This is a genomic window from Streptomyces sp. NPDC026394 (genome assembly GCF_055567735.1).
Genome location: NZ_JBVHPX010000008.1, coordinates 1 through 115,343, shown reverse-complemented (window position 1 = coordinate 115,343; position 115,343 = coordinate 1). Strand labels below are relative to the sequence as shown.

97 protein-coding genes and 1 pseudogene (1 of these 98 running past the window's edge) are annotated in these 115,343 nt (G+C 72.9%); 47 read left to right on the top strand and 51 right to left on the bottom strand.

Annotated elements, in window-relative coordinates; genetic code table 11:
• From ACZ4QV_RS20495 to ACZ4QV_RS20470, 6 genes are all read left to right on the top strand, one after another.
• Positions 1–269 carry the 3' portion of a M48 family metallopeptidase gene (locus tag ACZ4QV_RS20495; protein WP_361619639.1) on the top strand. The gene continues 1,384 nt to the left of window position 1, outside the view, so the window shows 269 of its 1,653 coding nt (coding positions 1,385–1,653); its start codon lies off the left edge, out of view; the stop codon is at positions 267–269.
• A gap of 143 nt (positions 270–412) precedes the next feature.
• Positions 413–1,456: a hypothetical protein gene (locus ACZ4QV_RS20490; RefSeq protein ID WP_361150701.1), complete on the top strand. Its 1,044-nt coding sequence runs from the start codon at positions 413–415 to the stop codon at positions 1,454–1,456.
• A 136-nt stretch (positions 1,457–1,592) separates the two neighbouring features.
• Complete coding sequence (locus tag ACZ4QV_RS20485; protein ID WP_361589030.1) at positions 1,593–2,480, top strand: DUF4190 domain-containing protein; 888 nt, start codon at positions 1,593–1,595, stop codon at positions 2,478–2,480.
• Between the two features lie 161 nt (positions 2,481–2,641).
• The gene (locus ACZ4QV_RS20480) at positions 2,642–2,971 is read left to right on the top strand and encodes a hypothetical protein (protein ID WP_361150707.1); all 330 of its coding nucleotides are present in this window, start codon (positions 2,642–2,644) and stop codon (positions 2,969–2,971) included.
• Between the two features lie 308 nt (positions 2,972–3,279).
• Positions 3,280–3,522: a hypothetical protein gene (locus ACZ4QV_RS20475; RefSeq protein WP_361150709.1), complete on the top strand. Its 243-nt coding sequence runs from the start codon at positions 3,280–3,282 to the stop codon at positions 3,520–3,522.
• Positions 3,519–3,806: a hypothetical protein gene (locus tag ACZ4QV_RS20470; RefSeq protein ID WP_361589034.1), complete on the top strand. Its 288-nt coding sequence runs from the start codon at positions 3,519–3,521 to the stop codon at positions 3,804–3,806. Before ACZ4QV_RS20475 ends, ACZ4QV_RS20470 begins: the two co-directional genes overlap by 4 nt.
• 66 nt (positions 3,807–3,872) lie before the next feature.
• Here the strand turns inward: ACZ4QV_RS20470 and ACZ4QV_RS20465 are convergent, their stop codons facing one another.
• Positions 3,873–4,496, bottom strand: a complete 624-nt coding sequence (locus tag ACZ4QV_RS20465) for a GOLPH3/VPS74 family protein (RefSeq protein ID WP_361150715.1) — start codon at positions 4,494–4,496, stop codon at positions 3,873–3,875.
• Between the two features lie 407 nt (positions 4,497–4,903).
• On the opposite strand from ACZ4QV_RS20465, the gene ACZ4QV_RS20460 reads away from it, so the two are divergent.
• Positions 4,904–6,268 carry an MBL fold metallo-hydrolase gene (locus ACZ4QV_RS20460; protein WP_361589037.1) on the top strand — a complete coding sequence of 455 codons (1,365 nt, stop codon included), beginning with the start codon at positions 4,904–4,906 and terminating at the stop codon, positions 6,266–6,268.
• 70 nt (positions 6,269–6,338) lie between these two features.
• Positions 6,339–7,085, top strand: coding sequence for a sulfite exporter TauE/SafE family protein (locus ACZ4QV_RS20455; RefSeq protein WP_361150720.1), 747 nt, complete (start codon positions 6,339–6,341; stop codon positions 7,083–7,085).
• Positions 7,086–7,163: 78 nt separating this feature from the next.
• Here ACZ4QV_RS20455 and ACZ4QV_RS20450 read toward each other — a convergent pair whose 3' ends face one another.
• Positions 7,164–7,442 carry a metal-sensitive transcriptional regulator gene (locus tag ACZ4QV_RS20450; RefSeq protein ID WP_361150723.1) on the bottom strand — a complete coding sequence of 93 codons (279 nt, stop codon included), beginning with the start codon at positions 7,440–7,442 and terminating at the stop codon, positions 7,164–7,166.
• A gap of 153 nt (positions 7,443–7,595) precedes the next feature.
• On the opposite strand from ACZ4QV_RS20450, the gene ACZ4QV_RS20445 reads away from it, so the two are divergent.
• From ACZ4QV_RS20445 to ACZ4QV_RS20425, 5 genes are all read left to right on the top strand, one after another.
• The gene (locus tag ACZ4QV_RS20445; protein WP_361589041.1) at positions 7,596–8,168 is read left to right on the top strand and encodes a rhodanese-like domain-containing protein; all 573 of its coding nucleotides are present in this window, start codon (positions 7,596–7,598) and stop codon (positions 8,166–8,168) included.
• Positions 8,169–8,733: 565 nt separating this feature from the next.
• Positions 8,734–16,728 (top strand): amino acid adenylation domain-containing protein, encoded by a 7,995-nt coding sequence (locus ACZ4QV_RS20440; protein ID WP_361589044.1) that lies wholly within the window; start codon positions 8,734–8,736, stop codon positions 16,726–16,728.
• Between the two features lie 155 nt (positions 16,729–16,883).
• The gene (locus tag ACZ4QV_RS20435; RefSeq protein ID WP_361616326.1) at positions 16,884–17,693 is read left to right on the top strand and encodes an SAM-dependent methyltransferase; all 810 of its coding nucleotides are present in this window, start codon (positions 16,884–16,886) and stop codon (positions 17,691–17,693) included.
• A 342-nt stretch (positions 17,694–18,035) separates the two neighbouring features.
• On the top strand, positions 18,036–18,470 hold the full coding sequence (locus ACZ4QV_RS20430) for a hypothetical protein (RefSeq protein ID WP_361638809.1): 435 nt from the start codon (positions 18,036–18,038) through the stop codon (positions 18,468–18,470).
• Between the two features lie 9 nt (positions 18,471–18,479).
• On the top strand, positions 18,480–19,151 hold the full coding sequence (locus tag ACZ4QV_RS20425; RefSeq protein WP_361638807.1) for a hypothetical protein: 672 nt from the start codon (positions 18,480–18,482) through the stop codon (positions 19,149–19,151).
• Between the two features lie 80 nt (positions 19,152–19,231).
• Here ACZ4QV_RS20425 and ACZ4QV_RS20420 read toward each other — a convergent pair whose 3' ends face one another.
• Positions 19,232–19,780, bottom strand: coding sequence for a CchlQ (locus ACZ4QV_RS20420; protein ID WP_361150736.1), 549 nt, complete (start codon positions 19,778–19,780; stop codon positions 19,232–19,234).
• A gap of 236 nt (positions 19,781–20,016) precedes the next feature.
• On the opposite strand from ACZ4QV_RS20420, the gene ACZ4QV_RS20415 reads away from it, so the two are divergent.
• Positions 20,017–20,784 carry a hypothetical protein gene (locus ACZ4QV_RS20415; RefSeq protein ID WP_361616301.1) on the top strand — a complete coding sequence of 256 codons (768 nt, stop codon included), beginning with the start codon at positions 20,017–20,019 and terminating at the stop codon, positions 20,782–20,784.
• An 86-nt stretch (positions 20,785–20,870) separates the two neighbouring features.
• Positions 20,871–21,668, top strand: coding sequence for an inositol monophosphatase family protein (locus tag ACZ4QV_RS20410; RefSeq protein ID WP_361638805.1), 798 nt, complete (start codon positions 20,871–20,873; stop codon positions 21,666–21,668).
• 147 nt (positions 21,669–21,815) lie between these two features.
• Here ACZ4QV_RS20410 and ACZ4QV_RS20405 read toward each other — a convergent pair whose 3' ends face one another.
• Complete coding sequence (locus ACZ4QV_RS20405) at positions 21,816–23,435, bottom strand: fibronectin type III domain-containing protein (protein WP_361638803.1); 1,620 nt, start codon at positions 23,433–23,435, stop codon at positions 21,816–21,818.
• An 86-nt stretch (positions 23,436–23,521) separates the two neighbouring features.
• A complete protein-coding gene (locus tag ACZ4QV_RS20400) occupies positions 23,522–23,695 on the bottom strand; it encodes a hypothetical protein (RefSeq protein ID WP_361638801.1) in 174 nt (57 codons plus the stop codon).
• A 174-nt stretch (positions 23,696–23,869) separates the two neighbouring features.
• Between ACZ4QV_RS20400 and ACZ4QV_RS20395 the strand changes: the two genes are divergently transcribed.
• The 4 genes from ACZ4QV_RS20395 (at position 23,870) to menC (ending at position 28,066) form a co-directional block, all read left to right on the top strand.
• Entirely contained in the window at positions 23,870–24,892 is a 1,023-nt protein-coding gene (locus ACZ4QV_RS20395; RefSeq protein ID WP_361589063.1) for a dipeptidase, read from the top strand.
• Between the two features lie 177 nt (positions 24,893–25,069).
• On the top strand, positions 25,070–26,152 hold the full coding sequence (locus ACZ4QV_RS20390; protein WP_467763263.1) for a M20 family metallopeptidase: 1,083 nt from the start codon (positions 25,070–25,072) through the stop codon (positions 26,150–26,152).
• Positions 26,149–26,919, top strand: coding sequence for a GNAT family N-acetyltransferase (locus tag ACZ4QV_RS20385; protein ID WP_467763204.1), 771 nt, complete (start codon positions 26,149–26,151; stop codon positions 26,917–26,919). Before ACZ4QV_RS20390 ends, ACZ4QV_RS20385 begins: the two co-directional genes overlap by 4 nt.
• Before the next feature lie 37 nt (positions 26,920–26,956).
• Positions 26,957–28,066 (top strand): o-succinylbenzoate synthase, encoded by a 1,110-nt coding sequence (gene menC / locus ACZ4QV_RS20380; RefSeq protein ID WP_467763203.1) that lies wholly within the window; start codon positions 26,957–26,959, stop codon positions 28,064–28,066.
• Here the strand turns inward: menC and ACZ4QV_RS20375 are convergent.
• Positions 28,044–29,573 carry an amidase gene (locus ACZ4QV_RS20375; protein ID WP_361638797.1) on the bottom strand — a complete coding sequence of 510 codons (1,530 nt, stop codon included), beginning with the start codon at positions 29,571–29,573 and terminating at the stop codon, positions 28,044–28,046. The two genes, menC and ACZ4QV_RS20375, sit on opposite strands and share 23 nt — an antisense overlap.
• A gap of 172 nt (positions 29,574–29,745) precedes the next feature.
• On the opposite strand from ACZ4QV_RS20375, the gene ACZ4QV_RS20370 reads away from it, so the two are divergent.
• Positions 29,746–30,372, top strand: coding sequence for a TetR/AcrR family transcriptional regulator (locus ACZ4QV_RS20370; RefSeq protein WP_361589070.1), 627 nt, complete (start codon positions 29,746–29,748; stop codon positions 30,370–30,372).
• Between the two features lie 3 nt (positions 30,373–30,375).
• On the opposite strand, the gene ACZ4QV_RS20365 is transcribed toward ACZ4QV_RS20370, so the two are convergent.
• Entirely contained in the window at positions 30,376–31,251 is an 876-nt protein-coding gene (locus ACZ4QV_RS20365; protein WP_361150760.1) for a helix-turn-helix domain-containing protein, read from the bottom strand.
• Positions 31,252–31,392: 141 nt separating this feature from the next.
• Here ACZ4QV_RS20365 and ACZ4QV_RS20360 point away from each other — a divergent pair, with 141 nt between their 5' ends.
• A complete protein-coding gene (locus ACZ4QV_RS20360) occupies positions 31,393–32,307 on the top strand; it encodes an NmrA family NAD(P)-binding protein (protein WP_361638821.1) in 915 nt (304 codons plus the stop codon).
• Positions 32,308–32,464: 157 nt separating this feature from the next.
• On the top strand, positions 32,465–34,063 hold the full coding sequence (locus ACZ4QV_RS20355) for a PucR family transcriptional regulator (protein ID WP_361589073.1): 1,599 nt from the start codon (positions 32,465–32,467) through the stop codon (positions 34,061–34,063).
• Between the two features lie 61 nt (positions 34,064–34,124).
• Here ACZ4QV_RS20355 and ACZ4QV_RS20350 read toward each other — a convergent pair whose 3' ends face one another.
• Positions 34,125–35,078, bottom strand: a complete 954-nt coding sequence (locus ACZ4QV_RS20350; protein WP_361638795.1) for a serine hydrolase domain-containing protein — start codon at positions 35,076–35,078, stop codon at positions 34,125–34,127.
• Between the two features lie 10 nt (positions 35,079–35,088).
• Here ACZ4QV_RS20350 and ACZ4QV_RS20345 point away from each other — a divergent pair, with 10 nt between their 5' ends.
• Positions 35,089–35,370, top strand: a complete 282-nt coding sequence (locus ACZ4QV_RS20345) for a hypothetical protein (RefSeq protein WP_361638793.1) — start codon at positions 35,089–35,091, stop codon at positions 35,368–35,370.
• Between the two features lie 124 nt (positions 35,371–35,494).
• On the opposite strand, the gene ACZ4QV_RS20340 is transcribed toward ACZ4QV_RS20345, so the two are convergent.
• The gene (locus tag ACZ4QV_RS20340) at positions 35,495–36,751 is read right to left on the bottom strand and encodes an alpha/beta hydrolase (protein WP_361638791.1); all 1,257 of its coding nucleotides are present in this window, start codon (positions 36,749–36,751) and stop codon (positions 35,495–35,497) included.
• Positions 36,752–36,872: 121 nt separating this feature from the next.
• Between ACZ4QV_RS20340 and ACZ4QV_RS20335 the strand changes: the two genes are divergently transcribed.
• The gene (locus tag ACZ4QV_RS20335) at positions 36,873–37,334 is read left to right on the top strand and encodes a MarR family winged helix-turn-helix transcriptional regulator (RefSeq protein ID WP_361150771.1); all 462 of its coding nucleotides are present in this window, start codon (positions 36,873–36,875) and stop codon (positions 37,332–37,334) included.
• Here ACZ4QV_RS20335 and ACZ4QV_RS20330 read toward each other — a convergent pair.
• The gene (locus tag ACZ4QV_RS20330) at positions 37,319–38,560 is read right to left on the bottom strand and encodes a TIGR04053 family radical SAM/SPASM domain-containing protein (RefSeq protein ID WP_361638789.1); all 1,242 of its coding nucleotides are present in this window, start codon (positions 38,558–38,560) and stop codon (positions 37,319–37,321) included. The two genes, ACZ4QV_RS20335 and ACZ4QV_RS20330, sit on opposite strands and share 16 nt — an antisense overlap.
• Positions 38,561–38,787: 227 nt before the next feature.
• On the opposite strand from ACZ4QV_RS20330, the gene ACZ4QV_RS20325 reads away from it, so the two are divergent.
• The 10 genes and pseudogenes from ACZ4QV_RS20325 to ACZ4QV_RS20280 all read left to right on the top strand — a co-directional run bounded on the left by ACZ4QV_RS20325 (position 38,788) and on the right by ACZ4QV_RS20280 (position 50,944).
• A complete protein-coding gene (locus ACZ4QV_RS20325; RefSeq protein WP_361638787.1) occupies positions 38,788–42,483 on the top strand; it encodes a nitrate reductase subunit alpha in 3,696 nt (1,231 codons plus the stop codon).
• A gap of 1 nt (position 42,484) precedes the next feature.
• Entirely contained in the window at positions 42,485–44,032 is a 1,548-nt protein-coding gene (gene narH, locus ACZ4QV_RS20320; protein WP_361150778.1) for a nitrate reductase subunit beta, read from the top strand.
• Entirely contained in the window at positions 44,029–44,778 is a 750-nt protein-coding gene (gene narJ / locus ACZ4QV_RS20315; RefSeq protein ID WP_361150781.1) for a nitrate reductase molybdenum cofactor assembly chaperone, read from the top strand. Before narH ends, narJ begins: the two co-directional genes overlap by 4 nt.
• The gene (gene narI, locus ACZ4QV_RS20310) at positions 44,775–45,563 is read left to right on the top strand and encodes a respiratory nitrate reductase subunit gamma (protein WP_361638785.1); all 789 of its coding nucleotides are present in this window, start codon (positions 44,775–44,777) and stop codon (positions 45,561–45,563) included. The genes narJ and narI overlap by 4 nt, the downstream gene beginning before the upstream one ends.
• 220 nt (positions 45,564–45,783) lie before the next feature.
• Complete coding sequence (locus ACZ4QV_RS20305) at positions 45,784–46,959, top strand: MFS transporter (protein WP_467763262.1); 1,176 nt, start codon at positions 45,784–45,786, stop codon at positions 46,957–46,959.
• A gap of 103 nt (positions 46,960–47,062) precedes the next feature.
• Positions 47,063–48,559, top strand: coding sequence for a protoporphyrinogen oxidase (hemG, locus tag ACZ4QV_RS20300; RefSeq protein ID WP_361880634.1), 1,497 nt, complete (start codon positions 47,063–47,065; stop codon positions 48,557–48,559).
• 109 nt (positions 48,560–48,668) lie between these two features.
• The gene (locus ACZ4QV_RS20295; RefSeq protein ID WP_467763202.1) at positions 48,669–49,535 is read left to right on the top strand and encodes an alpha/beta fold hydrolase; all 867 of its coding nucleotides are present in this window, start codon (positions 48,669–48,671) and stop codon (positions 49,533–49,535) included.
• Positions 49,469–49,684 (top strand): annotated as a pseudogene (locus tag ACZ4QV_RS20290) (respiratory nitrate reductase subunit gamma); the annotation flags it as partial. The gene ACZ4QV_RS20295 and the pseudogene ACZ4QV_RS20290, both read left to right, overlap by 67 nt.
• A gap of 175 nt (positions 49,685–49,859) precedes the next feature.
• Positions 49,860–50,048 (top strand): respiratory nitrate reductase subunit gamma, encoded by a 189-nt coding sequence (locus ACZ4QV_RS20285; protein ID WP_361150792.1) that lies wholly within the window; start codon positions 49,860–49,862, stop codon positions 50,046–50,048.
• A gap of 158 nt (positions 50,049–50,206) precedes the next feature.
• A complete protein-coding gene (locus tag ACZ4QV_RS20280) occupies positions 50,207–50,944 on the top strand; it encodes a response regulator transcription factor (protein WP_361589098.1) in 738 nt (245 codons plus the stop codon).
• 172 nt (positions 50,945–51,116) lie between these two features.
• Here ACZ4QV_RS20280 and ACZ4QV_RS20275 read toward each other — a convergent pair whose 3' ends face one another.
• On the bottom strand, positions 51,117–51,815 hold the full coding sequence (locus ACZ4QV_RS20275; protein ID WP_467763201.1) for a CBS domain-containing protein: 699 nt from the start codon (positions 51,813–51,815) through the stop codon (positions 51,117–51,119).
• A 270-nt stretch (positions 51,816–52,085) separates the two neighbouring features.
• Here ACZ4QV_RS20275 and ACZ4QV_RS20270 point away from each other — a divergent pair, with 270 nt between their 5' ends.
• Positions 52,086–53,804 carry a sensor histidine kinase gene (locus tag ACZ4QV_RS20270; protein ID WP_467763200.1) on the top strand — a complete coding sequence of 573 codons (1,719 nt, stop codon included), beginning with the start codon at positions 52,086–52,088 and terminating at the stop codon, positions 53,802–53,804.
• A 19-nt stretch (positions 53,805–53,823) separates the two neighbouring features.
• Here the strand turns inward: ACZ4QV_RS20270 and ACZ4QV_RS20265 are convergent, their stop codons facing one another.
• Positions 53,824–54,360, bottom strand: coding sequence for an EF-hand domain-containing protein (locus ACZ4QV_RS20265; protein WP_361150800.1), 537 nt, complete (start codon positions 54,358–54,360; stop codon positions 53,824–53,826).
• 1,029 nt (positions 54,361–55,389) lie between these two features.
• Between ACZ4QV_RS20265 and ACZ4QV_RS20260 the strand changes: the two genes are divergently transcribed.
• Positions 55,390–55,773: a hypothetical protein gene (locus tag ACZ4QV_RS20260; RefSeq protein ID WP_361150803.1), complete on the top strand. Its 384-nt coding sequence runs from the start codon at positions 55,390–55,392 to the stop codon at positions 55,771–55,773.
• Positions 55,774–55,924: 151 nt separating this feature from the next.
• Here ACZ4QV_RS20260 and ACZ4QV_RS20255 read toward each other — a convergent pair whose 3' ends face one another.
• Both ACZ4QV_RS20255 and ACZ4QV_RS20250 read right to left on the bottom strand, forming a co-directional pair.
• Complete coding sequence (locus tag ACZ4QV_RS20255; RefSeq protein ID WP_467763199.1) at positions 55,925–56,371, bottom strand: hypothetical protein; 447 nt, start codon at positions 56,369–56,371, stop codon at positions 55,925–55,927.
• A 587-nt stretch (positions 56,372–56,958) separates the two neighbouring features.
• A complete protein-coding gene (locus ACZ4QV_RS20250) occupies positions 56,959–58,197 on the bottom strand; it encodes an MFS transporter (protein ID WP_361638142.1) in 1,239 nt (412 codons plus the stop codon).
• 154 nt (positions 58,198–58,351) lie between these two features.
• Here ACZ4QV_RS20250 and ACZ4QV_RS20245 point away from each other — a divergent pair, with 154 nt between their 5' ends.
• Positions 58,352–59,359: an ArsR/SmtB family transcription factor gene (locus tag ACZ4QV_RS20245; RefSeq protein ID WP_361150811.1), complete on the top strand. Its 1,008-nt coding sequence runs from the start codon at positions 58,352–58,354 to the stop codon at positions 59,357–59,359.
• 63 nt (positions 59,360–59,422) lie between these two features.
• On the opposite strand, the gene ACZ4QV_RS20240 is transcribed toward ACZ4QV_RS20245, so the two are convergent.
• Positions 59,423–59,920 (bottom strand): pyridoxamine 5'-phosphate oxidase family protein, encoded by a 498-nt coding sequence (locus ACZ4QV_RS20240; RefSeq protein WP_467763198.1) that lies wholly within the window; start codon positions 59,918–59,920, stop codon positions 59,423–59,425.
• A 170-nt stretch (positions 59,921–60,090) separates the two neighbouring features.
• The gene (locus tag ACZ4QV_RS20235) at positions 60,091–60,960 is read right to left on the bottom strand and encodes a universal stress protein (RefSeq protein WP_467763197.1); all 870 of its coding nucleotides are present in this window, start codon (positions 60,958–60,960) and stop codon (positions 60,091–60,093) included.
• A gap of 238 nt (positions 60,961–61,198) precedes the next feature.
• Between ACZ4QV_RS20235 and pflB the strand changes: the two genes are divergently transcribed.
• Positions 61,199–63,457, top strand: a complete 2,259-nt coding sequence (gene pflB / locus ACZ4QV_RS20230) for a formate C-acetyltransferase (protein ID WP_467763196.1) — start codon at positions 61,199–61,201, stop codon at positions 63,455–63,457.
• Positions 63,457–64,272 (top strand): pyruvate formate-lyase-activating protein, encoded by an 816-nt coding sequence (gene pflA / locus ACZ4QV_RS20225; RefSeq protein WP_467763195.1) that lies wholly within the window; start codon positions 63,457–63,459, stop codon positions 64,270–64,272. Before pflB ends, pflA begins: the two co-directional genes overlap by 1 nt.
• A 16-nt stretch (positions 64,273–64,288) precedes the next feature.
• Here the strand turns inward: pflA and ACZ4QV_RS20220 are convergent, their stop codons facing one another.
• Positions 64,289–64,600 (bottom strand): hypothetical protein, encoded by a 312-nt coding sequence (locus tag ACZ4QV_RS20220; RefSeq protein ID WP_361151104.1) that lies wholly within the window; start codon positions 64,598–64,600, stop codon positions 64,289–64,291.
• Positions 64,601–64,664: 64 nt separating this feature from the next.
• Positions 64,665–65,468 carry a sirohydrochlorin chelatase gene (locus ACZ4QV_RS20215; protein WP_361589125.1) on the bottom strand — a complete coding sequence of 268 codons (804 nt, stop codon included), beginning with the start codon at positions 65,466–65,468 and terminating at the stop codon, positions 64,665–64,667.
• 222 nt (positions 65,469–65,690) lie between these two features.
• Here ACZ4QV_RS20215 and nirB point away from each other — a divergent pair, with 222 nt between their 5' ends.
• Both nirB and ACZ4QV_RS20205 read left to right on the top strand, forming a co-directional pair.
• On the top strand, positions 65,691–68,564 hold the full coding sequence (gene nirB, locus ACZ4QV_RS20210; protein WP_361589128.1) for a nitrite reductase large subunit NirB: 2,874 nt from the start codon (positions 65,691–65,693) through the stop codon (positions 68,562–68,564).
• A 427-nt stretch (positions 68,565–68,991) separates the two neighbouring features.
• Positions 68,992–69,273, top strand: a complete 282-nt coding sequence (locus ACZ4QV_RS20205) for a hypothetical protein (protein WP_361638156.1) — start codon at positions 68,992–68,994, stop codon at positions 69,271–69,273.
• A 258-nt stretch (positions 69,274–69,531) separates the two neighbouring features.
• On the opposite strand, the gene ACZ4QV_RS20200 is transcribed toward ACZ4QV_RS20205, so the two are convergent.
• The 3 genes from ACZ4QV_RS20200 to ACZ4QV_RS20190 all read right to left on the bottom strand — a co-directional run bounded on the left by ACZ4QV_RS20200 (position 69,532) and on the right by ACZ4QV_RS20190 (position 73,120).
• Positions 69,532–70,470 (bottom strand): hypothetical protein, encoded by a 939-nt coding sequence (locus tag ACZ4QV_RS20200; RefSeq protein ID WP_361150828.1) that lies wholly within the window; start codon positions 70,468–70,470, stop codon positions 69,532–69,534.
• A 100-nt stretch (positions 70,471–70,570) separates the two neighbouring features.
• Complete coding sequence (locus ACZ4QV_RS20195; RefSeq protein WP_361150831.1) at positions 70,571–71,788, bottom strand: tetratricopeptide repeat protein; 1,218 nt, start codon at positions 71,786–71,788, stop codon at positions 70,571–70,573.
• An 897-nt stretch (positions 71,789–72,685) separates the two neighbouring features.
• Entirely contained in the window at positions 72,686–73,120 is a 435-nt protein-coding gene (locus tag ACZ4QV_RS20190) for a hypothetical protein (RefSeq protein WP_467763194.1), read from the bottom strand.
• Here ACZ4QV_RS20190 and ACZ4QV_RS20185 point away from each other — a divergent pair.
• Positions 73,103–73,528, top strand: a complete 426-nt coding sequence (locus tag ACZ4QV_RS20185) for a hypothetical protein (RefSeq protein WP_467763193.1) — start codon at positions 73,103–73,105, stop codon at positions 73,526–73,528. The genes ACZ4QV_RS20190 and ACZ4QV_RS20185 overlap by 18 nt on opposite strands.
• 306 nt (positions 73,529–73,834) lie before the next feature.
• On the top strand, positions 73,835–76,528 hold the full coding sequence (locus ACZ4QV_RS20180) for a helix-turn-helix transcriptional regulator (protein WP_361616275.1): 2,694 nt from the start codon (positions 73,835–73,837) through the stop codon (positions 76,526–76,528).
• 73 nt (positions 76,529–76,601) lie between these two features.
• On the opposite strand, the gene ACZ4QV_RS20175 is transcribed toward ACZ4QV_RS20180, so the two are convergent.
• From ACZ4QV_RS20175 to ACZ4QV_RS20120, 12 genes are all read right to left on the bottom strand, one after another.
• A complete protein-coding gene (locus ACZ4QV_RS20175) occupies positions 76,602–77,477 on the bottom strand; it encodes an NADase-type glycan-binding domain-containing protein (RefSeq protein WP_467763192.1) in 876 nt (291 codons plus the stop codon).
• Positions 77,478–78,070: 593 nt separating this feature from the next.
• Positions 78,071–78,628, bottom strand: coding sequence for a phage tail protein (locus tag ACZ4QV_RS20170; protein WP_361150845.1), 558 nt, complete (start codon positions 78,626–78,628; stop codon positions 78,071–78,073).
• 28 nt (positions 78,629–78,656) lie between these two features.
• The gene (locus tag ACZ4QV_RS20165) at positions 78,657–80,615 is read right to left on the bottom strand and encodes a putative baseplate assembly protein (RefSeq protein WP_361589150.1); all 1,959 of its coding nucleotides are present in this window, start codon (positions 80,613–80,615) and stop codon (positions 78,657–78,659) included.
• Entirely contained in the window at positions 80,615–81,070 is a 456-nt protein-coding gene (locus ACZ4QV_RS20160; protein ID WP_361589153.1) for a GPW/gp25 family protein, read from the bottom strand. Before ACZ4QV_RS20160 ends, ACZ4QV_RS20165 begins: the two co-directional genes overlap by 1 nt.
• Before the next feature lie 85 nt (positions 81,071–81,155).
• Positions 81,156–83,084 (bottom strand): VgrG-related protein, encoded by a 1,929-nt coding sequence (locus ACZ4QV_RS20155; protein ID WP_361150851.1) that lies wholly within the window; start codon positions 83,082–83,084, stop codon positions 81,156–81,158.
• On the bottom strand, positions 83,084–83,806 hold the full coding sequence (locus tag ACZ4QV_RS20150; RefSeq protein ID WP_361150854.1) for a CIS tube protein: 723 nt from the start codon (positions 83,804–83,806) through the stop codon (positions 83,084–83,086). Before ACZ4QV_RS20150 ends, ACZ4QV_RS20155 begins: the two co-directional genes overlap by 1 nt.
• A 37-nt stretch (positions 83,807–83,843) precedes the next feature.
• Positions 83,844–84,266: a phage tail protein gene (locus ACZ4QV_RS20145; protein ID WP_030022142.1), complete on the bottom strand. Its 423-nt coding sequence runs from the start codon at positions 84,264–84,266 to the stop codon at positions 83,844–83,846.
• 59 nt (positions 84,267–84,325) lie between these two features.
• Positions 84,326–84,631 carry a hypothetical protein gene (locus tag ACZ4QV_RS20140; protein WP_361150857.1) on the bottom strand — a complete coding sequence of 102 codons (306 nt, stop codon included), beginning with the start codon at positions 84,629–84,631 and terminating at the stop codon, positions 84,326–84,328.
• Positions 84,632–87,805: 3,174 nt separating this feature from the next.
• Positions 87,806–87,964 carry a DUF6760 family protein gene (locus ACZ4QV_RS20135; protein WP_344093983.1) on the bottom strand — a complete coding sequence of 53 codons (159 nt, stop codon included), beginning with the start codon at positions 87,962–87,964 and terminating at the stop codon, positions 87,806–87,808.
• Positions 87,961–88,470: a hypothetical protein gene (locus ACZ4QV_RS20130; RefSeq protein WP_361151107.1), complete on the bottom strand. Its 510-nt coding sequence runs from the start codon at positions 88,468–88,470 to the stop codon at positions 87,961–87,963. Before ACZ4QV_RS20130 ends, ACZ4QV_RS20135 begins: the two co-directional genes overlap by 4 nt.
• Positions 88,470–88,913: a phage tail protein gene (locus ACZ4QV_RS20125; RefSeq protein WP_030019509.1), complete on the bottom strand. Its 444-nt coding sequence runs from the start codon at positions 88,911–88,913 to the stop codon at positions 88,470–88,472. The genes ACZ4QV_RS20130 and ACZ4QV_RS20125 overlap by 1 nt, the downstream gene beginning before the upstream one ends.
• A gap of 67 nt (positions 88,914–88,980) precedes the next feature.
• A complete protein-coding gene (locus ACZ4QV_RS20120) occupies positions 88,981–90,576 on the bottom strand; it encodes a phage tail sheath family protein (RefSeq protein WP_467763191.1) in 1,596 nt (531 codons plus the stop codon).
• A gap of 310 nt (positions 90,577–90,886) precedes the next feature.
• On the opposite strand from ACZ4QV_RS20120, the gene ACZ4QV_RS20115 reads away from it, so the two are divergent.
• Positions 90,887–92,281, top strand: a complete 1,395-nt coding sequence (locus ACZ4QV_RS20115) for a hydrolase (protein WP_361150864.1) — start codon at positions 90,887–90,889, stop codon at positions 92,279–92,281.
• Positions 92,282–92,311: 30 nt separating this feature from the next.
• On the opposite strand, the gene ACZ4QV_RS20110 is transcribed toward ACZ4QV_RS20115, so the two are convergent.
• The 3 genes from ACZ4QV_RS20110 to ACZ4QV_RS20100 form a co-directional block, all read right to left on the bottom strand.
• A complete protein-coding gene (locus ACZ4QV_RS20110) occupies positions 92,312–94,372 on the bottom strand; it encodes an ATP-binding protein (RefSeq protein ID WP_467763261.1) in 2,061 nt (686 codons plus the stop codon).
• A 14-nt stretch (positions 94,373–94,386) separates the two neighbouring features.
• On the bottom strand, positions 94,387–95,064 hold the full coding sequence (locus tag ACZ4QV_RS20105) for a Pvc16 family protein (RefSeq protein ID WP_361150866.1): 678 nt from the start codon (positions 95,062–95,064) through the stop codon (positions 94,387–94,389).
• Positions 95,065–95,257: 193 nt separating this feature from the next.
• Entirely contained in the window at positions 95,258–95,914 is a 657-nt protein-coding gene (locus ACZ4QV_RS20100; RefSeq protein ID WP_361150869.1) for a helix-turn-helix transcriptional regulator, read from the bottom strand.
• Positions 95,915–96,197: 283 nt separating this feature from the next.
• Between ACZ4QV_RS20100 and ACZ4QV_RS20095 the strand changes: the two genes are divergently transcribed.
• Positions 96,198–96,752, top strand: coding sequence for a hypothetical protein (locus tag ACZ4QV_RS20095; RefSeq protein ID WP_361589169.1), 555 nt, complete (start codon positions 96,198–96,200; stop codon positions 96,750–96,752).
• A 54-nt stretch (positions 96,753–96,806) separates the two neighbouring features.
• On the opposite strand, the gene ACZ4QV_RS20090 is transcribed toward ACZ4QV_RS20095, so the two are convergent.
• The 13 genes from ACZ4QV_RS20090 to ACZ4QV_RS20030 all read right to left on the bottom strand — a co-directional run bounded on the left by ACZ4QV_RS20090 (position 96,807) and on the right by ACZ4QV_RS20030 (position 110,780).
• The gene (locus ACZ4QV_RS20090) at positions 96,807–97,616 is read right to left on the bottom strand and encodes a bestrophin-like domain (RefSeq protein ID WP_361150875.1); all 810 of its coding nucleotides are present in this window, start codon (positions 97,614–97,616) and stop codon (positions 96,807–96,809) included.
• Between the two features lie 267 nt (positions 97,617–97,883).
• The gene (locus ACZ4QV_RS20085; RefSeq protein ID WP_361150877.1) at positions 97,884–98,954 is read right to left on the bottom strand and encodes a GNAT family N-acetyltransferase; all 1,071 of its coding nucleotides are present in this window, start codon (positions 98,952–98,954) and stop codon (positions 97,884–97,886) included.
• A 42-nt stretch (positions 98,955–98,996) separates the two neighbouring features.
• Positions 98,997–100,313: an MFS transporter gene (locus ACZ4QV_RS20080; RefSeq protein WP_361150879.1), complete on the bottom strand. Its 1,317-nt coding sequence runs from the start codon at positions 100,311–100,313 to the stop codon at positions 98,997–98,999.
• A 48-nt stretch (positions 100,314–100,361) separates the two neighbouring features.
• Positions 100,362–101,237 (bottom strand): nucleotidyltransferase domain-containing protein, encoded by an 876-nt coding sequence (locus ACZ4QV_RS20075; protein ID WP_361150881.1) that lies wholly within the window; start codon positions 101,235–101,237, stop codon positions 100,362–100,364.
• 26 nt (positions 101,238–101,263) lie between these two features.
• Positions 101,264–102,388, bottom strand: coding sequence for a pyridoxal phosphate-dependent aminotransferase (locus ACZ4QV_RS20070; protein ID WP_361592528.1), 1,125 nt, complete (start codon positions 102,386–102,388; stop codon positions 101,264–101,266).
• The gene (locus ACZ4QV_RS20065; protein ID WP_361592525.1) at positions 102,385–103,431 is read right to left on the bottom strand and encodes a C-terminal binding protein; all 1,047 of its coding nucleotides are present in this window, start codon (positions 103,429–103,431) and stop codon (positions 102,385–102,387) included. The genes ACZ4QV_RS20070 and ACZ4QV_RS20065 overlap by 4 nt, the downstream gene beginning before the upstream one ends.
• Positions 103,428–104,636, bottom strand: a complete 1,209-nt coding sequence (locus tag ACZ4QV_RS20060; protein WP_361592522.1) for an iron-containing alcohol dehydrogenase — start codon at positions 104,634–104,636, stop codon at positions 103,428–103,430. The genes ACZ4QV_RS20065 and ACZ4QV_RS20060 overlap by 4 nt, the downstream gene beginning before the upstream one ends.
• Positions 104,633–105,772 (bottom strand): phosphonopyruvate decarboxylase, encoded by a 1,140-nt coding sequence (gene aepY, locus ACZ4QV_RS20055; protein ID WP_361150891.1) that lies wholly within the window; start codon positions 105,770–105,772, stop codon positions 104,633–104,635. The genes ACZ4QV_RS20060 and aepY overlap by 4 nt, the downstream gene beginning before the upstream one ends.
• Positions 105,769–106,644, bottom strand: a complete 876-nt coding sequence (locus ACZ4QV_RS20050; protein ID WP_361150893.1) for an isocitrate lyase/phosphoenolpyruvate mutase family protein — start codon at positions 106,642–106,644, stop codon at positions 105,769–105,771. Before ACZ4QV_RS20050 ends, aepY begins: the two co-directional genes overlap by 4 nt.
• Position 106,645: 1 nt before the next feature.
• Positions 106,646–108,013: a helix-turn-helix domain-containing protein gene (locus tag ACZ4QV_RS20045; RefSeq protein WP_361150895.1), complete on the bottom strand. Its 1,368-nt coding sequence runs from the start codon at positions 108,011–108,013 to the stop codon at positions 106,646–106,648.
• Between the two features lie 72 nt (positions 108,014–108,085).
• Positions 108,086–109,114 (bottom strand): GNAT family N-acetyltransferase, encoded by a 1,029-nt coding sequence (locus ACZ4QV_RS20040; protein ID WP_361150898.1) that lies wholly within the window; start codon positions 109,112–109,114, stop codon positions 108,086–108,088.
• Complete coding sequence (locus tag ACZ4QV_RS20035; protein ID WP_361592517.1) at positions 109,111–109,986, bottom strand: nucleoside-diphosphate kinase; 876 nt, start codon at positions 109,984–109,986, stop codon at positions 109,111–109,113. The genes ACZ4QV_RS20040 and ACZ4QV_RS20035 overlap by 4 nt, the downstream gene beginning before the upstream one ends.
• Positions 109,983–110,780: a YqcI/YcgG family protein gene (locus ACZ4QV_RS20030; RefSeq protein ID WP_361150904.1), complete on the bottom strand. Its 798-nt coding sequence runs from the start codon at positions 110,778–110,780 to the stop codon at positions 109,983–109,985. Before ACZ4QV_RS20030 ends, ACZ4QV_RS20035 begins: the two co-directional genes overlap by 4 nt.
• A gap of 586 nt (positions 110,781–111,366) precedes the next feature.
• Here ACZ4QV_RS20030 and ACZ4QV_RS20025 point away from each other — a divergent pair.
• Positions 111,367–112,617, top strand: a complete 1,251-nt coding sequence (locus tag ACZ4QV_RS20025) for an ATP-grasp domain-containing protein (RefSeq protein WP_361150907.1) — start codon at positions 111,367–111,369, stop codon at positions 112,615–112,617.
• A 59-nt stretch (positions 112,618–112,676) separates the two neighbouring features.
• Here the strand turns inward: ACZ4QV_RS20025 and ACZ4QV_RS20020 are convergent, their stop codons facing one another.
• Together ACZ4QV_RS20020 and ACZ4QV_RS20015 are read right to left on the bottom strand one after the other, a co-directional pair.
• Positions 112,677–113,222 (bottom strand): NUDIX hydrolase, encoded by a 546-nt coding sequence (locus ACZ4QV_RS20020; protein WP_361150910.1) that lies wholly within the window; start codon positions 113,220–113,222, stop codon positions 112,677–112,679.
• Between the two features lie 16 nt (positions 113,223–113,238).
• Positions 113,239–113,970 carry a helix-turn-helix transcriptional regulator gene (locus ACZ4QV_RS20015; RefSeq protein WP_361150913.1) on the bottom strand — a complete coding sequence of 244 codons (732 nt, stop codon included), beginning with the start codon at positions 113,968–113,970 and terminating at the stop codon, positions 113,239–113,241.
• Between the two features lie 689 nt (positions 113,971–114,659).
• On the opposite strand from ACZ4QV_RS20015, the gene ACZ4QV_RS20010 reads away from it, so the two are divergent.
• A partial coding sequence (locus ACZ4QV_RS20010) for an AfsR/SARP family transcriptional regulator (RefSeq protein WP_467763190.1) occupies positions 114,660–115,343 on the top strand: 684 nt, incomplete at its 3' end.

Here is a 115,343-nt window from a genome sequence, read left to right as displayed (position 1 = left end):
ACCTGCCCAAGTCGCGGGAGGCCGCTCGCGCCAGCGGCCGGGCCGCACGCGAATTCCTGCGCCCGGACCTGGAGGAGGGGACGCAGCACCTCGCGGAACTCGCTCTCGTGGAGGCGGCCGGGGCGCGCTGGGAACCTTCCTGGGCCGCCGGGCCCCGGCTACGGCTGCCGGGGGAGCGGGACATCGAGGACGAACTGGCGGCTGCGGTACGGGCGGCCGTCGCGGACACCCCGGACACCGGACCGCTGCGCGGCCTCCTCGCCGGCTGACAGGACGCGGGCGACCCCGGCCGACGCCGCGCGGCGCCCACCACGGAGCACGTACCACCCACCACGGATTTCGCATCACCCATCACGCCGGCGGCCACCGACGCCGCCCGGCGAGCACACCTTCGATCGGATCACTCGAACCCATGCACGGGATTCTTCCCCTCATCATCATCACCGTCACGGTCTGCACCTGGCTGTGGAAGAGAAGACGTACCACCAAGCTCGCCGCGGCGGCCGGTACGGACCTGCTGCCGCCGAACCGCCAGGACACGGAACGGCCTTGCGCCGACCCCGAGGCGGACGCCGTGACGGAGGCCCTCGTCCGGGGCGAGTGGCAGACCGCCGCCAAGGTGATCAGCGCGGCGGGCACCGACTGGGAACACCGCTCCCACCTGGTCGGTGTCGTCGCCGACCGGGCGGCCGAGGACGACACCTGGCTGCGCGCCTGGGAGGCGGAGCGCCCCGACGACCCGGACGCGGCCGTGGTCCGGGCCGCCGCGCAGGTGACGCTGGCCTGGGAGATCCGGGGCGCGTACCTCGCCAAGCACACCACCGCCGAGCAGTTCGCCGGATTCCACCGGGTGCTGCGGGAGGCCAGGGAGGCCTTCGAACGGGCGGAGACCCTGGCGCTGCCCGGCGACCCCACCCCGTACGTCAAGAAGATCCCGCTGTACATGGGCCTGGGCGCCTCGCACGCGATGATGCTCGACCTGTGGAGCGAGGTCACCTCCCGCGCCCCGCACCACTTCGAGGGGCATGTGCGTGCACTCCAGTACTGGTGCGCGAAGTGGCGTGGCTCCGCCGAGATCGCCCGCGACTTCGCGGGACAGGCCGCGGCGACCGCCCCGCCCGGCAGCCTGCTGACGGTACTGCGCCTCATCGCCTGGTTCGAACACGACGACGAGGCGCCGTCGGAGGCGTACGGCTGGCCCGATGTCCTGGGGATGACCGACGACGCCCTGCGGGACGTCGGCGCGGCGCGGCCGGACGACCGCCGGGTGGCGGAGGTCAGGCACCTGCTGGCGTACTTCCTGACGAAGCAGGACCGTCACGAAGCGGCACTGGAACAGTTCCGCGCGGTGGACGGATACGTGGGCGCGCTGCCGTGGAGCTACCGCCCCTCCCCGGCCAAGACGTACTGCCGTTACCGGACCAAGGCGCTGCGGGGTGCCGTGAGCAAGTCGTGAGCCACAGGGTCGTGAGCACCGCGGCTGTGCGGAGGTGGCCGGGGCACGGCCGAACCGCTGTCTGCCTGACCGATGCTGCCTGTCTGACTGATAAGGTCAACAGCTTGTCCGTTTCGACCCCTTACGAGGACTGTGCGTGACCGTATCCACTCCGCCCGACGGTGACCAGCCCGTCGCCCCGACGCCGGACGACCGCGACCCCTGGCGCCCGCCGCCCCCCGGCCAGGGGCCGGCCCCCGCCTCCTGGGGCCCGCCCCCGACGGGGCTGCCGCTCGCGCCGCGGCCCGGCAACGGCATTGCCGTCTCGGCGCTGGTCCTCGGCGCCCTCGGCGTCGTACTCGCCCTGCCCGTCGTCCTGTTCTGGATGGCCTGGCTGCCGGCGCTGCTCGCCGTGATCTTCGGCTCCGTCGGGCTCGGCCTGGCACGCAAGGGCCGGGCGCGGGGCAAGGGCATGGCGCTGGCCGGTGTGCTCCTGGGCGTGGGCGGACTGCTGGGCGCGGTCGCCGGCGGCATCTTCTTCGCCGTCTCGGTGCACAAGGCGAACGACGAAGCGCGGGCCCGGATCGACCGCATCGAGAAGGCGAAGGAGGCCGCCGAGGCCGACAAGAAGGCGCGGCATCCGTCGTTCGGCGGCTCCTACACCTTCGGGAACGGTCTGAAGGTGACGGTCGCCCAACCGCAGCCGTTCGTCCCGGACGCCTACGTCCTGGGCCACGCCAAGGGCAACAAGGCCGTCCAGGTGACGATCAAGGTGGTCAACACCGGGAGCGAGCGGGTCGAGATCGAGACGGGACTGCCCTCGGTCAACGACGCCGACGGCGCCTCGACGGAGCTGGTGATCGACGGCAGCGGGCGGCAGAAGGTCCTCAAGGGGTACGTCCTGCCCGGCCGGGAGGTCGTCGGCAAGTACGCGTTCTCGCTGCCGCCGGACGCCGCCGACCGCATGGAGGTCGAGTTCACTCCCGACGCGAAGCGGTGGAAGCGGGCCTACTGGAGCGGTCCCACCGACCTGACGGGGAAGTGACCCGGGCGGCGGCCCGCAACGTCCCTCGCGAGCTGGTGGGACGTTGCGGGCCGCCGCGCGGTTGCGGGCTCCGGAAGGCCGGATCCCGCGTTGCCGGTGTGACGCCGGACCGGTTGGCTTGCTCCGGCTCCGTTCGGTGCGCTTGGGGTAGGGGAGGAACCGTGCGTCGACGGACCGCAGTTCCGGCGGTGCTGGCGGGAGCCTGTGCCACGGCGCTGCCCGCGGTGTCCGCGCACGGCGCGGGCCCCGCACCGGCCGGGCCGTACGGGGATCTGCGGCGGGTCAGCGTCAGCGCCACCGGGGAACAGGCCGACGGCGACTCCTCCGGCCCGGTGCTGAGCGCCGACGGCCGCGTCCTCGTCTTCTTCGGCCAGGCACGCAACCTCGTACCCGGTACACCCGAGGGAGCCGGCATTGAGCTGTACGCCAAGGACCTCCGCACCGGGCGCGTCGATCTCGTCAGCGCGAACCCGGACGGCTCGCCGGGGTAGGAGCCCGGCCACACCCACTCCGTCAGTGCCGACGGCCGGTTCGTCGCCTTCGACTCGCCGTCGCGGACGCTCGACCCGCGCGACCGCGGTGACGGCATGGACGTCTTCGTCCGCGACCGCTGGAAGGGTGCCACCGAACTGGTCAGCGTGGCCAGTGACGGTACGCAGGGCGCCGCACCCTCCTCCGACCCGGTCATCAGCGCCGACGGGCGCAGGTCGCCTTCACCACCGAGGCGAGGAACCTCTTCCCCTGGCCCCAGGGCGCGCCCGGCATCGCCAGGCCGCAGCCTCCTTACGTCTCTTTCGGGGTGCACGACCGGCGTACCGGCGAGACCCGGGCGGGCGCGTACAACCGGGCCGGCACCCCGGCGAAAGTCCAGTACGGACTGCGGTTCTCGCCGGACGGCCGCTCCCTCCAGTTCGACACCGGCGACGCGGTACTGCCCGGGGACCAGCCGGGCAGGTGGGGCTCGTACTCCCGTGACCTGCGCACCGGCGCGTACGCGCGACTGGCCGCCCGTCCCGACGGCGGCCCCCGACGGGCAGCGTGACCGGCGGCGGGCTCAGCGCCGACAACCGGACCACCTGCTTCACCACCAACGCCCCCGACCTGGTCCCGGACGACACCAACGGGACCTGGGACGTCTTCGCACGCGACCTGAGGACCGGACGGGTCACCCGCCTCAGCTCGGCCCCCGACGGCGGCACCGGAGCGTCCTTCGGGGTGTCCTCCGACCGCGGCGGCCTGCTGGCCGCCTTCGCCGAGGCCGGCGCCGATCTGGCGCCGGGCGACACCAACGCCGCGACGGACATCTTCGTACGGCGCCTGCGCTGACGGGCGTCGGGGCGGGCGGTGCGAGGGGGGCCGTCAGGAGCTACCGCCGCACGGTCCCCCTTCCCGTCACACGCCGCGCCAGATGTTGTCGAAGGCCGCCTGCTCGACGGAGCGTCGTTGCCGTACGCCCTCCAGCTCCACCACCGCCTCGTTGACGGCGGCGAGTACGGTCACGACCGCGTCGTCGGTCCCGCTCAGGGCATCGCCGGCCGGCGCTTCGCGGATTCCGGCGGCTGCCGCGAGGGCGGCGAGGACGGGTTCGCCCGATGCCCAGCGGTCGGCCGCGTGGCTGCGGGCGGACGAGGCGGCCACCGTCGTCCGGCCTTTGCGGAACGGAAGCCGACGGCGCTCGCGGGTGAGAAGGCCCTCTTCCGTCAGGGCGGCACGGTAGAGCGCCGACAGACCGCGGCCCCGGCGCCACAGCCAGTCCTCGACCGACTCGTGAGGCGCCTGCCGGACGAGCGCCGACGCCGCCGCGTCCAGCAGGCGGTCGGCCGGTGCCCCGCGGTCGTGGTCGCAGGGAACGATGCGGTCGCCTTCCAGGGAGAGGGTCCCGGCGTGCAGGAGGTCGATCACCTCGGCTCCCGCCAGGGCGAGGGAGAGGTCGCCCGGAACCACCGGGCGGGGCGCCTCCGCGTCCATGGAGACGAGCAGGGCGACGAGCTGAAGATCCCGCGGTGTGGTGGTCATGACGAAGGCTCCGTGTCAGGGGTACCCGCAGCGGCACGGCGGTGAGCGGCCGGATGCCGGGTGCGGGAAGGGGGCCGGGGCCGGTCGGGGCGGGGGCGGGGCGCGAACCACGGATGGCAACGGGTGGTGTTCCGTACGGAGTTGACTGTAGCCCGACCCGCCCTCCCGCGACGGCCCGCGCGCCCATGACCCGGGCCGGGCCGGATTCCCCGATACCCCACCGGGTACCCGTCGCAGTGAGGGACTTTCGGACGCAGGTGTTCCGCTCCCCAGGGGGCGCTGGAACGTCCGGGCGTCCCGGCGCTCCGGAATACCCCCCTGGGTATCCCTGTCAAGGTGGGCGGCGGATACCCCCGGGGGTACACGAGTCACACCCGTTACGCCCGTTCCATGGAGGAGGCACCGCTGTGTTCTTCGTCGACACCCTGACGTTCGAGGGCCTGGGCAACCGCAGCTACCTGGCCGGTGGCGACGGGGCCGCGGTCGTGATCGACCCGCCGCGCGACATCGACCGGGTGATCGCCGCCGCGGCGCGGCGCGGCGTGCGGATCGCGTACGTCGCGGAGACCCACATACACAACGACTACGTCACCGGCGGTCTGGAGCTGGCCCGCGTCACCGGCGCCGCCTACCTGGTCCCGGCCGCGGCGAGCGTGTCGTTCCCCCGCACTCCCGTCGCCGACGGCGACACGGTCGCGGTGGACGAGGGCCTGGTACTGCGCGCGATCGCCACCCCCGGCCACACACCGCACCACACCTCGTACGCGCTGGAGGACGACGGCCGGGCGGTGGCGGCCTTCACCGGCGGGTCGCTGCTGATCGGCACGGTCGGCCGCCCGGACCTGGTCGAGCCACGGCTGACCGAGCAACTGGCCCGCGCCCAGCACGCCTCCGCGCACCGCCTCGCCGACGAGTTCGACGACGAGGTCCCGGTGCTGCCCACCCACGGCTTCGGCAGCTTCTGCTCCTCCTCCCAGGCCGACGGCGACACCACCACGATCGGCAAGGAACGCACGGCCAACGACGCGCTCACCCTGGACGTGGACACCTTCGTCGCCCGCACCCTCGCCGGCCTGGAGGACGTACCCGCCTACTACGCCCACATGGGCCCCGCCAACGCCGCGGGCCCCGCCTCCGTCGACCTGACCCCGCCCGAGCCCGCCGACGCGCGGCGGATCGCCGAGCGGCTGGCCGCGGGGGAGTGGGTGGTGGACCTGCGCAGCCGCGTCGCCTTCGCCGCGGGGCACGTGGCCGGATCGTTCAACTTCGAGGGGGACGGCAAGCTCGCGACCTACCTGGCCTGGCTGATCCCGTGGGGCAAGCCGGTCACCCTGCTCGCCACGACGCCGGAGCAGATCGCCGCCGCCCAGCGGGAGCTGACCCGGGTCGGCATCGACCGCCCGGCCGCCGCCGCCACCGGCGACCCGGCCGGCTGGATACGCGACGGCGAGGAACTCGCCTCGTTCCCGCGCGCCACCTTCGCCGACCTCGCCGCCGCCCGTCAGTGTGGCGCGGGGGTCGTGGTGCTCGACGTACGCCGCGACTCCGAACGCGCCGGCGGACACGTCGAAGGCTCGGTGCACATCCCCGTCCACGAACTGCACGGCCGGATCGGCGAGATCCCGCGGGGCGTCGTGTGGGTGCACTGCGCCGGGGGCATGCGCGCGGCGATCGCCGCCTCCCTCCTGGACGCGGTGGGGCGGCAGGTCGTCGCCGTCGACGACGGCTTCGAAGCCGCGGCCGACGCCGGACTGACCGTGGCCGGCTCCTGATGCCCGTTCTCGGTCCCGGCGCTTGCGCCCCGCCGGTCACCGGCGGGCGCCGGCCGGGTGGTCCGGCAGCGTGAGCGCACTGATCCTGGCCCTGGTCGCGGGCGGTGTGGTCGGCCTGGCGCTCGGCGCGCTCGGCGGCGGTGGCAGCGTCCTGGCCGTGCCGGCGCTGATCTACCTCCTCGGCTTCACTCCCGCCGAGGCCACCACCGCGAGCCTGCTCATTGTCACCGCCACCTCCCTGACCGCGCTGTACGCGCATGCGCGGGCCGGACACGTACGGTGGAAGGCGGGCGCGGCCTTCGCCGCCGCCGGTGTACTGCCCGCGGCCCTCGCCGGAGCTGCCGCCGCCCGCCTTCCGCAGGCGGCCCTCACCCTCGCCTTCGCGGGCGTCGCCGCCCTCGCCGCGGTCATGATGCTGCGCCCGGCCGCCGCGGCGGCCGGGGACCGCGAGATACGAAAGGGGCGGGCCGCGGGGGCCGGCGCGGGGCTCGGCGCCCTGACCGGGCTGCTCGGCGTGGGAGGCGGCTTCCTCGCCGTACCGGCCCTGGTCGCGGTACTGGCCTTCGAGATGCGGGCGGCCGTCGGCACGAGTCTGCTGGTCATCACCGTCAACTCGCTGGCCTCACTGGCCACCCGCTTCGGGGCGGCCGGTGCCCTGGACTGGGCGGTCGTCGGCCCGTTCACCGCGGCCGCCGTCCTCGGGGCGTGGGACGGCAAGCGCCTCGCCGGCAAGATCTCCGGTCCCCGTCTCCAGCGTCTGTTCGCGTTCGCCCTGCTGGCCGTGGCGGCCTTCATGCTCGTCGAGGCCGTGACATGACGCGTCCGGCGGAACGGCGACGGACGTCTCGGGCCGGTGGACGGCGGGGCGCCGCGGCCCGGCGAGCGGCCGGACGCCTCAGGCCAGCGAGAGGAACAGTTTCTCCAGCCGCGCCCGCATCTGCTCCCGGTCGCCGCCGGTCTGCTCCCCGTCGGCCATGCAGTGCTGCAGGCCCGTCGCGATGATCGCGAACCCGGCCCGGTCCAGCGCGCGGGAGACCGCGGCGAGCTGCGTGATGACGTCCTCGCAGTCGCGCCCGTCCTCGATCATCTTGATGATTCCGGCGATCTGTCCCTGTGCCCGTCGCAGTCGGTTGAGCACGCTCTTCAGCTCACCGGCCGCCATCTCCAGCTCCACACTTCCTCCTCCGCGGCAGACCCGCGTCCCGGGGACACCCCGGGCGTCCCGGGTGTGGTTCCGGGCCCTCCGGATACCCCCGCGGGTATTCTAGTCCGTCGGGGCCCGCTTCCCCGGGGCCCGGGGGACGCAACGAAAAGGAACCCCATGCACATGATCACCCAGACCGCCGTCCGTCCCGCCCAGGCGGCCGCCCGGCTGAGCGCCTACACCGTCGTCGACGTCCGCACCCCCGGTGAATACGCCGCGGGCCATCTGCCCGGTGCCCACAACGTCCCCCTCGGCCACCTCGCGAGGGCCCTTCCCGCCATCGAGGCGGCAGCCGGCCGCGGCGAACTGCTGATGGTCTGCGCTTCCGGCAACCGCTCCGCCGCCGCCTGCGAACAGCTCGCCGCCGCGGGTATCCCCGCCGCCACCCTCACCGGCGGCACCGCCGCCTGGGCCGCACAGGGCCACCCGGTCGAGCGTGCAGACGGCACCGGCACCCGGGCCGTCTGGCCCATGGAACGCCAGGTCCGCCTCGCCGCCGGCTCCCTCGTGGTGGCCGGCCTCGCCTTCGGCGCCCGCTACCGGCACGCCCGCTGGCTGTCCGCCGCGATCGGCTGCGGCCTGGTCGTCTCCGCCGCGACCGACACCTGCGGCATGGCGGCCCTGCTGGCCAGGCTTCCGCACAACCAGCCCCGAGCCACCGACCTCGAAGTCACGCTCGCGGCCCTCGGCGGGTGACCGGGCGGCGCCGCAGCAGCATTTTGCCGCCCCCATTCCGGTGGCGGGCGGGCACGTACAGTTCCGGTGCCGCTCGGAAATCCGGGGGAATCCGTGAGCGGCGTCGGTGAGAATTCCTGACGGCGGTCCGTCCCGGGCCGGTGGCCGGAGTACGGAAAACAACCAGTTGGACGCGCACAGACCAAGTGCTCGTCCAACTGGCTGCGTTGACCTCGTACTTCACGAACCGCAAAGTGAGGGCTGCCGACCCTCGCATCACGGTACGCCGATCGGTTTCGACCGACGCGGAATGCGCGGAGGTTGCGGGATGCGCCGCGCCTACGGCCAAGGGGTCGCCGGTCATTTCGGTCGTTGCCGTCCAAGGGGGAATCATGAACGGCCTGGCGTACTCGGTCCTGCCCCTGATCCTGACCCCGTCGCTTTCCTTCTGCCGGAAAGGAATGAGGGCAACAGTTCCCTCCGAAGGTGATACACGCGAGAAAAGCCGTCGGCCGGACACGGGGACCGGACGATGACCGGCCGGGACCGCGTGCCCGCCGGGGCGCCGGCCGTTTCGGTGCCGCACATGATTCACCGCCAAGTGGCCCGCACGCCGGACGCGGTGGCGGTGGCGGACGCCGAACGCAAGGACACGTACGAGGAATTGGCAGCGGCGTCGAGTCGGCTGGCCGTGTACCTGTCCGCCCGTGGTGTGCGGCGCGGTGACCGGGTCGCGGTGGTACTGGAGCGGTCGGCGGGCCTGCTGACGGCGCTGTTGGGGGTGTGGAAGGCGGGGGCCGCGTACGTACCGGTGGACTGCGGGTATCCGGCGGACCGGGTGGCGTTCCTGCTGGCGGACTCGGCCCCCGTGACGGTGCTGTGCTCGCAGGCGACCCGGCCCGTGACACAGCGCCTGGTTCCGGACGGCGTGCGCACCGTGGTGCTGGACGACCCGCAGGTGGTGGCAGCGGTGGCCGCCTGCCCGCCTGGCCGTACCGGGGTGGCGGTGGGTGCGGAGGACGCGGCGTACGTCATGTACACCTCCGGCTCGACGGGGCTGCCGAAAGGCGTACTGGTCCCGCACGGCAGTGTGGCGGGGCTGGTCAGCGACCCGCGGTGGGGAGTGGGCCCGGACGACGCGGTGCTGGCACACGCTCCGTACGCCTTCGACGCGTCGCTGTTCGATCTGTGGCTGCCGTTGGCGGTGGGCGGCACGGTGGTGATGGCGGAGCCGGGCGCGCCGGACGCGCAGCGGCTCGGCCGGGCGGCGGCCGACGGTGTGACGGCGGTGCAGCTCACGGCCGGTCTGTTCCGGGTCATCGCGGAGGAGTCGCCGGAGTGCTTCCGGAGCTTCCGGCAGGTCATGTGCGGCGGGGACGTGGTGCCGGCCGTGGCGGTGGCACGCGTTCGGGAGGCGTGCCCGGAGGTGACCGTGCAGCATCTGTACGGGCCGACGGAGGCCACCCTGTGCGCGACGACGCGTCCGGTGCGGCCGGGCGACGAGGTACCGGACGTCCTGCCCCTCGGGCGGCCACTGGCCGGCCGCCGTCTGCACGTACTCGACCCGCGGCTGCGGCCGGTCTCCCCGGGAACGGACGGGGAGCTGTACCTCGCCGGGAACGGGCTGGCCCGCGGGTACCTGGGGCGTCCGGGGTTCACCGCGGAACGCTTCGTGGCCTGCCCGTTCGCGCCCGGCGAGCGGATGTACCGCACCGGGGACCTGGTGCGGTGGACCGCTGACGGCGAACCGGTCTTCGTCGGGCGGACCGACGAGCAGGTCAAGATCCGTGGGTTCCGGGTGGAACCGGGCGAGGTGGAAGCGGCCCTCGCCGCGCATCCGGCGGTCGGGCAGGCCGTGGTGGTCGCCCGGGAGGACCACCCGGGCGAGCGGCGGCTGGTCGGATACGTCGTTCCGGCCGCCGGCCCGGCGGCGACGGCCCCGGGCGGGCCCGCCGGGCCCGCCGGCCGCGAACGCCCCGACGGCCGCCACCCCGGCGCGCTCCTCGCCGTCCTGCGGGACCACCTGGCCGCGACGCTCCCCGCGTACCTGGTCCCGGCCGCCCTCGTACCGCTGGACCGGCTGCCGCTCACCTCGCACGGCAAGGTCGACCGCAAGGCCCTGCCGGCGCCGGGCTTCGGCAAAGCCGCACCCGAACGGCCGCGGACGGCGGCCGAGGAGACCCTGTGCGGTTTGTTCGCCGAGGTGCTGGGCCTGGACCGGGTGGGGGCGCGGGACGGTTTCTTCGCGCTGGGCGGTGACTCGATCAGCTCGATGCAACTGGTGTCGCGGGCCCGGCGGGCCGGGCTGGTCCTGACGACCGGTCAGGTCTTCGGCCTCATGACGCCCGAGCGGCTGGCGGCGGTCGCCGAGACCGCCTCGGACCGGCCGGAAGGCGCCACGGAGGACGACGGGGGGACCGGGGACGTGCCCTGGACCCCGGTGATGAGGGCGCTGGGGAAGCGGGGGGCGGGCCGCGGGTTCGCGCAGTGGGTGACCGTCGGCGCGCCGGCCGGGCTGACGCGGGACGTGCTGGTGGGCGGGCTGGCCGCCGTACTGGACACCCACGACATGCTGCGCGCCAGGATCGTGACGGACGCTCCGGAGCCGGTCCTGACGGTGGCCGGGCGCGGCACGGTCGACGCGGCCTCGCTGGTCACACGGATCGTCCCCGAGGACGGCCGCAGTCCGGACGAGGCCGCCGAGCAGGCCGTACGGGACGCCCTGCGGCGGCTCGACCCCGCCGCCGGGACGCTCGCCCAGGTGGTCTGGCTGGACGCGGGGCCCGAGCGGAACGGCCGGCTGGTGCTGGTCGTGCACCACATGGTGGTGGACGGGGTCTCCTGGCGCATCCTGGTCCCCGACCTCCGGGCTGCCTGCGAGGCGGTCGCCGCCGGACGGCCGCCGGTCCTCGACCCCGTCGGAACGTCCTTCCGCCAGTGGGCCGGGCTGCTGGCGGCGCAGGCCACGGACGAGCGCCGCACCGCGGAGCTGGACGGCTGGAAGGCGCTGCTGGACGGCGGCGACCTCTCCGTGGGCGCGCGGCCGCCCGACCCGCTGCGGGACACCGCCGCCACCGTGCGCCGTACGGAATGGACCGTTCCGGCAGACCGCGCGGCAACCCTGACGGGCCGCACACCCGCCGCATTCCACTGTGGCGTGCACGAAGTCCTGCTGTCCACGCTCGCCGGAGCGCTCACCCACTGGCGGCCGGACACCGTCCCGGCCGCCGGACTGCTGGTGGACGTGGAGGGGCACGGCCGCGAGCCGGTGGCCGAAGGAGTGGAACTGGCCCGTACGGTGGGGTGGTTCACCGACGTGCACCCGGTCCGGCTGAACGCCGCCGGTGTCGACCTCCGCGAAGCCCTGGCGGGCGGCCCGGCGGCCGGTGCCCTGCTGAAGACCGTCAAGGAACAGGCCAGGGCGGTGCCCGGCGACGGACTCGGCCACGGCCTGCTGCGCCACCTCAACCCCGGTACGGGACCAGCGCTGGCCGCGCTTCCGGGCCCGCAGGTCTCGTTCAACTACCTGGGCAGGTTCCTCGCCGCCGGGACCCGTACCGGCCCGGCCGGGCCCTGGCAGCTCACCGGTCACGCGACGATCGGCGAAGCCGCCGACCCCGACATGCCCGTACTGCACGCCCTGGAAGCCGAGGCCGCGGTACGGGACACCCCCGACGGACCCGAACTGACCCTCGCCCTGAGCTGGTCCGCCCACCTGCTGGACGAGACCGCCGTACGCACCCTGGGGCAGCTGTGGCTCGACCTGCTCGGCGGCCTGGCCGCGCACACCCGCACCACCGGAGCGGGCGGGCACACGCCCTCCGACTTCCCGCTGCTCACCCTCACCCAGCAGGACGTGACCGAGCTGGAGCAGGCGGTACCGCGGCTCGCGGACGTCTGGCCGCTCTCACCCTTGCAGGAAGGGCTGTTGTTCCAGTCCGTCCACGACGAGCTGGCGCCGGACGTCTACAAGAGCCGGTGGACACTGGAACTCGACGGACCGCTGGACACCGGCCGACTGCGGGCCTCCTGGCGGGCCCTGGTGGACCGGCACGCCGCCCTGCGGGCGAGCTTCCGCCGGAGCGCGTCCGGCGCGGCCGTACAAGTCGTCGCGCGTGACGTGCCGCTGCCCTGGCAGGAAGCGGACGTGTCACACCTCCCGGAGGACGAGGCGTCGGCCGCGGCCGCGGAGCTGGCCGAACGGGAACAGCGCGGGCGCATCGACCTGGCGACGGCGCCGCTGTGGCGGCTCCTGCTGATCCGCCTCGGCGCGGAACGGCACCGCCTGGTCGTCCTCACCCATCACGTCCTCATGGACGGCTGGTCGCTGCCGGTGCTGGTCACGGAGCTGTCCGCGGCGTACGAAGCGGGCGGCGACGACCCGCGGCCGGCCCCGGTCACCTCGTACCGGGAGTACCTGGCCTGGCTGGCGCGGCAGGACAAGGAAGCCGCACGGGACGCCTGGCGCGCCGCGTTCCACGGCACGGACGAACCCACCCTGGTGGCGCCGACGGCACCGCAGCACGGCGCGACCGACCCCGCGCACCTGCACGCCGACCTCCCCGCCGGGCTGTCCCGCCGGCTGGAGGAACTGGCCCGTGCCCACGGGCTGACCGCGAGCACCGTGGTGCTCGGCGCCTGGGCCCTGGTCCTCGCCCGGCTGGCCGGCCGTACGGACGTGGTCTTCGGCGTCACCATGGCCGACCGCCCGCCCGAACTGCCCGGCGTCGAGACGATGGTGGGCCTCCTGATCAACACCCTGCCGGTACGGGTGCCGCTGGACGCCGCGCAGCCGGTGCTCGCCCTGCTCAAGGACGTGCAGGAACGCCAGTCGGCCCTCCTGCCGCACCGGCACCTCGGCCTGTCCGAGGCGCAGAAACTGGGCGGGCCCGGCGCGCTGTTCGACAGCATCGTGGTCTACCAGAACCTGCCCCGGCCCCCGGCCGTCCCGGACCGGCCCGGCGCGCTGTCGATCCGCCTCTCGGACGTGACCGACGCCGTCCACTACCCGCTGGGCCTGAACATCACCCCCGGCGAACAGCTCCGGGTCCACCTCATCCACCAGCGCGGACTGCTCCCCGCCGACGTCGTCGAAGCACTGCCCGCCCGGCTGGCCCTGGCCCTCGAACAACTGGTCACCGACGGCCCGGCGCCCGCCGTGGGGCGGGTCGGCGTGCTGGGCGCGGAAGAACACCGGCAGGTGGTGACGGAGTGGAACCGTACGGAGGTGCCGCTGCCCGCCGTACTGGTACCGGAACTGCTCCGCCGCCGCGCGGCGCGGGCGGCCGACGCCGTGGCCGTCGAGGACGCCCGCCGGACCGTGACCTACGGGGAACTCTCGACCGCGGCCGGTCGTCTGGCACGGCACCTGACCGACCTCGGCGTCGGCCCGGAGCGCCGCGTCGCGGTGGTGCTGCGGCGGTCGGCGGAGTCCCTGACCGCCGCACTGGCCGTGCTCATGGCGGGCGGCGTCCTCGTACCCGTCGACCCGGACTACCCGCCGGAGCGCCGGGCCTTCCTGCTGCGGGACGCGGACCCGGCCGTGGTGCTGTGCGCCGCCGACACCCGGCACGCGGTGCCCGGTGACTGCGCCGCCCGCGTGGCCGACCTGGACGACCCGGCCGTGACCGAGGCGCTGGCACGCCGCAAAGGCGGCTTCGTGACCCAGGCGGAGCGCCGCACGCCGCTGGCAGCGGACCACGCGGCGTACCTCATCTACACCTCGGGGACCACCGGCGTACCGAAAGGCGTCACGGTCACCCACCGCGGCCTGCGCAACCTCGTCGCCGACCGGGTGGCCCGGTTCGGCATCGGCCCGCACAGCCGCGTCCTCCAGCTCGCCGCCCCCACCTTCGACGTGTCGATCGCCGACACCTGGCCCGTCCTGTGCGCGGGCGGACGCCTCGTCCTGGCCCCGCCGGGGCCGCCGTCCCTGGGTCCGGACCTGGCCCGGCTGCTGCGCGCCCACCGGGTCACCCAGCTCGGCGGCACCCCGTCCTTCCTGCTGCACCTGCCGCCGGAAGACCTGCCCGACCTGCGCGTCGTGGTGACCGGCGGCGAGCCGCTGACCGAGGAACTGCGCCGCCGCTGGGCCCCGGGGCGGCAGGTCCACGAGGAGTACGGAGTCACCGAAGCCACCGTCGTGCAAAGCTCCACCGCCCCGCTGACCGGCGGCGAGACGCCCACGGTCGGCCGTCCCGTCGCCAACACCCGGCTGTACGTCCTGGACGCCTTCCTCCAGCCGGTGCCGCCCGGCCTGCCCGGTGAACTGTACGTGGCGGGGGAGAGCCTGGCGCGCGGCTACCAGGGACGGACGGCGCTGACCGCGCAGCGGTTCGTGGCCTGCCCGTTCACGTCCGGCGGGCGGATGTACCGCACCGGGGACATCGTGCGCTGGACCGGCGACGGCGAACTGGTCTTCGCCGGGCGGGCCGACAACCAGATCAAGATACGCGGCCACCGCGTCGAACTCGGCGAGGTGGAGGCCGCGCTGGCCGCGCACCCCGCCGTCGGCGAGGCGACGGCCGCGGTCCGTGAGGACCGCCCGGGCGAGCGGCGGCTGATCGGCTACGTGGTGGCGAGGGGAGCGGCGGACAGCCGTCCGGTTGCCGGCCGTCCGGTGAACGGTCGCCCGGTCGACGGCCGGTCGGTGCGGGAGCACGTCGCCGGGGCGCTGCCCGAGTTCATGGTGCCCGCGGCGGTCGTGGTGCTCGACGCGCTGCCGCGCACCCCGAACGGAAAGGTGGACCGCGCAGCCCTGCCCGCACCCGACTTCGCCGCGCGGGCCGCGGGCCGGGCCCCGCGCACCCCGGCCGAAGAGGTCCTGTGCGCACTGTTCGCCGAGGTACTGGGGCTGGAACGAGCCGGTGTCGAGGACAGCTTCTTCGAGCTGGGCGGCGACTCCATCATCTCGTTGCAACTGGTGGCACGGGCCCGCCGCGCCGGACTGGTACTGACCTCACCGCAGGTGTTCGAGGCGAAGACGCCCGAACGGCTCGCTCTGCTGGCCCGTACGGCGGACGACGGGACCGGCCCGCGGGACTCCGTGGACACGGGTGTCGGCCGGATTCGCCGGACCCCGCTCATGCGGAGGCTGGGCGAGCGGATCACCGGTGGCCGCTTCGCGCAGTGGGCGATCGTCGCCACACCCGCCGCACTCACCGGGGACGCCCTGACGGCCGGGCTGCGCGCCGTACTGGACACGCACGCCATGCTCCGGGCCCGCGTGGTGCCGGACGCGGACGGATGGGCACTGGAGACGGGCGAACGGGGCTCGGTGGATGCCGGGCCGCTGATCACCTGCCGGTCGGTCACCGACGATCTCGACGGGAGCGCGGTGGCCCCGGTGGTGACCCCGGCGACCCGCGAAGCGCGCCTCGACGAGGCTGCCGAACGGGCGGCGCGGGACGCCGTAGGGCGGCTCGACCCGGCCTCGGGCCGCATGGTGCAGGCGGTGTGGCTGGACGCCGGGCCCGGGCGGGCGGGGCGTCTGGCGTTGGCCGTCCACCACCTGTCGGTCGACGGGGTGTCGTGGCGCATCCTGCTCGCGGACCTGCGGGCCGCTTGCGAGGCGGCGGCGGAAGGCGGGGTGCCGCACCTCGATGCGGTCGGCACGTCGTTCCGGAGGTGGGCCGCGGCGGGGCCGGACGCCGACGGTCCGCGGGCCGCCGACGCGCAGCCGGCCGACGCGCGGCCCTGCCCGCAGCCGCCCGACCCGCTGCCGATCGGCCGGGAACTCGATCCGGCCGTCGACACCGCGGCGACCTTGCGCGAACAGACTTGGGCGGTGCCGGCCGGGCAGGCGGAGATCCTGACGTCCCGTACCCCGGCGGCGTACCACTGCGGCGTGCACGAGGTGCTGCTCGCGGCGCTGGCGGGGGCGGTCGTGGACGGACGGCCGGGCACCGGCGGCGAGAGCGTCCTGGTGGACGTCGAAGGGCACGGCCGTGCGGCGGCCGACGGAACCGACCTCTCCCGTACGGTGGGCTGGTTCACCACCGTACGCCCGCAGCGGCTGGACCTCACCGGCATCGACCTGGCCGAGGCGTCGGCGGGCGGCCCCGCGGCCGGCCGGCTGCTCAAAACGGTCAAGCAACAGTCCCGGGCGGCAGCCGAAGACGGACCGGAGCACCTCCCGGAAAGCACCGACACGCCCGGGCAGGCGCACCCGCCGTCCGCCCGCATCAGCTTCAACTACATGGGCCGCTTCCTCGCCGCACCCACCCGGACGGGCACGCCCGAACCCTGGCAACTGACCGGCGAACCGGCCATCGGTTCCTCCTCCGACCCCGGCATGCCCGCGCCGCATGTGCTGGAAGCGAGCGCGGCCGTCCGGGACACCGCGGACGGGGCGGCCCTCAGCCTCACCCTCACCTGGCCGGACCGGCTGCTGGACGCGGCGGTGGCGGCCCGTGTCGGCCGCGCCTGGCTGGACCTGCTGGACGGCCTGGCCACCCACACGGACAGCCCGGCAGCCGGAGGGCACACGCCCTCCGATTTCCCCCTCCTCGACCTGGATCAGGACGAGATTGAGCAATTCGAGGCGATCGCCGACCGGTTGAGTGATGAAGCGGCACGGTGAACAGGGTGTGACCGTTCCGGTCCGGTCAGTTGGCCGCGCGGGCACCACGGCCCTGAGCAGGCATACCGCACCGTCAGGGCCGTATCGGGCACCGCATACACTCACCGTGGCGCCGGACCGTCGTGGCGCAAGTACAACCGTAAGGAGCAAGGGTGTTGGAGCAGGGCTACCCCGTGGACCGGATAGACACCGGTACGGCTCACTCGGCGCGCGTGTACGACTACATCCTCGGCGGGAAGGACCATTACGCCGTGGACCGCGAAGCCGGTGACGTGATGTGCGAGGAGTGGCCGGCGCTGCCCGTCCACATGCGGGCCAACCGGAAGTTCATGCACCGCGCGGCCCGCTACCTGGCCCGCGAGGAAGGCATCGGGCAGTTCCTCGACATCGGCACCGGCCTGCCCACCTCCCCGAACCTGCACGAAGTGGTGCAGCAGGTGCGGCCCGACGCCCACGCCGTGTACGTCGACAACGACCCGATCGTGCTGACCCACGCGCGGGCCCTGCTCACCGGCTCCTCCGAGGGCCGGACCGCGTACGTCGACGCCGACATGCGCGACCCGGAGGCCATCATCGGCTCCGACCAGTTCCAGGAACTGCTGGACCTGCGGCAGCCGGTCGGCCTGATGATCATCGGCATCCTGCACTTCATCCTCCCGCCCGACGACCACAGCCTGGTGCGCCGCCTCCTGGAGCCGCTGCCCGCCGGCAGTTTCCTCGCCATGACCATCGGCACCGCCGACTTCGCGCCGCGCGAGGTCCACCGGGTCGCCGACGAGTACGCGCGCCGGGGCATGCCCATGAAGCTGCGTACCAAGGCCGAGGCCGAGGCGCTCTTCGAGGGCCTGGACCTGGTCGACCCCGGGCTGACACAGGTCCACCACTGGCGGCCCGACGCCGACCAGGAGCAGGTCGACGACCGGGACATCGCGATGTACGGGGCCGTCGCCCGCAAGAACGCCTGAGACCCGGCACCGCCCCACCTGATCCCACCAGATCCGTCCGGCCCGCACGTTCGCCGGCTCCGAAGAGAGGACAGCGAGCCGGCGAACGGCGACCCGGCCGTACGGCGCGACCGGCATGACCAGTGGGCCGAGTGGATGGGAGAACCACATGCTGCTGACGCTGACCGGAGGTTCCGGCGCGGGCAAAACCACGCTGGCGGACGCACTGACCGCCACCGCCCCCGGATTTCCGTCCGCGTACTGCACGGCGACGACTACTACTTCGGCGCACCGGACCACGGCGGCGTATGGACGTACGACGACGCCGGGGTACCGCGCCTGGACTACGGATCTCCCCGGTCGATGGACTTCGAGCGCCTCACCCACGACGTGGACGCCGCGTCGGCCTCGGTCTCCGTCGTCATTGTCGAGGGGCTGTTCGCCGGTCACGTCGCACCGTCGGCACGCTGCCCCCGCCTCGACATCTTCGTCGACCTGCCGGCCGACCTCCGGCTGGTACGCAAGATCCAGCGCAAGTGCCTGCACCACGGCTTCCCTCTCGACGTCCTCCTGCGCACCTACCTCCACCACCGACGCGACGCGCACGCTCGACACGTCGAACCGGCGCGCGACGCCAGTGACCTGATCCTCGACGCGACGCGGCCCGCCGACACCCTTGCCCGCCAGGTCTGGTCGGAAGCCCGCACAGAACTCCGGCACCACCTGTCGCCGAAGACGGACTCCGCCGTACCGACGCACCGGTACCGCGGGGAGATCGTCGATTTCCTCAACACCTGAGGTCGAACGATGGCTGACAGGCAGAACCCGGACCGGGCATTCGACACCGCGATGACGGGACGGGCGGCGGTGTGGAAAAGCATCGAGGCATCCGCGCACGCGTGGACGCGCCCTCTGACGCTCGCGGACGGAATTCCGTCGCCCGAGGTGCGGAAAGCGGAGGAGCGGCTCGGGCTCCGCCTCCCGGCAGCCTTGTCCGAAGCCTGTGGCTGGGGTGTTCCCCTGGAACAGGTGGCGCACGACGATCCGCCGGTCAGCCTGTTCTCCGACCGCCTGCCGGACGGCAGCCGGACGCCTTACCTGGACCGCGTGTCGTCGGCATGCACCGAACCGGTGCTGAGCGAGACGGTCATGGCGCGCCGGTACGGCCCGTACGGACGCGAGTGTCCGGCGACCGCCGCCGTCATCCGGGCCGCCGAGGCCATCTGTACGCCGGTCGCCCTGCCGCCCTGTCCGGCGTGGTACCACCCGGCGGGAGACCCGGTGCGCTGGTACTCCGCTCCCGGGAAACTGCTGTGCCGGGAACCGGATGCGGACGAGTCGGTCCCGCACGGATCGGTCCTGGTCGTCGTGGGCCGGTCGGAAGCCGACGTGCGGGAGGTCGTCGCGGCCGTCCCCGGCGACTGGTCCGCGGCCGAGCCGGTGCCGCGGGCGGAGGAGGAGCCGTTTCCCGGCTGGTGAGAACGCGGGTGGCGGGAAGGGGCGGGAACTCGCCGATCAGCACCGATGATCGCAAGTCTTCGCAGGTCATCACCGGTCGTTCACGTTTCGGTGGCGGCCACTCCCTGGCACAGCGGGCACCGGTCCCGGCCGTCCCACCGGTCCCAGCCGAAGGCCGCGGGGGAGAGGGACTGGCCCTCCAACTCCTTGCGTACCGCGACCCGGTAGGCCCAGACCGTGCCGATGTACGGGTGGTAGGCGTCGTGAAAGGCACGTGAAGTCGGCTCGGCGCCCGTTGCGACCGCCCGCTGAAGGGCGCGGAGTTGCTCGAACAGGGCCTGACCGGCGCTGGCGACCGCGGTGCTCGCGTCGATGAACAGCCGCTCGCGCGCTTCGTAGATCGCGGCATCGCTCAGCGCCGCCCGGGTGACGGCGTCCAGGTCGGCGTCGGCCACGGGGTACTGGGCGATCTGACGCAGCCGGGCGTGGCCGGTCTCGGCGGCGGTGATGAACGCGATGTACACGGCTCGCCGCCGGTCCCCCGACCCGCGGTCGTTCTCGTGGCGGCGACGCAGGTGGTCGGCCAGCACGGTGCCGGAGACGGCGAGTGTCCCGCCGCTGATCGTCGCGACGAGCGTCCCCCAGTCCACGTCGGACCTCCCTCTCCCCGCCGTGATCACGGCGCCGGGACCGGAATCTACGCCCGGCCTCCGCCGAAGAACAGAGGCCGGGCCACTGAGCCGCCGACTGCGGAAAGTCGCCACAAGGTCACCATTTTGCTGGTTGTTGACTATTTCTTGGTCGTTCATTGCCGGTAGCGTCCAGTCCTGATCGGCGAACCCGATCAGGACCAATACGTGAGCCGTTGGATGCCACCGGAGGATGTATGACCTCTCGTATCACCGCCGCCATAGCCGCCTGCACGCTGAGCCTCGGGGCCCTCGCCGCGGGCGTGGGCACAGCCGCGGCGGCACCGTCCGCCGCCGCTGCCGGTGCGGACGCGCCGTCGCCGAGGGCGGCGGTCGACGCGCGCGCCGCGGCCGTCGACCGGTGCAGCTACCAGGTGGTCCGCTCCGACGACTCCCGTTATGTCTACTCCGTGAGCGGAGTCGTCGGCGGGAGCACGCGCGAGTTCCCGGTGCAGAAGGAGGACTTCGTGCGGTTCTCCGACGAGTGGTTCAAGGTCGCCCAGGTCGACGTGTGCGCGGGCGGGCAGAGCCAGGCCCCCGCCACACTCCGCGTCACGGGCAAGCTGGACCGCCCGGAGCACTACGACCCGTCCGTGCCGCGGACCATCCGCAGCGGCGCCCTCCAGCCCGCTTCCTCGTCGGTGATCCCGAAGGCCCCGCGGCTGACGTCCGTCGACCGCGTCGACGCGGCCACCGTCCGCGTCAACTGGGAAGCCGCACAGGGTGACCCGGACCAGGTGATCGTGCTGGAGCGCAAGCCCTTCTACAGCAGCGAGCTGGGCCTGTGGCACCCCTACACGTTCCAGTGGAACGCTCCGCGCGGCACCACCTCGATGGACCGGAAGCTCCAGCGTGATCCCGGCATCCCGGCCGGAATCCGGGCGCATTCCTACTGGATGCGCGTGGTGAAGGGCGGCTTCGTCAGCGACCTGCGGGCCGAGAGGCCGACCACCGTCGAGCCGTGACGGACGAGCACCACGAAGGGCGCCCGGCCGGCAGAGGGCCGGGCGCCCCCACGGTGCGGGCCACCCCCCCCCGTAACCTCTTCGGCATGATCAACTCCTGTGCGGACCTTGACGATGCCGGAGTGGCGGCCGCCGCGGCGCGGGCCGGCGCGGACGTGGTGCGCGACCTGTACGGGCGGCGGCTCGCCCGCATCGACAAGGGTGGTGGGGACTTCGCCACCGAGGCCGATGTGGCGGCCGAGAAGGCGATCCTCGGCGTGCTCCGCGCCGCCCGGCCCGGCGACGCGGTGCTCGGCGAAGAAGGCGGGCGGCACGGTGCCGAGGACGCTGCGCGGCGGTGGCTGGTGGATCCCCTGTGCGGCACGCTCAACTACGCCGTCGGCACGGTGCTGGTCGCCGTCAACGTGGCGCTGCGCGAGGGCGCGGCGGCGGTGGCCGACCCGTTCGGCGGTGAAGTCTTCTGCACCGACGGGGAGACCGCGTGGGTACGGGGCGAAGGTGCCGACCGGCGGCTGACGCCCGCGTCCGCCTCCCGGCTCGTGGACGTCAACCTCGACCCGCCGTTCCCCGGCGCCCCCGGTTTCCGGGCGGTGGACCTGCTGGCCGGGCCCGCCTTCGCCGAGCACTTCCGGCCCCGCGTGGTGTCCACGACGCTCGCGTTGGCCTGGGTCGCGGCGGGCAAGCGCGCCGCGTACGTCACGGACGGCGGCGATCTGTCCGGCAGCGTCCACTTCGCCGCCGGTATCGCCCTGTGCCGGGCCGCCGGCTGCGTCGTCACCGGTGTCGACGGCGCCCCGGTCGGCCGGGGCGGCCGCGGACTCGTCGCGGCCGCCGACGCCGAGACCCACCGACTGCTGATGGCGATGGTGCGCAGTCAGAAGTAGTCGGGAAACGCTCCAGAAACGCTCCGGAAGTGATGCGGGACGGGAAGCGTTTCAGGGGCAGTGACGCATCGGTGCCGACGATGATTCCGGGGACGGACGAACGGCCGCCCACGAGGCGGCCGTTCGCCGTACGGGGGAGGGGTGCCGTCACCCTCGGGACTGCGCTCCGATGGTGGGGGTGGCGCCGTTCTTGTAGAGGGCGATGAGCTTGCTGAAGTCGAACGGCCGCTGGTCCACGCAGGTACAGCGGTAGGTGTCGCACTGTTCGCAGCCGACGGTGCACGGCGGCTGGACGTCGGGGTTGCCCTGGTTGTGGTCGCGGGTGGCATCCCATCCGGAGAGCGCGCCGAGCTGGTTCTCGTGGGCGAACTCGACCAGGCTGCGCTGGTTGTCGAGGGTGAAGACCCGCTTGTTGATGTTGCAGCCGAACATCGGGGTCGCGCCCGTACGGTTCCAGGTCTTCGTGGCGTCCCAGGCGGGCCACAGCGAACCGATCTGGCCGTGCATGGCCTTGAGGCCGATGACACAGCACTCGTACATGTCGGGCGGCGCGCTCTGCCCGAACTCCATCAGCATGCCGTTGACCAGGCCGGGCTCGATTCCGGCGGCGGCCACCTTGGCCAGGAACTTGATGCCGACCGGGCTGAAGCCCGCCGACCCCTCACCGGGCTGCGCGTCGGCGGGAAGCGTGTAGGAGATCTTCAGGCCGGGGTGCTTGGCGAGGAGCTGGGAGACCGCCGCCGTGTGCCGCAGGTGCGCCGCCTCGTCGGACAGGAAGTCGCCCTCGAAGTCGAAGTCGAGGCGCGCCACACCGTAGTTGCGCAGGAACGCCTCGTACTGCTCGACGATCCTCGGGACGCTCGTCTCGACGGCTTCGAGGGGCCTTCCGGAGGCTCCGCCGCAGGAGAAGGCGACCTTGCCGCCGGTGGCGGCCAACTGCTGGATGTCCTTCTTTCCGTACGAGCTCTGGTCGACCTCCCAGTCGGGGCCGTCCTGTCCGGCCCACGCCAGCTTCTTGTTGTTGTTGGCGACGATGAACCCCAGCATGAAGCCGTCCACGCCGGATTCCTGGGCGTACTGGGGGAGGCTGGGGTTCGGCCAGGCCATGTAATCCACGAACGGCGCGCGCGGCATGTCCCAGGGGCCGCCGTCCGGGAGCTTGTCGGTCGTGCTGAACTCCAGCGGCTGGGACTGGTCGGAGCGGTTCCCCGCGAGGTCCACGGCCGTGACCCGTACCGTGTACGCGGTCGTCGGGGTGAGCCCGGAGAGCACCGCGGTCTCGTCCTTGACCCGCAGTGGCTGGGCGCCGCCGTAGGCCACTTCGTAGCCCTGCACGCCGATGTTGTCGGTGGAGGGGGTCCAGGAGAGCGTGGCCTGGGTCGGGCCGAGGGTGTCCACCCGGAGCTGCGTCGGCACGCTGGGCGGTGTCGCGTCGTCCGGTACGTCGGCGGGCTGCCCGTTGATCTTGAATTCGGTCGGCAGCGGGCCGGGGCCCGGCATGGACCGGGCGAAGCCGAGCCGGAACTCCTGGGTGCCGCGCCGGGGCGGAACGGTCTTGCGCTCGGGCACCAGACGCCCGGTGATCACGTTGCCCGACCGCTGCCAGACGAGCCCGTAGACGTTGGTGACGTTCTGGTCCGACTGCACGCGGAACGAGATTTCCGGATCGACGAGTGGTTCGCTTTCGAAATTCCAGACCGTGGCCTTCATGGTGCCGTACCACTCGCCAGGGGATTCCCATTCCGGCGTGACGTATTGCTTTGCCATGTCCACACCCCTCGTTTCCGACGTCCGGTTCCCGGACGTTCCTCTCCCCGTTGCGACAGGGAACCTAGGCACGGCACATACCGGCGTCAATCACGGAAATCGGCCAGTGACGGACCGGCCGGAACGGTGCGCGGGGACGGGCGCAATTCCGGGAAGGCGTCGCGGAGTGTGGTGCGGATGTGCTGGGCGCACTTCTCGAAAAGACCGGTGCCGGTGGTGCGGGAAGAGACGTGAGGGCTGCGGCGGCCGGTGGTGGCCACGAGCAGCTCCAGGCCCGCCCCTTCAGCTCCAGGCGCTCACCGCAAAGACCTTCCCCCGCCCGTGCTTTGTCCATATGCACAGCACATGCCCTGCTGATTCGTTCTCCCGGATCAACAACCCGGCGGCCACCCTTCGTACGCTGCGGCTCAGTTCTCCACGCGAAAGGCACCGTCGTGTCCTTGGACCTGCACCACCGCGCCGTCGTCGCCGACGCCCACAACGACCTCCTGATGGCCGTTGCCGCTCGCCCCCCGAAGCGCTGGGGCGGCTTCTTCCGGGACCGGTGGCTGCCGCAGCTACGCGAGGGCGGTATCGACATCCAGGTCCTGCCGGTGTTCATCGACGACCAGTACCGCCCCGAAGGCGCGCTCCGGCAGACCCTCCGCATGATCGAGTGCGCCCACACCCTCGCCGAGGCCAACGCCGGACACGTCGCGCTGTGCACCGACGGAGCCGGCATCGACGAGGCCCTCGCCGAGCGGAAGATCGCTCTGGTGCTCGCTCTGGAGAGCGCGCCGGGCATCGACGCCTCCGTCGAACTGTTCGCCACCCTGTTCCGGCTGGGCGTACGGATCGCCTCGATCGCCCACTGGGGACGCACCCCGCTCGCGGACGGCAGCCGGGAGGACGCCACCGGCAGCCGGCTGACCGCGCCGGGCGTGCGGGCGCTGCGGGAGATGGAACGCCTGGGCATGCTCTTCGACATCTCCCACCTGGGGGCGAGCGGTGTCTCCCACGTACTGGAGCTCGCGACCCGCCCGCTGATCGCGACCCACTCCTGCGCCCGCGCCCTGCGGGATCACCACCGCAACCTCACCGACGACCAGATCCGCGGTGTGGCCGGCACCGGCGGCGTGGTGTGCGTCAACTTCGTCCCGGACTTCCTCACCGACGACGCGTCGAAGGTGAGCCTCGACCGGGTCGTCGACCACATCGAACACGTCGTCTCCGTGGCCGGGACCGACCATGTCGGCCTCGGCTCGGACTTCCTCCGCGAGGTGGTGGCGGACGTGACCCCGCCCTGCTGCGAGAACCTCGACGAGGAGGACCCGCAGTTCGACTTCCCCGGCCTGGCGGGCCCGGCCGACATGCCCCGGGTCACCGGAGCGATGCTCCGCCGGGGCCTGCCCGAGGAGGACGTCCTCAAGATCCTCGGCGGCAACGTGCGACGGCTCATGAGCAAGAACATGGGCTGACGCCGCCCCGGCGGTACCCGCCGGGGCGGCGGGGCCCGACACCAGTCACCGGGCATCCCGGCCCTACCGGTTCACTCGACACTTCACGGAGGACAACCCGTGCCGTACGACTCAGCACGCCGTTCCGCGCCGGCGGACGAAGCACCGTTCACACCGGTCGAACCGGCCCTGGACGCCATGCTCGCCGACCTCGAAGAACTGGTGACCTGCGAGTCCTTCTCCGCCGACCACGCGGCCGTGGCCCGCAGCGGTCAGGTGGTCGCCGCGCAGGGCCGCCGGCTGCTCGACGCCGCACCCAGGACGCTGACCCTCGACGGCATCACCCATGTGCGATGGACGTTCGGAACACCGCGCATCCTGCTGCTGGGCCATCACGACACCGTCTGGCCGACCGGCTCCCTCAAGACGCACCCCTGGTCGGTGGAGCAGGGTGTCGTCCGCGGGCCCGGCGTCTTCGACATGAAGGCCGGCCTGGTGCAGATGTTCCACGCCCTCGCCTCGCTGCCCTCCCTGGACGGCCTCTGTGTGCTCGTCACGGGGGACGAGGAGACCGGCTCGGCCACCTCCCGCTCGCTGATCGAGGACGTCGCACGCCGGTGCTCGGCCACCCTCGTCCTGGAGCCCTCGGCGCCCGGCGGAGCGCTGAAGACCGGCCGCAAGGGCGTGTCCCTCTACGACATCACCGTCCACGGCCGGGCCGCCCACTCCGGACCGGAGCCGGAGAAGGGCGTCAACGCGGCCACCGAACTCGCCCACCAACTGCTCGCCCTGGGCGGCATCGCGGGCACCGTCAACGCCTCCACCGGGCCCGGGACGAGCGTCACCCCCACCGTGATGCGGGCCGGCACCTCGAACAACACCGTGCCCGCACAGGCCGAGCTGAGCGTGGACGTCCGCGTGCCGGACGCCACGGCCCAGGACGCCGTCGACCGGCTCATCAGGTCCCTGTCCCCGCGGACTCCCGGCGCCCGCCTGCGGATCGACGGCGGCCCCAACCGGCCGCCCCTGACCCCCGACGCCTCCGGCGACCTGTTCGCCCTGGCCACCGAAGAGGCCGTACGGCTCGGCCTCGGCCCGCTGCGCCGAGCGGCCGTGGGCGGGGCCTCCGACGGCAACTACACCGCCGGGGTCGGGTGCCCCACGCTCGACGGCCTCGGCGCGGTGGGCGACGGCGCGCACGCCGACCACGAACACGTCGTGGCCGCCACCATGCCGGACCGCGCCCGCCTCCTGGCCCGCCTGGTCGGAGCACTGCGGTGAAGGGGACCACCGTCCGGGAGCTGCACCGCATGGCGGACTTCGAGGCCGCCAGCCTGCTCTACGCCGACATCTGGGGAACCCCGCCCGCCCACCCGCCCCTGTCCGCCGAGGTCATGCGGGCCCTCTCGCACGCCGGCAACTATGTGGCCGGAGCGTACGAGGACGGCCGGCTGGTCGGCGCCTCCGTCGGCTTCTTCGGCGAGCCCGTGGGCACCAGCCTGCACTCGCACATCACCGGCGCCGTCATGGGACGTGGCGTGGGCCTCGCCCTCAAGCTGCATCAGCGGCAGTGGGCGACGGCCCGCCGCCTGGAGCGCATCACCTGGACCTACGACCCGCTCATCCGCCGCAACGCCTACTTCAACCTGGTCAAACTCGGCGCCCGGCCGGAGGATTACCTGACCTCCTTCTACGGCGCGATGGACGACGTCATCAACGGCGGCGACGAGTCCGACCGGGTCGTGGCCGCCTGGAACCTCACCACGCCCACCCCGCCGCCCGGGACGACCGAACTGCCCGCCGGCGCCGCGCACGTCCTCCGTAATGACGCAGGCCGCCCGCGGACCGTGCCGACCGACGCGGCCACCGTACTCGTCGACCTGCCCGACGACATCGAGGTCCTGCGCGGCACGGACCCCGGCGCCGCCCGGGCCTGGCGGCTGGCCGTCCGGCACACCCTGGGCGGCCTGCTCGCCGAGGGCGCCCGCGTCGTCGGCTTCCACGAACGCCGCCGCTACGTGGTCCGACGCCTCCCCACCCGCCCCTGACCGCTCTCCGTTTCCCGCTCCCGAGGAGTCACCAGCCGTGCAGACGAAGATCACCGGCGTTGAGCTGCGCCGCATCGCGATGCCGCTCGTCGCCCCGTTCCGTACCTCCTTCGGCGTGGAGACCAGCCGCGATGTGCTACTGGTCCGCGTCGTCACCTCCGAGGGCGAGGGGTGGGCCGAGTGCGCCGCCATGTCCGAGCCCCGCTACTGCTCCGAGTACGTCGACAGCGCTCAGGAGGTCCTGCGCAAGTTCCTGATCCCCGCCCTGCCGAAGGACGGCACGGACGCGCACGGGGTGGGTCGGGTCCTGGAGCCCTTCACCGGCCACCGCATGGCGAAGGCCGCGCTGGAGACCGCGGTGCTGGACGCCCGGCTCCGCGCCGCCGGCGAGTCCTTCGGCTCCTATCTGGGGGCCGCCCGGGACCGGGTGCCTTGCGGCGTCTCGGTCGGGATCATGGACTCCGTACCCGAACTCCTCGACGCCGTGGCGGGGTACCTCGACGAGGGATACGTCCGGATCAAATTGAAGATCGAGCCCGGCTGGGACGTCGAGCCGGTCCGAGCCGTACGCGAGCGCTTCGGTGACGAACTGCTCCTCCAGGTCGACGCCAACGCCGCCTACACCCTGGTGGACGCCCGGCAGCTCGCCTGGCTCGACGCCTTCGACCTCCTGCTGATCGAACAGCCCCTGGCCAACGACGACCTGGTCCAGCACGCCGGACTGGCCGAACTGCTGCGCACCCCGATCTGCCTGGACGAGTCCATCGAGTCCGCCGCCGACGCCGCGGCGGCCATCTCCCTCGGCGCCTGCTCCGTCATCAACATCAAGCCGGCCAGGGTCGGCGGCTACCTCGAAGCCCGACGCATCCACGACCTCGCCCGCGCCCACGGCATACCCGTCTGGTGCGGCGGCATGCTGGAGACCGGCATCGGCCGCGCCGCCAACGTGGCGCTGGCCGCCCTGCCCGGCTTCACCCTCCCCGGCGACACCTCCGGATCCAGCCGCTACTTCGCCACCGACATCACGGAGCCGTTCGTCCTGGCCGACGGCCACCTTGACGTCCCCGCCGGCCCCGGCCTCGGCGTCGAGCCGCTGCCCGACGTCCTCGACGAGGTCACCACCTTCAGTGAATGGGTGGCGTTGTGAGGGCGCCGTCGGTTCGACGGTTCCCCGGGGCCTCGGCGGGTGTGCCGGTGCCCGTGTGGTGCCCCGCCCACACCACGGGGGTCCGGCCTGCCCACGGGCTTGCCTGTTCGAGTTGACCGGCGAGGCGGAAGAGGCGGCTTTCGAGGCCGTGACCGGCGGCGAACTGCATACCGATCGGGAGCCCCGTCCCGGCGTCGGCCGTCACCGGCACGGACATGGCAGGCGTACCCGCCACGTTGAACGGCATGGTGAACGGGGAGCGGTCGTTGAGGCGGTCGATCCAGCCGAAGCCGTCCGACGCCGCCGCGCCCTCGGCGTAGGTGCCCAGGGGCATGGGAAGCTCCGGCAAGGTCGGGGTGAGCAGGATGTCGTGGGTGTCGAAGTACCGCGCCAGGCTCCGGGCGACCCGGTTGCGCATCGCGAGCGCGGTGACGAACTCGGTGCCGCCGACCTGCTGCCCGTAGTGACAGCCGGCGAGCGTCGCCGGTTCGAGCGTCGAGGAGTCGACCGGCCGGCCGAAGGCGGCGGCCAACGCGTCGACCGAGGCCGCCAGGTTGACCGTGAACAGCCGGGCGTTGGCCAGGACGAACTCCTCCCGGTCGACCCCGAGGTCGACCGAAACCTCCTCCACCCGGTGGCCGAGGGCTTCGAGCAGCCGCACGGTACGGGAGAGCGCGTCGGCCACGGGTGCGGTGGTGCGCCGTCCGCCCCATGCCTGGGGGAGGACACCGATACGCAGTGAGCCCGGGTGGCGGGTGACCTCCTCGGCGTAGGGCCGGGACGGCTGCTGGGCGAAGTACGGGTCGCCCGGCTCCGGGCCGCGCATCCGGTCGAGCAGGGCCGCACTGTCGCGTACGGTGCGGCTGACGCTGCCGTGCACGGCCAGGCCGCTGAAGGTCTCGTCGGCGTCGGGGGCCATGGAGACACGGCCACGGGTGGGCTTCAGCCCGAAGAGGCCGGTACAGGCGGCGGGGATGCGCAGGGAGCCGGCGGCGTCGGTGGCGTGGGCGATCGGAACCACCCCGGCCGCGACAGCCGCGGCCGCGCCCCCGCTGGATCCGCCCGCGCTCCGCTCCGGACTCCAGGGGTTGCGGGTCGCGCCGTACAGCACGGATTCCGTCGTGATGCTGTAGGCCAGCTCGGGTGTCGCGGTACGGCCGAACGTCACGAGGCCGGCGTCACGGAAGCGCCGCATCAGGGCGGAGTCGGCGTCGGCGACATGGCCGGCCGCGAGACGGCTGCCCAGCTCCGTCCGCCGTCCGGCCATGGTGATCCCGATGTCCTTGATCAGAAAAGGGACGCCCGCCAGCGGTGCACTGCCGGGGCGGGGGTCGGGCCCGGGCCCGTCGTCGGTCGGCCAGGTCTCCACGACGGCGTTGATCCGCGGATTGACCGCCTGTACGGCCTCGCGTGCGGCTGCCTCCAGTTCGGCGGGGGACACCTCGCCCCCGGCCACCAGCTCCGCGAGCCCGACAGCGTCGAAGCGCACGTACTCGGAAACCCTCACAGTCACTCCCAGCGGAAAGAAAGATACCGGCAGGTTCCGAACGATACCCAACGGTATCGCGTGGGCCGGGCTGGTACCGTAACAGGAGTCGGGGGGCCTCGGAGGCCCTACAGGTCCCACCGGGCTCACGGGCCCCGGACGCCCCACGATCGACGGGAGTCACGGAGCAGTCATGGCAGCGACCACCAGAAGGCCGGACAGGGTGGCGAAACTGCCGCCTCGTGAGCGCATCCTCGACGCGGCGGAGGAGCTCTTCCAGCGTGAGGGAATCCGGCGGGTGGGCGTCCAGGCGATCGCCGAGCGGGCCCGGACCACCAAGATGGCGATCTACCGGCACTTCGAGACCAAGGACGCCCTGGTCGCGGAGTGGCTGCGGATCGTCGCCGCCGACTACCAGGCGGCCTTCGACCGGGTCGAGGCCGAACACCCCGGCCGCCCCAGGGAGCAGATCCTGGGCCTGGCGCGCTTCATCGCCGAGGGACTGCCGGCGCTCTCGTACCGGGGCTGCCCGTTCATCAACTCCCTCGCCGAACTGCCGGACCGGTCCGATCCCGCACGGCAGGTGATCGAGCAGCACAAGGCCCGCCAGACCCGCAGACTGGTCGGCATGTGTGCCGCGGCCGGGCTGCCCGACCCCGAGCAGACCGCCGCCGAAATCACCTTCGTACTGGAAGGCGCGCAGGTCAGCATGCAGAACGGAAGCATCGATCAGGTGGGGGACCGCCTCCTGAGAACGGTCGAGGGGATCATCGACCGGCACCGCTCCCGGCCCGGCACCGGTCGGGCGGCCACCGGCTGACCGTCACTCACCACGGCCGGGCGGCAGCGCCGGGGCAGCGGCCGGGACGGGAGCCGGGGACGCCAGGCCGAGCAGGGCGTTCGAGGTTTTGCCGTCCGCCGGGTGAAAGGCCCAGATCCGGTGGCCTTCGCTGCCCGGAAGCTCCAGGACGTGCTGGTCGAGGGCGAGCGTTCCGGCCCTCGGGTGCCGGAGCCGTTTGTGGTCCAGCGCCTTCTCGTAGAGGTGGTGCCCGCTCCAGGCGGACCGGAAGACGTCGCTGTGTGCGGACAGCTCGTCCAGCAGGTGTGTCAGGCGCGCCGATGCCGTCTCGGGGCCGGTCTGGGCGCGCAGGGACGCCACCACGCAGCGGGCGAGTTCGGGCCAGTCGGTGAAGAACGACGGTGCGCCGGGGGCGAGAAACACCAGGCGGGCGTAGTTGTCCCGGGGCTCCAGTCCCTCGTGCAGGAGCTCCCCGAGGGGGTTGACGGCCACGATGTCGAGCCATCGGTTCACCAGCAGGGCGGGTACCGGCAGGGAGTCGAGCAACCGGCGCACGGCCGCACGGCGCTCCGTACCCATGCCGGGCGCCTCGCCGCCCAGGGCGGTACTCGCGGCGGAGAGTTCACGCAGGTGGCGCGCCGCCACGGCGTCCAGCAGCAAGGCCTTGGCCAGACCTTCCACCACGGTGGGGGACGGCCGGCGTTCCCGCCCCTGTTCGAGGCGCACGTAGTAGTCGGTGCTGATCCCGGCCAGGAGTGCCACTTCGTCCCGCCGCAGCCCCGGCACCTGACGCTGCGCCCCCGCGGCCAGCCGGTGCTGTTCGGGCCGTACCCGGTCCCGCCTGGCGCGCAGGAAGGCCGCCAGTGGCGCGCCTCCGCCGTGTCCTGCTGCAACGTCCATTCCACCAGCGTAAGGACGAGGCGCCGCTGGTCCGGGGTGGGTGCGGCACTCCTACCCGTACGGATCGCCGGGTGCCTAGTGTCGGCCTGCCGAAGGGCCCGGGACGCAGCCGGGCAACCACCAAGGAAAAGAGTGACCTCGATGTTCGTCATCACCGGCGCCAGTGGCCGCACCGGACGGGCCGCCGCCGAACACCTTCTCGCCGCCGGGCACCGGGTGCGGGCCGTCGGCCGTTCCGCCGGGCGGCTGGCCGATCTTGCCGCACGGGGCGCCGAGGTCTGCGAGGCCGACCCGGCGGACCCCGGCGCGCTGACGGATGCCCTCCGCGGCGCGGACGGTGTCTACGCGGTGATCCAGCCCAACTACCTCCCTCACCACCCCGACTTCGGCGCCTTCCAGGACCGGGTGGCGGACTCCCTGACCAGGGCGGTCGCGGAGTCCGGTGCGACCCGCGTCGTCGGGCTCAGCAGTTGGGGAGCCCAGCATGCCGCGGGCACCGGGCCGGTGGCGGGGCTGCACCGCTTCGAACAGTGTCTCTCGGCCGTCCCCGGAGTCGACACGCTGTGGCTGCGGGCGGGCTACTTCATGGAGAACCTGCTGGACCACATCGGTACCGCCAGGGCCCACCACCGCATCAGCGCCCCCTTCGCCCCCGGCCTTCCGCTGCCGTTCGTGACCACCCGCGACATCGGGTCGCGGGCCGGGGAGGCGCTGGCCGCCGGGGCCTGGTGCGGTACGGAAGTCCTGGAGCTCCAGGGCGAACGCGACGTGAGCATGCGGGAAGCCGTGCGCTTGATCGCCGAGGCGGTGGGAGCGGACGACCTCACCTATGAGCAGACCGGCCTCGCCGATTTCCGCGCCGGACTCCGTGAGGCAGGCGTCTCCGAAAACGTCGCGGACATGATGACCGAGGCCGGCGAGGCCATCAACTCCCGGCACATACGGATGCGGCAGCCGCGTACCGCCCGCACCTCCACCCCCACCTCCGTCGAGCGGTTCATCGAGGACGAATTCGCTCCCCGGTTCCGTACGGCTCGGCCCACCGAAGGCGGCTGAACACGTCCCTGCCGCGGCTCGCGGGTTTGTGGAAACGGACGACAGAAACGTACGTTCCTGTGGGGATCGGCCAGTCACCCGGACGTGTCCAGCAAGCAACCTTGGCTGTCCGGGCAGCAGCCTGACCGGATCCGGGAAGACGCGGTGAGGAGCACCTATGGACGCCTGTACGCTCGGCGACCTGATCGACATCGTCGGCAGCCCGCCCCTGCGGCTGCACACCGCTCCGGCCGGTTTCGCCGCCCCGGTCACCGAGGCGCTGCTGTACGACGCCCACGCCCCGCTGCCCCACGCGCCCGGCGCCCTGCTGCTCGCGGTCGGCGTACGGGCGGCCGCGGCCGGACCGCTGCTGCGGGCCGCTGCGGAGGCCGGGATCACCGGAGTCGTGGTGCGGGACACGGCCGGACCGCCGGTCGGCGAGGCCGAGACGCACGGCGTGGCGCTGCTGGCCGTCGACGAGGACGCGGCCTGGCACCATGTGCACCTGATGCTGGCCTCGGCGATCGGCGCCCGCTCCGCCCACAGCGCCGCCGGCCTGGGGGACCTGTTCGCACTGGCCGACGCGATCGCGGCGGCGACCGGCGGGGCGACGGCCGTGGAGGACCCGCGCCAGCGGATCCTGGCCTACTCCACCGTGCCCGGGCAGCCGGTCGACGAGGACCGCCGCCAGGGCATCCTCGGCTTGCAGGTACCGGGCAGCGTGGACAACTCCGAGCAGGTCAGGAAGGTGTTCGCCGCGGGCGGGCCGGTGCGGCTCCCCTCGCTCACGCCGGGGGACCTGCCGCGGCTGGCCGTCGCGGTGCGGGCCGGCGGCGAGTCCCTCGGCTCGATCTGGGTGATCGACGGCGGCACTCTCGCCCCGGACGCCGAGGAGACCCTGGTCCAGGGCGCGTCCACGGCGGCACTGCTCCTGCTGCGTGCCCGCGCGGCCCGGGAACTGGCCCGCCATCAGAACACCGACCTGCTGCGCCGATTGCTGGACGGTTCGGCGGACGCCTCGGCCGCAGCGCACCGCCTGGGGTGGGACGCGGTGCGCGTGGCCGCGTTCGTGCTGGACTTCTCGGCGAGCGTGCCCGACGCCGAGCGGGCGTCGCTCAGGCTGCTGGACGTCGTACGACTGCAGTGCGAGGCGCGGTACGGGCGGCACGCGTGCGTACTCCTGGACGGGGTGGTGTACGCGTTGCTGCCGGCGCCCAAGGAGAGTGCCGGAGCGTGTGCGCCGCGCGAGCAGAGGACCGCCCACCAGCGGCACCGGCAACTGGCGGAGGACATCGTGCGCCGGGCCGGGCGGTCGCTGCGGGTGCCGGTACGGGCAGCGCTCGGCGAGGTGGCACAGGATCTCGGTGCCGTGGCGGACTCGCGTGCGGACGCGGATCTGGTCCTCCGGCTGTTGCACGACGACCTGCCGGTGGCCACGGTCGACGAGGTGCGGCCCCGGGTGACGCTGCTACGGCTGTCCGACGTCATGCACCAGCAACGGGGGCTGCGGGCGGGCGTCTGGCAGCGGGTGCTCGCGGCGGACGCCGAGCACGGCACCGACTACGCCCGTACCCTGGTGTCCTGGTTCGACGCGGGCTGCGACGTGGCGGGCGCGGCGAAGCTGCTCTCCGTCCACCCCAACACCTGCCGCTACCGCCTGAAGCAGGCCGGCCGGCAGCTCGGGATCGATTTCGAGGACCCCGACGAACGGCTGGTCCTGTGGCTCCAGTTGAGGGCGCTGGCGGGGCTCGGCGGTGCTGCCGGAGCAGGAGAGTGACGGCCCCGGGCCATCTCGGAGGCACCACGGTGCCGCCCAGATGCTCCGCGTGGCAGCCCGGTCAGCGAAGGTCGTGGATCAGCTTGCCGATGATGGCGTCCACCTCGTCCGAGTCGAACGACTCCGAGCCGATCAGCAGGGTCACGGCCCGCCGGCCGTCGTCGGTGACGGCGTTGCGGAACTTGTGGCCGGACTCCATGTGGCCGCTGTGCCCCCAGGTGACGAAGCCGGGGGAGGTCTCGTAACGCTCGACTCCCAGGCCGTAGCGCTCACTCGGGAAGCTGTCCGCTACGGTCTTCTTCATCTCGGCGAGCTGGGCCGGGGCCAGCAGCCTGCCGGAGAGCAGCGCGGTCCAGAAGGTGGTCGCGTCGGCACTGGTGGAGACCAGCGCGCCCGACGCGTCGGCCCCGGAGGTGTTCCATTCCGTCCGGTCCACCAGTTTCCCGCCCCGGTCCACGTAACCGCGCATGTCCGGCTTGGGCAGCGTGGTCCGGTCGCCGGGCCAGAAGGTGTGGCGCAGCCCGAGCGGCTTGATGAGCCGCTGTTCGATCTCGGTGCCGATGCCGCGGCCGGTGACCTCCTGGACGATCAGGCCGACCAGGTTGTAATTGGTGTTGGAGTAGGCGAAGCCACCGGGGGTCCGGTCGTCGGGCGGGGGCAGCGTCAGGGCCTGCTCGACCGTCTCCAGGGGATCCATGTGCTCCCAGCGGTGCGCCTCCAGGTCGTCCCACGCTTCCAGGTAATCGGGCAGACCGCTGGTGTGCTGCAAGAGCTGCCGGACCGTGATCCTGCGGCCGTCGTAGTGCTCGGTGCGGACGAGGCCGGGCAGATACCGCTCCACGGTGTCATCGAGCTGCAACCTGCCTTCACCGACGAGCTGGAGCACGACGGTGGCGGTCCAGGTCTTGGTGTTGCTGGCGATGCGGCCGTGCTCATCGCCGACGGCCTCACGGCCCGTCCTGAGATCGGCGAGGCCGACACCGCCGTGCCGTACACCGCAGCGGGGGCTTTTCACCGTGATGCTGATGCCCGAGGCGCCGACATCTTTCAGTGCCTTCAACGCGGTCCGGACGGGCTGGTTGTCGCACCGCGGTGCCGCGGCCGACGCGGCCGGCGCCGCCGTCATCAGAGAGGCGGTGACGGCCAAGGCCACGGCACTGGTCCCGTATCGCATGACGTCTGACGTCTCCTTCGGTGAGGCCGGAACTGATGCGTGCGGCATCGGGCCGGTTCAGCCCCGTGTGCCGCTCGTTCGTCGGAACGTGCGTTCGGACAGCGTCGCCGCCGGCCCGGCCGGGCGCACGTGATGTCCGTACAGAGATCGCGCACAGGTCTTGTGCGTCCGGCCAAAGGGACGCACACAGCCGGTGGGGTGCGTCGAGGGCCGGGCCACACGTGTGACGCGTGTGGCCCGGCCCTGAAGGTACTGGTCTAGGACTGGCGGGCCTTGCCGAGCGCGGCCGGAGCGGCGCCGAGCCACCAGTCGGGGTCGGCGGTGCCGTCGGCTGTGGTGCCGTCGCGGCGCACGTAGTGCCGTACGTCCCGGCCGGGCTCCTGCAGCGCTCCGTTCAGGGCGCGCTCGACCCACTCGGCACCGAAGCGGAACATCTCGGCGGCGACCCCGCCCAGGGGGTGGAACTCGTTCTCGTAGACGCGCATCTCCTTGGGAGCCCGGATGCGCTCGTAGGTGGCCAGCGCCTGCTCCAGCGGCGTCAGCTCGTCGAACTCGCCGATGCCGACCAGCACCGGCCGGGTGAGGCGGGTGACGAGGTCGCCCAGCGGCATCAGCGCGGCCAGCTCCCGGTCGAAGCGCTCCTCGTCGCTGAAGCCGGACATGTACATGTAGTTGTGCTTGAAGGTGGGCTGGGCGCGCTCGAAGATGGTGTCGAAGTCGCCGGTGACGCCCTCGAAAGTGGCCAGCGCGGCCAGGCGCGGGTCGGCGGCGGCCGCCCGCAGGCCCCAGTAGCCGCTCATGCTGATGCCGAACATGCCGATGCGCCCGGCGTCGACCTCCGGCAGGCCGGCGAGGTGGTCGATGTAGCGGCTGATGGCCCGCTCGTAGTTGGTCAGGTCGACCGTGAGGCCGTTGGCGCGGGTCTCTCCCTGGCCGGGGCCTTCGATGGACAGGGCCACGATGCCGTGGGAGGTGTAGTAGCGCTCCGCGGCCTGGATGTAGTCCTCCTTGATCATGTCCATGCCCGGGCCGAGGATCACCGCGGGGGCGTTGTGCACCGGGCCGGCCGGCAGGTGCAGCAGTGCGTAGAGGTGCTGCCCCTCGAAGTCCAGCACCACGCGGCGCACCCGGTCCCCGCGCAGGCTGCCGAGGCGGGCGACGCAGTGGTCGGTGCGCTCGCGGAAGGCCGCCTTGCGGGGGTCGTCCGCGTCGAAGACGGAGTACTGGGCGCGGCCCCACATCACCGCGGCGCGCAGGTAGAGGTCGGCGGCGGTGCGCGCGAACCCCTCCCGCTCGTGGTGGGCGGCGCGCCGCTCGGCCTGGCCGGCGACGGTTGCCCAAGCCTTGGGGAGCATGGCTCCGCTCTTGACGAGTGTGAAGACCTTGTCGAAGTCGGCGGGGTCGTGGCCGAGTTGTTCCATGGTGCCCTTGGCCTCGGGGTGCAGGGCGTCGAAACCGCCCTGTGCCAGGGCGATGTCCAGGCTCCAGTTCTGGCCGGTGGACCGTGTGGTCATGGGACCTTCCTCCTCTGCGGCGTCAGTGCCCGACGCTTGAGTTAAGTACTTACCTTCAGTTCATTAAGTACTTACCTTAGGATGTTTGTCAACCGCAGTGCCCATCGGAGAGAGACACGCCATGCCCCCTCGTCGCCCGCAGACCGACTCCGAGCGCAAGCTCGCCCTGGACGAGCTGTCCCGGGCCGCCTACAGCCTCAGCGCAGCCGACGCCCGCCTGCGGGGCCGCGCCACCCGCACGCCCGGCGCGCTCTCCCTCACCCACGCACGCGCCCTGCGGGTGCTCGCCGAGAACGGTCCGCTCTCCATCCGTGAACTGGCCGCCGCGACCGAGACCACGCCCCCTGGCGCCACGCAACTGGTCAACGGCCTCGTCGCCGCCGGCTACGTCACCCGCGAGCAGGTCCCGGGCCGTAAAGCCGTCGCGGTCGCCCTCACCGCCAGCGGCCAGGAGCGCCACAACGAACGGCAGGCGCTCCTGCAACAGGCGCTGGACACCGCCCTCACCGACTACGACACGGCCGCCCTCGACTCGGCGGCGGAGGTGCTGCGCCGGCTTTCGGTCATCTACGACCGCCTCTGACGCGGCCGTACGCCGTCATGGCCGGTCCCGGCCACCAAGTCCGCCACTTCCCGCTGGTAGGGGAACGACCCGGGCTCGTAACCGCACCACGGTTCCTCGGCGAGCGGGTCGCCGGTGACGGCGTGGGCGCGGGACCGGGATCCTCCGCAGACGTGGCGGAACTCGCAGCGGCCGCAGCGGCCGAGGAGTCGGCCCGCGTCGCGCAGGGCGGTGAACAGGTCCGAGTCGCGGTAGATCTCCGACAGCGGGCGGGTGCGTACGCTGCCCGCCGAGAGGGGGAGGAAGCCGCTGGGGTGCACGGTGCCGGTGTGGGAGACGAAGACGAAGCCCCGTCCGGCGTTGACGTCCAGGGGCGGGCGGCGGGTCCGGCGGGGGCCGGTGCAGAGGTTCAGCTCTTCGGCGCGGTCGCGGAGCCGGCGGTACAGGGGGCCCAGGCGGAGGGCCTGGACGTGGTCCGCGCCCTTCGCGGCGAGGATCGCGCGTTGCAGGGCGACGCGGCGGAAGTGGTGGGCTTCGGTGGTCTTGACCGGCACCGACAGCCCGACGTCGTGGAGGAAGTTGAGGACGTCCTCGGTCTCCGCGGGGCTGAGTGCGGCGAGTCGACTGCCGCGTCCGGTCGGTACGAGGAAGAAGGCGCTCCACAGCATGACCCCGTGCTCGCGGACCAGTGCCGCGATCTCCGGCAGGTCGTCCAGGTTGTGCCGGCCGACCGTGGTGTTGATCTGGACCCTCATGCCCAGGCGGCGGGCGGTGTCCCAGGCGTCCAGGGTCCAGCGGTGGACGCCGGGGACGCCCCGGAAGCCGTCGTGGAGTGCGGCGGTGGAGCCGTCCAGGCTCAGGGACAGGCCCGCCGCCCCGGCCTCGTGCACGGCGCGGAGGTTGGGTGCGGTCAGGGTCGGGGTGCCCGAGGGAGAGACGGCGACCTTTACCCCGGTCCGCGTGCCGTAAACGATCAGTTCCAGCAGATCGGGACGCTGGAAGGGGTCGCCGCCGGTGACGACGAACAGGGGAGCGGGCCGGCCGAAGGCGGCGACCTGGTCGATCAGGCCCTTGGCGGACCGGGTGTCCAGCTCGCGGGGGTCGCGGGCGGGGGTCGCGGTCGCCCGGCAGTGCAGGCAGGCCAGCGGGCAGGCGCGGGTCGACTCCCAGATGACGATGAACGGCTTGTCCGCCACCGCCTGGTGCTGCCGGCGGACCGGCCGGGCGCCGGTCACCGGTGCGGACACGGGACGGAGCGGCGGGCCGGCCGCCGGGCGTGGTGGTGCATGAGCGGTACCTCCGATGCGATCAGCCCCAGCATGCGGCCGGGGAGGCGGCTGCCGCCGGGGGCGGGGCGGCCCCGGCGCAGGGTCGTTGGTCCCGTGTGGCCGAAAACATTCGAGGTCCTGTGGCCCTGCGGCGCGGGACGCTTCGCCCACCGTGCCCGGCATGGGCCGGACCTAGGTTCGGTTGCATGGAGAACAAGAAGATCAGCAGCCCGTCGGCGGCTGATGAAGCACGCGGCTGGCCGCTGGCCGGCCGGCGGCTGCTCGACCGCCGCGAGGTGAGTGCGGACGGACGCGCCGTGTTCGGCACGGGGGACCCGCGGTGGGAGGGTTTCTACCGCGACCGCTGGGCCCATGACAAGGTCGTCCGCTCCACCCACGGGGTCAACTGCACCGGGTCCTGCTCCTGGATGGTCTACGTCAAGGACGGCATCATCACCTGGGAGCACCAGGCCACCGACTATCCGTCGATCGGTGCCGACTGCCCCGAGTACGAGCCGCGGGGCTGCCCGCGCGGCGCATCGTTCTCCTGGTACACCTACTCGCCCAGCCGGGTGCGCTACCCGTACGTACGCGGCACGCTGCTGAAGATGTGGCGGGAGGCGCGCCGCCGGCTCGGCGACCCGGTGGCCGCCTGGGCGGAGATCACCGGAGACCCGGCCAAGGCCCGCGCGTACAAGAAGGCCCGGGGCAAGGGCGGGCTGGTGCGCGCCGACTGGGACGAGGTGGCCGAGCTGGTCGCCGCCGCCCAGGTGCACACCGTCAAGACGTACGGCCCGGACCGGGTGGCCGGGTTCTCGCCGATCCCCGCGATGTCGATGGCGTCCTTCGCCGCCGGCGCGCGGTTCATGTCCCTGATCGGCGGCACCCTGCTGTCGTTCTACGACTGGTACGCGGACCTGCCCGTCGCCTCGCCGCAGGTCTTCGGCGACCAGACGGACGTGCCGGAGGCCGCCGACTGGTGGAACGCCGGGTACCTGATCATGTGGGGGTCCAACATCCCCGTCACCCGGACCCCGGACGCCCACTTCCTGACCGAGACCCGCTACAACGGCACCAAGGTCGTCGCCGTCAGCCCCGACTACGCCGACAACGTCAAGCACGCCGACGAGTGGCTGGCCCCGCACCCGGGGACGGACGGCGCCCTGGCGATGGCGATGGGCCACGTCATCCTGCGCGAGTTCCTGGTCGACCGGGCCACTCCCTACTTCGAGGGCTGTCTGCGCCGGTTCACCGACGCCCCGTTCCTGGTCACACTGCGCGAGCGGGACGGCGATCTGGTGCCCGACCGCTTCCTGACGGCGGCCGACCTCGGCGACACCGACGAGAACGCGCGCTTCAAGACGGTCCTTGTCGACCGTGCGAGCGGTGACCCGGTGGTGCCCAACGGATCGCTCGGCTTCCGCTGGGGCGAGCAGGGCAAGGGCCGCTGGAACCTCGAACTGGGCGACACCGAGCCGGAGCTGAGCCTGCTGGAGGGGGCTGGGGACACGGCCACCGTGGCGCTGCCGCGCTTTGACGAGGGACCCACCGAAGGCGGCGGGGTCATGGTCCGCGGCGTACCGGTCCGTGAGATCGGCGGCCGGCAGGTGACCACCGTCTTCGACCTGATGCTGGCCCAGTACGGCGTGCACCGCCCCGGACTGCCCGGCACCTGGCCTGCCTCCTACGAGGACGCCTCCCAGCCGTACACCCCGGCCTGGCAGGAGACCATCACCTCGGTCCCCGCGGCCCAGGCGGCCCGTATCGCCCGGGAGTTCGCCCGCAACGCCGAGCGCACCGAAGGCCGCTCCATGATCGCCATGGGCGCCGGCACCAACCACTGGTTCCACTCCGACACCATCTACCGCGCCTTCCTGGCCCTGACCACCATGACGGGCTGCCAGGGCGTCAACGGCGGCGGCTGGGCCCACTACGTCGGCCAGGAGAAGGTCCGTCCCGTGACCGGCCTGCAACACCTGGCGTTCGCCTTCGACTGGCAGCGGCCCACCCGTCACATGGCCGGTACGTCCTACTGGTACCTGGCCACCGACCAGTGGCGCTACGAGGCGTTCGGCCCGGACGAGCTGGCCTCCCCGCTGGGCGAGGGACGGTTCGCCGGCCGCGCCACCGCCGACTGCCTGGCCCAGGCCGTCCGCATGGGCTGGACCCCCGGCCACCCCGGCTTCGACCGCAACCCGCTGGACCTGGCCGACGAGGCGGCCGCCGCCGGCCGCCCGGTGGCGGAGCACATCGTCGAGGGACTGACGTCCGGCACCCTGCGCTTCGCCGCCGAGGACCCGGACGACCCGGCCAACTTCCCGCGCGTACTGACCGTGTGGCGGGCCAACCTGCTGGGCTCCTCCGGCAAGGGCAACGAGTACTTCCTGCGCCACCTGCTGGGCACGGATGCCGCCGTGCGCTCCGAGGAGACACCGCCGGAGAAGCGGCCCCGGGACGTCGTCTGGCACGAGGAGGCCCCTGAGGGCAAGCTCGACCTCCTGGTCAGCATGGACTTCCGGATGACCTCCACCGGGCTGTTCTCCGACGTCGTGCTGCCGGCCGCCACCTGGTACGAGAAGGACGACCTGTCCAGCACCGACATGCACCCCTTCGTGCACGCCTTCACCCCGGCCATCGCGCCGCCCTGGCAGGCACGGACCGACTACGACACCTTCCTGACCATCGCGGACCGCTTCAGCGAGCTGGCCGAGGAGCACCTCGGCACCCGTACCGACGTCCTGGCCGTGCCGCTCCAGCACGACACCCCCGACGAACTGGCCCAGCCCGGCGGCATCGTCGCCGACTGGAAGGCCGGCGAGTGCGCGCCGGTCCCCGGGCGCACCATGCCCAAGCTGGTGACCGTCGAGCGGGACTACACGGCGGTGGCGGACAAGATGCGCGCCGTCGGCCCGCTCCTCGACCGGCTCGGGACCACCACGAAGGGCGTCACCGTCCGTCCGGACGAGGAACTGGAGCGGCTGCGGCGTACGAACGGGGTCCGGCACGGTGGCGCGGTGGACGGCCGGCCCTCGCTGGCCACCGCGACGGACATGTGTGAGGCGATCCTCGCGCTGTCCGGCACCACCAACGGACGGCTGGCCACCGAGGGATTCAAGGCGCTGGAGGAACGTACCGGCATCGAGATGGCGCATCTGTCCGCCGAGCGGGAGGCAGAGCGCATCACCTTCGCCGACACCCGCGTCCAGCCCCGCTCGGTGATCACGTCCTACGAGTGGTCCGGCAGCGAGACCGGCGGGCGCCGCTACTCCCCGTTCGTCATCAACGTCGAGCACCGCAAGCCCTGGCACACCCTCACCGGCCGCCAGCACTTCTTCGTCGACCACGACTGGATGACCGAACTCGGTGAGCAACTGCCGGTCTTCCGTCCGCCGTTGAACACCGCACGGCACTACGGCGACGAGCACCTGGGGGAGGACGGCCGTGCCGAGGTGACGGTCCGCTACCTCACCCCGCACTCCAAGTGGTCCATCCACTCCGAGTACCAGGACAACGCCTACATGCTCGCGCTGTCCCGCGGCGGGCCGGTGATCTGGATGAGTACCGCCGACGCCGAGAAGATCGGCGTCAAGGACAACGAGTGGATCGAGGCGTACAACCGCAACGGTGTCGTGGCGGCCCGCGCGGTGGTCACCCACCGGATGCCCGAGGGCACGGTGTACATGTACCACGCCAAGGACCGCACGGTGAACGTGCCGAAGACGGAGGTCAGCGGCAAGCGCGGCGGCATGCACAACTCCCTGACCCGGCTGCTGCTCAAACCGTCGCACCTGGCCGGCGGCTACGCCCAGTTCACCTACGCCTTCAACTACTACGGCCCCACCGGCAACCAGCGCGACGAGGTCACCGTCATCCGCCGCCGCGGCCAGGATGTGGAGTACTGACATGCGCGTCATGGCCCAAGTGGCGATGGTGATGAACCTCGACAAGTGCATCGGCTGCCACACCTGCTCGGTCACCTGCAAGCAGACGTGGACCAACCGCACCGGTGTGGAGTACGCCTGGTTCAACAACGTCGAGACCAAGCCCGGCGTCGGCTACCCGCGCCGCTACGAGGACCAGCGGCAGTGGAAGGGCGGCTGGGAGCTGGACCGGCGCGGGCGCCTGGTGCTGCGCTCCGGCGGCCGCCTCAAGCGCCTGGCCTCCCTGTTCTCCAACCCCGACCTGCCGGCCATCGAGGACTACTACGAGCCGGTCACCTACGACTACGACCATCTCGTCAGCGCCCCGGCCGGCCAGGACGTGCCCGTCGCGCGCCCCCGCTCGGTGCTCACCGGCAAGCCGACCGCCATCACCTGGGGCGCCAACTGGGAGGACGGCCTGGGCGGCGCGGCCGAGACGGCGGCCGGCGATCCCAACCTGAGCGGTGACCTGGCCGAGAAGGTGAAGTTCGAGTTCGAGCAGACCTTCCTGTTCCACCTGCCGCGGCTGTGCGAGCACTGCCTCAACCCGGCCTGCGTCTCCGCCTGCCCGTCCGGTGCGATGTACAAGCGGGCCGAGGACGGCATCGTCCTCGTCGACCAGGACCGCTGCCGCGGCTGGCGGATGTGCGTCACCGCCTGCCCGTACAAGAAGGTCTACGTCAACCACGCCACCGGCAAGGCCGAGAAGTGCACCTTCTGCTTCCCGCGCATCGAGGCCGGACAGCCCACCGTCTGCTCCGAGACCTGCGTCGGCCGTCTGCGCTACCTCGGCCTGGTCCTCTACGACGCCGACCGGGTCGGCGAGGCCGCCGCCGTGGCCGACGAGCAGGACCTGCTGGACGCCCAGCGGAACGTCTTCCTCGACCCCGCCGACCCCCGAGTCCGCGCCGCCGCCCGGCGGTCCGGCATTCCCGAGGACTGGATCGACGCCGCCCGCCGCTCACCCGTACGCGCCCTGATCAGCGAGTACCAGGTGGCCCTGCCGCTGCACCCGGAGTACCGCACCCTGCCCATGGTCTGGTACGTGCCGCCGCTGTCCCCGGTCCTGGACGCCGTCGGCGAGGCGGGCGGCGACGCCGAGGACCCCGACCATGTCTTCGCCGCCGTCACCCGGCTGCGCATCCCGCTGGACTACCTGGCCAACCTCTTCGCCGCCGGAGACACCGACGTCGTCGCCGGGGTGCTGATGAAACTGACCGCGCTGCGCAGCCACATGCGGCAGCGCAGCCTCGGCGAGCAGGGCGACGAGAGCGCCCTCAAGGCTGTCGGACTCACGTCAGCGCAAGCCGAGGACCTGCACCGGCTGCTGGCCGTCGCCAAGTACGCCGACCGGTACGTGGTGCCCGCCGCCCACCGGGAGGACGCCGCCGCGCTCAGCGCGATGGAGGACCGCTGCCCCGTGGAGAGCACCGACGCCCCGCCCGGCTCCGACCGCAAGGTCATGCTCGGCATTCCCGCCCTGCGGCGACGCGCCACCACCTCCGACAGCCTCGCGGGAGACACCGCATGAGCACCCTGCGCACGCGCATCCGCCCGGCAGCCCGTCCCGGCCCCGAAGAGACCGCTCAGCGCGCGCTCCTGCTGCGGCTGCTGTCGCTCCTGTTGCAGTACCCGGACGCCGAACTGACCGCCGAGCGACCCGCGCTGGCCGCGGCCGTGAACGCACTGCCGCCCTCGCCCGCCGCCGACGAGCTGGCCACCTTCACCACCTGGTACGCGGCCCAGCCTGCCGAGGCCCTGGAAAGCCACTACGTGGAAATCTTCGACCTGCGCCGTAAGAGCAGCCTCTACCTCACCTACTACCTGCACGGCGACACCCGCCGACGGGGCATGGCCCTGCTCACCCTCGCCCAGACCTACCGGGCCGCAGGATGGAGTGCCGACAGCGGCGAACTCCCCGACCACCTGCCCGTCGTCCTGGAATTCGCCGCGCTGGCCGGCCCGCGCGCCGGAGAAGCGCCGCTGCGCCGCCACCGGCGCGGCCTGGAACTCATCCACCACGCCCTGTCCGACGTGCGATCCCCCTACGCCGGGCTGCTGACGGCGCTGCTGTCGCTGCTGCCGCCGGCCAGTGACGCGGAGCTGGCGGCCGTGGCGAAGCTGGCAGCCGAAGGGCCGCCCGCCGAGGACGTCGGCCTCGACCCGTACAGCGGCACCGGCTTCGCCCCGCCCGGCACCTTCGTGCCGCCCGCACCGGCCCGGCCGACGCTGATGCCCCCTCTGACCGGCCCCATGGATTCGGAGCCCCGCCGATGAGCGCCGCCAGCAGCCCCCTCGCCGCGATGAACGGCACCGACCTGCTGCTGTGGGTCGCCGTCCCCTACATCTGTCTGGCCGTCTTCGTCGTCGGACACGTCTGGCGGTTCCGCAAGGACCAGTTCGGCTGGACCAGCCGCACCAGCCAGCTACTGGAACACCGCTGGCTGCGCTGGGGCAGCCCGCTGTTCCACCTCGGCGCGTTCGCCGTGATCGCCGGACACGTCGTGGGCCTGGCCGTTCCCGCCTCCTGGACCGAGGCGGTGGGCATCGGCGAGCACACCTACCACACCGTGGCGGTGGCCCTCGGCTCCGTGGCCGGTGCGGCCATGGTCGTGGGCCTGGGCATGCTCAGCGCCCGCCGCCTGCTCGCCCCGCGCATCCGCACCCGGACCAGCTCCAGCGACAAGGTGCTCTTCCCGCTGCTGGCCGTCACCGTCGTGCTGGGCATCGCCGCCACCGTCGTCCACAACATCGCCGGCGGCGGATACGACTACCGCTCCACCGTCTCGGTCTGGTTCCGCGGACTGTTCCTGCTGCAACCGCAGCCCGGGGCCATCTCCGGCGCACCCCTGCTGTTCCAGTTGCACGCCCTGACAGCGTGCCTGCTGTTCGCGGCCTGGCCTTTCACCCGCCTCGTCCACGTGTGGAGCGCCCCCGTCGGCTACCTGCGACGCCCGTACCTGGTCTACCGGCGGAAGCCGGCCGCCCGGGCGTACGACCGGCGCCCCGGTGCCCCCGCCGGCGCCCGGCGCGAGCTGACCGGATCCAAGGCTCCCCGGTAGCAGCGGCCCCGCGCGCGATGAATGGCCCGTCCCCGGTGGGCGGGTTCGATGAAGCTGAGAGACGGGAGCCGGGTGCCGGCCGCGGGACGCAGGTCCCGCGCCGGACGGCTGCCGGAACGACTTGAACGAGAGGTACCCGATGTGCCCGCTTGAGGAAACCGCCCGTGCCACGCCGTCGGAGGCGGCAGGCCGCGCCGCCCCGGCCGGCCGCCCGGCGATCATGCTCACCCTGGCGACGCTGGGCTTCGCGGTGAACTTCTGGGCGTGGGCGTTGCTGAGCCCGCTGGGCCCGCGCTTCAAGGAGACCCTGGCACTCAGCTCGTTCGAGCAGTCCCTGCTGGTGGCGGTGCCGGTCGTGGTCGGGTCGCTGGGCCGGATCCCGGTGGGGGCGCTGACCGACCGGTTCGGCGGCCGGGCGATGTTCCCCCTGGTGTCCGCCGCGACGATCGTGCCGGTGCTCTACCTGGGCCTGTTCGGTCACTCCTCGCTGGTCGCCCTGTTGATCGGCGGCTTCTTCCTGGGCATCGGCGGCACGGCCTTCGCCGTCGGCGTGCCGTTCGTCAGCGGCTGGTACCCGCCGGAGCGGCGCGGGCTGGCCATCGGCGTCTTCGGCGCCGGCATGGGCGGCACCGCCATCAGCGCGCTGACGACCGTCAAGCTGGTCGACGCGCACGGCATGGCCAACCCGTTCCTGATCACCGCGGCGGTGCTGGCCGTCTACGCCGTGCTGGCCGCCGTACTGCTGCGGGACGCGCCCGGCCGCACCGTACCGAGCGAACCGCTGGCCCGCCGCCTGGCCGACACCGCACGTCTGCCCGTCACCTGGCAGGCATCCGCCCTGTACGCCGTGGCGTTCGGCGGCTACGTCGCCTTCTCGGTCTACCTCCCGACCTACCTGAAGACCGGGTACGGGCTGGGCCAGGCCGACGCCGCCAACCGGATGGCCGGCTTCGTGCTGCTCGCGGTGGCCATGCGCCCGGTCGGCGGCTGGCTGTCGGACAAGGCGGGTTCGGTCCGTGTCCTCGCCGGATCGCTGGCGGTCGTCGTCGTGGGCGCCGCCGTACAGTCCGTGACCCCGCCGCTCGCGCCGGTGGGCACCATCGCCTTTCTGGCCATGGCCGCCGCGCTCGGCGCGGGCAGCGGCGCCTCCTTCGCCCTGGTGGCCCTGCTGGCCCCGGCGAACAAGGTCGGCTCGGTCACCGGTGTGGTCGGCGCGGCGGGCGGCCTGGGTGGATTCATTCCCCCGCTGGTGATGGGCGTGATCTTCAGCGCCTCCGGGAGTTTCTCCCTGGGCCTGCTCCTGCTGGCCCTGGTCTCGGCCGCCGCCCTGGCGTTCACCGTCACCCGGGTCCGGCGGGCCGCCGCCCGGACCGGGACCTCCGCGGACACCGCGTGAGCGCGCCGACGCCCCGTCACCTCGATGGCGGAACCGGCCCGGTGGCTCTCCGGCGGCTCCGCGAAGACACCCTGAAACGACCTCGGAAAGGCAGCGCATCCAGATGAACGCGACCAGCGTCCCGCGCCCACGACCTGCCTCCGTACCGCCCGGCCCGGAGGAATCCCGGCCGCACGTCGTGGTGGTCGGCGGCGGCATCGCCGGACTGGCCGCCGCCGCTCGCCTCAGCGGCGCGGCGGGCGGCTCCGGGTTCGCGGGACGGGTGACGCTCTTGGAGTCCGCCGGCCGGCTCGGCGGCAAGCTCCGCGGCGGCGAGGTGGGCGGTGTCCCCGTGGACCTGGGGGCCGAGGCGGTGTTCGTCCGGCAGCCGGCCGTCGTCGAGCTGGCCCGGGAGACGGGCCTGGGGGACGAGCTGGAGCCGCCGGTCACGACGGAAGCCTCCCTGTGGACCCGCGGCGCGCTGCGCCCCCTGCCCCGGGGCCACCTCATGGGCATCCCCACGGACCTCGACGCCCTGGCCGACAGCGGGGTGCTGTCCGCCGACGGCCTCGCGCGCGCCCGCGAGGACCGATGGCTCCCGCGTACCGAAGTGGGCGACGACATCGCGGTCGGCCGCTACGTGGCCGCCCGGCTGGGACGGGAAGTGGTCGACCGGCTCGTCGAACCCCTGCTCGGCGGCGTCTACGCCGGGCAGGCCGACCGCATCTCCCTGCGCGCCGCCCTGCCGCAGCTCCTCCCCGTCGCCCGCGAGGAGCGGTCCCTGCTCGAAGGCGTCCACCGGATGCGGACAGCGGCACCCGCGCCGGAGCCCGGCGCCGCCGTACCGCCGTTCCGGAGCGTACGGGGCGGTCTGGGACGCCTGCCCCTGGCCGTCGCCCGGGCCTGCCGGTCGGCGGGCGTGGACATCCGTACCGCCACCGCGGCCCGCGCGCTGCGCCGTACGGAAGACGGGTGGCGGCTGACGGTACGGAACGCGGGCGGCGAACAGCGGCTCGAAGCGGACGCCGTGGTGCTCGCCGTGCCCGCGCCCGTTGCCGCGCGGCTGCTGGCCGACGAGGTGCCGGCCGCGGCCGCCGCGCTGCGCACCGTCGAGTACGCGGACATGGCGCTGGTCACCCTGGTCTACGACCAGGCGGACCTGCCGGGCGCCCTGCCGGGCAGCGGCTTCCTGGTCCCGCCGGTGGACGGCCGCCTCATCAAGGCGTCCACGTTCCTGAGCAGCAAATGGGCGTGGCCGGGCCGGTGCGCGCCCGGGACAGCCGTGGTGCGCACGTCGATCGGCCGGTACGGGGAGGACACCGCCCTCCGCCTCGACGACGAGGAACTGGTGGCCCGTTCACGCGCCGAACTGCGCGCCGCGACCGGCCTGGCGGCCACCCCGCGCGCCACCGCTGTCACCCGCTGGGCCACCGGCCTGCCGCAGTACACCGTCGGCCATGGCGCCCGGATGGCCCGCGTGCGGGAGCACGTGGGGCAGCTCGGCACGCTGGCCGTCTGCGGGGCCGCGTACGACGGTGTCGGCATCACCCGTTGCGTCGAGAGCGCGCAGCGGGCGGCCGAAGCCATCACGGCGGAACTCGGCGCCCGCCGCCGGAGGTGAGGCATTCCGGCGCCGTACTCGTGGTGCGGCGCCCGGCGTTTAGGCTGCCCGTGCACGCTTGGCCTTCACCCTTTGAAGGAGCCTCAGTGGCACCGGTAGGTTCTCCGCGATGATTTCGACAGCGACGCAGGGCCTCGCATCGATGTCCGACGGGGCGCGGTTGCGTTGGATGGCGCTGGGGGACACGACTCGGCAGCCGCCCGTGGTCATGCTCCATGGTGGTCCGGGCCTGCCGGACTATCTGGGCGATGTCGCACCGATGATCGCGGACCTCGCACCCGTGTACCGGTACGACCAGCGTGGCACCGGCCAGTCCCCGTGGCGAGGACGCCATTCCCTTGCCCGGCATGTCGAGGACCTCGCCGAACTGCTCGATGCGTGGGACGTGCCCAAGGCCGTGCTGATCGGGCATTCCTACGGCACCGACCTGGCGAGCCGGTTCTGTCTGGCGCACCGGGACCGGGTTGCCGCCATGCTGCTGATGTGCGGGCCGTTCGTCGGTGACTGGCGCACCGCGGACCGAGTCGAGCGCGACCGTCGCATGTCCGCAGCGCAGCAGGAGCGACTGCGCGCATTGGAGGACTTGCCGCACCGCACGGAGGAGCAGGAAGTCGAGCTGCTCACACTGGCCTGGTTCACCGACCATGCCGATCCCGCACGCGGGTGGCGCTGGGCCGCGCAGGGCGCTCGGCAGCGGCGCCCCGTCAACTGGGCCATGAACGGCGAACTCGGCAAGGAAGGACGCGCGGACCCACTCGATGAGCACCTTGCCGACCTGCACGTCCGCCTGCCCGCGCGAACGGAACTCCTCGGCGGAGTCGACGATCCCCGCCCTCTGTCGGCCCTGGAATCACTCGCGCTCCGGCTCGATCTTCCACTGACGCGGATCGAAGGCGCTGGACATGAGCCCTGGCTGGAGCAGCCCGACTCCGTGCGTGCGCACCTTCGCAGATTCGTCATCTCATCGGCCTGCTGATCCCGCACGGCTGGACCGAGGCCGCCGGTCTCACCGAGCACACCTGCCACGTCACCGCCGTCGCCCTGGGCACCGTCGCGGGCGTGTGCACGCTCGGCGGCCTGGCCGCCCTCGGCTACCGGCGGCGTACCGTCGGCCCGGTCTTCGGCGCCGCCACGCGCAACGACAAGCTGAGGTACGTCCCGCTCACCTCGCCCTGGTGCATGGGCCGGCCGCCACGGCCGACGCCGACATCGCCGGCGCGGGGTACGACTACCGCACCACTATCTCCTCCTGGTTCCGGTCCGTCCCCCCTTCCGGCCCGCCCCCGCCCTGATGAGCGGCGTGCCGCTGCTGTATCAGCCGCACGCGCTCAGCGCGCCGGCCCTGTTCGCCGTCTGGCCGTTCACCCGGCTCGTCCACATGCTCACCGTGTCCCTGGGCTGCCTCGCCCGCCCGTCCCTCGTCCACCGCGGCCGGGAGGCGCAGCCGGGCGCGCGCCCTCCCCGGCGGGGCTGGGCACGCGGCCGGTGAACCGTGGGACCTTCGGCACCCGCCGGCGGCGTACACCGGGGCCGTGCGCCCGGCAAGAAGGGCCGTCCGGCCCTGGCTCTTCGGCCCTGGTGTGCGGCAGGCTGCACATGGCACCGCCCGCGGGGGCGGGGCCGCATCAGGAACATCGGAGCTGTGTGATGACGGAGAACCCTGCCGACGCCCGGACGAAGGCACCGGTCAGCGTCTTCCTGCTCGACGACCACGAGGTGGTGCGCCGCGGCGTGCACGACCTCCTGGACGCCGAGCCGGATCTGACCGTGGTGGGGGAGGCGAACACCGCCGAACAGGCGTTGGTGCGTATCCCCGCCCTGCGTCCGCAGGTGGCGGTCCTGGACGTCCGGCTGCCCGACGGCGACGGGGTGAGCGTCTGCCGCGAACTGCGCTCGCGCATGCCGGACCTGGTGTGCCTGATGCTGACCTCCTTCGACGACGAGGAGGCGCTGCTGGACGCGATCATGGCGGGGGCCGCCGGGTACGTGCTCAAGCAGATCACCGGCACCGACCTGGTCAACGCCGTACGGACGGTGGCTTCGGGCCAGTCGCTGCTGGACGCCGGTGCCACCGCGCGCGTCATGGCCCGGCTGCGCGGTGAGACCCGGCAGGAGGAACCGAAGCCGGGCCTGCCGGGGCTGAGCGAGCGGGAACGGGAGATCCTGGCGCTGGTGGGCGAGGGGCTGACCAACCGGGAGATCGGCAAGCGGCTCTTCCTCGCGGAGAAGACGGTCAAGAACAACATCTCCCGCCTGCTGGCCAAGCTCGGCGTGGAACGCCGGGTCCAGGCCGCGGTCATCGCCACCCAGGCACTCGCCGCCGCCCCGGAGTCCCGCCCCGGGGCTGCCTCCGCGACGCCGCGCGCGGGCGGTCCGCGGGTGTGAGGGCGTAGCGGCTCCCGGAGTACGACCGGCGGGGCCGGTGGGGTCGGCGGGGCGGATGGGACGGATGGGGCTGGCGGATCAATGGGGTCGACGGGACCGACAGGACCGATGGGGCCGATGGGGTCGGCTTCCCGGCCGGACGGCGTGACGCCGCGCGCGGCCGGGGGACCGGTCACTCCCGTGTGCGCCGTAAAGGCTCTCCGTACGGGCCGCCGTCGTCACCCGCGCGCGGGACGAGGCGGCTGACCACGCCCACCACCCCGTCCACCCGCCAGGTCAGGCCGATCGCGGCCGGGATGTCGTCCTCGTGCGCGAGCGTTCCCCGCAGGGTCACCAGGCCGTCCCGTACCGACACCCGCACCGCGTCCGGCGGCACGCCCAGCTCGCGTCCCAGCACCTCGCCGACCACCTCCCCGAGGATCTGCTCGTCCCGCCGCAGGAAGACCCGCAGCAGGTCCCGGCGGGTGGTGATCCCGATGAGCCGGTCCTCCTCGTCCACGACGGGCAGCCGGTCGACCTGCCGGCGTTGCATGAGGCGCGCGGCGTCCGCGACGCGGTGTTCCGGGTGCACGGTGACCGCCGGTGTCGTCATCACTTCGCCCGCGGTCGCGCCCCCGGGCGCACCGGTGCCGGCCGGGCGGCACGGAGCCGGGCGGGGCAGCCGCCCGGCCGGGCTCCCGGGCCGGTCACCCGGGGGCGCGGGCAGGTCCGTACGGGACACCACCCCCATGACCTTGTCGTCGCCGTCCACCACCGGCAGGCCGCTGATCCGGTGGACGTCGAGCAGCCGGGCCAGCTCCTTGGCCGGGGTGTCCGGGCGGGCCTGTACGACCTCCCACGTCATCACCTCGGCCACGGTGCGGTTCTGCACGGCGGTACCTCCCCTCCTTCGGTGCCTCACGGAACCGGCCTCCGGGCCGGCCGCTTTTTCCCCGCTGATCGAGTCTGGCCGAGGCCGCGGCCCCGGAGCAGGGGCCATCCGCCTCCGTCCGAGGGCCACTCGCCCCCGGTACGCCGTCCGCCGCTCCCGGAACGTCACGCGCGCGGCCCGGGCGGGAGCGGGCGGCCACCGGGGTCCGATGGCGTGTTCGCACAGGGATACGCTGGCCGGGTAAGGCGGGCGACCGAAGAAGGAGGGCCGGTGGGCACGCAGGAGCCGTTGTCGCGGATGCCGCAGATGCGACTGGACGAGTTGCTGGAAGAGCTGCAGGCACGCATCGACGCCGCGCGCGGCACCCGGGACCGGGTACACAGCCTGCTGGAGGCCGTGGTCTCGGTGGGGCGGGAACTGGACCTGCCGCAAGTGCTCCGGCGCATCGTCGAAGCCGCGGCGCTGCTGGTCGACGCCCAGTACGCGGCGCTGGGCGTGATCGGCCCGGACGGCAGGCGGCTGTCGCAGTTCCTCACCGTCGGTCTGACCCCCGAGGAGATCGCCGCGATCGGGCCGCTGCCGGCCGGGCACGGCCTGCTGGGCGAACTGATCCGCCACCCCGAGCCGTTGCGCCTCACCGACCTCGGTACCCACCCGTCGTCGTACGGCTTTCCCGCCCACCACCCGCCGATGCGCACGTTCCTCGGGGTGCCGATCCGGGTACGGGACGAGGTCTTCGGCAATCTGTACCTGACCGACAAGCGCGGCGGGCACGACTTCGACGCGGAGGACGAGTCGGTGATCTCCACGCTGTCGGTCGCCGCCGGCGTGGCCATCGACAACGCCCGGCTCTACGAGGGCGCGCAGCGCCAGCAGCGCTGGCTGAAGGCGGGCGCGGAGATCACCAACAGCCTGTTCTCCGGCATACCGCGCCTGGAGGTGCTGGAGCTGATCGCCCGCCGGGCCCAGGAGATCACCCGGGCGCAGCTCGCCGACGTCTGCGTCCCGATGCACGACACCGGTGACCTGGTCGTCGAACTGGCGCTCGGCGGGCACGGCGAGAAGCGTCGCGGTCTGGTGGTCCCGGTCGACGGCACGCTGTCCGGCGCCGCCCTCACCGCGGGGAGGCCGGTCACCACGTCCGCCCTGGCGGGTGACGAGCGGTACGCCGCCGGGCCCCGGCGGTTCGACGGCCTGGGCCCGGCGGTGGCCGTGCCGTTGGACAGCGAGGGCGGCAGCGCCCGCGGCGTGCTGCTGCTGGCGCGCGCCGAGGGCGAGGCGGTGTTCACCGAAGGGGAGTTGGACCCGCTGCACGCGTTCGCCGGGCAGGCGGCCCTCGCCCTGGAACTGGCCGAGCGCCGACGCGACGCCGAACAGCTCGCGCTGCTGGAGGACCGCGACCGGATCGCCCGAGACCTGCACGACCTGGCCATTCAGCGACTGTTCGCCACCGGTATGACGCTGCAGAGCGCCGCCCGGCTGGTCGAGCACGCCGGGGCGGCGGAGCGGGTCACCCGGGCGGTGGGCGACCTGGACGAGACCATCAAGATCATCCGTTCGACGATCTTCGGTCTGCGGGTCAGGGAGGAGGACGCGGGGCCGAGCCTGCGGGCCCGGGTGGCGCGCGCGGTGGGGGAGGCCGGCACGGCGCTGGGCTTCCCGCCCCGGCTGAGCATGGAGGGCCTGCTGGACACGGACGTGCCGGCCCAGGTCGCCGACCACGTCGTGGCGGCCCTCACCGAACTGCTGAGCAATGCGGCCCGGCACGCGCACGCGACGCGGGTCGAGGTGGCGTTGCAGGCCACCGGCGACGAGGTCGTGCTGACCGTGACCGACAACGGCAAGGGCATCCCGGAGGGCGGCCGGCGCAGCGGACTGACCAACCTGGCCGAACGGGCGGACCGGGTGGACGGGACGATGGAGATCCGTACGCCCGACGGCGGGGGGAGCCAGGTGGTGTGGCGCGCTCCGCTGTCGGCGGGCACGTGACGGAGCCGCGTCAGCGGTGTCAGGAGTGGGTGCTCGGCACCGGCTGCCCGCCACCGTATGCCGCGGCCATGGGGGAGTCGCCGGTGGTGACGAACTTCTTGATGCTCGCCAGATAGGTGTCTCGTTCGAGCAGTCCGTCGTCGTCGGTGTCGAGAACGTCGAACGCGGCGGCCGCGTCGGTTCCGACGTTTCCCGCCGCGGTGCGCAGGCGGACGAAGTCGTCGCGGCTCAGGCGCCCGTCGGCGTCGGTGTCGGCGATGTCGAACAGCGAGCCCAGCGCGGGCCGGCAGGAGCGTTCAAAGGCATCGTGGCCCACCCAGGCGCGGTATTCCTCGAAGGTCACCCGCCCGTCGCGGTCGCCGTCCATGTCCTGGAAGACCGCCTCATGGGCGGCTCGCGAGGCCGCCACGACCGGGTGGTGGAGGTCGCGGCCCATGGCGGAGGCCACCCGGTCGACCCGTGCGAGGTATTCCGCATGGGTGATGGCGCCGTCGCCGTCGACGTCCAGCATGGCGAAGATGCGGTACTGCGGTGAGTCGAACCCTGGACTGGACACGGTGCTTCCTCCCGGCTGTTTCCGTGGTGTGGCAACCGCAAGTTACCCACGAAACAGGCGGAAGACGCATATATGGAGGAAACCGGGTATGCGTGTCGGGCCTTGCCCGAGCGCGGTTTGTTCGAACAGGCCCTGAACCTGACTCCGTCGGGGAGCTTGGTGGGGGCGAGAGCAACTATCGAGGGTTCGCCAGGACTTCGGCCGGGGGACCTCGTGCCGGTCCGGTCGTTCCTTCCCCTGTGGGTCGCTGAGGTGCAGCCGAAACGCGGCGAGGGAGATCGCGGAATGGAGTCGGGGAACCATCGTCATGATGACCGGACCGGACACCGAACCGCCGCCGGCGCCGCCGGCCGGTGCGGGGCAGGCCATGCGGGGGGCTTCATCCTTAACGCCTTCACCGGCGAGACCGCATCATGGCGGTGGGAGGGGGCGGCACTGGTCCCCGCCGCGTCGGTCGCATCGGACGCCCAACGCACTCCTGAACTCCTTCGCGTCCGCCCCTCCGAGCACCCCCGGGAACCGCGCACCGCGCTGGCCGAACCGGCCTGAAGCGCGGCCGAGTCGCAGGGCGAGGAGATCGTCGCCGAGGGCGTCGAGGCTCCGGCCGGCACCGGCAGCAGCACCTGCTGAAGCTGACAGCCGCTCGAAGCGGTGACCTGGGAGCGTGGACGCGGAGACGCGCCATGTCGTCCGCGTCCACACATCATCCCCGAAGGAATGCATCGAAAGATGTACCCGACCATGTACCTGGGAATGAAATTTCCACTGCCGCGTCAAGGCCGTACCTCCCCCTGCTTTTCGCTTGTACAGTATTTCTGCAACTTCGGTGCAGTGCGGGCAGTGAGGTGACATGGGAGCAGGAACAGTAATGATTGTCCTGGGTGCCGGATTCATTGTCACGAACGCTGTGGGGGAAGGATATTTCTTTCTCGAATGGGCTGCAAAGCGCCAGCCTTTAGCGGGCGCCCTGCCTGCCGGTACGGGGTGTGTCTCGGCGGCGATTCACTGGCGCAGGGGGTTCAAGAGCACATGACGAAAAAACTTGTAGCCTGCGGTGTCGCGATCATGGGAATGGCCGTCATGACTGCCTGCGGCCCGACCGATGGCGAGTCCGTCTCATCGGACCACGCAACTACCGGCACCTCCAGTGCCAATGAACTGAGCGGAGCCAGGAAAAAGATCTTTTTTGATCTCCTTGAGAACACCAAGAACAAGCCCTCCGGGGTCAGCGACGAGGAACTCGTCAGGCAAGGCAACGCGATCTGCGCCACCGACGGGAACGGTGGTGTGGGCGGCGCCATCGGCAGCGCCATCGATGTCACCCGAGAGACCAAGAAGAAGCTCGACATCTCGTTCAAGGATGCAGTCGCCGTGGTCGGCGCGGCTCGCGCGGCCTGCAAGGCGCAGCCCTGAACCCACCTCGCGCTCTTACGAGATGGGCCGTCCGACGGGTGATCGCGAAACACGCAGAGCCGGGAGCGACCGCGTCGGCAGCGTCATCACCGCGCCTCATACGGCCGACATCCGGATCCGGCAATCACCTGCACGCGGACGAGGGGCACTGCTACTCGACGCGTTCGAACTCGTGGAAGTGGCAGCCGTCGGGGTCGCCGACCCCCCTGTACAGGCGGGGGTTCTCGCGACTGCCTGAGACGGCGAAACCTCCATCCGCCCCCGTCAGATCCAGATCATCCTCAGCGAAATCGCCGTGCGGTGTCTTGTGCGAGCCGGGTCGGATGCGCCAGGTGCCCCGTACCTCCTGAGGGGCAAGCTCAGGGTTGTCGCCGAAGACGTCGTACTTCGGCCAGTCGGTGGCTCGCATCGTCCCGTCGGCCTTCAGTTCCAGCTTGCCGGAGGGCGAGCCGACGTACTGGCCGACCAGGTCGTCCTCGGTCAATCCCTTCGGCCAGGCCCCCTCGGGGCCGCAGGCGAAGTACCGGGCGCACCCGGCCGAAGTCGCCGACGTAGCCACGACCAGTGAACAGGCCACGACCACAGCCTTCCAGCGCATCGCGATTCCCCCGATCAGTCAGATGAGCGGGATCAGTTTTTCAGAAACGACGAGACGGACAGCGGTGGGGGTGGCACGCTGACCGACCATGCGGCGGTTCCTTGCCGCCAGTGGCCCGTCTCCGGACGCTCAGTGAGTGACTCTGTGGCACCAGGGCGGCCGTCGCGCGGTTACCAGCGGGGTCGGGTTGAAGCACTGCCCCGCCCCTGCCTGCTGATCATGCATCCGGCGGGAAACTCCAGGGTTCCCGTTCCCGGCAGAGCCAAGCTGAAAGGCCGTCACGGAGGAGTCGGTGAGAGAGGCAAGCGGCCTGCTGGGCTCACTCGCCCGGATCTGGTCGGCAGTTGCCGTGCCGAACCGTTCGGCACGGTGGAACTCAAGGCCGACGGCACCTTTACCGCGACCGACTGGCCGGATCCCGGATTCTGACGGGCCCGGCAGCACCGCGGCGCATGCGGGTGGTGGAGCCGGTACGTGGAAGCTGGAACGCGAGGCCCGGCACATCGATATGGACGGTGATGTCCACCTGACCTTCACCGCGCCGGAAGCCGCCCGCGCCGGCGGCCCCAGGGCCTCGAACAAGCGCTTCACTCGTGGCAGTCCGAGGCCACGGAGGGCGCCCGCTGAGGCTCGCTCCGGGCGCGGTGGCGCCGTTCGCCGTCCTTCGCCGTGCGCGGTGCCAACAGGTGGCGGACGAGGGCGAGTACGGCGAGCAGTGCGACGAGTGCGCACACGCCGCGCCAGCCGGCCTGGCTCCAGACGCGTACACCGAGCCAGGAACCCGCACTGCCGCCCAGGTAGGCGCAGGTCATGTAGGCGGTGTTGAGCCTGCTGCGGGCGTCGGAGCGCAGGGCGTAGACGCGTACTTGGTTGGCGACCATGCCGGACTGCATCGTGACGTCGAGGAGCAGCGTGCCCACGACCAGGGCGGCCAGCCCCAGGGCGCCGCCCCGGGAGCCGGCGGTGAGGACGGCGGCCGAGACGAGAACGCCGAGCAGGCAGACGAGGTTCACCGGATCGGGACCGTGGCGGTCCACCAGGCGGCCGGCGAGCGGGGTGCAGAGCATGGTCGCCGCGCCGACCAGGGCGATCATGCCCACCGCTCGGGCGTCCAGCCCGTAGGCCGGACCGGTGAGCAGGAGCGCCAGACAGGTCCAGACCGCGGAGAACCCGGCGAAGACGGTTGCCTGGTAGAAGCACGAGCGGCGCAGGCCCGGCTCGGTGCGCAGCAGGCGCAGCGGTTCGGACAGGAGGGCCGCGTACCGCTGGCGGGAGGACGGGGCCGTGGTCGGCACCGTGAACGCCAGAACGCCGGCCAGGAGCAGCGCCACGACCGCGGCGACGAGGTAGGGAGCCCGCCAGCCCAGCCATTCGCCGAGCGTGCCGCTGAAGGTCCGGGCCAGCAGCATGCCGCCGGTCGATCCGCTCAGCAGGGTGCCGAGCACCGCTCCCTGGCGGTCGGCGCCCACGAGACCGGCCGCCAGAGGGCCGACGATCTGCGCGCCCACCGTGGTCAGACCGACCACGGCGCCGGCGGCGACGAGGGGCGGCAGCGCCGGCGCGCAGCCCGCGGCGAGCAGTGCCAGACCGGTCAGGGCGAGCAGGGTGACGAGGAACGGGCGGTGCGGCAGCCGGTCACCGAGCGGCACGAGCAGGACTGTCCCGGCCGTGTAACCGATCTGTGTGGCGGTCACCACCACGGCGGCCGCGTCGGGCGACACGTGCAGCCCGGAGGCGACCAACGGACCGATGGCCTGCGGGAAGTAGATGTTGCCGACCGCCACGGCACAGGTGACCGCCAGGAGCAGCACGGTACGACGGTTCATTCCTCGGTCCCCCGGGGGAGACCGGCCGCCGCCGCGCCGATGTCGCACTCCGCCCCGGCGGCAAACGCCGCCCACCGCTCATGAGTTGTGTTGGTCATGGCAGGAAGTCCACGGCATCGACGGTACGTCGCCAATCGATGTAGCGTACGGCTTAATGATCAGCTTTGTGCTCGGCGTCGAGGACCTCGCGGACACCCGGTTCGCCCTGTCCCCCCTGCACGAGACCCTGTTCAGCCTGCGCGTGCTGCAGGACCCGGGCCTGTCCGCGCTGCACCTGCCCTGGCGCAGGTCCGTACTCGGCGAGCTGGGCGCGCTCGACACCGGTCTGCTGATGTCCTTGGTCGCGCAGCGGCGTACGCTCCCCGACTTCCTGACGCCGAACCCCACGAGCTTCGCCCCAGCGTTCGAGGAAGAACTCGCCCTCGTCCGCCGGACGCCCGCTGCCCGCGTCCGCCACGACCTGCTGCTCGCGCACGCCCCCGACCCGCTCCCCGAGGCGCTCGGCGACGTGTCCCTCGCCGACGACGCGTCGGTCGCCGGTCTCCGCGACGCCCTCTGCGACCTCCTGCGGCAGTACTGGCAGGTGGCCGTCGAGCCGCTGTGGCCGCAGATCCGGCTGGTGCTGGAAGCCGACATGACCTACCGCGCCCGGCGGCTCGCCCTGGGAGGCGCCCGGCTGCTCTTCGCCGACATGCACCCGAACCTGCGCTGGCGGGACGGCGAGCTGTACATCCACCAGATGATCAGCAGGCACCGGGTCGAGGCGTCCGGCCGGGGGCTGCTGCTCCTCCCGTCCGTGTTCGCGCACAAGCCCGCGCCGCCGGTCGGCCCGGACGAGGCGCCGAGTCTCGTCTATCCCAGCCGGGGAGTGGCCACCCTGTGGGGCCCGGAGGCGCCGGTCGTCAGCACGGCCGCCCTGACGTCCCTGCTCGGCGCGGCCCGGGCACGGCTGCTCAGCCTCCTCGAAGAGCCGCTGCCGACCGTCGAGCTGGCCCGCCGCCTGAAGGTCACCCCGAGCGCCGTCTCCCAGCACCTGCGCGTCCTGCACGCCACCGGACTGGTCACCCGGACCCGGGACGGACGGCATGTGCTGTACCGGAGGAGCGCGCTCGGCGACCGGCTCACAGGCACTGCCGACGGAGCGCCGGCCGACGACCGCTGAGCGGCAGCAGGAGCCGGGTACGCGCCCCGTACGGCGCCGGTCCCGCCGCAGGGAGCCGCTGCCTCAACGCCCCTCGCCGCCCGCGGCGCACACCGCGACCGCGGGCTGCGCCACCAGCCGGAATCCGGTGACCAGGTCCGGCTGGATGCGCAGCACGCCGTTCATGGTCTGCGCCACCCACGGCCGCAGCAGATCCTCGTAGCGGGCCACCTGCGCCGGATCGGCCACCAGCCGGGCGTATCCGGTGACGATGACGCTCCAGCCCAGGCGGGTGTGCGGATCGATGGCATCGGCCTCGTAGGCGACCACCAGACCCGCCTCGCCCGCGGGCGGCGCGATCGAGGTGAGGGTCGCCCCGTCGTTGAGCCGGACGACGATGTCCTCCCCGTCGAGGAGGTGATTGACCGGGCGGATGGCCGGCAGGGCGTTCTGGGTGAACACGAGCCGGCCGAGCGGGACACTGCCCAGCAGCCGCAGCGATTCCTCCCGGGGCAGTTGCTGCATCCCCCGGGCCGCCAGCTCGCGGCGTACCTCGACATGCTGTGCGTCTTCGTCGTTCATGCTGCACACTCTCTGCTCCGGCGGCGCTCGTCCGGGCACTCGTTGCCTGACCGCCAGCCTTCCCGGAGCGGGCTCCCGGCGACAGGGCCGAACGGGCCCCGGTGCGGGCCATTTCGCCCGTGACGGCGGGAGAGCCCCACCCATGAGGGCCCATGGCCGGGCACCGGCTCTCACGGATGAGGCACCACCGCCACCGGGCACGGCGCGTGGTGCAGCGCCGCGTGCGCGACCGCGCCGATCTTCCGCAGGTCGTGGCGGCCCGGACTGCGCCGCCCCACCACCAGGAGCCGGGCCCGTGCGCAGCCGGCCAGCAGGACCTGCCCCGCGCCGCCCATCTCGACGTGCTCGACGACCTCCACCTGGGGGAAGCGCTCGCGCCACGGCCGTACGGCGTCGGCCAGCCGCTTGCGCTCCAGCGGCTCCAGGCCGCCGGCGTCGTCGGCCGCGCGCATGGCTTCGCCGCCCCACACCAGGACGGGCGGGATGTTCCAGGCCCGTACCGCCCGCAGGGTCGTGCCCTGGGCCGCGGCGGCCGCGAAGGCGAACTCCAGCACCGGTCCGCTCTCCCGCCCGTCCTGCACCCCCACCACCACCTCGTCCCGCGGCTGCTCCGCCTCGTCGCGGCGGGGGCTGCGGACGAGGACGACGGGGGTGGTGGCCTGCCGCAGTACGTGCAGGCCCACCGAGCCGAGCAGATAGCCGACCAGCGTGCCGTGGCCGCGCGAGCCCAGCACCAGCAGGTCCGCCGCGGCAGCCTCGGCGAGCAAGGCCGGTACCGTCTCGGCCGCCAGGATCTCCCTGGTGACGGGCAGGTCGGGGAAGTTTTCGGCCACCCGGGCCGCGGCCTCCCGCAGCACCCCCGCGGCCCAGCGGCGCTGCACCTCCTCGTCCGCCGCGACCGGCACGTCCAGGGGACGCCAGATCCACGCGTGCACCAGCCGCAGCCGCGCTCCGCGCCGTGCGGCCTCGGCGGCGGCCCAGTCGGCGGCGGCGAGGCTGTGGTCGGTTCCGTCGAGGCCGACGGTGACGATGCCGGGCATACGGGCCTCCTGAGGAAGGAACGGAAGTACGTCCGACCCCCACTCTCGGGGCACGGCGGCCGCCGCGGGGACGGCCCCAAGGTCCCGCGCCCGGGGACCAACGTCCTCCCGGCACACGGTCCCTCGCCCGCCGAGGGCCCTTCGGCCTCCGGGTCGGGACCAACGCCGACCTCGGTGAACGGCACGCGGCAGTGCAATGGGGGCGGGCGCAGGCACAGCTATTCGGAAGGTGCGCACCATGACCGCAACACCTGTGGAGAAGACGACCGGCGACACGGCGTGGGAGGGTTTCGAGGGCGAACGGTGGCGGGACGCCGTCGATGTCCGCGACTTCGTCCAGCACAACCACGTCCCGTACGAGGGCGACGGCTCCTTCCTCGCGGGCCCGACCGAGCGCACCACCGCGGTGTGGCAGAAGCTGCTCGGCATGTTCCCGGACGAGCGGAACCGGGGCATCCACGACGTGGACATCCACACCCCGTCCCGCATCGACGCGTTCGCGCCCGGTTACGTCGACGAGGAACGCGACCTGATCGTCGGCCTCCAGACCGACGCCCCGCTCAAGCGCGCCATCATGCCGGGCGGCGGCTGGCGGATGGTCGAGGGCGCCCTGGCGGCGTACGGGTACGAGGCCGACCCGGCGGTCAAGGAGATCTACACCCGGCTGCGCAAGACCCACAACGACGGCGTCTTCGACGCGTACACCCCCGAGATCCGCGCCTGCCGCTCCGCCGGCATCATCACCGGCCTGCCCGACGCCTACGGCCGGGGCCGCATCATCGGCGACTACCGCCGCGTCGCGCTCTACGGCGTCGACCGGCTCGTCGAGGACAAGCAGGCCGCCAAGGCCGAGGCGGACGCGCAGTGGCCCACCGAGGACGTGATCCGCGAGCGCGAGGAGATATCCGAGCAGATCAAGGCGCTCGGCGAACTGAAGGCCATGGCCGCCGCGTACGGGTACGACATCGCCCGGCCCGCCGCCACCGGCCGCGAGGCCGTGCAGTGGCTCTACTTCGGCTACCTGGCCGCCGTCAAGGAGCAGAACGGCGCGGCCATGTCGATCGGCCGCATCGACACCTTCCTCGACATCTACCTCCGCCGCGACATCGAGCGCGGCACCCTCGACGAGGAGCGGGCGCAGGAACTGATCGACGACTTCGTCATCAAGCTGCGCATCGTACGGTTCCTGCGCACCCCGGAGTACAACGAGCTGTACTCCGGCGACCCCACCTGGGTCACCTGGTCGCTGGCCGGAATCGGCGAGGACGGCCGCCCGCTCGTCTCCCGCACGACCTTCCGCGCCCTCCAGACGCTCTACAACCTGGGTCCGGCCCCCGAACCCAACCTGACCGTCTTCTGGTCGCCGCGCCTGCCGCGCGGCTTCAAGGACTTCGCCTCGAAGGTCGCCATCGACACCTCCGCGCTCCAGTTCGAGTCCGACGAGCTGATGCGGCCCAAGTACGGGGACGACACGGCCATCGCCTGCTGCGTGTCGGCCATGGCGGTCGGCAAGCAGATGCAGTTCTTCGGCGCCCGCGTCAACGTCGCCAAGGCCCTGCTGTACGCCATCAACGGCGGCCGGGACGAGGTGACCGGCAAGACCGTGGTGGCGGGCTTCGAGCCGGTCGAGGGCGAGTACCTGGACTACGCCACCGTCGCCGAACGCTACGACGCGATGCTGGAGTGGCTGGCCAAGACGTACGTCCACGCCCTGAACGTCATCCACTACATGCACGACAAGTACGCCTACGAACGCATCGAAATGGCCCTGCACGACCGCGCCGTGCTGCGCACCATGGCCTGCGGCATCGCCGGCCTTTCGGTCGCCGCGGACTCGCTGTCGGCCGTCAAGCACGCCCGGGTGCGCGCCGTCCGGGACGCAACCGGGCTGGTCACGGGTTACGAGACCGAGGGCACGTACCCGGCGTACGGCAACAACGACGACCGGGCCGACCAGATCGCCAAGGACATCGTCCACACGTTCATGCAGAAGGTGCGCAAGCACCCCACCTACCGGGACGCCGTGCACACCCAGTCCGTGCTGACCATCACCTCCAACGTCGTCTACGGCAAGAAGACCGGCGCCACCCCGGACGGGCGTCCGGCGGGCGAGCCCTTCGCGCCCGGCGCCAACCCGATGAACGGCCGCGACGAGCACGGCTACCTCGCCTCCGCCCTGTCGGTCGCCAAGCTGCCGTACGACGACGCCGAGGACGGCATCTCGCTGACCAACACCATCACCCCGGACGCGCTGGGCCGCACCGAGCAGGAGCGGATCGCGAACCTGGCGGGTGTGCTGGACGGCTACACGGTCGGCGGCGGCTTCCACATGAACGTCAACGTGCTGGACCGGGCGACCCTGGAAGACGCCATGGCGCACCCCGAGAAGTACCCGCAGCTGACGATCCGGGTGTCCGGCTACGCGGTCAACTTCGTCCGGCTGACGCGCGAGCAGCAGCTCGACGTCCTCAACCGCACCTTCCACGGAGCCCTGTGATGTCCCCCGAGACCGCGGTGCCCCTCGCCGGAGCGCGGGCGGCCCTGGAAGCCACGACGCCGGCCGGTGCGGTCGGGCACCGGCCGGTCGCCGGGTCGGTGCACTCCTGGGACCTGTCCACCGGCGTCGACGGACCCGGCACCCGCTTCGTGACGTTCCTGGCGGGCTGCCCGCTGGCCTGCCTGTACTGCCACAACCCCGACACCTGGAAGATGCGCGACGGCAAGCGCGTCCTGGCCGACGCCATGGTGGCCGAGGCGGCGAAGTACCGGGCGTTCATCCGGGCCGCGGGCGGCGGCGCCACCCTCAGCGGCGGCGAACCGCTCCTCCAGCCCGTCTTCGCCGGCGAACTCCTCCACCGCTTCAAGCACGAACTCGGCCTGCACACGGCCCTGGACACCTCCGGCTACCTCGGTGTCCGGGCCACCGACGCGCTGTTGCGCGACACCGACCTCGTGCTGCTGGACATCAAGTCCTGGGACCCCGCCCTCTACCAGAGGCTCACCGGCCGGCACCTGCGCCCGACCCTGGACTTCGCCCGGCGGCTGGCCCGCCTCGACAAGGAGGTGTGGGTACGCTTCGTGCTCGTCCCCGGGCTGACCGACGCCCCCGCGAACATCGCGGGCGTGGCCTCCTTCGCCGCCTCGCTCGGCAACGTGACCCGGGTGGACGTACTGCCCTTCCACAAACTCGGCGCCGCCAAATGGGAACGCCTCGGCCTGGACTTCACGCTACGGGACACCCCGACCCCCACCGCTCCCGAAGTGGCGGCGGCCTGCGGGGCTTTCGCGGAATACGGCCTGTCGGCAGTGTGAGGAACCCGCTCTCCCGTCAGCCGAACCGCACGCTGGCAAAGGCCGCGTCACGCGGTGCCTGCTGACCGGGAGCGAGCGGTACGGCCCGCCCCTTGCACTTCTTGCCCGAGAAAAGGACGGCCGGTGTCTTCGTGGCATTGCGGGCACCGTGCGCCTGCTGCTGCATCGTCAGGCACCGGCCGTTCGGCGGATTCTCCACCAGATACGACTTGCCCTTCGGCCCCAGCCAGACGAACGACCCCGTCGCGGCGGACGCTTCGCCCGTGGAAAGGGTCGCGGCGAAAGTGAGCCCCGCGAGAGCCACGGCGACCGGACGCAAGACACGCATCATTCATCCTCTTTCTGGAACGGTTTCCGGAAACGGCTGACCGGCCGGACCGGCCGCCGTCCGGTCAACGACGCCCAGCGGTGTCCGACACGCCTGGTACGTCCCATCGGGCCACCCGGGCGCCGAGGCCGGTCTCCGCCGCCGCAAGCCCGGCGCAGGCGTCGAAACGGGCGAGGACGAGGCGGGCCATGGCCTCCTGGGCGCCGAGAGGACGGGCGATGATCACGCACCCCGCCCGGCCGGCCTCCTCGGCGAGGCGGTCGGAGAAGCGTCCGGAGGCCATCAGGTAGGGCAGGGCAGCGACGCGGGTGCGGCCTTCGGCACGCAGGTCGGCTGCCGTACGGGCCAGGGACCGGCCGTCCGCGGAACCGTCGCACAGGACGGCCGGCCGTACCGGAACGGGGGCACCCCGCCGGGCGCACAGCGCCGCTGCCAGGTCCCGGGCAGCGGCGTGGCAACTGTCGTCGCCACCCGGCCGGCGCGAGCCCGCGGCAGCCAGGACGACGGCGTCCGCAGGGAAACCGGCGTGCGACTCGGCCTCCTGGAGACGGTGCGCGAGCGCCTCGACGACCAGCGGATGCGGAGCCAGCGGTCGCGCGGCGCGAGCAGGCCCGAGCAGCGCGGGCAGATCCACGGAGAAATGAAATCCCGACCCCAGCAACAAAGGCACCACGACCGCGGGTACGCCGTGCAGGGCGGCCACCGCCTCGTCGACCGTGGGACGGTGAATGTCGAAAAAAGCGGTTTCCACCCGCAGCGCCGGACGCAGGACGCGCACGTGCGCCAGCAACCGGTGTGTTTCCGTTTGTGCCCGGGCCTCGCGACTGCCGTGAGCGGCGGCGATCAGCACAGGGGAACGGGAATCCATGCCGTCACGCTAAAGGCGTACGCGCGCCGCGGAAAGGCACTGCTGGTCCCGGCGGCACAGGGACGACCGGCCCTGGTCAAAAGGCCCTTCGGCGCGGGGCCCGGGTGCGGAGCGGGCATAGCCTGAAAGCGCTGCGGCCCGGGAAGGCGGCGGGCTCGGGCGGCAGTCGTGGAAAACGGAAAAACGCGTCCCGTCGCCAAAGCAGCTGGCAGGAGTCCTCTCATGGTGTCATCCACCGACCGGCCCACCCTTGTTCTCGTCGGTCACGGAATGGTCGGCCAACGGCTGCTGGAAGAACTGGCCGCACGGGACGCGCTCGCCGGACCGGACGGCCGGGGCGGGCCGGGCAGCCCGGACGGCAGCGGGCGATGGCGCGTCGTGGTCCTCGCCGAGGAAGAGCGCCGCGCCTACGACCGCGTCCACCTCTCCTCGCTGTTCACCGGCACCACCCCGGAGGAACTGAACCTCGCCGACCCCGACTTCTTCGCCCGTCACGACATCACCCTGCGCCTCGGCGACCCCGCCACCGCCGTCGACACCGCCACCCGCACGGTGACCACGCGCAGGGGCGCGACATGGCGCTACGACGCGCTGGTACTGGCCACCGGCTCGTACGCCTTCGTCCCACCGGTGCCCGGCCGGGACGCGCCCGGATGCTTCGTCTACCGCACCGTGGAGGACGTCCGCGACATCCAGGAGGCGGCGCGCGGCGCCCGCACCGCGGCCGTCGTCGGCGGCGGGCTGCTCGGCCTGGAGGCGGTCGGCGCCCTGCGCTCGCTCGGCCTGGAGACCAGCGTGGTCGAGGCCGCGCCCCGGCTGATGCCCGGTCAGGTGGACACGGGCGGAGCCGACGTCCTGGCACACACCGTCGAGGCGATGGGCGTGCAGGTGCACACGGACGCGGCGATCACCGAGGTGTGGACCGGCGCGGACGGACGGGTGCGCGGACTGTCCCTGTCGGACGGCACCGGCGTCCAGGCCGACATCATCGTCTTCTCCGTGGGCGTACGGCCCCGCGACGAACTCGCCAGGACGGCCGGCCTCGATGTCGCGGACCGCGGCGGCATCGTGATCGACACCCAATGCCGCACCTCCGCGCCGGAGGTCTACGCGCTCGGCGAGTGCGCCCGTGCCGCCGACGGCAACGTCTACGGGCTGGTCGCGCCCGGCTACCGGATGGCCGAAGCCCTGGCGGACACCCTGACCGGCAAGGAAGGCAGCTTCACCGGCGCCGACACCTCCACCAAACTCAAACTGCTGGGCGCGGACGTCGCCTCCTTCGGCGACCCCTTCGCCCCGGACGCCGGCGGATCGGTGCTCTGGGCCGACTCCGGTTCCGGTGTCTACAAGAAGCTGGTGCTCGGCCCGGACGGCAAGCTGATGGGCGGCATCCTGGTCGGGGACGCGGACGCGTACGGCACGCTGCGGCCCCTCGTGGGCGCCCGGCTGCCCGGCCCGCCGGCCTCCTTCCTGCTGCCCGCCGACGCGTCGGGCCCGGTGGACACCACCGCGGTGCTCCCCGACGACGCGGTGATCTGCTCGTGCAACGGTGTCACCAAGAAGACGCTGCGCGACGCCGTGCGGGGCGGCGCGCACGACCTGGCCGCGGTGAAGAAGTGCACCGGCGCCGGCACCCAGTGCGGCGGCTGCGTCGGCGCCGTGACCTCGATCATGGAAGCGCAACTGGCGGCCGACGGCGTCGAGACGGGCCCCGGCGGCCTGTGCCCGGACTTCACGCAGACCCGCCGGGAACTGTACGAGATCATCCGGGTCACCGGCACCGACAGCTTCTCCCGGCTGGCCCGGGAGTACGGCGTACCCGGCCCGGACGGCAAGCCGCCGCACGGCTGCGCGGTCTGCCGCCCGACCGTCGCCTCGCTGCTCGCCACCCTCGGCCCGGAACTGGGCCTGCACCACATCCTCGACGGCGAGCAGGCCGCGCTGCAGGACACCAACGACCTCTTCCTCGCCAACCTCCAGAAGGACGGCACCTACTCCGTGGTGCCCCGCCTGCCGGCCGGGGAGATCAGCCCGGACCACCTCGTCGTGCTCGGCGAGGTCGCCCGCGAATTCGGTCTCTACACCAAACTCACCGGCGGCCAGCGCATCGACCTGTTCGGCGCCACCGTCGACCAGCTCCCCGCCATCTGGCGCCGGCTGGTCGACGCCGGTCTCGAATCGGGCCACGCGTACGGCAAATCCCTGCGCACCGCGAAATCCTGCGCCGGTTCCCGCTGGTGCCGCTTCGGGCAGCGCGACTCCGTCGGCATGGCCGTGGAGCTGGAACTGCGGTACCGCGGACTGCGGTCCCCGCACAAGCTGAAGCTGGCGGCCTCCGGCTGTGTCCGCGAGTGCGCCGAGGCACAGAGCAAGGACGTCGGCGTCATCGCCACGGCCAACGGCTGGAACCTCTACGTGGGCGGCAACGGCGGCGTCAAACCCCGCCACGCCGACCTCCTCGCGCAGGACCTGAGCGACGAGGAACTGATCCGGGTCGTCGACCGCTTCCTGATGTTCTACATCCGCACCGCGGACCGCCTGGAGCGCACCGCGGCCTGGCTGGAGCGGATCGACGGCGGCGTCGCCCACGTACGGGACGTCGTCCTGCACGACTCCCTCGGACTGGCCGAGGAACTCGAATCCCAGATGCAGCGGCACGTGGACGCCTACCGCGACGAATGGCGGGCCGTCCTGGACGACCCGGCGAAACTGCGCCGCTTCACCAGCTCCTTCCCCGCCCCGGCCGGCCCGGCCGCCCCCGGACACGTCCAGGTCCGTACGCCCGAGGGCGAGTGGCAGTCCGTCTGCCTGCTGGAAGACCTGGAGCCGGGACGCGGAATACCGGTCGGTGTCGGCGACGGCGACGAAGCGGTGGCGGTCGCGCTCTTCCGCTCACCGGACGGCGAGGTCTTCGCCGTCTCCGACACCGACCCCGTCTCCCGGGCCGGTGTCATCTCCCGCGGCATCTACGGGGCGGTCGACGGCGTCCCGGTCGTCACCTCACCCATGTACAAGCAGCGCTTCGACCTGCGCACCGGCGCCTGCCTGGACGACGAGAGCCGGTGCCTCCCCGTCCACGACGTCCGGGTGCTGTGACCCGACGGACACGCTGAACGGGCCGGGCGCCCGGGCGGACAGGACACTCCCTGCCCGCTCGGCCGCCCGGAGCGGCGCGGTGTCAGAACTTGCTCGTCGGCCCCTGCACTTGGCGATCGCCGTCGCCCTCGGCGCGTTCGCTCGCGAGGGCAAACGGACGACAGCGAGCGGCACGGCCACGATCGACCGGTACGCCTTCGGCATGACCAAGGGCACGGGGGTGACGGGACGGCGTCTCGCGATCGCTTTGGACGTCGTCGCGCGCCGGAGCACGACCAGCCCTGAAATCCGCTCCGCGCGCGCCTGCCGTTCGCCTTTCGCGCCCCGCACTCCACGGCGTCACCACTCTCGGCGTTGGGCACTGTCCGCTGTGGATCACTCGCACCGAGTCACCGTCTCGGTGCATCGCCCGAAAGGACAGCCCACCATGCGTCTTGCCCCACGCCTCGGCGCCGCCCTCAGCGGTCTCGCCCTCGCCCTCGGCGGCGTCGTCGCCGCGGCCCCGGCCGTCCACGCGACCCCGCAGAGCTGCTTCTACTACGTGCTGGAACAGCACCCCGAGGCCGACCCGGAGGTGGTCGAACAAGCCTGTCTCCTCGGCGCCAAGGGGACCAAGGAGAGCCACCGGGCCTGCTACACCGAGCTGCGGCGGGCCTTCGTCCCCGCGAAGATCGCCTTCGACGGGTGCCGCCGGGCCGGCCTGAAGTAGCGGTCGGGACGGCCTGGTCCGTCAGGGAGCGGGCGGACCACGGGCCCAGGGGCCACCGGAGCACCCTGGGCCCGGCTCTTCGCACGCCGGGTGCGGGGGAGAGCCCCAGCCGCCGACAGCCCGCCGTTCGGAGACCTCGGTACCCCCTGGCTGGACGCCGTGCGGGCCATGGTGGCCGCCTGGCGCCGGGCCGCCATGCCCCGCCGCGATCAGGAGAAAGCCACGAGGGAGCCGAAGGAGCCGCCGGGCGGCCGGGGATCAGCAGGCACCGTGGAGGCGGGACAGCAGCCTTTCGTGCGCCGGGGTGAAGTGTTTCCGTCCGGCGCCCGCCGCGAGGTCGTCGGCGTCGGAGGCTGGCGGCGGCAGCGCCGAGGCGAGGGCCTGGACGGGGCCGGGGTGGCCGATGGCGTGGAGGAGGCGGGCGAGGGCCTGTTCACGGGCGTACGTGGTGCCACCGTGCGCGGGACCGGCGAGTTCTTCGTGGCTGATCACACAGACGGCGGGGTGGTGCAGCAGCCACCGGCTGCGGCGCGCTTCGCGCATACCGGGGAAGCCGGGGTCGGTGAGGGCGAGGGTGATCTTGGCGTCCAGGGTGGGCTGCGCGGCGAGGATGTCGTGGTAGACGAGGTGTCCTGGCAGCGAGCCGACCGGGTCCACGGGCTGGGACAGTGCGTGGATCTGGCTGACGAGGCGGTCGCGGAGGTCGCGGTGGTGGAAGACGATGGGCGGCCGGCGGTCCGCGTGCCAGGCGCGCAGGAACCCGGCGTCGGCCGTGTCCAGATCCAGCCCGGTGAGATACCAGCAGCCCCGCCCCGGCAGCAGCCCGAGCAGTTCGGCTTCCGGCAGGCGCGCCAGGCGGGTCTCGGTGTCCGGGGCGCCCGGGGAGGCGAGCGCCGTCGGCTGGCCCAGGCGTGTCCACCACACCCGCCACAGGGCGCTGACCGCGACCTCGAAGGCGTCCTGCAGAGCGGTGTTCCGGATCCGGTCGGCCGGGTTCAGCAGGAGCGCGGCGCGGTCGGCGCCGTAGGCGGCGCGCAGCAGCGGGTAGACCTCGTCCGGGCCCGGCTGCCCGGCCGGGATGCGCGGGTCGCCGCTCATCGTGCCGTAGGGGGTGTAGCCGAGTGCGGTGGTGATGTCGGCCAGCAGCGGGGTGCCGCTGCCGGGCGGCGACACGACGATCATCTGGGGCACGGCCATGGAACATCTCCGTCCGGAAGAAGGCGGAGCGGGCCGGTCGGGCGACCGGCTGCCCCGGGTGGGCGGGCGGACCGGGCGGACGGTCCACCGCACCGGGTGATCAGAGCGGGCCGGGCGCCGGGACAGGGGAACAGGCGGTGAGCAGCAGGTCCTCGTAGACGTGGTGCCGGCGGCCGGCCGTGCGGTGGCGCAGCAGCCGGGCAGCGTGCTCGTACGCACCGGCTCCGGCCAGGGCACGGGCGAGGGTGTCCTGGATGATCTCGCGTTCCATCCGTACCCCGCCGATCCGCCGCGTCCGCTCGCCCAGCGCGCTGAGCAGGGCGGCCGCCGCCGCGGGCCGGCCCCCGGTGATCTGCGCCAGGGCCTGGACCACCGGCGTCAGGACGTCGCGGAAGTCGGGTCGGTCGTCGGCGGCCGTACGGTAGGCCAGGGCGTGCAGGTCGTCGGTGGCCGCTTCGACAGCCAGCGCCAGGGCGAGGTTGAAGGTGTGGAAGACCTCCGCCGTCCCGCCCGGCCCGGCGAGCAGGTCCCGTACCTGCTCCACGTCGCTACGGCCTGCCGGTGTCTGACCGGCGAGCATGAGCCGCCAGTTCACCCCGGCCCGCATCCCCACGTCCCCGCGCTCCAGCGCCGTGTCGGCCCGTCGGCGTGCGTCGGGGAAGTCGCCGCAGGCGATCGAGTGCAGCGCGGCGTGCCAGTTCAGGTGCCGCGCCTGTACGGCGTGCGGGTCCGCCGCGAGCCACCCGTCCAGGTACTCGACGCCGGCGCGGCCCGCGCCCAGTTCGTGCTCCGCGTGCGCGAGAGCGTGCACGGCCACGCCCGAGCGGGGGTGGATCTCCAGCGCCTGCCGGGCCAGCCGGTGCGCCTCCCGTACGCGGCCCTGCTCCGCCCTCGTCACGGCCAGCCAGCTCGTCCAGGCCCAGCTGTCCGGGCCGGCCAGCGCCGACTGTTCCTCGACCAAGGCGTCACCGTGCGCGCGGTAGGCGGCCTCCCCGCAGGCGGGGAACGCGCCGAGCAGCAGTCCGGCCACCTCGTCGGCGGGCCATCGGGCGAAGTGCGCGATCAGGTGGTCGGCGGTCAGCCGGAACTGCCCGTGGGTGTGGAGGTACACCCCGTACACCAAGCTCGCCTCGCGCTCGCCCGCCGCCTGCGCGTCCCGGTGCGCGACCACCAGTTGGTCCTTGAGCGCCGCGTCGCTCAGACTGTCGGAGGTCGCCAACGTCAGCAGCGCCCGGGCCGGCCCGCTGCCCGGGTCCGCGGCCGCCCACTGCCGCAGCAGGGGCAGTGCCCGCCCGCTCAGGGCCAGCAGTTCGGTCACCGCCTGATCTTGCAGCCACGTGCCCGCCGCCACTTTCACCGCCGCCACCTCTGCCGCCGTCCGCCCGTCTCGCCGTAGCCGTTCCGCCGGATCAGACGGAGGACACGCACAGGGCCACGCAACATTTCCCGGCCCGCACGCGGAACAACGACCCAAACCGGCCCGCGACACGTGCTGACGCATTCCGAGCCGGGCGGAAAGGTGATGCGCCAGTCGGGAACCCGGAGCGGAGAGCCGGCGGCCGTACGGCAGTTTTTGGGCTGTGCCCGGTTGGAGAACTCACGGGCGTCGGCGCAGCGTTTCGCGAGGGGCGGAGCGCTACCAGCGGAGCAAGGGTGTCGTGCTCGCACACCGAAAGCCCGGCACCCTCGCAGGGCACGCGTCAGGAAATGAGTTCGTTCGTGCGCGGTGCGGGGACAGCAGCGACGCCACCCGTGTCCATGGCGACGGAATGGCGTGTCGCTGTGCCGAAGGGGCGTGCCACTCGCCTTTTCCCGTATGCGTCTTGTCGGACGGTCGGAGAAGTGGCCATTTCCCTGTGCGGTGCCGCGCTGAGGGCTTCCCTCTCAGGGGGCAGGTGACCAGGCGCAGCCAGGCCGCCGCGAGTGCGGCGTGGCCGGCCGGGGTCGGGTGGACGCCGTCTCGGCCCAGTATTCGGGGTCGGTCGGCGTGGCGAGTTCGGTGAACATGCTGTCGGCCCGGCGGCGGACCGACGCCCGACCGCGCCTGCGCCCACGCGACACACCTGCTCAACCGGTGCGTCACCCGGCCGGGGAGGACCGCGGGGGAGGCCACGACCGACCGGTCCGAGATACGCGAGGTGGCCGGCCGGCTGCTCGCCCACCCGGAACGGCCCGCCTCGTACGGAGCACTCACCGCGCTCCCGCTCGTGTTCCTTCAGGAGGAGAGGAGCACGCCCGCGAACATCGGGCAGTCGGCCGACGGCGACGACGTGAGGCTGTCCGGACCGGCCCGCATGTTCCGGTCCCACTTCGCCGAGAACGCGGGCGAACTCGACGCGATGCGCCCCGACGTGGAAGGGGCCCTGACCTGCTTCCGGCAGGCCGGCGACCGCTGGGGCCAGGCCGTCACGCCGCCCTGCGCGCCCAACTGCGGCAGTACGACGACGACCTCGACGGCGCGCTCGCCGACCTGCGCGAGGCCCGGTCGCCGGCGAGCGGGTTCGGCTCGCTCAGCGTCGGCGACGAGGTCTTCGGCGACCTGCGCTGGATCGACCTGTACCTGCGGCGCGGCGACCTGGACCGGGACCGGGAACTGCTCGACGCCGGCGAACGGGATTTGCGCGGCGGCACCTTGTTCCCCGGCGATCACGCGCGGACACTGGTCGGCAGCGTACGGGCCGCGTACTGCCTGGAGACGGGGGACCTGTCCGGCGCGGAGCAGGCACTGGCGCAGACGTACGCGGCGGCGCTGGCGGCCCGGGACCTACCGCCCCTGTCCCTGGTGGCGGTGCAGACGGCCGCGTTCGCCCCGGCACACGGGCGGCAGCACCGGGCCGCCGCCCTGCTCGGCGCCGCCTCCCGGCTGCGCGGTGCCCACGACCGTACCGACCGGCAGGTTCGTGACCTCACCTGCCGAGGACGTGCCGCCCTGGGCGAGGGTGCTTTCACCGCGGCGTACGGTACGGGCCGGGAGCTGGACGGGCAGGCGGCCGTGACCGCGGTCGCCCCGGCCCGGCTGCGCCGGGAGTTCGGGGCGGCTCGTCCGGGTCACGGGTGAACTGTCCGGCGCGTCGTGTCCCGGCTGGTGGCGGTACGTCAGGTTTGTCCATCACCGGTGCGGCAGGGAGCGGCGCTCTCCGTCATCGCGGAGAAGGCCCCTGCCGGCCCCCGGTGTCGGTCAAATGACGCCACCGATCAAGAACCTGTCGGCCGTGACTGTCGTCTCCCAGCGTGAGATCAGTCAGGCGGGCACCGGTCGAGGGAACGCACCGGTGCGCCGCGCCGTGGGGAGCGGTCCGGCCGTGGCCTGGCTGAAGGAAAGCGTGAGGAACCTCTAGCGTTGTCGACTCGGAGGAAGATTCCGGTGCAGCTCGTGGCCAGACATGCGGAGCGGCGTGAGTTCGATGGATTGGTGACCTCGACTGCCGTCGGGCGTGGTGGGGCCGTCGTGGTGGCCGGGGAGGCGGGAATCGGCAAGTCGGCGCTGGTCGACGCCGTGGTGGAGGCGCTGGACGGGTTCGAGGTGCTGCGGGCCGCCGGTACGGAGTTCGAGCACGACCTGCTCTACGCGACACTGCACCAACTGTGCGCCCCGGTCCTCGCATACCGGCGCAGGCTTCCCGTGGTGCAACGCAGAGCCCTGGAAGCGGTGTTCGGCCTCGGCGCGCAGACCTCACCCGACCCGTTGACGGTCGGCCTCGCCGTCCTGGGACTGCTGCACGAGGTGGCGAAGGACGCGCCGGTCTGCTGTGTGGTGGACGACGCCCAGTGGATCGACGACGCCTCGCGGCGCGTGCTGGTGTTCGTGGCCCGTCGGGTGTCCGCCGAGCGGATCGCGATGGTCTTCGCCACCCGTGACGCCGGCGCGTCGTCCGGATTCGCCGAGCTGCCGCGGATGCCCCTCACCGGCCTGGGCGACGAGGACGCCCGGGCCCTGCTGGGAGCCGCCACGCACATCGGTCCGGACGCCGAGGTCATCGACCGCATCCTGGCCGAGGCGCACGGAAACCCGCTGGCGCTGCTGGAGTTCGCCCACCACGCGGAACCGTTCGGCGTCCCCGGGCCCCGGCGCTTCCGGGCCAGTGTGGTGGACACGCTGGAGGAGCAGTTCGTCCACCGCTTCGAGCGGCTGCCGGACGCCACCCGGTCGCTGGTGGTGCTCGCCGCGGCCGAGCCGGTCGGCGACCTCGACCTGCTGCGCAGCGCGGCGCGGCACCTCGGGCTGGACGCCGCGGGCCTCACCCACGCGGAGGACGCCGGACTACTGGTCCTGGGGCCGCTGTTGCGGTTCCGGCACCCGCTGGTGCGCTCCGCGGTCTACGCCTCCGCCAGCCCGGAAAAACGCCGGGGCATGCACGGCGCTCTCGCGGCCGTGACCGATCCGGAGACCGACCTCGACCGCCAGGCGTGGCACCGGGCCCACGCGGTCATCGACGCCGACGAGGACATCGCCGCGGAGCTGGAACGGTCCGCCGACCGGGCCCGCCTGCGCGGCGGATTCGCCGCGGCCGCCGCGTTCATGGAGCGGGCGGGGCAACTGACCCCCGCTCCCGACCGCCAGGCCGGGCGGCTGCTCGTCGCGGCCACCCTGCGGCTGCGGGCGGGGGCGCCCGACGCGGCCCGCGCGCTGGTCACCCGCGCGGAGCGGCGCCGGATGGACGACCAGGGCCGCGCCAAGGCACGCCTGCTGCGGGCCCGGATCGAGTACCAGCGCTCCCACGCGCCGCAGGCGACGACCCGACTCGTCGACGCCGTGACCGAGCTGGCCCCTCCCGAGCAGGCGCGGGACACCTATCTGGAAGCGTTCGCGTCGTTCATGTACAACGACATCCACCCGGGCCTCCTCAGGGACCTCGGTGCCCGGATCCGGGAGCGGGCGCCGCAGCGGGAGACCGCCGGGCCGGCCGACCTGCTGCTCGACGCGCTGCTGGACCAGGCCATGCTGCCCGTGGAGCGGGCGGTGCCGGCCATGCGCGACGCGGTGACGGCGTACCGGGCGGCCGACTCCTCGCCGGGTCCGTGGCGGATGAACCTGCTCTGTCAGGTCGCCATCGACCTGCGGGACGACGAGGCGGCGGAGGAGATCGCGGACCGGCAGGTGGACGAGGCATGGCGCCAGGGCTCCCTCGCCTCGCTGCCGCAGGCCCTGCGGTACCAGGCGGTCGCCAGAGTGTCGGTCGGCCGGTTCGACGAGGCGGCCGACAGCCTCGGCGAGGCCCGGGCCGTCGACGAGGCGGCCGGCACGGTGCCCCTGCTGGGGCCCGAACTCGTCCTGACCGGTTTCCGCGGTGACGAAGAACGGTTCGCCGAGCTGCGGGAACTGGTGGGACGGGAGGGCCGGCCGTTCGAATCCGCCGGGGAACACTACGCCAGGGCGGTACTGCACAACGGGCTCGGCAACTACGAAGCGGCACTGGACGCCGCGCTGACGGCCCAGCGTCGGCACCAGGCAGGCTCGTACTCGATCTGGGCCGTCTACAGCGAACTGGTCGAAGCCGCCGCGCGCGCCGGACGCGGCGAGGACGCGGCCGAGGCCATGGACCACCTGGAGGCGCTGGCCCGCGCGAACCCCGTCCCCTGGGCCGTCGCCGAACGGCTCCGGGCCCAGGCACTCCTCGAACGGGGCGACGACTGCGAAGCGTTGTACCGGCAGGCCATCGACCACTTCGCCCGGACCCGGGTACGGGTGCTCCACGCGCGCGCCCGTCTGACGTACGGGGAGTGGCTGCGCCGGGAGAACCGGCGGGCCGAGGCCCGTGACGAGCTGCGGGCGGCGCACGACACGCTGTCGTGCATCGGCGCCCGCGGCTTCGCCGAGCGCGCGGCCCGGGAACTGCGCGCCACCGGCGAACAGCCGCGCCGGCACGGCGAGGACCCGCTGGGCCTGCTCACCGCGCAGGAACGGCTGATCGCCGGGAAGGTCGCCGCCGGAGCGACGTCCAAGGAAGTGGGCGTGATGCTCTTCCTCAGCCCGCGCACCATCGACACGCACCTGCGCAACGTGTACCGCAAACTGGGCATCTCCTCGCGCCGCCAGCTTCGCGAGATGTCGCTGTGACGCCCCGGCGCCGCGGCACGTCACCCCGCCGGCCACGCGGGCGGTTCCGACGGGACGACGGACCACGGCCGGTTCAGGACTGGTCCCCACCGGACCGGCCGAACAGCTCGATCTCGGCGATGGCCACCTGCTTGCCGGCGGACGCGGCATGCGCCGATTCGACGGTGAACCGGACCTTGGTCGCCTCACCGACCCGGAAGGCGCGGCGCTGCCCGCCCGCGCCCGGGTCCAGGGTGAGCGCCCGGGTCGTGATCCGCCCGTCCCGGCCCGTGATCGTCGCCGTGACCCGGTGCGGCAGGGCGGACTTGCCGAGCTGATCGGCGCGGGTGGACGTCCCCGGCGTGATGATGACGTCGAGCAGCCGTACCGGCCGCGCGAACCGCATCTCCACCCACTCGCCCTGACCCGACTGCTCCACCCCGGGACCCCACCAGGTGTTGTTCAGCTTGTCGATGACCAGCTTCGGTCCGTGGCCCGGGTAGGAGCGGGAGGCCCGGATCTCGTCCGGCTCGACCGGAGCCCGTTTGGCGAAGTGGTCACGCGTCGCCTGGATGCCGTCGGGGAGGTACAGCACACCGAGGACGACCAGCGTCACGGCGACGGCCAGGGTGATCCAGGTACCGACGCGGTCGAAGGCACGGCGCAGCCGGGGACGGTCACCGGCCCAGGGGGTCTCCTGGCCGCCGGGGCCGCAGAGGCGGCGCCACCAGGGGCGGCGTCCGGGCGCGGGGGCGGCGGCGCTCTCGGCGAGGGGCATCGCGCAGCGGTTGCAGAAATGACGGTCCGGGTGGTTGGGCGTGGCGCACCAGGAGCAGGGCGGGCCGTGTCCCGTTCCCTGGGGCCCGGGGACGCGTACCTTGGGCCGGTCGGTGTCGGGCCGGCCGGGCAGGACCGGCGCCACGGACGGGGCGGGGGCGGCCGGGGGAGCCTCGTGCTCCGGGACGGGCACGAGGAGGGAACGGGCGCGGTCGGCCGGGTGACTGTTCCCGCTGTCCGGGCCGTTGGGGTGGTGGGAACTGTTCGGGCCGTTCGGGCCGTTGGGACTGCTAGCACTGGCCGGCCGCTCCGGAGGGAAACCGTCCTGTGCCGTCGGCAGGGGGATACGGGGGGCGGTGTCCTCCAGACCCGGGTCGGCGGACCCGGATCCGTACGCGGACCTGGATGCGGCCCCGGACCCGGACGCGGCCCCGGCCGTGGACCGCGACGCGTCGGCCGTTCCGCCACCGCCGCGACTCCCGCTGTGCTCCGGAGCCGCCGGGCCCGAAGGGCGGTGCCCGCCCGGAGCCGCAGACGCTGCCGGTACGCCGGAGCCGGCGGGGCCCGTGGCCGTGGCCGTGCCGTGCCCCTCGGCCCTGGCGCCCTGCGCCGGCGTCCGGTACGGCTCCGTACCCTGCGAGCCGTGGGCCCGGCCCGAAGCGGCCCCGGAAGCCGCCGACGGGCCGCCGCGGCCACCGGCGTCCCAGCGGAGGACGGCTCCGCAGGCATCGCAGAACGACTTCCCCGGCTCCGCGCGGGTACCGCACTCACCGCAGTCCGGCGTGCTCATCTCTCCGTGGTCCTTTCGACGGTGGTCACCGTGACGGTGTAGGGCATGTGCGCGGGACGGGCCGCGGCCACGAGCGTGTCGAGGCGGTAGGTGTCGGCCGGGGCGGGGTCGGGCAGCCGCAGGACGACGTGCAGGTGGGGGCGGGCACTGCCGGGGAAGGGGCCGCGGGGCCGCGCGCTCCAGGCGGCGCCGCCGCTCTCCGTGATCTCCGGTTCGGCACCGAACGCGAGGCGGACGGCTTCCGACAGGCCGCGCCGGGTGCCCCGGACCCGGTGCAGGGCGACCGCGGCGGCCACGGCGGCGCGCAGCCGCGCTTCGGGTTCGGTGCCGTCGGTCTCGGCGCCCACCCAGGTGCCCAGCCACCGGGCGAAGTCGGCCGGGGTGAGCGCGGGGTCGAAGTAGCTGTCCAGACAGTCCAGCACGTTCAGGATCGGCGCGAGGACGTCGTCCAGCCCTCCGACGAAGCGCTGGGCGAGATCGTCGTCGGCGAAGACGGCCGGGAGCATCATGCCGATGGGCGCGGAGGAGCCCAGGCCGTCGACGGAGCCTCTCATGAGCGGCCTCCTGGGCACGCCGGCCGCGTCACGACCCGTCCCCGATCACCCGTACGCGGTGGTCGAAGGAGAAGACCAGGGACGGCGCTTCGAGGTCGATGCGGTCGGTCGGGTCACCGCGCCGGCCGGTCAGCGGGTCGGCGGCGTGCAGTACGACCTCGTCGACCAGTTCCACGCCGGGGACGCGTTGCAGGACGGCGAAGACCTCACCGGCCTGTACCGGGCGGCCGAAGGGCCAGCCACGGCCGTCCGCGCCGCCCGTGAGCGGGTCCAGGTGGCGGTAGAGGGCGTCGTGGGCCCGGCGCCGCACCCGGTCGGTGTCGGTGCCGCGGAAGGCGTGGACGGTGGCGACGACCGTGACGCCCTGGTAGTAGGGCGGGCCGACCGCGAGCCGGGTGCCGATGAGGCGGCGTTCGTCGAGGTGGCGGGTGATGCGGTCCAGCAGGCGGTCGCCGGGGACGAGCTGCTCGAAGCGCAGCCGGCCGCCGGGGTCGGGAACGGCCTGCGGGACGACCAGTACCCGTACCGCGTAGGACCCGTACTCGTCCCGTTCGCCTTCCAGGCACGTGATCCGGGCGGTCTCGGGCGCGGCCCGGCGGGCGAGTTCCTCGTAGTCCCGCAGGGTGACGGCGCGCTCCTGGGCGCGCAGCGTGATCGGGGCCCGGACCTTGGCCTCCTCGACGGTCTCCCCGTCGACTCCGCCGCGGGCCGCTTCGCCGTTGACGACCTCGGAGACGTACGGGATGGAGCTGCGCAGGACCCGTACGGCGCCCCGGGTGACATTGCCGGTCCGGCCGCCCCCGGTGCGGTACCGGCGGGCGCGCACGACCGCGCCCTTGGGGGGAACCATGCCGTACTGGCGCAGGCTGCCGTCCGCCTCGCGGACGGCGGGCCCGAAGGCGATGTCGCCGGTCGTGGCGTCGAGGGTGATGTGGCGGTCGTCCGGCCCGGACGCGGCGAAGTGCGGGACGACCTGCCAGTCCTGCCAGCCGTCGTGTTCGGCGGTCTGGAGCAGCAGGGGCGGGTCGTCGCCGACGACGGGCGCCCGGGCGAGCCGCCGCCGCTGCCCGGGCAGGCCGGTGGATTCGCCGAGCGCCTCGTCGCACACGGTGGCGGCGTGCACGACGCGGGTGGTGCCGCCGATGGTGCAGGCGTCGGCGGACCGTACGGTCGGAGACGTGGTGTAGAAGGGCTGGCCGGGCAGCGGCTCGGTGACGCGGCAGCGCAGCCAGCCGGCCTCGTGGCCGCCGTTGCGGGACAGCGTGTGCCCGCCGGGGACGTGCAGGACGACGTCGCCGGCGCGGTTGAGGCCGCCGGTGCCGTCGCGGTCCAGGTCGCAGGGCTGCCAGCCGTCCTCGGTCCACGCCTCCCACACCAGCGGCGGCTGCCGCGGGTCGACGCCGACACCGTCCACCCGGCTGTCGAGTTCCAGGGCGACGGCGCAGTGCGGTACGGCCGCCGTCAGGCCGATCAGCACGCAGTCCCCGGGTCCGGGCACCTCGGCGAAGCACCGTACGTCGGTGCCCTCGGCCAGCGCGGCGGTGCGGTCGGTGACGGGCTCGCCGCGCTGCTGCACCACCAGGCGGCTCAGCGCGCTGGGCACGATGGCCAGGTCGCGCTCGGTGGCAAAGACCACCGCCTCCTCCTGCTCCGTGCGCAGGGTGGCCACCTCGGTGCCGACCGGCACCGCCACGGCCTCCTCCTGGGGCGCGGACAGCCAGAAGGTGACGTCCGTACGGGCCGCCGTCGGCGGGAACAGGGTGACCCCCACCAGGTCCAGGAAGGCCAGGTGGTTCTTCTCGGGCACCCGGTTGAGGCGGTAGACGATCTGGTCGGCCATGTGGGCGACGGTCTCGACGAGGGTGACGCCCGGGTCGGAGACGTTGTGGTCGGTCCACTCCGGCGCGCGCTGCTGGATGTAGCGCTTGGCGTCGTCGACGAACTGCTGGAAGCGGCGGTCGTCGAGGTTGGGGGAAGGCAGGGACATCAGCGGTCGCTTTCGGGGGAGTCGCCGGAACCGTCGTCGAAGCGGCCGCCGCCGGGGCCGTCCTCGTGGGAGGGGATGACGTAGAAGGGGAAGACGAGACTGCGTGGATTGTTGGTGCCGCGGATCCGGTAGCGGATGTCGATGTACAGGACGCTGCGGTCGGCGCCGGTGGTCACCTGGACGTCGGTGACCTCGATGCGCGGCTCCCAGCGGTCCAGCGAGGCGTACACCTCGTGCTGGATGCGGCCCGCGGTCTGCTCGTTGACCGGGGCGAACACCAGGTCGTGGATCGCGCAGCCGAACTCGGGCCGCATCGGCCGCTCGCCCGGCGCGGTCGCCAGCACCAGCCGGATCGCCTCCTCGATCTCCCGCTCGCCGCTGACCAGCGCGATACCGCCGGTCGGCCCGATACGCAGCGGGAACGACCACCCGGAGCCGACGAACTGTTCGGCCATCAGAACCACACCCGCCTTCCACGGACCGGGACACCGAAACGGACAGAGCTACTGGCAAAGGGGCGACGGGGCCGGAAGACGCCGCTCACCCCGCCATCGGCAGGGGTGGGGTGACAGCGGCGAAGAAGAGCGGGGACGAGATGGTGGTCTTGGCGCCGTTGATCATGTTGGCGACCGAGGTGAGCTGGAGGGAACCGCCCGCGGTCAGGGTCGCGATGCCGCCCGCGGTCATGTTCAGGGCCCCTCCCGTGGTGAGCCCGATCTGCCCAGCGGACTTGAGGTTGATCAGGCCGGTGGAGTCGATGGTGAGCGGGCCGCCGCTCCTGATGCTGAGCAGCCCGCCGCTCTGCAGGCTCAGCCGGCGCCGGGCGCTCAGCGTGAGGTCGGTCCCGGCTTCCACCGACACCGACCTGCTGCCCTTGATGGTGACCGACCCCTTGCTGTCCACGACGATCTCGGTCTTCGTCCGGTCCAGGCTGACGGTCAGCCGCTTGTCGCCGGACGTCAGCCGGACACCCTGCTTGCGGCCGCCGGTCTTCTGGCTGAGCAGGTCCATACGGTTGCCGTCCCGGTCGGAGACGGTGTGCCGGCTCGCCTTCTTCCGTACGGTGTCGTGCAGCGGAACGTCACCGACCACGGTCGGCTTGTCCTTGCCGTTGTAGAGACCGCCGATCACGAACGGATGGTCCAGGGCGCCCCGGTCGAACCCGACCAGCACCTCGTCGTTGACGTCCATCGGGAACACCCCGCCACCCCCGAGGCCGCCCAACTGCACCGTCCGCGTCCAGTCACTGACGTACGTGTCGTCCAGCCAGGGGAACCGCAACTTCACCCGGCCCTGCTTGAGGGGGTCGTTCACATCGGTGACCAGGGCGTTGGCCACACTCGGCAGCTTGGGCCCGGTGCCCGTGCCGCCCCCGCCGGAGGCCAGCCCGAACAGCGAGCGCCACTGCCGGCCGCTGACGGTCACCCACGACTCGTAGTGCTTCCCGTCACCGAAGACATGCCGTACGGATGTCGCCGTGTACTTCCCCTCGAAGGGCGCGCCGGTGTCCGAGAGCGTCACCGGCACCCCCGGCCGCAGCCGCGTGTTGCCCAGCACCACGATCTCCACCTCGGCGAAGGCCCCGGTCACGTCGTCGGCCAGGGCGTCGGAGGCGAACCGCACCTCGGCCGACTTGTCGTACGGCACGGAGGTCTCGACCAGCTTGCCCGCCTTGAACCTCCCCGCGGCCGTGCCGGGCGTCTCGCCGATGGCGAAACCGGGGTTGTCCTTGGCGGGCGAGACGGAGCTGAGCGTCTTCTTCTGGGTGACGTCCCAGCCGCGCGCCTCCACCTTGCCGACCTGATCGGCGGCGGTGACGGCGGCCCGCAGCCGCAGGATGTCGATGCCGGCCTTCAGTTCGAGCGGGTCCTCGCCGTCCGTGCTCGACGCGGGCGCTCCCGAGGCGGGCTCCGGCTTGACGAAGCAGAACCTGCCCTTCGCGTCGATCGACATGACGGACTCGTTCTCGTCGGCCAGCCGCGCCAGGAAGTCCCAGTCGCTGACGTTGGACTGGCTGATGAACTCGTACACCGTCTTCGTCGAGTGGATCGTGCCGATCGGCACGCCGTCCTGCGCGGCCAGTTTCCTGGCGATGTCGGAGGCGGACTGGTTCCGGTAGGCCGCCACCCGGCGCTGGCGCATGAGCCGGTGCCCGAAGTCGTAGCCCCGGATGATGGTGAATGTGCCGGTGCCGTCGTAATCGGCCTCGAAACCGGTGATCTCGCCGGTCAGCAGCGTGTCACCGGCGCCCTGGCCGTCGGTCACGGTCGCGATGGTGACCGGGGTGCCGAACGTCGCCCCCAGCTTGCTGATCATGACCCGGTAGGGGTCGCGGAAGGTCAGCTCGAAGGCGGCGGGGACCCCGGCGCCCTGGTCGACCCAGCCGTCGACGAGGGCCTCCACGGCGTCGTCGGGCAGTTCACCGCCGATGGAGACCTGGAGGACGGCGGACGTGGCGGGACCGAGCATCAGTGACGCACCTCCTCGGCGGCGGGCAGGACGAGTTCGGTGCCCGTGGGCAGCCGGGACGGATCATCGATGCCGTTGGCCTCGGCGATCGCCCGCCACGAGGCCGCGTCCCCGTACTCCCGCCAGGCGAGGGACTGGAGCGAGTCACCGGCGACGACCCGGTGCACCCGCTGCGCGGTGAGCGCGCCCGACGTCGGGTTCTGCCGCCGGGTCTTGCGGGGAATCTCGTGCAACTGCATCCGGCAGGTGGCGCGGATGGGGACGCCGGTGGTCCCGAACAGCGTGTAGGAGGCTTCGACGGAGCTGACGTACGCGGTGAACCGGGCCGTGGAGAAGGACCCCCACTGGAAGACCACCCAGGGAGGAGAGGGCTTCTTGGCCGCCGAGCTCTTGGCGGTCACCACGCAGCAGCTCAGCAGCGCCGCCACCTTGTTCAGGACCGTGTTGCTGGTCGGCCGGTCGGAGGAGTCGAGGAAGACCTCCAGGGACATCACACGCGGCTCCGACCCCATGAACTCCGGCCGCGCACCCTTGCGTACGGCGATGGCCGGCGTCACCTTCCACTGGGCGGCCCGGCTGAGCGACAACTGCGCCGGGTTGAAGTCGAAGCCGAACGTCTTGATCAGAGCGCCCGGGCTGGTGCCGGTGCCGAGTGGCGGCTCGTGGATGGCGAGGGTGGCCCGGACCAGGCTCTTGCCGGCGCCGTTGCTGCTCTTGGGCATGGGGTGGTCTCTTCGTTCCTCGGTCGGTCGGCGGACTTCAGTCGGTGAACCCGTGGTGGGCGATCTCCAGGACCTCGGTGGCGACGGCCGGACTGGCGGGGTCCAGGGCCGGGCCCTGCCAGCTGACGGGCAGCACATCGATCAGGCCCCACCGCGCGACCTCCGAACCGTCCGCGCGGAGCGCCGTGATCTGGGCGGTGGGCCGCTCGATGCCGGTCTGGACGGAGGAGATCCACTTGGCGACCTTGGTGGTGTCCGGGGTGAGCGGGCGGGTCAGCCGGATGGTGGAGAAGGTGACCCGGGTCGGCAGCCGCCAGACGAAGCCGTTGTTGCCGCCCTCCTGCCGCTGCTCCGTCTCCACCTGCGACGACAGCCCGTCGCACCCGTTGAAGTAACCGAGGCTCTCGCCGTCGATGGTGAGGGTGAACCAGAGGGACGAGCCCGGGTCCTGGCGGGACATCGCGGGGCCTTTCTGTCAGAGCTCTCAGGTACGGGAGGGGGCGGGAGGGTGCCCGCCGGTCACTGGCGGGGATCGCGGAGTCTGCCGATCCGCTCGCGGTCCATCCGCAGTTCGGTGCGGATCAGCCGGGTGACGCGGCCGATGATCCGGTGCACCAGTTCGTCGAGCTGGAAGTCGGTCAGGGCACGCGGGTCGAACGCGGCGGCGGGGGGCCCGGCGTCGTCGGGCCGGGGCGTGCTTTCCGGATGCTGCTGCGTCGGATGCTGCTGCCCCGGAAGCGGGGCGTAAGAGGGACGGGCGGCAACAGAGGAGGTGGGCACGGAAGGGGTGTGCCGGGGCAGGGACTCGGCACGGGCCACAGGCATGGGGCGGTGGGCAGTCCCGGCCTGGATCGGTGTGGCCGCGACCAGGGGGGCGAGGGCGCCGGGGGCCGATTTGGGGACACGCTGAACGGTTACCGGGAGCGGAGGCAGGGGCGGGACGGGCGGAGTGCTGTTGGTCCTGAGGGCGTGGAGGAGGGGGAGCGGGGGTGCTCCCGGGGGCGTCGAAGGCGGCATCGGAGGCGATATCGGGTGTGGTGTCAGGGGCGAGGGCGGAGGTGCTGCTGCGGGAGGTGGGGCGAGGGAGGCCAGGGGGAGGGGGCGAGGAGCCGTAGTGGGACGGTGCGGGGCGGGATGGTGCGAGGCGGAGCGGTGCACCGGTGCGCCCTGCGGAGGCGTGGCGCGCCGCTGGACGTTGACGGGGGAGGGGGCAGGAGCGGAGCCCGCCGCAGACCGTGGGGCGGCCGGAAGCCCCCCGGCCGGAGGTGCGGGGAGCGGGGAAGAAGCGGGCGTGGCTGCCGCCTGGGGCGGGGGCCCGGTGGGGTGCGCGGTGTCCGGACGGGCCGACGGGAGGGGGAGGGGTGGAGCGTCCGCACGGGCCGTGGGCCTGACGGGTGGTAGGGCGGCGTTGGCGCGGGACGAGGGCCGGGCGGATGCTGGGGCCTCCGTGCGGGACGAGGGGGCGGCGGGTGGCAGGGCGTTGGTGCGGGACGGGGGCCTGACGGGTGGTGGGGTGTCCGTGCGGGACGAGGGTTTGGCCAGGGGAGTGGCGTCCGCGGGTGCGCTGGTGACCGGGGCACCCAGCGGCGAACGGCGCCGCGCGATCACTGGCGGAGCGCTCCGGTTCTTGGGCGTTGCCGTGGTGGAGCGTGAGGTGGGGGCCGGTGGAGTGGGGTTCGTCGGAGCGGATTCCGTCTGGGGACGGGGCGTACCGGTGGGCTGGGCAGAGCTTCCGGGCGTGCGTGGTGCGCCGGCCGTGGTGGGTGGGACTGCGGTCGACGGCGCGGGCGTCGGCGTTGCCGAGACCGGGGCGCCGAGACCGGTCGCGGCGACCGTGCGAGTGACGCTGCGCTGTACCGGCCGGTGGGGCGCGGACCGGGCCGGGGCGGGGTCCGGTGGCGGGTTCGGCACCGAGCGGGACGCGGCGGACGGTCCCGGGCCCACGGCGGGGGAAGGCGCCGAGGCCGGAAGAGCCGGGGGAAGGCCCGGGGCCGGCTGCGGTGCGTCAGAGCTGGTCGCCGAAGGCGCGGTGGGTACGGTGTGGCCGTCGGCGACCGGGAGCGGCCGCGCACCTTGAAGTGATCGACGCACAGGAGTGGTTGCGTAGAGCTGACCCGAAGCCGGTCCCGAAGCCGACTCCGGGACCGGTACGGCTGCTGACGTGGCGTTCTCGGGCGATGCCTGTTCCGAGGGAATGGCAGGTCGGGGCGCGGCGTCTCGCACAGGGGGGAGTGCGCGGTGCGGAGCGGCCGAGGGGCCCGTGCCGCGCGGGGTGGGTGCTGGAGCGCCGTGTGTGTCCTGTGCCGGTCCTGTCGGTGGATCGGCCGGCGGGCCATCGTCCGGCGAATCGGCGGGACCGCCGTTACTGGGAGTCGGCGCCGATGCCGCGCCGGTGGCGGGCGCCGCCGACGCGTGATCACGGGAGACGGCTGCCCGCTGTACCGCGGTGCCGGCTTCGGTCCGCCCAGGCGCTGCACGCCCGCGAGTTGCCGTTGTTCCACCGGGTGCGGCCGGGGCGCTGGTCGCCCTCGTCGGTGACGGCGCGGAGCGGCTGATGGTCTCGGTTGGGGCGGCCGCTCCGGTTCCTCCTTCGCCGCCTCCGGCCGGTGCGGCCGTTCCGGGCTCGTCGCGCATCACATCTGGTTCGTTCGTCGGCCCCGTAACGCGCTTGCTGGTACGCGGAGTTCGCGCTGCCCCCGCAGTACCGATCGCCGCAGCCGCGAAGCCCTGCCGAGCCACCGGCAGCACCCGCCGTTGCACGGTGCCTGGCCCGATCGGCGCCTTGGTCAGGGGCAGCCGGGACGGGGTGGACGGAGCGGGCGTCCCACGGACACCGCGAGCCGGGGACAGGACAGGTGCTGGTGCTACTGATGCCTCCTGAGACGCAAGGGACGAGACGGGAGACGACGAGGACGCGGTGGCGGACGGAACCGGGGACGCGGCGGGCGCGGCCATGGGTGCCGATGATGCGGCAAGAAGCGTCCGCCGGGCGGCCGGGGCGACAGGTGGCCGCTCGTGCGTCGCCGGTGCCTTCCGGGTGACTGGGCTCTCCGCGGCCGTACCCGAACTCGCCTGGGCGCCACCGGTGTCCGAGGCGTTCGTGGTGGCTGTGGTGGCCGAGGCGGCCCTGGCGGCTGAGCCGGACGTGGTGTGCGGAGTCGCCGGAACCGGCCGGGCCGTGGCGCCAGGAAGGGACCGGCGGACACCGCCGGAAGGCCGAACCGACGGGGTCCGCGGACCCGGGACGACCGGCCCAGCAGACTCCACGCTCGCAATGGCACCAACAGACCCAGTGGCACCAACAGATCCAACGGCATCGACAGCCTTCACAGCCCCGATAGGCTCGACGGCCTTCCCGGACCCCGCCTTCCCGGGCCCCGCCTTCCCGGACCCCGCCTTCCCGGGCTCCGCCTTCCCGGACCCCACGGCCTTTCCCGCCCCGGCAGCCCTTCCAGCCCGAACCTCCCCACCCCTTGAAGCCGCCCCCGCTCCAGCCCCAACCCCCACCCCAGCCCCCGCCCCCACAGCACGCAACGGCACCACAGGCACCCGCTGCACAGCAGGCTCCGGCGACGACGGCGCCACCGGCGCCCAGGGCAGCGTCCTCGATGGCCGTTCCAGCCCCGTCACCGGACGGGCCGTGACGGTGATCGCCCCCGGCAGCAGCCCGACGGGAGTGGTGTCGAGAACGCCGATGCGGGTGGCCGCCGCATCCGTGAACGAGGGGTTCTGCCACGTCGGCAGCCGCCTGCCGAACCCGGCGTCCGCCACCTCGGCCCGGCCGTCGGTCACGGACCGCTGGATGGACGGCAGCGTCCGCCAGGCGGTCGAGGCAGCCGCACCGGCAGGCGCGCCACCGGCCACCATCGGCTCACCGGCGGCACCGGCCGCACCGCCGCCGACCCCGTACCCCGTGTCCCCGGAAGCCCGCCGCGCCTCCGCACTCCCACCGTGCTCACGCCCACCCCGGCCCCGTAGCCGCTCCAGGAATCCCATGGTTCAGTCCTCCGCCCCGGCGCGTGTCACGAAGGACGCGATCCGGTCCGTGTAGCCGCGGCGGTCGTGGTGTTCGAGGTCCAGGATCGTCTCCAGGTCCCAGTGGAAGTGGTAGGCGACGTACGCGATCTCCTCGTGCAGTCGGTCGGTCGCGTACGTCACGATTCCCCCAGGCGGCTCCCGCCGAGTTCCACTTCGAACGGCTCGGAGCAGTGCGGGCAGTCCACCGCGGCGCGGGTGTGGCCCTCGGCGTTGATCTGACGGTAGAAGTCCTGGAGGAACGCGAGGTCGGAGGCGAACATGTTCTCCACGATCCCGTCGTGCACCATCGGCAGCGTGCCCAGGCGGGTGACGACCCGGCCGAGCAGGACGACCGACAGGTACGCGGGGTTCTCCTGGACCCGGACGTCGCGCAGCGGGACCAGTTCGTCCCGTGCCGTGGACAGGCGCATCACACCGTCCCGGTGCACGGTGCCCGCCTCGTCGACGTATCCGCGCGGCAGTTGGAAGGGGAACTCGGTGCGCAGGCTGCGGGGTACCGCGTCGGCCGGAGCCGCGGCGCCGGGAGGCGGAACGGGGGTATCCGCTCCCGCAGCCGCGGCCTGGGGGGCCGGTGGCGCCGGCGCGGCCGTGCCCGCGCCCGGCGCACCGGCAGCCGTGCGCCGCATCATTCGATGACCAGCTCTTCGAAGACGATGGTCACGGTCTCGGAGAGCACGGCGGCCTCGCCGGCCTTCAGCGTGCTCGCGTCGATCTTGCTGCACCAGGCGTTGCGCAGGTTGTAGCGCTTCACCGGGTTGTCCTCGTAATCCATCATGATGATGGAGGCGTTCTTGCGGGCGGTGCTCATCCGGCCGTTGATCGAGTCGTTGATCCACTGCGTGAACGAGGACGACTGGGTCATGCCGCGCACCACGGTGCACTGCCCGTTCTTCTGCACACCCGGCAGAATGTTGATGTCGACCTTGCCCTGCGCGGTGTTCTGCGGGCTGACGATGACGTCCTGTTCGATGGTGAGGCCGCTGACCTCCGAGAGGTACTCGACCATCACCCCGTCGATCTGCAGGCCGAAATTGTGTGAGGTGAGGGAGTCACCCTGCATGAGAGCCATGGGTTCGCTGTCCTTCTGGGCTTGGTGGCGGTGGGCTGCGAGGGTCCGGGGCGGAGGCGGGCGGGGCCTACTCCTCCAACTCACCGCTGCCGCTGGAGAACTGCGACAGCCGGAAGATCACGAACTCGGCGGGCTTGACCGGGGCGACACCGATCTCGCACACGACCCGGCCCAGGTCGACCGACTCCGGCGGGTTGGTCTCCTCGTCGCACTTGACGTAGTACGCCTCCTGGGGCCGCTGGCCGAAGAGCGCGCCGCTGCGCCACTCGGTGACCAGGAACGCCGAGATGTTGCGCCGGATACGGGCCCACAGCGCGTGGTCGTTCGGCTCGAACACCACCCACTGGGTGCCGATCAGGATCGACTCCTCCAGGTAGTTGAAGTACCGGCGGATGTTCAGGTAGCGCCACTCGGGGTCGGACGAGAGGGTGCGGGCTCCCCACACGCGCACGCCGCGGCCGGGGAACGCCCGGATGCAGTTGACGCCGACGGGGTTGAGCAGGTCCTGTTCACCGCGGGTGATCTGGAGTTCCAGGTCGACGGCGCCCCGTACGACCTCGTTGGCGGGAGCCTTGTGCACGCCGCGCTCGGAGTCGTTGCGGGCCCAGATGCCGGCGACGTGGCCGCTGGGCGGGACCATACGGGCCTGGCCCGTCGCCGGGTCGAAGGACTTGATCCAGGGGTAGTAGAGCGCCGCGTACTTGGAGTCGTAGCCCGCGGTCTCCTGGCGCCACAGCCGTATCTGCTGGGCGTTCAGGCCGGGCGGCGGGTCGATGACGGCCACCCGGTCGCCCATCAGCTCGCAGTGCGCGATGAGTCCGAGCTGGACGGCCTTGACGGCCTCCAGGTCGATGGCGCCCCGCTGGTAGGCGGCCATGAGGTCGGGCACGGCGACCATGGAGATCTGGTCGACGGCCTCCAGGCCGCCGAAGCCGGTGCGGTCGGCGGAGTCGCCGAGGTACTGGGCCGGGCCGGGGTTCGCGGTGGTGTCCCGCTGCGCGGGCGCGGCGGCCGGGGCCGGGGCGGGCGGTGCGGCGAGGGTGACGGTCTGGTTGTCCGGGCGGGCGAGCTGCGCCGGCGGCACGGCCTCCGTCACGGTGATGAGCTTGGAGCGTTCCTTGACCTGGGTGACGACGTAGGACCGGTTGCTCTTCTTGGCGCTCACGTCGAACGTCTCGACCGGCTTGTCACCGTCCCTGACGACGAGCCTGAACCGTTCGGCGGGGCCCTCCCCTTCGGGGTCGGCGACCTCCACGGTCAGCGGGCCGGCCGTGCCCCGGGCGACGGCCGCCACGGAGAAGGTGCCGAGCTGCTGCGGCTCGGCGGCGGGCAGTTGCGCCGGAGGGGCCGAGCCGGTCACCGCGGCGGGGGACCCGCCCTCGCCGGAAGCGCCCTCGGTGGAACCGCCGATCCGCACCACGTACGCGGCGGAACCGCCGTTGTTGAAGAAGCCGTAGACGGAGTGGGCGAGGTAGTACCCGTCGGTGAAGTCGCCGAAGGAGGCGACGTACTGGGTCCAGTTGGTCACCAGTGTCGGCTCGTTCAGGGGCCCGGCCGGTGCGAGCCCGACGAAGGCCGCCACGGAGGTGCCCACTCCCTCGATGGGACGCGAACCACTGGCCACCTCCTCGACGTAGACGCCGGGCGACAGGTAGGACGGCATGCTCTGCTCTCCTCGGGGTACACGACGGGACGTCTCCACCCTCGGCTACGGCCCCTCGCCGCCGAAATGTCCTCAGGTGCCGGGCCCTGGGCAGTGCCGCTGCCCTCAAGGGCGCGGCGCCGTGCCTCCCCGGCCGGCCGGTGGCGGCCCGCCGCCCGGGACACCGGGGCCGCCGGGCGCGCCGCGCCGACGCTGCCGCGGAGCGGGGCGCAGGGCCGCGGGCCGAGGGCATCCGGCACCGCCCGTCCGGGCAGCCGGGTCTGCCCGGGAGGCTCCTGACGGTGTCCGCCGCCTCTCCTAGCGTCGTGGCGTGAGCCCTTGGACTTCTTTGGAACCCGCTTCCGCGACCGTCAGCCCCGGCAGCAGCACCTCGGTGCGGCTGCGGGTGCGCAACACCGGAGACATCGTCGACGAGTACCACTTCGAGCCGGTCGGTGATCTCGCCCCCTGGACCACCGTGGAGCCGCAGGCGCTGCGGCTCTACCCGGGAACGACCGGCACGGTGGAGCTGACGTTCGCGCCGCCCCGCACGCCGGACGCGACCGCCGGCCCGAATCCGTACGCGGTGCGGGTCACGCCGACGGAACATCCGGACGCCGTCACCGTCCCCGAGGGCAACCTCACCATCACCCCCTTCACCGAGATGCGCGCCGAACTGGTGCCGCCGACGGTGAAGGGGCGGTTCCGGGGGCGGCCGCGGCTGGCGGTGGACAACCTCGGCAACACCAAGGTCACCGCTTCGCTCAGCGGCAAGGACGCCGGCGAACGGCTGTCGTACGAGATCCAGCCGGGCAACGTCCAGATCGAGCCGGGCCGGGCCGCTTTCGTGAAGGTGACGCTGCGGCCCCGGCAGATCACCTGGTTCGGCTCCAAGCAGGAGCAGCCGTACGCGCTGGCCGTACGGCGCTCCGGCACCGAGCCGGACGAGGTGGCCGGCACCTTCGTGCAGCGCGGCGTCCTGCCGGGCTGGCTGGCCACCACCTTCGGCCTGCTGCTCGCGCTGACGATCGCGTTCGTGACGATCTGGCTGGCGTACCGGCCGCAGGTGCAGAGCGTGGCGCGGGAGAAGCCCGAGAAGGCCGGCCAGCTCGCACCGGGCCGCCCGTCCCCGCCGGTCAGCAGCCCGCCGCCGCAGCCCCGTCAGACGGAGGGCCCGACCGAGAAGCCCGGCGGCGGGGAGGAGAAGCCGAAGGGCGGAGGAGGCGGCGACGGGGACCGGCCCAAGGAGGAGCCCCAGGAGCGCACCGCGGCCACCGCGGTGCGCGAACTCGTCGCCCGCAGTGCGGGCCGCCACATCTGCTACCGCGCCTTCGTCCAGGACGACGGCTGGCAGGAGCCGGTGTGCGACGGGGCCGAGGCCGGGACGGTGGGCCAGGGCAAGCCCGTCAAGGCCCTCAACATCGCGGTGTCCGGCACCAAGGGCGTCACCGGCGCGTCCGCCTACGTGGGCGAGGGCTGGCGCAAGGACGACGCGTGGCGGAAGGAGGACGACGGCAAGGACATGGTCCTCGGCAGCACCGAGAGCGCCGACCCTCCCCTGCAAGGGTTCACCCTCCAGGTCTTCGACGGCTCCGTGTGCCACGAAGCCAACGTGAAGGACCAGAACTGGACGGACAAGCTGTGCACCGAACCCGGCCAGTGGAGGTACGGCGGCAGCCCCATGGAACGGAACCTCCCGTTGGAGGCGGTCCGCTTCACCGTGTGACCACGGGCCGGACGGGTGAGGCCCGCCGTGTCACCAGCTCGTCCCGCCCGGTACCAGCCGCCCCGCCTTGCGGTACTCGCGACGGGCGCCTTCCCACAGGTCGCCCGCCGTGACCGGCTCGTCCCGGCCGGCCGCGAGGTAGGCGGCGGTCACCACCGCACTGCGGATCGAGCCGCCGGCCAGCTCGAAATCCCGGGCGAGGGCGTCGGTGTCGGCGTCGGCGTCCATGGCCCGCGGTACGTGCGTCAGGCCGTGCCGCCACAGCGCGAGCCGCTGTCCGGCGTCCGGGAAGGGGAAGTCGACCACCTGGTCGAGGCGGCGGGTGAACGCGTCGTCGATGTTGGCCCGCAGGTTGGTGGTCAGCAGGGCGACGCCGTCGAAGGACTCCAGGCGTTGCAGCAGGTAGGCGCTCTCCAGGTTGGCGTACCTGTCGTGCGAGTCCTTGACCTCCGAGCGTTTGCCGAACACCGCGTCGGCCTCGTCGAAGAGGAGCACGGCGTCCGTACGGTCGGCCTCCGTGAAGATCCGTTCGAGGTTCTTCTCGGTCTCCCCGACGTACTTGTCCACGATCGAGGACAGCTGGACCACGTACAGATCGACCCCCAGATCGGCGGCGATCACCTCGGCGGACAGCGTCTTGCCGGTGCCGGACTCGCCCGCGAAGAGACCGAGGACGCCCCGGCCGCGGCCGCCGCCGGCGCTGAGCCGCCAGTCGCCGAGCACCCGGTCGCGATGCCGGGCACGCAGGGCGAGTTCCCGCAGTTGGGCGAGGGGCCCGTCGGGCAGGACCAGGTCACGCCAGTCCACCGCGGGCCGGATGCGGCGAGCGTGCCGTTCGAGGCCCGAGGCCGACTGCTGCCGGGCGGCGAGCTGTACGTGGGCGGCGGTGAGCGCGGTGCCGTCGAAGGCGGCGAGCGCGGTCGCCGCCCGGGCGGCGCGGACGATGTGGTCGCCACCGAGGTGGTACGGCGCCACGGTGGCGGCCAGGTCGAAGCCGTCGGCGGCCGGTCCCAGCGCGGTACGCCAGGTGTCCGTGCCCCCGGCCGGCCTCCGGGGCGCCTGGAGTACCAGCGGGTCGTGCGCGGACCACTGGGGATCGTACGGACGGGAGTCGGTCAGCAGCACCGTCACCTCGGTCGCCGCGGTCAGTTCGGCGACCATCGGGCCCGGATGCTCGGGAAGGCCGCCCACCACGACCGCCCGGCCGGTCAGCCGCGCCTCCCGCAGCAGTTCCGGGACGTGCTCCGGCGGCCCTTGGAAACGCAGCGCGTCGGCGCCCGCCTCGTGCAGCGCGGACGCGAGGGTCGCCAGGGCGTCGCCCGTACGGTGCTCCCGCACATAGGCGGTGATCGGCCCATCGCTGAGGCGGGCGGCCAGCCGCCGTACGAAGCCCTCGTCGTGTTCCGCGCCGGGCAGCGGCTCCGGCATCGGATGCAGCAGCCCGAGGAGCAAGGTGTCCGGGGTGTCGTCACCCAGCACATGGGCGGTGAACCGGTCGGGTACGGACAACGAGCGGGTCAGAAAAGGCCGTTCGGCCTCCTCGACGGTCAGCAGCCCCAGCGCGCGGAGCGGCGCCGAGAGGTGGAACCGGGCGCGCGCCTCCGGCAGGTGCGCGGGCAGTCCGCACAGGTCGAGGGCGAGGCCCACGGTGGCGCGGCGGCGGCTCACGTCGTCGTTGAGGTAGCCGTACAGCGGCTCGAAGGTGCGGTCGAGGTCCGGGGCGAGGGCGATGAGGAGCACGGCGGTGTCCAGCTCGGTCAGCCGCAACCGGGCGGCCGTACGGGCCAGTCGGTCGTCGGCGTCCGCCGGGCACCCCGCCGGCGCGCCCGGCCGTACGTCCGCTTCCCGCACGGCCTCCTGCACCGTGTCCGGCACCGTACGCGCCCAGGTGTGCAGCAGACGGCCCACGGCGTCCTCGGACAGGTAGAGGCCGCGCAACGGGTCGTCCGCGGTGGGATCGCCGGCGGAACGTCGTTCGACCAGCGCGGTCACCGCGTGCCGCAGCCCCGCCAGCCGATCGAGGAGCGAACGCGCCGGACTGGCCGCACCGGCGGCCCCGGCACCGGCAGTTGTGGGGAGGACGTCGTCCAGGGGCGAGGTGCCGCTCACGTCTGCTCCTTGCGGCGGCCCGCCGCCTGCTCGTGCGCGGCGCGGGCCTCCGCGATCTGACGGGGCCGGTGGCCGCGCTCTTCCGACCGGGGCGGGCCGCCGTCCGCACCGCGTACCCGGACCACCGCTCCCTCCGTGACCGGGGGTCCCGCCTCGTAATCGGGGAACGCCGGGAACGGCACGGTCACCGCGACATCCAGGGAGGGCTTGAGCTCCCCGCCCAGCGCGGACCAGATGTCGGCGAGGGAGCGGGCCTCCGACTGACTGCCGCTCACCGTCACCGGCACGGCCAGACCGAGGCGCCCGAGCGGTTCCGGAAGTTCCCCGGCGGCGAGCAGTTCGTGGGGCAGCAGCGTGGCCAGTACCGCGGACAACAGCCGGTGTTCGTCCTGCGGCGTCTTCGTCCAGGCCGTCACCAGGTAGGAGAGCCGGAACCAGCGCGGCGGACGACGGTGGCGTACGACGATGTCGCGGTCGTCGCGCAGTCCGGTGCGTCCGCGCTGCCGCCGGGCCATGTCCTCCCGTACGTCGTACAAGTAGGCGTTCACCACGGGCGCGTTGCGCCGGGCGGCCCAGTCACGGGTGGGTACCTCGAAGGACACGTCGATACCGGACCCGGCCAGTGCGCCGCCGCCGATGAGTCCCTTGAGGACCTCGTCCACCTCATGCATCACTTACGTGCTCCCACCTGCCGGCCGCCCCGCCGGACGCCGGCGCCGGCGCTGTGCGGCCCCGCCGCCGGTCGCGTCGGCTGTTCGCGACCCCGCTGCCGATCGTGGCCCCTGTGCCGTCCGGGGCGCAGGCACGCCGGGGACGGCGGCGGGGCAGCTCTCGTGCCCCAAGGGGCCGTCCCCGCCGTCCGGCCGGTCAGATGTAGCCCTCGCGGAGGGCGTACGCCACCGCGTGCGAACGGTTGCGCAGATGCAGGCGGGTGGTGAGCCCGTGCATGACGTTCTTGACGGTGCGTTCGGAGTACGACAGCTTGGTGGCGATCTCCGAGGTGTCGAACCCCTCGGCGACCAGCCGCACGACGTCGACCTCGCGCGAGGTGAGGCCCAGGAAGGACCCCGGCTGGTCGGCGCCGCCCCGGTGCAGGCGCCCCACCTGGCTGATGAGCCGGCCCAGCAGGTCGGCGGGCAGATCGCCGCCGCCCTCGGCCGCGGTCAGCACCGCCTGCACCAGCCGGTGCGCCGTGGCCTCGCGGCGCCAGACGATGGCTCCCGCGCCGCACTCGATGACGTCCAGCAGTTCGTTCTCCCGGATGGTCCCCACCACGAGCACCACCCGCGCTCCCTCGCTGCGCACGACCCGCCGCAACCGGGCGAGCGCCGCCTCGTCGAGCACGTCCTCGACGAGCACGGCCACGGTGGCCGAACCGGCGTCCTCCCCGAGGTCGACCTCCGGATGGCGGCGTAACTGGCTGAGGACCCCCTCCCGGCTGATCGGGTCGGGCGCGGTGACCGCCACCCGCACCCGGCGCGCGGTGGGTACGGAAGCCGTGGTGGCCGGGTGCGAACTGAGCACGTGAATCCCCTGTCCTGTTCACCGGCGGCCCCATCCGTCCGGAGCCGGTACGTGACTGCTGTACCGACCATGCCGCCGAAAGGGCGACCGCCGCGTCGGCGAGAACTACGTAGCCGGGCCCTTACGTAATCCCGCGCCGGGCGGGGACGCGGGAATCCCGCGGGGCCGCGGCGCGGGGCGCCGCCATCCGGGCCGGGCTTCCGGACCGGCCCGGCATGGCGGCGGCGTGCCGGTGCGGTGCGCCGGGATGCTGGTCCGGTGTCCGGACCGGGCAGGAGGAGCCGTGGACGATTCCAGCCGCCGAGGAGCCCGGGGCCCGGCACCCGCCGCCCCCGGCGGGTCGGGAGTCATCGGTATCGGGCTCGCCGCCGTGCTGACGGCCGCGCTCGCGCAGGGTTGGTGGCAGTGGTTCGCCACGTACCTCGGCGTGACGCTGCTCGCGGTGATCCTCCCCTTTTACCGGCTGCCGCCGCGGGCACCCGGTTCGCGACGCGCGTACATCGCGAATCTGACGGCGTTCTCGCTGGTCGTCGGCCTGTGCGCAGCGATCACCCCGGCCCCCGTGATGCAGCGCCGGGCCTGGCTGTTCCCGATGCCGGGCACCCGTGACCGGTGTCCCGAGCTGGGCAGCTACGAGAGCGTCCGTACAGAGGCGGCGCTGGCCGGCCTGGCCGGTCGCGACGGCGCCGCCCTGGCCCACGCACAGGACGTCCACCGCCAGGCCGCCGTGGCCGACTGCCTGTCCGTCACCACGACCCTGTGGCTGCCGGTGTACGCGGCCGGAGTGGCTGTGCTGGCCGGGCTGGGGGCATGGGCCTTCGACCGGGCTCGGGGCTGAAGCCGGGCGCCACTGCCCGTCAAGTCCTGGACCGACTGGTGGCCGAGGCCCGCCTCAGGCACGCCCAGTCGCCTTGCGGCCGTCGGCGTCACAGGGCAGATCGGTGCCGGGGGCGTCGGCGCGGAAGTCGCGGGCGGCCTGGTGTTCGACGTCGGTGATGGCGGTGGGGCTGACGGCGATGGCCCCGCCGAAGGGCCGCTCGGCGTCGTGGACGAGCAGCAGGGTGGCGGTGAGCAGGGCGGTCGCCACGGCCAGGGTGGCGAGCTGGGGCCGGTTGCGGCGGCGGGGGATGCACAGGCACAGGGAGATGACGGTGATGGAGAGCAGGACGAGCATGAACCAGTAGATCACCGCGGGGACCGCCGCGGTCGACTCCGTCAGCCGTGCCTGGCGGGCCTTGGCCCGGGTGTCGTCCGCCGACACGAGCATGCCGAAGGCGCTCTGGTCCGTGCCGATGTCCTTGAAGGCGCTGCGCAGGTCGGCGGTCCAGACGCTGGGTTCCGGGGCGTTCCGGCCGTGGGCCATGGTCGGCCACTCGAAGTGGTGTACCGCGCGGGTGTAGCAGACGACGTCGGCCTGCACCCGGTGGCGCTGCGTGGCGTCGTGGAGGTAGTCCGCCGTCTCCGCGAGGTGGTCGGCCGCGTTGGCCTCGTTGTGCGCCGCCTCCTCGGCCCGGTTGTAGGAGCCGGCCGCGGTGGCCAGGACGAAGGCGAGGATCAGTACGGTCAGCGTCTGCACCGGGCTGAGCAGGTCCTTCACCGACAGACCTTCGTCGTCGGCTTCGGAGTCGTTGCGGCGCAGGAAGTGGTGGGCGATCAGGCCGAGGATCAGGGCGACCACGGCCACCACGAGGGTGACGGTCATGTGAGCGGGCCTCCGGGAGCGGGGTCGGGGCTCGACGCCGACGGTCTCTTTCCCCCCCTTGCCGGACGGCGGAGACCGCAGACTGGTTCGCCCGCTCGGCCATCCGTACGAGCGATGCCCCTGGGCTCCCTGGGGGTACCGGTCCCGGCACGAGGAGGTACGGGACCCGGCACGACATCCGGCCACGGCGCTCAACCGGTGGCCGGTGCTCGGCACGGCGCGGTGGCCGCGGGCCGGGCGGGCGGTGCGCCCGCCCGGCCCGCGGCGTCACCGCCCGGCCACCGGCAGCAGATGCCCGCGCAAGGGCACGACGAGACAGCCGCGCAGACGCTTGGTCGTCTCGTGGCCCACGCCGTAGTCGATCCGGTCGAACTCCTTGCTGGTGACGTACATCAGCGGCGCGTAATACGTGGCCGCCAGGTGGGCGTACGGCGTGGCGCGGCCCTCCTCGGTGGTGCCGGCGTAGATGTTCTGCAGGACGCGGTCCCGGGCGACGAACAGCGCGTGGGCCAGGAGGCGGCCGTCGCGGACGACCGAGTACAGCACGAGGTCGTCGCCGAACGCCTCGATCAGGGCGCTCAGCCTGCGCCGTTCGCTCTCCTCGTCCGCGGGCTGGCCGTAGTGGCGCAGCAGACAGCAGCGCGCGGCCACCACCTCGTCGAACCGGGGCCGCGGGTCCTCGCGGACCACCTCGCCGCCGGCCTCGGCCAGCCGGCGCAGCTGACGCAGGATCTCGGCCCGCCGCCGGTTGCGCGGCCCCGAGTGGTAGTCGTCCCAGTCCGCCCAGCCGATCTCCAGCACCGACCGGGAGGTCAGATCGAAGCTCGCGCCGCCGAGGGCCGTGGTCACCGGGTCGAGCACGGCGGCGCCTTCGGGGGTGGTGTAGAGCACGCACACCGTCGCCAGCCCGGCGTCCCGCGCGTGGTCCAGCACCGCGGACAGGCAGTCGCGTACCGCGTCCTGGCGGCGGCCGGCCGGTCCGACCGGGTCACCGAGGTAGCCGGGGGCGGACAGCACCACGCTGGGGAGCATGTCCGCCGCCGCGCCGCCGAGCTGCGGGGCCACCGGCCCGTCGGCGTGCGCGGCGGGGAAGACCTCGGGGTCGGCGCGCAGGATCGTCCACGGGTTGTACGCCTCGTAGGCGCCCGGCTCCCCGACCACCGCGCCCACGAGGCCGAGCGCGGCACCGTCGTCGTCCTCGTGCAGCACCATCAGGGGCTTTCCGGGCAGCCGACTGAGCATGATGTCGATCCAGCGGGCGCTCTGCACCGCGGAGCCGGGGTGCAGCCGGCCCCAGCGTGCGGCGTCGAAGTGCGCGGAGATCTCGGTGCGGGGCATTCCTCTCCTTCGTTCTGTCGTGGGCCGGTCCTCGTGGACGGTTCAGCGGGGGGCCAGGTCGGGCTCGGCCGCGGGGACATCGGCCGGCGGCTCGGCCTTCAGGCCCCGGATGCTGGGGGCGAGCAGCGCCGCGAGACTGAGCAGGACGGCTGCCCCGCCGGCCACGACGGCCGCGCCCCGTGCGTCCAGGGAGGTGACCAGCGGGCCCATCAGCAGGGTGCCCAACGGGATCAGGCCGTCGAACCCGAGGAACGACAGGCTGCCCACCCTGCTGGTGAGGTTCTCCGGCACCCGGTCCTGGAGCAGGCTCGGGTAGAGGGAGTTGAAGACGTGCAGCCCGATGCCGTACAACAGCGCGAGGGCCAGCGCCGGGACGCCCCCGCCGAAGAATCCGACGGCGGTCAGCGCCGCCGCCATCATCAGCAGCATCGCGAACATGCTGGTGCCCAGCCGTTTGACGGTGAGCCGCATGAGGATCACGGCACCGATCAGCGCGCCGACGCCCTCCAGCGCGTAGAAGACGCCGAGCGACTGGGCCTGGCTGGTGCCCTCCGGGGACATGATCAGCGGCACCGGTACGTCGAGCACACCGGCGAAGACGGCGTTCACCAGCGCGCCGACGCCCAGGAAGATCAGCAGCCAGGGCACGCCCCGCACGTAGTGCAGCGCCTCCACGATGTCCCGGCCGAACCGGCGCAGTTGCTCGCCCATCGGCTGACGCGGCTCGTCGGCCGCTTCGCCGTCGGTCACCGGCCGGGCGCCGGTCACGCCCTTCGGCCGGACCATCAGCAGGATTCCGGAGAGCAGGAAGGTCAGCGCGTCGAAGGCGAAGGTGGCGGGCGCCCCGATGAACCCCACCAGCAGACCGCCGATCAGGGGGCCGCCGATCAGCCCGAACTGCATGCTGACCGACAGCGCGGAGTTCGCGGGGACCAGCTTGTCCCGCGACGTGATCTCCAGCATGTACGAGAACGAGACCGGCATGAAGAAGCCGTCGGCGATCCCGATGAGCAGCGAGAGCGCCACCAGCAGCAACGCGCTGGTCGTCCAGTAGGTGGCGGCGGCGATCAGCAGCAGGACGACCACCCGCGCCATGTCGCACACCACCAGGACCTGCCGCCGCGCCTTGGTCCGGTCTCCCACCGCCCCACCGACCAGGTAGAACAGCAGCGAGGGCACCAGCAGCGCGGCGGTGGCGGCGGCGAGCACCGACGCCGATCCGGTCACGGTGATGAGGTGGGTGGCGAAGGCGATGCGGAAGGCGTAGTCGCCGACCAGGGACAGCGTGCGGGCCGCCCAGAAACGGCGGAAGGCCGGCTGGGCCATGATTCCCCGGTGTGACTGGGGAGCGGAGCTCACGGGGGACTCCCTAGGTAGAAACGGATCGGAACAGAGGGCCGACCGGCACTAGAAGGCGCGGCCCGACCAGGCCCACTGGGGCCGGAACGGTTCGAGGAGGGGCTGGATGCCGGGCGCGCACCGCTCGTCGCCGAACGCGCGGAACAGCTCCTCCGCGAGGTCGAGCAGCCACGGCAACGCCTCCTCCTGCGGCAGCCGGTCGGCGAAGAGCACCTTGTCGCACTGCGCGAACAAGGCAGGCGTTCCGGGGAGTCGGGCGGCGACGGCCGCCCTGGACAGCAGGTGCTTGGTGCCGTACGTGATCCGGCCGAAGGCGTTGAGGCCGGCGGTGAGGAGCGCTTCGGCGGCGCCCCGGCACATCAGTTCCCGGGCGGGAGAGCTGAGCACCGTGGTGTCGGCCAGGAGGCTCATCGTGTCGACGAAGGCCAGTGCCGCCGCCGACGCGCGGACGAGGTCGGCGTCGATGCCCTTCTTGATCTCCTCCAGGCGGTCGGCGTTGGACAGCGGCAGGCCCGTGCTGACCCGCTGGACGAGCCGCAGTTCCAGGCCCTGGAGGTTGGCCAGGTCGGGCGGTGCGTCGCCGGTGGCCGGCCGTACGGCCTGCTGCACCAGGGCGATCGCGTCCTCGCTGACGTACTCGATGTTGACCATCAGTTCGCCGGCCATGCCGTCGAAGCTGTCCCCGAAGATCGAGGGATGGTTGGTGGTGCCGGGTACCCCGCGCGCGCCCGGTCCGGGCATCAGGACGAGGATGTCCAGGTCGGAGGTCGGGTTGGCCTCGCCGGTCGCGTAGGAACCGGCCAGCATGACCACGTCGCCGGGCCGGTCGTCCACCAGAGCGGCGATGCGCTCGGGGGTGGCGCCTTGCCGGCCCAGTGCGGCCTGTACCGAGGGGGGGAGGGCGTCCAGAAGGGCAGGGTCCATGGTGGTGGCTCGCTTCTGCTCGAAGGTCAGGGGCGGGTGAGGGCCGTGCGCAGCCGGTGCAGGCCGTCCTTGAGCTGGTCGGCGGGGAGCGCGAAGGAGAGCCGCAGACGGCCGGGGGCGCCGAAGGCCGCGCCGTCGACCACCGCCACCTCGTGCCGGGCGCGCAGCCAGCCGACGACGTCCTCCCGTGCCTGCGGCGGGGCACTGTCGGCCAGCCAGCCGCGCAGGTCGGGGAAGAGGAAGATGCCGCCCGCCGGGCGGGCGCAGTGCACTCCGGGGATGCCGGCGAGGGCGTCGAGGGCCAGGTCGAGATGGGTCGCGAGGCGGGCGCCGAGCTCCCGGCGTCCGGGCTCCCCGGTGGTCAGCACCTGCTGCGCGATGTCCTGGACCACTCCGCTGGCACCGCCGATGAGGTGGGAGGCGGTGGCCGTGATCCGGGTGGCGGTGTCGGGCCCGGCCACGGCCCAGCCGAGCCGCAGACCCGCCAGCGCGTGGCTCTTGGTGACCGCGTCGGTGAGCACCACGTGGCCGGGCAGCTCCGGGTAGAGCTGGGTGACCGTGGGCGCCGGCTCCTCGTACAGCGCGACACCCCGGTACACCTGGTCGAACAGCAGGGTCAGCCCGCGCTCCGCCGTCCACTCGGTGAGGCCGCGCAGCTCCTCGGCGGAGACCACCGCGCCGTCGGGGTTGCGGGGGGAGTTGAGGATCAGCATGGCGGTGCGCCCGGTCGTCAGCCGCGCCAGCGCCTCCAGGGACGGAGCGCCCTGACCGGGCTCCGTGGGGACGGGCACCGGCGTCCCGCCGGCCATCTCGACGAGCCGGGGGAAGCTGGCCCAGTACGGCGTCGGGAGCAGCACCTCCCGGCGGTCGCCGCGCAGGGCGGACAGCAGGGCGGTGAAGATCGCCTGCCGGGCGCCGGGGGTGACCACCACCTGGTCCGGGGTGAACCCCGCGGTGCCGCCGTCCGCCGCGTAGGCGGTGATGGCCTCGCGGAGCGCCAGGTCGCCGGCGGGGGAGCGGTAGGGCTGGTCCGCGCGGCGGGCGGCGGGGACGGCCCCCGGATCGTGCTGGGCGACGCGGATGTCGCCGGTGGAGAGGACCACCACGTTGCCGCTCTGGTCGGTGACGGCGGTGGGAGCGAGCGTGGTCATCGGGCGGCTCCGTCGGGCAGGACACGGCCCACCCGGCCGGCGAGCAGGGCCGGGTCACCGGCGAGGGCGTCCCGGACGAGTTCGGCGACCCGCCGGCGGCTGCTGGCCTCCGCCTCCTCGGACAGGAAGGCCCGGTGGCTGGTGAAGACGGAGTGCGGGTGGTCGAGCACCGGCTTCCAGCGCGGGTCCTGGTGCGGGTTCTCCGGAGCGAAGACGTCCAGCCCCGCGCCGGCGATCGCGCCCTCGTCCAGCGCCCTGCCGAGTGCCTCCGGGTCGATGAGGCGGCCGCGGGCCGCGTTGACCAGGAAGGCGTCGGACTTCATGGCCCGCAGCTCGGCCTCCCCGATCAGGCCTTCGGTGCCGGGGGTGAGCGGGCAGTGCAGCGTCACCAGGTCGGACTCGGCGAGGAGTTCTTCCAGCGTGTCGACGGTGCGGGCGCCGTAGCCCTCGGCGAGGTCCCGGCCGATGTAGGGGTCGTACACCAGCACCTGGCCGTAGAACGTGCCGAGCTTGCGGGCGACGGCCCGGCCGATCCGGCCGAAGCCGACGATGCCCAGGGTGCGGCGGCTGACCCGGCGCGGAGCGCCACCGGCGTAGATGTCGAAGGTGCCGCCGGCCAGGGTCACGTGCTGCGGCACCACGTGCCGTTCCAAGGCGAGGGCGAGCGCCGAGGTGTGCACGGCGACCTCGTCCACGCAGTAGTCGGGCACGTTGAAGCCGGGCAGCCCGCGCTCCGCGAGCAGGTCGGCGTTGAGGTTGTCCACGCCCACGCCCTGCCGGACCACGACCCGCAGCCTGTCACCCGCCGCGTCCAGCAGGGCGTCGGTGACCTGGCAGCGGTACACCACCAGGGCGTCGGCACCGGCGGCGCGTTCCAGCAGCCGCTCGTCGGTCAGGACGTAGCGGCCGTCCTCGTGCGGAGCGGTGAGCAGTTCGACGCCGTCGCCCAGGACGTCACGCTCGACGGTGGCCAGGGAGAGGTCCTGCCGGCCGTCGGCGACCAGCCAGGCGGGGTCGGTGTACAGGACACGCTGTGCGTTCATCGCGAGGCGCCTTCCGTCAGTGAGGGCCGGACGAACCGGCCGAGGACGTCTTCGGGGGTGAGCGTGCAGGGGTTGTTCATGGCTCGGCCGGAGTGCAGCGCCTCGGCCACCACGTCGGCCCAGTCGCCGGCCGGCAGGGCGAGGTCGGCGAGGTCGGCGGGGTGGCCGCCGGCCTGGAGCAGGTCCGCGAGCAGCTCTTCCGGTTCGCGGCCGGTGTGCGCCCGCACCGTCCGGCGGATCTCGGCGACCCGCCCGTGCAGGACGCGGACACCGGGCGACGGGCACTCCCGGGAGGTCGCCGCGGCGTGCCGGCCGATGAGCCAGCGCAGGTGCAGGGCCACGGCGACGCCGTGCGGCAGGCCGAGCCGGCTGGTCAGCGCGTACGACAGGGCGTGGGCCGCGGTCGTACGGGTGACGTCGATGGCCGCCCCGGCGAGGGCCGCGCCCAGGGACAGGTCGTGCCGTACCTCGGCCGGCCGTCCCGTGTCGGCCAGTTGCCGCAGCGCGGGGAGGAGGGTGTGCAGCGCCTCCTCGGCCCACTCCAGCGACTGCGGGGTGGCGGCGCGGGCCCAGGAGGACTCCACGGCCTGGCTGAAGGCGTCGAGCGCGCCGGCCACCGTCGTCGGCACCGGCACGGTCGCGGTCAGCTCGGGGTCCACCAGGACCACGTCGGCCCGGGCCCCGGCCGTGTCCAGGGACAGCTTGCGGCCGTCCCGGTACAGGGTGGCGAACCGGGTGAGTTCGCTGCCCGAACCGGCGGTGGTGGGCACCAGGACCAGCCGCCCCGGGCGCTCCCGGCAGACCAGGTCGGGCGTGCCGAGGCAGTCCGCCGGGTCCGCGTCCTGCGCGGCGAGCACGGAGGCGGCCTTGGCCACGTCCATGCTGCTGCCGCCGCCGATGCCGACGACGGCGTCGGGGCGCAGCCGGCGGATGACCCGTACCGCCTCCTCGATGTGGCCGAGCTCCGGGTTGGGCCGTACGTCGCCGAAGTGGTGCACCTCGTACCCGGCCCGGCCGGGGCGGGTGAGGCGGGCCGCCGGGCCGGTGGCGTACGACGGCCCGTGCACGAGCAGCACGCGCCGGGCGCCGGCGGCCGCCAGCACGGCGTTGAGCCGTGCGGCGGCGCCGGTCCCGAAGAACGCGGCGGGGTGTCCTGGCAGCCGTCGCAGTCCGGCGACGGCCGCGGGGGGAACCGTACCGGTCACGACAACGGCACCTGCCCCGCGGTCAGTTCCGCGCTGAACCGGCGCGCGATCTCGGGGACGGTGACGGCCCCGGAGGCCCGTTCGCCCGCCGCGCCGCCCGCCCGGCCGCGGACCACCAGGAGCGTGGGCCCTTCGGCGCGGAAGGCGTCCTGGATCGCGGGCCGCACCGCCGCCGTGGAGGCCACGTACCGCACCCGGTGGTAGCCGCTGCCCCGGGCGATGGTGTCGAACTCCGTGGTGGCCGCGGTGGTGGCCTGCCCGCCGGTGGAGTCGTAGACCTGGTTGTCGAACAGCACGTGCACCAGGTTCGGCGGCGCGAAGTGCCCCACCGTGGTGAGCGCTCCCATGTGCATCAGCACGGAGCCGTCACCGTCGAGCACCACGAACCGTTCCGACGGGCGGGCCAGGGCGGACCCCAGGGCCAGGGAGGCCACATGGCCCATCGAGCCCTGCATGTAGAAGTTGCGCGGCCGGTCGCCCTGGTTGAACAGCGCGCGGGACAGGTAGCCGGTGGTGGAGAAGACGAACTCCGGGCCGACCTCGGCGAGCACGGCTTCCACCAGGTCGTCGCGGTCGGGCAGCTCGCCGTCGGCCGGCTGCGGCACCGCGTCCGGCGTGCCGGCCGCCTTCTCGTCCTGCACCGCGCCCTTGGCGACCAGGACGAACGCCGGCCGTCCGGAGGCGAGGACCGGCCGGGTCTCCTCCAGGACCTCGTCGATGCCCGGCCCGTCCGGCAGGAGCATCCGGTGCGGTACGTCGAGGGAGTCGAGCCAGTCCGGCACGACGCGGCCCATCCAGTGGTGCTGGGGCTCGCCGCTGGACGCCTTGGGCCAGCCCCGCATGCTGACGAACACCAGCACCGGGATCTGATAGGGCAGGACCAGCGAGGTCAGCGGGTTGACGAGGTTGCCGAAGCCGGAGTTCTGGGCGATCACCGCGGCCGGCCGCCCGGCCAGCCGGCTGCCGGCCGCGGTGGCCAGCGCGGTGCCCTCGTTGGCGGCCGGCACGTAGTGGATACCGGGCCAGTGGCCCAGTTCGCTGATGGGGCCGCCGAAGTACGAGCAGGGCACTCCGGCGACCAGACCGATGTCGTGGTTTTCGAGCGCGGTGACGAACGCCTTGGAGGTCGTGGTCACGGCGCGGTCCGGAAGGCCGCGGTCATGCCCTGCAGCGCGAAGATCTCCGGCATGGTCGCGATGTCGGCGTCCACGGACTCGGCGCGGCCCTCGGCGCGCAGCTTCCCGAGCACCTCGCGCACGTTCTTCACGGCCGCGCGCATGCCCTGGTTCGCGTAGATGACCAGGCGGTACCCGGCGTCGAACAGGGCCTTCTCCTCCACCGAGGCGTAGGTGGTGGGCACCGCCACCAGCGGTACGTCGCGGTCCCAGGCGTCGCCGAGCTCCAGGATGTCGTCCGGGCGGCGGCTCTTGCTGTGGATCAGTACGGCGTCCGCCCCGGCGTCCGCGTACGCGTGGGCGCGCTCCAGCGCCTCGGGCACGCCCTGGCCCGAGATGAGCGCCTCGGTACGGGCGATCAGCAGGAAACGCTCGTCCTTCTGCGTCTGCTTGCCGGCCTCGATCTTGAGGGCGAACTCCTTGGTGGGCAGCAGGTCCTGACCGGCGTCCGCGAAGCTGTTGATCTTCGGGAACAGTTTGTCCTCGATGCACATCGCGGCGATGCCGGCCCGCTCGTAGCGCTCCACGGCGAACGCCACGTTGAGCGGCCCGCCGAACCCGGTGTCGCAGTCCGCGATCACCGGGATGTCGATGATCGCGTCCATCGCCTCGGCGGCCGCCAGGAACTGCGTCATCGTCACCAGACTGGCGTCCGGCAGGCCGTAACTGGCCGAGACCTCGAAGCTGGAGCACCAGACGGCGTCGAAGCCGGCCTGTTCCACCAGCTTGGCGCTGAGACCGTCGTGCGCGCCCACCGCGGCCACCGGCCGGGGACCGGCGAGCAGCTCACGCAGCCGTGCGGACTTGTTCGTGGTGGTGGCGTTCTCAGACATGTCAGTTACCTTCCTTGCTGTACCAGAGCCGGTCTTCGTTGACATAGCGCTCGATCCCGCCGTCGGGCATGGCGCCGAGGGCGTGCCGCACCTCGGGCAGCACCGCACCCGCGATGCGCAGCAGCAGCACTCGGGGGGAGGGCGCCTCGGGGTCCGTGCGGACGAAGGAGAGCGGGACCTCCGGCATGAGGTACGCGGAGTCGCCGGGTTGCAGCTCCTCCTCGTACCGCTCCCCGTCGGCCTCCCAGAGCAGCCGAACGGGCTGGTCGCCCAGCACGTAGAGGTAGCTGTGCTGGTAGGTGGAGAGCCAGGCGGTGTCCTCGGCGGAGCGGGCCAGCACCTCGGTCTCCAGCGCGGTGGTGTGCGGGTGCGAGGCGTCGCCGGCGAGCTGGGTGAAGCGGTAGGCGGGGGTCTTCGCCGGGTAGTGCCAGCGGTGGGCGGTCGCGGACCGCTGAAGGACCACGCCGCCGTCCGTGCGGGTGCTCGGCGGCAGCAGGTCGCGCTCGGAGATGCCGAGCGCCTCGGCCAGTTGGGCCCGCTCGGCGCCGGTCGGCTGCCGTTCTCCGTCGACCAGCGCCGCCAGGTGGTCGGCGGACAGCCCGGTGCGGCGTGCCAGCTCCTCGACGGTGACCGCCCTGGCCTGGAGGAACGAGCGCAGCAGGGCGGCCGGTCCGCCTCCGGGGGGCAGCTTGGCCCGGTGGGCGGCGGCGTTGCCGAGGATGGCCAGTTCGCGCTGGGCGTCCCCGACCAGGTCACCGCCGTAGGTGAGGGCCAGGATGTACGCCGGTTCGTCGGTGGACCGCGCGGTGAAGGAGTGCGGGGCGAACGGCAGCCCCCACACCGAGTCCCCGGTCTCCATCGGGACGCAGACGCTGCGGTCCTGCCACCGGTAGTAGTAGTTCACCGGGCCGACGAAGTAGGTGAACTGATAGAGCAGATGACCGCGGTTCCAGCGGACGGCCGGGTTGTCGGCATCGTTGTCGTCCACCGGCTGGAGCATGCGGATCCACTCGGGGCGGTACGACGCCACACGGGACATCGCGGTGTCGCGGTACTCGTAGTAGTCGTCGCCGCCGCGGGCCAGCACCCGGGAGGACGCCTCCGACTCCTTGGCCCGCATCACCCGGACCCGCCGGGAGGTGTCGTCGTGGCCGGGCAGCAGATCGCGCTCGTTGAGCGGCCACACTTCGGCGGCTCGGCCCAGCAGGGCCAGGTCCACGGGCTGTTCGCCGCTGGTGAGACCGGCGAAGGTGCCGGGGGCGAGGCCGAGGTCGGCCTCGGCGGTGGTGTCGTCGCGCTTGAGATCGTTGGCGGCGGCGCGCAGCAGCGCTGCCGCCCGCCGGTCGAAGGCAGGGTCCGGTACGGACATGGTGGGCCTTTCCTCTGACGTTTGCGTGCGCGGGGGGAACGCCCCGCAGCGGGGCCGTACGGGTGCGCGGGCTCAGCGGCGCACGGCGGCACGGACCAGCGGCTGGGCGTGCAGGCCGTAACGGGTCTTGAACTCGTCGTTGCGGCGGCCGCATTCGAGGACCTGCCGCCCGGAGGCCATGCCGGCCTCCAGTTCGGCCGCGAACAGCACGTACTGCGGACTCCAGTTGAGTTCCCGCGGGTAGAGACAGCCGCCCGCCCAGGCGTGCATCCGGGTGCGGTCGTAGAGGCACAGGGAGACGGCGAGCAGCACACCGTCCAGATCCACGCGCAGGATGCCGCAGTCGGGGCCGAGGGCGTTCACCAGGGCGGCGAGCCGCTCCGGCGGGTAGTAGCCGGGGGCGTGCTTGTCCGCGGTGGCCTCGCACAGGTCCAGTACGTCCTGGTCGAGCGCTTCGGACCCCTGGCGCAGGGTGATCTTGGCGCCGGCGTCGCGGGCCCGCCGCGCGAACTGGCGCAGGGTGCGCCGGGAGGGACGGCTCACGGTGGTGAGGTGCTCGTCCAGGGTGGCGGGACCGCCGGTGAGGGGCAGGCGGTAACGCGGCACGGTGGACTCGGTCGCCACGCCGATCTCCGTGAGCAGCCGGGCGAGTTCGCCGTCGGCGGCCACATTGGCCAGCCCCCAGAGATCCACGTCGGAGCTGTCGGCCAGTTCACCCAGCGCGGTCCAGAACGTCTCCACCAAGGGAGCGGTCAGGGGTGCGCGACTGGGCAGCACGGTGTCGTAGCAGTGCCACACATGCCCCATCAGCACCGTGAGCAGAGCGTCGGACCCAGGGCCCGAGGCGAACGGGTCACGGGTGTGCTGGAGATACACCGGCAGTACGGCGACCGGTTCACCGGCCGGGTCCTCCCGTGCCACCAGGTAGCGTGCGCGGGACGGCGAGGTGAGCGGCAGCTTCTCCACGCTGCACAGGAAGTCGTAGCTGTAGAAGACGGGCGCTCCGCACGCCTCCACCAGCGAAGTCCAGGACCGGCGGCCCACCTCCTGCACCGAGTCGGCGACCGACACGGTGCAGGAGGCGGTACGGACGCCGATCACCTGGCCGCTTCCACGCTCGCCCGCAGGGGCGGGAAGTGCAGTGACGAGCCGAGCACCACACGCTCCCACTCGTCCAGGACCACACCCGACCGGCGCAGCCGCTCCTCCGCCCAGGCCATCCGGAGTTCGTCGCGCCACTTCGGGGTGAAGTCGCAGCGCACCACGTCCTCCAGACCGGTGGGGAGCCGGTCGCCGAGGACGGTGGCCAGCCGGTCGCCGGCGCCGGGCAGGCCCAGTTGGGACGTGTCGGCGAACTCGGCGGTGATCTGCTGCCGTACGGCGGCGGGCAGTTCCTCCCACAGCGCGCCCACCAGCCGGGTGCGCACCGAGGCCAGGACCTGCTCGAAGTCGCGGGTCTCCGGGTTGCCCGGCGTGTTCAGCCGGCACAACTGGTCGATCTCGGCGGCGACCTGCTCCGGGTCGCCCGCGTGCTCCGGAGTCAGACCGAAGACCGCGGCCTCCCGCTCGGAGTCCTCCGGACCGTCGGAGCTGTGCATCACGCTCATGGCGCTGTTGATGGCGTCGAAGTCCCGCCGCAGCGTGCCCAGGTCCGCGTCGGTCGGGTGCTGGTAGCCCTTGAGCTTGGCGAGTTCGGCGTGCCGGCCGTCGCAGCGGCAGATCAGGGCGATGGTGGGGCCGAGCCCGAGGACGGCGTCCACAAGACGGTAGCGCCAGGTCTGCCACTGGCCCGCGATGAGGTCCGAGTACAGGTCGTCGATCAGCTCCGGGTCGGCCTGCAGGGCCCGCGCGGCCACCGGCGGGAACCCCTCGTCCCGCAGCCGCTGCACCAGGTCGCCGTGCCGGCCCCGGTGGACGATGTCGGAACTCAGCAGGACGAACACGTGTCGGGACCAGAAGTCTTCAGCAGTCACGGACGCTGCCTTTCGTTCGGTTGCGGTAAGGCGGAGCCGTAGACGGTGTTCCGCTCCGGCAGGACAGGGACGGCGGCGGCGTGGTGCCGCACCGGACAGGCGTCGGGGGCGGCGACGCTCGCGTCGTCCGGCAGTGCGTACTGCCGCCACTTGAAGTCGGTGGAGGTGTCGCCGTCGCCGAGGGTGGGATGCGGGCCGATCCGGTCGTAGCGCGCCAGGCCCTCCCGGACCCGGCGTTTGGCGGCCTTGCCGGCCACCGTGCTGCCGCCGATGCCCTCGAAGACCCGCCGGACCTGGAAGACCAGGGTCAGGCACGGCCCGAGGTCACGGCTGCGGCGGTCCCGGTAGGCGGGGCTCGCGGCGAAGATGAACCACGGCTCGCCGTCGAAGCACCACTGCCAGCGGGGATCGGCGGGGTCGGTGGGCACATCGGCCGGCCAGGGCTCGGTGTCGTACGCCCGCAGTTCGTCCAGCAGCGTCCAGAACCGCCGGTGGTCGTCGGCGAGTTCCGCCCCGGGCACGGCCGGACCCACGAAGACGATGAGGGTCTGCCGCTTCGGCCCCTGCCAGGCCCGCTGCCGGTAGGCCCGCAACGACCGGGCGAGCGCGGCCGGGCCGTGCGTGTCCGGGTAGCGGGTGTCGACGGCGCTGAAGGAGTTGTTGCCGCGCTGCTGGCCCTGCGTCCCGAAGTAACAGGGATAGGACGGATCTTCGGCGAGAATCCGCTCGGTGAAGACGCTGTGCGCTTCCGGGACCCAGCCGAAAGGCTCGTCGCCGGAACCGGAGCGCGACACCTCGGAGTCCCTCCATAGATAGCTTTCCAAAGAACGCTCCGAAAGGGTCGTTGGAGAATACTGCGAGCCGCGCCGCCCGAAGGCCGGAAGAGATGTGCTGGGGCGGGGCTCGCCGCGCAGAACAATCACAACAGCGCTCACTCAGGACTGTCAAGACTCTGCTGCTCCGAAGGATTTGCGAGAGGGAAGAGTGCTTGCCCGTTAAGGAAAGCCGATACCACCGCGAATACCTCACCCCGCGCGCGTACGCGTACGGTACTGATCGCCACTACGGGGGTGACCAGCGGCGCCGGGCCGCAGCGAGGTGCTCGCGGCTCGGGTACACAAGGGCAACGCACGCTTCCCGTTGGTCCCGGATCGGCCGCCGGCCCTTTTCACCAGCGCCATCGTGACTAGGGTTTTGGCTCATCCGCACAGCAGTCGACGAACACCCGGCCGACGCCGGTACCGGACATTGACGAGAGTCCGCCGAGCCCGGGACATGTCCCGGACCGCGTTGCTCCGACAACGTTGTTCTCACCACGGGCAAACGGCTTCCGGGCAACCGGTCCACACGACAGGGCATCGAGCCGAAAAAGGTTGTGCAATGACATCGCAAATCAACGGGAATGCGCCGGCGGCACGCCAGGAAAGGCAGCCGGTCATTCTGCTCGACCGCCTCGGCTATTCCTCGTACCGAGGCCCGGACGGCCGCCCTTTCCTGTCCACGGACCGCTGGGAGGTACGGCTGGTCACCGCACTGGAGCGGGCCGGTGAAGCCGTGGGCGCCGAGCTGGCGTCCGTCGTCGGGGTGCCCGGTGTCGAGCCCGCGCCGTTCGCCGAGGCGGTCCGCTTCCAGCACCGCTGGGGCGGCCGGCCGGCGGCCCGCCTGGTGGCGGTCACCGAACGCTTCCTGCTGCCCGCCGCCGAGCTGCGCGAAGAGCTGGGCATCCCCGGTCAGCGCGTCGAGCAGGCACTGCTCTTCCGCGACAAGGTGCTGATGAAGGAGCACCTGCGCGACCACGGCATCGCGGTACCGGACTTCGCCCCGTTCTCCCGGGAGGCCGCGCTGACGCTGCTGGACAAGTACCACCGCGTGGTCGTCAAGCCGCGGCTCGGCGCCGGGTCCAGCGAGATCCACCTGCTGGACGACATCGCCGGAATCGACCGGTTCGTACGGGAACACGCCGACCGGCTCGTGGAGTTCGAGGTCGAGGAGTTCGTCGACGGGCAGCTCTACCACGTCGACAGCGTGGTGCAGGACGCGCACGTCACGGCGGCGGTGGCCGGCCGGTACGTGGACAGCACCATGTCGTACCGGCGGCTGGAGCCCTGCCGCGACGTCGCCGTGCCCGACGGCCCGCTGCTCGACGCGCTGCTCGCGTTCAACCAGGCCGTACTCGCCGCGTACCCGGGCTTCACCGGGGTCGCGCACCACGAAGTGTTCCTGTCCCCCTCGGGCCCCGTGTTCTGCGAGATCGCGGCGCGGGCCGGGGGAGGAGGCATCCTCGCCGGCTTCCGGTCACGTACCGGGGCCAACCTCGACGAGGTCATGCTGCGGGCCCAGTTGGACGGCAGTGTCCCGCACGTACCGGCCCCCGACGCCCACCTGACCGGCTTCACGGCCCTGTACGCCGAGCCCGGCCGGGTACTGAGCACCCCGAGAGTGCCCGAGGAACCATGGATCACCGAAGCGCAGATCCTGGTACAGGAAGGCGACCTGCTCGCCCCGCCGACCAGGTACAGCGACGCGGCGGCCATCGTCTCGGTACGCGGCGACACCGAGGCACAGGTCATGTCCAGACTCGCGGCCCTGGCCGAGCGCATCAGCATTCCCACGGCGGCGGAACCGCTGTAGAGCGCCGCACGGCCCGGCGCGGTGCCGTCGGGGCGCCGCGCCGGGCCGTGCGGTCGCCGTCAGCCGTGCGCCGCCGGCTGCTCCTCCAGGTACCGGGCGTACCGTTCCAGTCCGGCCCGCCCGTCCGGCACGAACGGCCACTCCGGGTCGGCCAGCCGCGCCGTCAGCTCCTCCCAGGTCATCCACCAGCCCTCGGCGACCTCGCTCGCCTGGTGCACCACCGGGCCGTGCAGCTCCGGGTCGTACTCGGCCACGTACACGCAGGCCAGGTAGTTGGCGTGGGCGTCGGCGAACCAGTAACGGAAGCAGGGGCGCACCGGGCAGCCGCGGACGCCGAGCTCCTCCGTCACCTCCCGCTCGGCGGTCTCGTCCGGGTCCTCCCCGGCGGCCACCACACCGCCGGCCCAGGCGTCGTGCATGCCCGGGTAGACGTCCTTGGTGTCGGTACGGCGATGCACGTACACCCGGCCCTCCGGGTCGCGCAGCAGCACCTGCGTCGCGCAGTGCGGCAGGTTCTCCGCGCGCATCTTGCTCCGGGGCGCCGAGCCGACGACACGGCCGCTCAGATCACCCTCGGCGTAGAGGGCCACGATTTCTTCCACCACTCGGTTCAGCTTCCTCTCAGACCGTGCCGGAACGGATGGCATGGGCAACGGCGTGTGTGCGGTTGCGCAGTCCCAGCCTGGCCAGCATCGTATGGATCGCGTTCTTGATGGTGCGCTCGGAGTACCCGAGTTCCTTGGCCACCTCGCCGGTGCTCCAGCCGTCGGCGAGCATCCGCAGGATGCTCATCTCCCGGGTGTCGAAGCCGGCCGCGTTGAGCTGGTGCGGCTCCAGGATGTCGCGCTGGAGGTGGTGCAGCAGCGTGACCAGCGAATCGGCGACCCCGGTGCGCTGCCGACGGTCGCAGACGGCGTCCGCGATCGCGCCCAGATCGCTCTGGGCGCGCGGCAGTACGTCCGTCAGGCCGTGCGCCACGGCGCGCATGAGCTGGTACTCCGACATGGAGTCCGCGACCAGGATCAGCCGCTGGGAAGGCCGTTGCCAGGCGTCCCGCCGCCCCAGCCGGGCGAGCGCCTCGTCGGTCCCCTCGGGGGACACCAGGATCAGGACGACGTCCGCCTCCGTCAGCCGGTCGTCGCCGACGACCGAGATCAGCGGGTTGCTCCGCAGGAAGGCGACCGTGCCGTCGAGGGTGATGGGGTCGTCCGCCAGCACGGCCACGCTGACCGGGTCCGTGCTCCGCTCCGTGCCGGCGGGCCTGCCGCCCCGGTCGGTGGGGGGCCGCAGCGCCGCGAGGTGGGTCGCACCGGCGACGCGGGGCGGCCGGCCGTCGGGCGGCGGGACCGCCATCGGGCGGGCCGGTCGGCGGGTGGGCGATTCCGGGTCTGGCCGGGCACCGCTGTGCGACGGTGCCGGCGAGCCCGATGGGAGCGTTTGTTGCATCTTGTCTTGCCTTCCGTACCTTGCACGGCCGCGCCGTGGGCGGGCCCTGGTGAGGGCCGTCCGGGCGGTGTGGTGACACGCCGGACGGGCTCCGTTCCTTGTCGAGCTGCTCATGGGCGGGACGTTGTGTCCCGGGAGGAATGCGACGCCGCGACGCGCGGCGTGGCGCACGCGAAGGCCGGCGGGCCTGCCGCGTGAGCGCTCTCACGTCGGGGCTGCCCCGGCTGTTGTCCGCTGCATGGCTCGCCTTCCCCTCGTGCCGACTGCGGTCCGTGGAAGTTCCGTCAGGAGCCGGCCGGAGGAAGGCACTCCTCCGCTTGCTCACCCACGGTTTCTGCGCCGGTCATCGTGCGGCACGTTCCTTGCGACAGACTGGTCGGGATGTTGGCGGTTCCTTGGCGGCCTCTTGAGGCGGGCACCGTGTCGCTGCCCGAAACCCTGCGTGTTCCTTGCTGTTCGCTTGTCATTCACTTGCCGGAGGCCCGTCGGCGATCTTGGAGGATGTCTTTTTCTGTGCCAGGATCCGATTTGAGGCCGGCCGCGAGGTGCCGGCCCTCTTTCAAGCGCCGCCCGGCGCGAGAACGATTGAGAACGAGATGCCCGAACCCCCCATAGCGAGTCCTTTACGGAGCGATGGTGCCGATGTTCCCCGGCTGAGCGTCCTGGGCACCATGTCCGTACGGCACGAGGGGCGTGACCGGCCGCTCGGACCGCCGCGCCAGCGGGCACTTCTCGCGCTGCTGCTCGTCCGCCTGGGCCGGGTGGTGCCCACCGAACTGCTCGTCGAGGAGCTGTGGGGCCAGGAGCCGCCGCGTCACGCGGTCGCCACGCTGCAGAGCTACGTCTCGCACCTGCGCCGCGCCCTCGACCCCGCGGCCGCCCCCGAGCGCGTACCCCTCCTGCGCCACCGCTCGCCGGGCTACGTACTGGAGCTGGACCCGGGGGAGATCGACGTCTTCCGCTTCGAGCACCTGGTCACCGACGGACGGCGCCTGCTCGAAGCCGGTGACCCGGACGGCGCCCGCGACCGGCTCACCACCGCGCTCGGCCTGTGGCGCGGCTCGCCGTACGCGGAGTTCGACGCGCACCCCTCGCTGAACGACGAGACGAACCGGCTGGAACAGCTCCGGCTCACCGCGGTGGAGTCCTGCGCGGAGGCCCAGTTGGCACTGGGGGCGGCCGAGGAAGTGGCGGGGGGGGGGGGCGGCGCCGGCCCCCCCCCCCCCCCCCCCCCCCCCCCCCGGCGGCGCCCCCCCGGGGGGGCGGGGGCCCCCCCCCCC

Coding starts and splice junctions, on each gene's coding strand:
- ACZ4QV_RS20405 (WP_361638803.1), bottom strand. CDS start 23,435: ATGGCAAAGCAATACGTCACGCCGGAATGGGAATCCCCTGGCGAGTGG.
- ACZ4QV_RS20360 (WP_361638821.1), top strand. CDS start 31,393: ATGTTCGTCATCACCGGCGCCAGTGGCCGCACCGGACGGGCCGCCGCC.
- ACZ4QV_RS20430 (WP_361638809.1), top strand. CDS start 18,036: ATGGACTTCGAGCGCCTCACCCACGACGTGGACGCCGCGTCGGCCTCG.
- ACZ4QV_RS20365 (WP_361150760.1), bottom strand. CDS start 31,251: ATGGACGTTGCAGCAGGACACGGCGGAGGCGCGCCACTGGCGGCCTTC.
- ACZ4QV_RS20465 (WP_361150715.1), bottom strand. CDS start 4,496: ATGACCACCACACCGCGGGATCTTCAGCTCGTCGCCCTGCTCGTCTCC.
- ACZ4QV_RS20280 (WP_361589098.1), top strand. CDS start 50,207: ATGACGGAGAACCCTGCCGACGCCCGGACGAAGGCACCGGTCAGCGTC.
- ACZ4QV_RS20295 (WP_467763202.1), top strand. CDS start 48,669: ATGATTTCGACAGCGACGCAGGGCCTCGCATCGATGTCCGACGGGGCG.
- ACZ4QV_RS20390 (WP_467763263.1), top strand. CDS start 25,070: ATGCTCGCCGACCTCGAAGAACTGGTGACCTGCGAGTCCTTCTCCGCC.
- narH (WP_361150778.1), top strand. CDS start 42,485: ATGCGCGTCATGGCCCAAGTGGCGATGGTGATGAACCTCGACAAGTGC.
- ACZ4QV_RS20170 (WP_361150845.1), bottom strand. CDS start 78,628: ATGAGAGGCTCCGTCGACGGCCTGGGCTCCTCCGCGCCCATCGGCATG.
- ACZ4QV_RS20425 (WP_361638807.1), top strand. CDS start 18,480: ATGGCTGACAGGCAGAACCCGGACCGGGCATTCGACACCGCGATGACG.
- ACZ4QV_RS20085 (WP_361150877.1), bottom strand. CDS start 98,954: ATGCCCCGCACCGAGATCTCCGCGCACTTCGACGCCGCACGCTGGGGC.
- ACZ4QV_RS20440 (WP_361589044.1), top strand. CDS start 8,734: ATGATTCACCGCCAAGTGGCCCGCACGCCGGACGCGGTGGCGGTGGCG.
- ACZ4QV_RS20070 (WP_361592528.1), bottom strand. CDS start 102,388: ATGACCACGCTCGCTCCCACCGCCGTCACCGACCAGAGCGGCAACGTG.
- ACZ4QV_RS20340 (WP_361638791.1), bottom strand. CDS start 36,751: ATGACCACACGGTCCACCGGCCAGAACTGGAGCCTGGACATCGCCCTG.
- ACZ4QV_RS20155 (WP_361150851.1), bottom strand. CDS start 83,084: ATGCTCGGTCCCGCCACGTCCGCCGTCCTCCAGGTCTCCATCGGCGGT.
- ACZ4QV_RS20025 (WP_361150907.1), top strand. CDS start 111,367: ATGACATCGCAAATCAACGGGAATGCGCCGGCGGCACGCCAGGAAAGG.
- pflB (WP_467763196.1), top strand. CDS start 61,199: ATGACCGCAACACCTGTGGAGAAGACGACCGGCGACACGGCGTGGGAG.
- ACZ4QV_RS20370 (WP_361589070.1), top strand. CDS start 29,746: ATGGCAGCGACCACCAGAAGGCCGGACAGGGTGGCGAAACTGCCGCCT.
- ACZ4QV_RS20490 (WP_361150701.1), top strand. CDS start 413: ATGCACGGGATTCTTCCCCTCATCATCATCACCGTCACGGTCTGCACC.
- ACZ4QV_RS20160 (WP_361589153.1), bottom strand. CDS start 81,070: ATGGCCGAACAGTTCGTCGGCTCCGGGTGGTCGTTCCCGCTGCGTATC.
- hemG (WP_361880634.1), top strand. CDS start 47,063: ATGAACGCGACCAGCGTCCCGCGCCCACGACCTGCCTCCGTACCGCCC.
- ACZ4QV_RS20015 (WP_361150913.1), bottom strand. CDS start 113,970: ATGGCGGTCCCGCCGCCCGACGGCCGGCCGCCCCGCGTCGCCGGTGCG.
- ACZ4QV_RS20305 (WP_467763262.1), top strand. CDS start 45,784: ATGCTCACCCTGGCGACGCTGGGCTTCGCGGTGAACTTCTGGGCGTGG.
- ACZ4QV_RS20090 (WP_361150875.1), bottom strand. CDS start 97,616: ATGACCGTCACCCTCGTGGTGGCCGTGGTCGCCCTGATCCTCGGCCTG.
- pflA (WP_467763195.1), top strand. CDS start 63,457: ATGTCCCCCGAGACCGCGGTGCCCCTCGCCGGAGCGCGGGCGGCCCTG.
- ACZ4QV_RS20240 (WP_467763198.1), bottom strand. CDS start 59,920: ATGAACGACGAAGACGCACAGCATGTCGAGGTACGCCGCGAGCTGGCG.
- ACZ4QV_RS20325 (WP_361638787.1), top strand. CDS start 38,788: ATGGAGAACAAGAAGATCAGCAGCCCGTCGGCGGCTGATGAAGCACGC.
- ACZ4QV_RS20125 (WP_030019509.1), bottom strand. CDS start 88,913: ATGGCTCTCATGCAGGGTGACTCCCTCACCTCACACAATTTCGGCCTG.
- ACZ4QV_RS20120 (WP_467763191.1), bottom strand. CDS start 90,576: ATGCCGTCCTACCTGTCGCCCGGCGTCTACGTCGAGGAGGTGGCCAGT.
- ACZ4QV_RS20260 (WP_361150803.1), top strand. CDS start 55,390: ATGACGAAAAAACTTGTAGCCTGCGGTGTCGCGATCATGGGAATGGCC.
- ACZ4QV_RS20415 (WP_361616301.1), top strand. CDS start 20,017: ATGACCTCTCGTATCACCGCCGCCATAGCCGCCTGCACGCTGAGCCTC.
- ACZ4QV_RS20145 (WP_030022142.1), bottom strand. CDS start 84,266: ATGTCCCGCCAGGACCCGGGCTCGTCCCTCTGGTTCACCCTCACCATC.
- ACZ4QV_RS20045 (WP_361150895.1), bottom strand. CDS start 108,013: ATGTCCGTACCGGACCCTGCCTTCGACCGGCGGGCGGCAGCGCTGCTG.
- ACZ4QV_RS20130 (WP_361151107.1), bottom strand. CDS start 88,470: ATGCGGCGCACGGCTGCCGGTGCGCCGGGCGCGGGCACGGCCGCGCCG.
- ACZ4QV_RS20235 (WP_467763197.1), bottom strand. CDS start 60,960: ATGCCCGGCATCGTCACCGTCGGCCTCGACGGAACCGACCACAGCCTC.
- ACZ4QV_RS20065 (WP_361592525.1), bottom strand. CDS start 103,431: ATGAACGCACAGCGTGTCCTGTACACCGACCCCGCCTGGCTGGTCGCC.
- narJ (WP_361150781.1), top strand. CDS start 44,029: ATGAGCACCCTGCGCACGCGCATCCGCCCGGCAGCCCGTCCCGGCCCC.
- ACZ4QV_RS20205 (WP_361638156.1), top strand. CDS start 68,992: ATGCGTCTTGCCCCACGCCTCGGCGCCGCCCTCAGCGGTCTCGCCCTC.
- ACZ4QV_RS20050 (WP_361150893.1), bottom strand. CDS start 106,644: ATGTCTGAGAACGCCACCACCACGAACAAGTCCGCACGGCTGCGTGAG.
- nirB (WP_361589128.1), top strand. CDS start 65,691: ATGGTGTCATCCACCGACCGGCCCACCCTTGTTCTCGTCGGTCACGGA.
- ACZ4QV_RS20215 (WP_361589125.1), bottom strand. CDS start 65,468: ATGGATTCCCGTTCCCCTGTGCTGATCGCCGCCGCTCACGGCAGTCGC.
- ACZ4QV_RS20345 (WP_361638793.1), top strand. CDS start 35,089: ATGCCCGAGGCGCCGACATCTTTCAGTGCCTTCAACGCGGTCCGGACG.
- ACZ4QV_RS20255 (WP_467763199.1), bottom strand. CDS start 56,371: ATGCGCTGGAAGGCTGTGGTCGTGGCCTGTTCACTGGTCGTGGCTACG.
- ACZ4QV_RS20140 (WP_361150857.1), bottom strand. CDS start 84,631: ATGCCTGTGGCCCGTGCCGAGTCCCTGCCCCGGCACACCCCTTCCGTG.
- ACZ4QV_RS20165 (WP_361589150.1), bottom strand. CDS start 80,615: ATGTCCCTGCCTTCCCCCAACCTCGACGACCGCCGCTTCCAGCAGTTC.
- ACZ4QV_RS20250 (WP_361638142.1), bottom strand. CDS start 58,197: ATGAACCGTCGTACCGTGCTGCTCCTGGCGGTCACCTGTGCCGTGGCG.
- ACZ4QV_RS20150 (WP_361150854.1), bottom strand. CDS start 83,806: ATGCCCAAGAGCAGCAACGGCGCCGGCAAGAGCCTGGTCCGGGCCACC.
- ACZ4QV_RS20335 (WP_361150771.1), top strand. CDS start 36,873: ATGCCCCCTCGTCGCCCGCAGACCGACTCCGAGCGCAAGCTCGCCCTG.
- ACZ4QV_RS20445 (WP_361589041.1), top strand. CDS start 7,596: ATGATCACCCAGACCGCCGTCCGTCCCGCCCAGGCGGCCGCCCGGCTG.
- ACZ4QV_RS20220 (WP_361151104.1), bottom strand. CDS start 64,600: ATGCGTGTCTTGCGTCCGGTCGCCGTGGCTCTCGCGGGGCTCACTTTC.
- ACZ4QV_RS20410 (WP_361638805.1), top strand. CDS start 20,871: ATGATCAACTCCTGTGCGGACCTTGACGATGCCGGAGTGGCGGCCGCC.
- ACZ4QV_RS20200 (WP_361150828.1), bottom strand. CDS start 70,470: ATGGCCGTGCCCCAGATGATCGTCGTGTCGCCGCCCGGCAGCGGCACC.
- narI (WP_361638785.1), top strand. CDS start 44,775: ATGAGCGCCGCCAGCAGCCCCCTCGCCGCGATGAACGGCACCGACCTG.
- ACZ4QV_RS20075 (WP_361150881.1), bottom strand. CDS start 101,237: ATGGACCCTGCCCTTCTGGACGCCCTCCCCCCCTCGGTACAGGCCGCA.
- ACZ4QV_RS20355 (WP_361589073.1), top strand. CDS start 32,465: ATGGACGCCTGTACGCTCGGCGACCTGATCGACATCGTCGGCAGCCCG.
- ACZ4QV_RS20245 (WP_361150811.1), top strand. CDS start 58,352: ATGATCAGCTTTGTGCTCGGCGTCGAGGACCTCGCGGACACCCGGTTC.